Source organism: Alloyangia mangrovi (assembly GCF_002300555.2).
Taxonomy (GTDB): Bacteria; Pseudomonadota; Alphaproteobacteria; order Rhodobacterales; family Rhodobacteraceae; genus Salipiger; species Salipiger mangrovi.
Map to the genome: position 1 here is coordinate 112357 of NZ_NTHN02000001.1, position 111204 is coordinate 223560.

The 111204-nt window shown below is 67.0% G+C and carries 107 protein-coding genes and 9 pseudogenes (2 of these 116 cut by a window edge); 52 read left to right on the forward strand and 64 right to left on the reverse strand.

Going from position 1 to position 111204, the window contains the following annotated elements; translation table 11 throughout:
• The 4 genes from CLG85_RS00545 to CLG85_RS00560 all read right to left on the reverse strand — a co-directional run.
• On the reverse strand, nucleotides 1-497 hold the 5' portion of the coding sequence (locus CLG85_RS00545) for a carbohydrate ABC transporter permease (RefSeq protein ID WP_176476472.1). Its footprint begins 430 nt before the window's first position; 497 of the gene's 927 nt are visible here — the first part of the coding sequence; its start codon is at nucleotides 495-497; its stop codon lies beyond the left edge, outside the window.
• A gap of 82 nt (nucleotides 498-579) precedes the next feature.
• The gene (locus CLG85_RS00550) at nucleotides 580-1794 is read right to left on the reverse strand and encodes an ABC transporter substrate-binding protein (RefSeq protein ID WP_095880815.1); all 1215 of its coding nucleotides are present in this window, start codon (nucleotides 1792-1794) and stop codon (nucleotides 580-582) included.
• A gap of 31 nt (nucleotides 1795-1825) precedes the next feature.
• Nucleotides 1826-2740, reverse strand: a complete 915-nt coding sequence (locus tag CLG85_RS00555; protein WP_176476473.1) for an alpha/beta hydrolase — start codon at nucleotides 2738-2740, stop codon at nucleotides 1826-1828.
• On the reverse strand, nucleotides 2737-3438 hold the full coding sequence (locus CLG85_RS00560) for a GntR family transcriptional regulator (protein ID WP_095880816.1): 702 nt from the start codon (nucleotides 3436-3438) through the stop codon (nucleotides 2737-2739). The genes CLG85_RS00555 and CLG85_RS00560 overlap by 4 nt, the downstream gene beginning before the upstream one ends.
• A 120-nt stretch (nucleotides 3439-3558) precedes the next feature.
• On the opposite strand from CLG85_RS00560, the gene CLG85_RS00565 reads away from it, so the two are divergent.
• From CLG85_RS00565 to CLG85_RS00580, 4 genes are all read left to right on the forward strand, one after another.
• Nucleotides 3559-4635, forward strand: coding sequence for an ABC transporter ATP-binding protein (locus tag CLG85_RS00565; RefSeq protein WP_260348177.1), 1077 nt, complete (start codon nucleotides 3559-3561; stop codon nucleotides 4633-4635).
• 235 nt (nucleotides 4636-4870) lie between these two features.
• A complete protein-coding gene (locus tag CLG85_RS00570) occupies nucleotides 4871-5641 on the forward strand; it encodes an amino acid ABC transporter substrate-binding protein (protein WP_095880818.1) in 771 nt (256 codons plus the stop codon).
• Between the two features lie 4 nt (nucleotides 5642-5645).
• Nucleotides 5646-6320, forward strand: a complete 675-nt coding sequence (locus CLG85_RS00575) for an amino acid ABC transporter permease (RefSeq protein ID WP_095880819.1) — start codon at nucleotides 5646-5648, stop codon at nucleotides 6318-6320.
• Nucleotides 6317-7051 carry an amino acid ABC transporter ATP-binding protein gene (locus tag CLG85_RS00580; protein WP_095880820.1) on the forward strand — a complete coding sequence of 245 codons (735 nt, stop codon included), beginning with the start codon at nucleotides 6317-6319 and terminating at the stop codon, nucleotides 7049-7051. The genes CLG85_RS00575 and CLG85_RS00580 overlap by 4 nt, the downstream gene beginning before the upstream one ends.
• 60 nt (nucleotides 7052-7111) lie before the next feature.
• Here the strand turns inward: CLG85_RS00580 and CLG85_RS00585 are convergent, their stop codons facing one another.
• A complete protein-coding gene (locus CLG85_RS00585; RefSeq protein ID WP_095880821.1) occupies nucleotides 7112-7816 on the reverse strand; it encodes a FadR/GntR family transcriptional regulator in 705 nt (234 codons plus the stop codon).
• A gap of 167 nt (nucleotides 7817-7983) precedes the next feature.
• Between CLG85_RS00585 and CLG85_RS00590 the strand changes: the two genes are divergently transcribed.
• Genes CLG85_RS00590 through hydA form a run of 5 tightly spaced genes read left to right on the forward strand, consistent with a single transcriptional unit; the run spans nucleotide 7984 to nucleotide 12940 of the window.
• Nucleotides 7984-8769, forward strand: coding sequence for an ABC transporter substrate-binding protein (locus CLG85_RS00590; RefSeq protein WP_095880822.1), 786 nt, complete (start codon nucleotides 7984-7986; stop codon nucleotides 8767-8769).
• 50 nt (nucleotides 8770-8819) lie between these two features.
• Nucleotides 8820-9491, forward strand: coding sequence for an amino acid ABC transporter permease (locus CLG85_RS00595; RefSeq protein WP_095880823.1), 672 nt, complete (start codon nucleotides 8820-8822; stop codon nucleotides 9489-9491).
• Complete coding sequence (locus tag CLG85_RS00600; RefSeq protein ID WP_095880824.1) at nucleotides 9491-10228, forward strand: amino acid ABC transporter ATP-binding protein; 738 nt, start codon at nucleotides 9491-9493, stop codon at nucleotides 10226-10228. Before CLG85_RS00595 ends, CLG85_RS00600 begins: the two co-directional genes overlap by 1 nt.
• Before the next feature lie 34 nt (nucleotides 10229-10262).
• Nucleotides 10263-11519 carry a cysteine desulfurase-like protein gene (locus tag CLG85_RS00605; RefSeq protein ID WP_235865294.1) on the forward strand — a complete coding sequence of 419 codons (1257 nt, stop codon included), beginning with the start codon at nucleotides 10263-10265 and terminating at the stop codon, nucleotides 11517-11519.
• Entirely contained in the window at nucleotides 11516-12940 is a 1425-nt protein-coding gene (hydA, locus tag CLG85_RS00610) for a dihydropyrimidinase (protein ID WP_095880825.1), read from the forward strand. The genes CLG85_RS00605 and hydA overlap by 4 nt, the downstream gene beginning before the upstream one ends.
• A 93-nt stretch (nucleotides 12941-13033) precedes the next feature.
• Here hydA and CLG85_RS00615 read toward each other — a convergent pair whose 3' ends face one another.
• The 10 genes from CLG85_RS00615 to CLG85_RS00660 form a co-directional block, all read right to left on the reverse strand.
• Nucleotides 13034-13429, reverse strand: coding sequence for a DUF2147 domain-containing protein (locus CLG85_RS00615; protein WP_375796885.1), 396 nt, complete (start codon nucleotides 13427-13429; stop codon nucleotides 13034-13036).
• Nucleotides 13430-13462: 33 nt separating this feature from the next.
• Nucleotides 13463-14290 (reverse strand): SDR family oxidoreductase, encoded by an 828-nt coding sequence (locus CLG85_RS00620; protein ID WP_260348186.1) that lies wholly within the window; start codon nucleotides 14288-14290, stop codon nucleotides 13463-13465.
• 71 nt (nucleotides 14291-14361) lie between these two features.
• Complete coding sequence (locus CLG85_RS00625) at nucleotides 14362-16152, reverse strand: acyl-CoA dehydrogenase C-terminal domain-containing protein (RefSeq protein WP_095881303.1); 1791 nt, start codon at nucleotides 16150-16152, stop codon at nucleotides 14362-14364.
• Nucleotides 16153-16191: 39 nt separating this feature from the next.
• Nucleotides 16192-18519 (reverse strand): 3-hydroxyacyl-CoA dehydrogenase/enoyl-CoA hydratase family protein, encoded by a 2328-nt coding sequence (locus CLG85_RS00630; protein ID WP_217989713.1) that lies wholly within the window; start codon nucleotides 18517-18519, stop codon nucleotides 16192-16194.
• Entirely contained in the window at nucleotides 18516-19652 is a 1137-nt protein-coding gene (locus tag CLG85_RS00635) for a thiolase family protein (protein WP_095881304.1), read from the reverse strand. The genes CLG85_RS00630 and CLG85_RS00635 overlap by 4 nt, the downstream gene beginning before the upstream one ends.
• A gap of 64 nt (nucleotides 19653-19716) precedes the next feature.
• Nucleotides 19717-20127, reverse strand: a complete 411-nt coding sequence (locus CLG85_RS00640; RefSeq protein ID WP_095881305.1) for a MerR family transcriptional regulator — start codon at nucleotides 20125-20127, stop codon at nucleotides 19717-19719.
• Nucleotides 20128-20247: 120 nt separating this feature from the next.
• Entirely contained in the window at nucleotides 20248-21981 is a 1734-nt protein-coding gene (locus CLG85_RS00645; protein WP_217989714.1) for a long-chain-fatty-acid--CoA ligase, read from the reverse strand.
• Nucleotides 21982-22140: 159 nt separating this feature from the next.
• A complete protein-coding gene (locus CLG85_RS00650; protein WP_217989715.1) occupies nucleotides 22141-23361 on the reverse strand; it encodes an OmpP1/FadL family transporter in 1221 nt (406 codons plus the stop codon).
• 1155 nt (nucleotides 23362-24516) lie between these two features.
• Nucleotides 24517-25020, reverse strand: coding sequence for an RES family NAD+ phosphorylase (locus CLG85_RS00655; protein WP_095881307.1), 504 nt, complete (start codon nucleotides 25018-25020; stop codon nucleotides 24517-24519).
• The gene (locus tag CLG85_RS00660) at nucleotides 25017-25484 is read right to left on the reverse strand and encodes an Xre family toxin-antitoxin system antitoxin (protein ID WP_095881308.1); all 468 of its coding nucleotides are present in this window, start codon (nucleotides 25482-25484) and stop codon (nucleotides 25017-25019) included. Before CLG85_RS00660 ends, CLG85_RS00655 begins: the two co-directional genes overlap by 4 nt.
• 253 nt (nucleotides 25485-25737) lie before the next feature.
• Between CLG85_RS00660 and CLG85_RS00665 the strand changes: the two genes are divergently transcribed.
• Nucleotides 25738-25908 carry a hypothetical protein gene (locus tag CLG85_RS00665; RefSeq protein ID WP_176476506.1) on the forward strand — a complete coding sequence of 57 codons (171 nt, stop codon included), beginning with the start codon at nucleotides 25738-25740 and terminating at the stop codon, nucleotides 25906-25908.
• 159 nt (nucleotides 25909-26067) lie between these two features.
• On the opposite strand, the gene CLG85_RS00670 is transcribed toward CLG85_RS00665, so the two are convergent.
• Genes CLG85_RS00670 through CLG85_RS00680 form a run of 3 tightly spaced genes read right to left on the reverse strand, consistent with a single transcriptional unit; the run spans nucleotide 26068 to nucleotide 28392 of the window.
• Entirely contained in the window at nucleotides 26068-27192 is a 1125-nt protein-coding gene (locus CLG85_RS00670) for an iron-containing alcohol dehydrogenase (protein WP_260348195.1), read from the reverse strand.
• A gap of 29 nt (nucleotides 27193-27221) precedes the next feature.
• Nucleotides 27222-28160: a sialidase family protein gene (locus CLG85_RS00675; RefSeq protein WP_260348196.1), complete on the reverse strand. Its 939-nt coding sequence runs from the start codon at nucleotides 28158-28160 to the stop codon at nucleotides 27222-27224.
• The gene (locus tag CLG85_RS00680) at nucleotides 28144-28392 is read right to left on the reverse strand and encodes a hypothetical protein (RefSeq protein ID WP_260348197.1); all 249 of its coding nucleotides are present in this window, start codon (nucleotides 28390-28392) and stop codon (nucleotides 28144-28146) included. The genes CLG85_RS00675 and CLG85_RS00680 overlap by 17 nt, the downstream gene beginning before the upstream one ends.
• Before the next feature lie 387 nt (nucleotides 28393-28779).
• On the opposite strand from CLG85_RS00680, the gene CLG85_RS00685 reads away from it, so the two are divergent.
• The 5 genes and pseudogenes from CLG85_RS00685 to CLG85_RS00705 all read left to right on the forward strand — a co-directional run bounded on the left by CLG85_RS00685 (nucleotide 28780) and on the right by CLG85_RS00705 (nucleotide 34900).
• Nucleotides 28780-30282: an ABC transporter substrate-binding protein gene (locus CLG85_RS00685; RefSeq protein WP_095880393.1), complete on the forward strand. Its 1503-nt coding sequence runs from the start codon at nucleotides 28780-28782 to the stop codon at nucleotides 30280-30282.
• 77 nt (nucleotides 30283-30359) lie between these two features.
• Nucleotides 30360-31274, forward strand: coding sequence for an ABC transporter permease (locus CLG85_RS00690; protein ID WP_095880394.1), 915 nt, complete (start codon nucleotides 30360-30362; stop codon nucleotides 31272-31274).
• Nucleotides 31275-31371: 97 nt separating this feature from the next.
• Nucleotides 31372-32229 carry an ABC transporter permease gene (locus CLG85_RS00695; protein WP_260348200.1) on the forward strand — a complete coding sequence of 286 codons (858 nt, stop codon included), beginning with the start codon at nucleotides 31372-31374 and terminating at the stop codon, nucleotides 32227-32229.
• Nucleotides 32222-33841, forward strand: a complete 1620-nt coding sequence (locus CLG85_RS00700) for an ABC transporter ATP-binding protein (protein ID WP_095880395.1) — start codon at nucleotides 32222-32224, stop codon at nucleotides 33839-33841. Before CLG85_RS00695 ends, CLG85_RS00700 begins: the two co-directional genes overlap by 8 nt.
• A gap of 23 nt (nucleotides 33842-33864) precedes the next feature.
• Nucleotides 33865-34900: pseudogene (locus CLG85_RS00705) on the forward strand (DUF475 domain-containing protein).
• A gap of 85 nt (nucleotides 34901-34985) precedes the next feature.
• On the opposite strand, the pseudogene CLG85_RS00710 reads toward CLG85_RS00705, so the two are convergent.
• From CLG85_RS00710 to CLG85_RS00735, 6 genes and pseudogenes are all read right to left on the reverse strand, one after another.
• A pseudogene (locus CLG85_RS00710) lies at nucleotides 34986-35288 on the reverse strand (IS30 family transposase); the annotation flags it as partial.
• Nucleotides 35289-35878: 590 nt separating this feature from the next.
• Nucleotides 35879-36781, reverse strand: a pseudogene (locus CLG85_RS00715) (aldo/keto reductase); the annotation flags it as partial.
• On the reverse strand, nucleotides 36774-37760 hold the full coding sequence (locus CLG85_RS00720; RefSeq protein ID WP_095880398.1) for a branched-chain amino acid ABC transporter permease: 987 nt from the start codon (nucleotides 37758-37760) through the stop codon (nucleotides 36774-36776). The gene CLG85_RS00720 and the pseudogene CLG85_RS00715, both read right to left, overlap by 8 nt.
• A complete protein-coding gene (locus CLG85_RS00725; protein WP_095880399.1) occupies nucleotides 37757-38671 on the reverse strand; it encodes a branched-chain amino acid ABC transporter permease in 915 nt (304 codons plus the stop codon). The genes CLG85_RS00720 and CLG85_RS00725 overlap by 4 nt, the downstream gene beginning before the upstream one ends.
• Nucleotides 38668-39402: an ABC transporter ATP-binding protein gene (locus tag CLG85_RS00730; protein ID WP_095880400.1), complete on the reverse strand. Its 735-nt coding sequence runs from the start codon at nucleotides 39400-39402 to the stop codon at nucleotides 38668-38670. The genes CLG85_RS00725 and CLG85_RS00730 overlap by 4 nt, the downstream gene beginning before the upstream one ends.
• A complete protein-coding gene (locus CLG85_RS00735) occupies nucleotides 39399-40175 on the reverse strand; it encodes an ABC transporter ATP-binding protein (protein ID WP_095880401.1) in 777 nt (258 codons plus the stop codon). The genes CLG85_RS00730 and CLG85_RS00735 overlap by 4 nt, the downstream gene beginning before the upstream one ends.
• Before the next feature lie 123 nt (nucleotides 40176-40298).
• Here CLG85_RS00735 and CLG85_RS00740 point away from each other — a divergent pair, with 123 nt between their 5' ends.
• Genes CLG85_RS00740 through CLG85_RS00755 form a run of 4 tightly spaced genes read left to right on the forward strand, consistent with a single transcriptional unit; the run spans nucleotide 40299 to nucleotide 43731 of the window.
• Nucleotides 40299-41015: a GntR family transcriptional regulator gene (locus CLG85_RS00740; RefSeq protein ID WP_095880402.1), complete on the forward strand. Its 717-nt coding sequence runs from the start codon at nucleotides 40299-40301 to the stop codon at nucleotides 41013-41015.
• Nucleotides 41008-41367: a TIGR04076 family protein gene (locus CLG85_RS00745; protein WP_095880403.1), complete on the forward strand. Its 360-nt coding sequence runs from the start codon at nucleotides 41008-41010 to the stop codon at nucleotides 41365-41367. The genes CLG85_RS00740 and CLG85_RS00745 overlap by 8 nt, the downstream gene beginning before the upstream one ends.
• Nucleotide 41368: 1 nt before the next feature.
• A complete protein-coding gene (locus tag CLG85_RS00750; protein WP_217989670.1) occupies nucleotides 41369-42424 on the forward strand; it encodes an aldo/keto reductase in 1056 nt (351 codons plus the stop codon).
• A gap of 50 nt (nucleotides 42425-42474) precedes the next feature.
• Nucleotides 42475-43731 (forward strand): ABC transporter substrate-binding protein, encoded by a 1257-nt coding sequence (locus tag CLG85_RS00755; RefSeq protein ID WP_095880404.1) that lies wholly within the window; start codon nucleotides 42475-42477, stop codon nucleotides 43729-43731.
• 76 nt (nucleotides 43732-43807) lie between these two features.
• Here the strand turns inward: CLG85_RS00755 and CLG85_RS00760 are convergent, their stop codons facing one another.
• The 13 genes and pseudogenes from CLG85_RS00760 to CLG85_RS00820 all read right to left on the reverse strand — a co-directional run bounded on the left by CLG85_RS00760 (nucleotide 43808) and on the right by CLG85_RS00820 (nucleotide 57526).
• Entirely contained in the window at nucleotides 43808-45415 is a 1608-nt protein-coding gene (locus tag CLG85_RS00760; RefSeq protein ID WP_260348211.1) for an FGGY-family carbohydrate kinase, read from the reverse strand.
• 143 nt (nucleotides 45416-45558) lie between these two features.
• A complete protein-coding gene (locus CLG85_RS00765) occupies nucleotides 45559-46713 on the reverse strand; it encodes a M24 family metallopeptidase (RefSeq protein WP_095882914.1) in 1155 nt (384 codons plus the stop codon).
• Between the two features lie 86 nt (nucleotides 46714-46799).
• The gene (locus tag CLG85_RS00770; RefSeq protein ID WP_311734930.1) at nucleotides 46800-47387 is read right to left on the reverse strand and encodes a M24 family metallopeptidase; all 588 of its coding nucleotides are present in this window, start codon (nucleotides 47385-47387) and stop codon (nucleotides 46800-46802) included.
• A 154-nt stretch (nucleotides 47388-47541) separates the two neighbouring features.
• Nucleotides 47542-48036 (reverse strand): annotated as a pseudogene (locus CLG85_RS27275) (aminopeptidase P family N-terminal domain-containing protein); the annotation flags it as partial.
• 40 nt (nucleotides 48037-48076) lie between these two features.
• Nucleotides 48077-49048, reverse strand: a complete 972-nt coding sequence (locus tag CLG85_RS00780) for a CobW family GTP-binding protein (RefSeq protein ID WP_095882916.1) — start codon at nucleotides 49046-49048, stop codon at nucleotides 48077-48079.
• A gap of 9 nt (nucleotides 49049-49057) precedes the next feature.
• The gene (locus CLG85_RS00785) at nucleotides 49058-49936 is read right to left on the reverse strand and encodes an ABC transporter permease (protein ID WP_095882917.1); all 879 of its coding nucleotides are present in this window, start codon (nucleotides 49934-49936) and stop codon (nucleotides 49058-49060) included.
• Nucleotides 49937-50001: 65 nt separating this feature from the next.
• Nucleotides 50002-51054: an extracellular solute-binding protein gene (locus CLG85_RS00790; protein ID WP_217989780.1), complete on the reverse strand. Its 1053-nt coding sequence runs from the start codon at nucleotides 51052-51054 to the stop codon at nucleotides 50002-50004.
• 60 nt (nucleotides 51055-51114) lie between these two features.
• Nucleotides 51115-52173: an ABC transporter ATP-binding protein gene (locus CLG85_RS00795; protein ID WP_095882919.1), complete on the reverse strand. Its 1059-nt coding sequence runs from the start codon at nucleotides 52171-52173 to the stop codon at nucleotides 51115-51117.
• Nucleotides 52173-52991 (reverse strand): ABC transporter permease, encoded by an 819-nt coding sequence (locus tag CLG85_RS00800; protein WP_176476632.1) that lies wholly within the window; start codon nucleotides 52989-52991, stop codon nucleotides 52173-52175. The genes CLG85_RS00795 and CLG85_RS00800 overlap by 1 nt, the downstream gene beginning before the upstream one ends.
• Complete coding sequence (locus CLG85_RS00805; protein WP_095882920.1) at nucleotides 52991-54238, reverse strand: metal-dependent hydrolase family protein; 1248 nt, start codon at nucleotides 54236-54238, stop codon at nucleotides 52991-52993. The genes CLG85_RS00800 and CLG85_RS00805 overlap by 1 nt, the downstream gene beginning before the upstream one ends.
• Before the next feature lie 34 nt (nucleotides 54239-54272).
• Entirely contained in the window at nucleotides 54273-55517 is a 1245-nt protein-coding gene (locus tag CLG85_RS00810) for a metal-dependent hydrolase family protein (protein ID WP_095882921.1), read from the reverse strand.
• A 205-nt stretch (nucleotides 55518-55722) separates the two neighbouring features.
• Complete coding sequence (locus CLG85_RS00815) at nucleotides 55723-56946, reverse strand: metal-dependent hydrolase family protein (protein WP_095882922.1); 1224 nt, start codon at nucleotides 56944-56946, stop codon at nucleotides 55723-55725.
• 13 nt (nucleotides 56947-56959) lie between these two features.
• Complete coding sequence (locus tag CLG85_RS00820) at nucleotides 56960-57526, reverse strand: TetR/AcrR family transcriptional regulator (RefSeq protein WP_260348221.1); 567 nt, start codon at nucleotides 57524-57526, stop codon at nucleotides 56960-56962.
• Nucleotides 57527-58315: 789 nt separating this feature from the next.
• Between CLG85_RS00820 and CLG85_RS00825 the strand changes: the two genes are divergently transcribed.
• Nucleotides 58316-59743 carry an amino acid permease gene (locus tag CLG85_RS00825; protein ID WP_260348223.1) on the forward strand — a complete coding sequence of 476 codons (1428 nt, stop codon included), beginning with the start codon at nucleotides 58316-58318 and terminating at the stop codon, nucleotides 59741-59743.
• Between the two features lie 8 nt (nucleotides 59744-59751).
• Entirely contained in the window at nucleotides 59752-59937 is a 186-nt protein-coding gene (locus CLG85_RS00830; protein ID WP_260348225.1) for a hypothetical protein, read from the forward strand.
• 38 nt (nucleotides 59938-59975) lie between these two features.
• Here CLG85_RS00830 and CLG85_RS00835 read toward each other — a convergent pair whose 3' ends face one another.
• Nucleotides 59976-60104 (reverse strand): hypothetical protein, encoded by a 129-nt coding sequence (locus CLG85_RS00835; protein WP_260348227.1) that lies wholly within the window; start codon nucleotides 60102-60104, stop codon nucleotides 59976-59978.
• A gap of 181 nt (nucleotides 60105-60285) precedes the next feature.
• On the opposite strand from CLG85_RS00835, the gene CLG85_RS00840 reads away from it, so the two are divergent.
• The 11 genes and pseudogenes from CLG85_RS00840 to CLG85_RS00885 all read left to right on the forward strand — a co-directional run bounded on the left by CLG85_RS00840 (nucleotide 60286) and on the right by CLG85_RS00885 (nucleotide 69467).
• Entirely contained in the window at nucleotides 60286-61167 is an 882-nt protein-coding gene (locus CLG85_RS00840) for a LysR family transcriptional regulator (RefSeq protein WP_095882926.1), read from the forward strand.
• A gap of 88 nt (nucleotides 61168-61255) precedes the next feature.
• Nucleotides 61256-62071, forward strand: coding sequence for a putative hydro-lyase (locus CLG85_RS00845; RefSeq protein WP_095882927.1), 816 nt, complete (start codon nucleotides 61256-61258; stop codon nucleotides 62069-62071).
• 47 nt (nucleotides 62072-62118) lie between these two features.
• Nucleotides 62119-63162, forward strand: a complete 1044-nt coding sequence (locus tag CLG85_RS00850; protein WP_095882928.1) for a TRAP transporter substrate-binding protein — start codon at nucleotides 62119-62121, stop codon at nucleotides 63160-63162.
• A 1-nt stretch (nucleotide 63163) separates the two neighbouring features.
• Nucleotides 63164-63724: a TRAP transporter small permease subunit gene (locus CLG85_RS00855; RefSeq protein ID WP_235865434.1), complete on the forward strand. Its 561-nt coding sequence runs from the start codon at nucleotides 63164-63166 to the stop codon at nucleotides 63722-63724.
• A complete protein-coding gene (locus CLG85_RS00860; protein WP_095882929.1) occupies nucleotides 63721-65004 on the forward strand; it encodes a TRAP transporter large permease in 1284 nt (427 codons plus the stop codon). The genes CLG85_RS00855 and CLG85_RS00860 overlap by 4 nt, the downstream gene beginning before the upstream one ends.
• Before the next feature lie 11 nt (nucleotides 65005-65015).
• The gene (locus CLG85_RS00865) at nucleotides 65016-65690 is read left to right on the forward strand and encodes a DUF2848 domain-containing protein (RefSeq protein ID WP_095882930.1); all 675 of its coding nucleotides are present in this window, start codon (nucleotides 65016-65018) and stop codon (nucleotides 65688-65690) included.
• Nucleotides 65687-66022, forward strand: a pseudogene (locus CLG85_RS27605) (amidase family protein); the annotation flags it as partial. The gene CLG85_RS00865 and the pseudogene CLG85_RS27605, both read left to right, overlap by 4 nt.
• A 4-nt stretch (nucleotides 66023-66026) precedes the next feature.
• The gene (locus CLG85_RS00870) at nucleotides 66027-66950 is read left to right on the forward strand and encodes an amidase (RefSeq protein WP_260348292.1); all 924 of its coding nucleotides are present in this window, start codon (nucleotides 66027-66029) and stop codon (nucleotides 66948-66950) included.
• A gap of 5 nt (nucleotides 66951-66955) precedes the next feature.
• Entirely contained in the window at nucleotides 66956-67702 is a 747-nt protein-coding gene (locus tag CLG85_RS00875; protein WP_095884518.1) for a 5-oxoprolinase subunit B family protein, read from the forward strand.
• 95 nt (nucleotides 67703-67797) lie between these two features.
• Nucleotides 67798-68714, forward strand: a pseudogene (locus tag CLG85_RS27285) (5-oxoprolinase subunit C family protein).
• Nucleotides 68711-69467 (forward strand): annotated as a pseudogene (locus tag CLG85_RS00885) (LamB/YcsF family protein). The pseudogenes CLG85_RS27285 and CLG85_RS00885 overlap by 4 nt, the downstream one beginning before the upstream one ends.
• 80 nt (nucleotides 69468-69547) lie before the next feature.
• Here the strand turns inward: CLG85_RS00885 and CLG85_RS00890 are convergent.
• The 4 genes from CLG85_RS00890 to CLG85_RS00905 form a co-directional block, all read right to left on the reverse strand.
• On the reverse strand, nucleotides 69548-70804 hold the full coding sequence (locus tag CLG85_RS00890) for an NAD(P)/FAD-dependent oxidoreductase (RefSeq protein ID WP_260348233.1): 1257 nt from the start codon (nucleotides 70802-70804) through the stop codon (nucleotides 69548-69550).
• 12 nt (nucleotides 70805-70816) lie between these two features.
• Nucleotides 70817-71548 carry an amino acid ABC transporter ATP-binding protein gene (locus CLG85_RS00895; protein WP_260348234.1) on the reverse strand — a complete coding sequence of 244 codons (732 nt, stop codon included), beginning with the start codon at nucleotides 71546-71548 and terminating at the stop codon, nucleotides 70817-70819.
• Entirely contained in the window at nucleotides 71545-72201 is a 657-nt protein-coding gene (locus CLG85_RS00900) for an amino acid ABC transporter permease (RefSeq protein WP_095882048.1), read from the reverse strand. The genes CLG85_RS00895 and CLG85_RS00900 overlap by 4 nt, the downstream gene beginning before the upstream one ends.
• A 66-nt stretch (nucleotides 72202-72267) precedes the next feature.
• Nucleotides 72268-73005, reverse strand: coding sequence for an ABC transporter substrate-binding protein (locus CLG85_RS00905; protein ID WP_095882049.1), 738 nt, complete (start codon nucleotides 73003-73005; stop codon nucleotides 72268-72270).
• Between the two features lie 245 nt (nucleotides 73006-73250).
• On the opposite strand from CLG85_RS00905, the gene CLG85_RS00910 reads away from it, so the two are divergent.
• On the forward strand, nucleotides 73251-73862 hold the full coding sequence (locus CLG85_RS00910; RefSeq protein ID WP_095882050.1) for a cupin domain-containing protein: 612 nt from the start codon (nucleotides 73251-73253) through the stop codon (nucleotides 73860-73862).
• A gap of 23 nt (nucleotides 73863-73885) precedes the next feature.
• On the opposite strand, the gene CLG85_RS00915 is transcribed toward CLG85_RS00910, so the two are convergent.
• Both CLG85_RS00915 and CLG85_RS27610 read right to left on the reverse strand, forming a co-directional pair.
• Entirely contained in the window at nucleotides 73886-74083 is a 198-nt protein-coding gene (locus tag CLG85_RS00915; RefSeq protein ID WP_260348237.1) for a Rossmann-fold NAD(P)-binding domain-containing protein, read from the reverse strand.
• A 322-nt stretch (nucleotides 74084-74405) separates the two neighbouring features.
• Nucleotides 74406-74681: pseudogene (locus CLG85_RS27610) on the reverse strand (hypothetical protein); the annotation flags it as partial.
• Nucleotides 74682-74788: 107 nt separating this feature from the next.
• On the opposite strand from CLG85_RS27610, the gene CLG85_RS00920 reads away from it, so the two are divergent.
• From CLG85_RS00920 to CLG85_RS00950, 7 genes are all read left to right on the forward strand, one after another.
• Nucleotides 74789-75478, forward strand: coding sequence for a GntR family transcriptional regulator (locus tag CLG85_RS00920; protein ID WP_095882052.1), 690 nt, complete (start codon nucleotides 74789-74791; stop codon nucleotides 75476-75478).
• A gap of 50 nt (nucleotides 75479-75528) precedes the next feature.
• A complete protein-coding gene (locus tag CLG85_RS00925; protein ID WP_095882053.1) occupies nucleotides 75529-76545 on the forward strand; it encodes an ABC transporter substrate-binding protein in 1017 nt (338 codons plus the stop codon).
• 59 nt (nucleotides 76546-76604) lie between these two features.
• Nucleotides 76605-77372 (forward strand): ABC transporter ATP-binding protein, encoded by a 768-nt coding sequence (locus tag CLG85_RS00930; protein WP_095882054.1) that lies wholly within the window; start codon nucleotides 76605-76607, stop codon nucleotides 77370-77372.
• Nucleotides 77369-78178 (forward strand): ABC transporter permease, encoded by an 810-nt coding sequence (locus CLG85_RS00935; protein ID WP_260348293.1) that lies wholly within the window; start codon nucleotides 77369-77371, stop codon nucleotides 78176-78178. Before CLG85_RS00930 ends, CLG85_RS00935 begins: the two co-directional genes overlap by 4 nt.
• Nucleotides 78175-79431 carry an FAD-dependent oxidoreductase gene (locus CLG85_RS00940; protein ID WP_095882056.1) on the forward strand — a complete coding sequence of 419 codons (1257 nt, stop codon included), beginning with the start codon at nucleotides 78175-78177 and terminating at the stop codon, nucleotides 79429-79431. The genes CLG85_RS00935 and CLG85_RS00940 overlap by 4 nt, the downstream gene beginning before the upstream one ends.
• Nucleotides 79432-79982: 551 nt before the next feature.
• Nucleotides 79983-80285 (forward strand): ArsR/SmtB family transcription factor, encoded by a 303-nt coding sequence (locus CLG85_RS00945; RefSeq protein ID WP_095882057.1) that lies wholly within the window; start codon nucleotides 79983-79985, stop codon nucleotides 80283-80285.
• Between the two features lie 17 nt (nucleotides 80286-80302).
• Nucleotides 80303-81472: an MFS transporter gene (locus CLG85_RS00950; protein WP_235865379.1), complete on the forward strand. Its 1170-nt coding sequence runs from the start codon at nucleotides 80303-80305 to the stop codon at nucleotides 81470-81472.
• A 62-nt stretch (nucleotides 81473-81534) separates the two neighbouring features.
• Here the strand turns inward: CLG85_RS00950 and CLG85_RS00955 are convergent, their stop codons facing one another.
• Nucleotides 81535-82254, reverse strand: coding sequence for a winged helix-turn-helix transcriptional regulator (locus CLG85_RS00955; RefSeq protein WP_095882059.1), 720 nt, complete (start codon nucleotides 82252-82254; stop codon nucleotides 81535-81537).
• A 142-nt stretch (nucleotides 82255-82396) separates the two neighbouring features.
• Here CLG85_RS00955 and CLG85_RS00960 point away from each other — a divergent pair, with 142 nt between their 5' ends.
• From CLG85_RS00960 to CLG85_RS00970, 3 genes are all read left to right on the forward strand, one after another.
• Nucleotides 82397-82933 carry an OsmC family protein gene (locus CLG85_RS00960; RefSeq protein WP_176476573.1) on the forward strand — a complete coding sequence of 179 codons (537 nt, stop codon included), beginning with the start codon at nucleotides 82397-82399 and terminating at the stop codon, nucleotides 82931-82933.
• Nucleotides 82933-83847 carry a class I SAM-dependent methyltransferase gene (locus CLG85_RS00965; protein WP_095882061.1) on the forward strand — a complete coding sequence of 305 codons (915 nt, stop codon included), beginning with the start codon at nucleotides 82933-82935 and terminating at the stop codon, nucleotides 83845-83847. The genes CLG85_RS00960 and CLG85_RS00965 overlap by 1 nt, the downstream gene beginning before the upstream one ends.
• A gap of 325 nt (nucleotides 83848-84172) precedes the next feature.
• Nucleotides 84173-84625, forward strand: coding sequence for a hypothetical protein (locus tag CLG85_RS00970; protein ID WP_141244532.1), 453 nt, complete (start codon nucleotides 84173-84175; stop codon nucleotides 84623-84625).
• A 109-nt stretch (nucleotides 84626-84734) separates the two neighbouring features.
• Here the strand turns inward: CLG85_RS00970 and CLG85_RS00975 are convergent, their stop codons facing one another.
• From CLG85_RS00975 to CLG85_RS01025, 11 genes are all read right to left on the reverse strand, one after another.
• Nucleotides 84735-85289: a thioredoxin family protein gene (locus CLG85_RS00975; RefSeq protein ID WP_095882063.1), complete on the reverse strand. Its 555-nt coding sequence runs from the start codon at nucleotides 85287-85289 to the stop codon at nucleotides 84735-84737.
• A gap of 62 nt (nucleotides 85290-85351) precedes the next feature.
• A complete protein-coding gene (rpe, locus tag CLG85_RS00980; protein ID WP_095882064.1) occupies nucleotides 85352-86050 on the reverse strand; it encodes a ribulose-phosphate 3-epimerase in 699 nt (232 codons plus the stop codon).
• Nucleotides 86051-86137: 87 nt separating this feature from the next.
• Nucleotides 86138-87100: a CbbX protein gene (gene cbbX / locus CLG85_RS00985; protein WP_095882065.1), complete on the reverse strand. Its 963-nt coding sequence runs from the start codon at nucleotides 87098-87100 to the stop codon at nucleotides 86138-86140.
• 108 nt (nucleotides 87101-87208) lie between these two features.
• Nucleotides 87209-87628, reverse strand: coding sequence for a ribulose bisphosphate carboxylase small subunit (locus tag CLG85_RS00990; RefSeq protein WP_095882066.1), 420 nt, complete (start codon nucleotides 87626-87628; stop codon nucleotides 87209-87211).
• The gene (locus CLG85_RS00995) at nucleotides 87619-87750 is read right to left on the reverse strand and encodes a hypothetical protein (protein ID WP_260348246.1); all 132 of its coding nucleotides are present in this window, start codon (nucleotides 87748-87750) and stop codon (nucleotides 87619-87621) included. Before CLG85_RS00995 ends, CLG85_RS00990 begins: the two co-directional genes overlap by 10 nt.
• Nucleotides 87747-89207 carry a form I ribulose bisphosphate carboxylase large subunit gene (locus tag CLG85_RS01000; protein WP_095883636.1) on the reverse strand — a complete coding sequence of 487 codons (1461 nt, stop codon included), beginning with the start codon at nucleotides 89205-89207 and terminating at the stop codon, nucleotides 87747-87749. The genes CLG85_RS00995 and CLG85_RS01000 overlap by 4 nt, the downstream gene beginning before the upstream one ends.
• Nucleotides 89204-90310, reverse strand: coding sequence for a class II fructose-bisphosphate aldolase (gene fba, locus CLG85_RS01005; protein ID WP_260348247.1), 1107 nt, complete (start codon nucleotides 90308-90310; stop codon nucleotides 89204-89206). The genes CLG85_RS01000 and fba overlap by 4 nt, the downstream gene beginning before the upstream one ends.
• A gap of 20 nt (nucleotides 90311-90330) precedes the next feature.
• Nucleotides 90331-91365, reverse strand: coding sequence for a type I glyceraldehyde-3-phosphate dehydrogenase (gene gap / locus CLG85_RS01010; RefSeq protein WP_095883634.1), 1035 nt, complete (start codon nucleotides 91363-91365; stop codon nucleotides 90331-90333).
• Nucleotides 91366-91384: 19 nt separating this feature from the next.
• Nucleotides 91385-93367, reverse strand: a complete 1983-nt coding sequence (gene tkt / locus CLG85_RS01015; RefSeq protein ID WP_260348253.1) for a transketolase — start codon at nucleotides 93365-93367, stop codon at nucleotides 91385-91387.
• A 14-nt stretch (nucleotides 93368-93381) separates the two neighbouring features.
• Nucleotides 93382-94254: a phosphoribulokinase gene (locus CLG85_RS01020; protein ID WP_095881559.1), complete on the reverse strand. Its 873-nt coding sequence runs from the start codon at nucleotides 94252-94254 to the stop codon at nucleotides 93382-93384.
• A gap of 48 nt (nucleotides 94255-94302) precedes the next feature.
• Complete coding sequence (locus tag CLG85_RS01025; RefSeq protein ID WP_095881560.1) at nucleotides 94303-95310, reverse strand: class 1 fructose-bisphosphatase; 1008 nt, start codon at nucleotides 95308-95310, stop codon at nucleotides 94303-94305.
• 99 nt (nucleotides 95311-95409) lie between these two features.
• On the opposite strand from CLG85_RS01025, the gene cbbR reads away from it, so the two are divergent.
• Together cbbR and CLG85_RS01035 are read left to right on the forward strand one after the other, a co-directional pair.
• Nucleotides 95410-96366 (forward strand): LysR family regulator CbbR, encoded by a 957-nt coding sequence (gene cbbR / locus CLG85_RS01030; protein WP_095881561.1) that lies wholly within the window; start codon nucleotides 95410-95412, stop codon nucleotides 96364-96366.
• 601 nt (nucleotides 96367-96967) lie between these two features.
• Nucleotides 96968-97366, forward strand: a complete 399-nt coding sequence (locus CLG85_RS01035; protein ID WP_260348257.1) for a hypothetical protein — start codon at nucleotides 96968-96970, stop codon at nucleotides 97364-97366.
• 41 nt (nucleotides 97367-97407) lie between these two features.
• On the opposite strand, the gene CLG85_RS01040 is transcribed toward CLG85_RS01035, so the two are convergent.
• Entirely contained in the window at nucleotides 97408-97962 is a 555-nt protein-coding gene (locus CLG85_RS01040; RefSeq protein ID WP_095881563.1) for a cytochrome b, read from the reverse strand.
• A 103-nt stretch (nucleotides 97963-98065) separates the two neighbouring features.
• Here CLG85_RS01040 and CLG85_RS01045 point away from each other — a divergent pair, with 103 nt between their 5' ends.
• From CLG85_RS01045 to CLG85_RS01075, 7 genes are all read left to right on the forward strand, one after another.
• On the forward strand, nucleotides 98066-98806 hold the full coding sequence (locus CLG85_RS01045) for a CDP-alcohol phosphatidyltransferase family protein (RefSeq protein WP_095881564.1): 741 nt from the start codon (nucleotides 98066-98068) through the stop codon (nucleotides 98804-98806).
• Nucleotides 98807-99784: 978 nt separating this feature from the next.
• Nucleotides 99785-100435: a hypothetical protein gene (locus tag CLG85_RS01050; RefSeq protein ID WP_260348266.1), complete on the forward strand. Its 651-nt coding sequence runs from the start codon at nucleotides 99785-99787 to the stop codon at nucleotides 100433-100435.
• Nucleotides 100436-100552: 117 nt separating this feature from the next.
• Nucleotides 100553-101542, forward strand: a complete 990-nt coding sequence (locus CLG85_RS01055; RefSeq protein ID WP_224849265.1) for an ABC transporter substrate-binding protein — start codon at nucleotides 100553-100555, stop codon at nucleotides 101540-101542.
• A 36-nt stretch (nucleotides 101543-101578) separates the two neighbouring features.
• Nucleotides 101579-102370: an ABC transporter ATP-binding protein gene (locus CLG85_RS01060; RefSeq protein ID WP_260348267.1), complete on the forward strand. Its 792-nt coding sequence runs from the start codon at nucleotides 101579-101581 to the stop codon at nucleotides 102368-102370.
• The gene (locus CLG85_RS01065) at nucleotides 102367-103959 is read left to right on the forward strand and encodes an ABC transporter permease (protein WP_260348269.1); all 1593 of its coding nucleotides are present in this window, start codon (nucleotides 102367-102369) and stop codon (nucleotides 103957-103959) included. Before CLG85_RS01060 ends, CLG85_RS01065 begins: the two co-directional genes overlap by 4 nt.
• A complete protein-coding gene (locus tag CLG85_RS01070) occupies nucleotides 103956-105002 on the forward strand; it encodes a glycosyltransferase family 4 protein (protein ID WP_260348270.1) in 1047 nt (348 codons plus the stop codon). Before CLG85_RS01065 ends, CLG85_RS01070 begins: the two co-directional genes overlap by 4 nt.
• A gap of 187 nt (nucleotides 105003-105189) precedes the next feature.
• A complete protein-coding gene (locus CLG85_RS01075; protein ID WP_217989755.1) occupies nucleotides 105190-106122 on the forward strand; it encodes a 3-hydroxyacyl-CoA dehydrogenase NAD-binding domain-containing protein in 933 nt (310 codons plus the stop codon).
• 103 nt (nucleotides 106123-106225) lie between these two features.
• On the opposite strand, the gene CLG85_RS01080 is transcribed toward CLG85_RS01075, so the two are convergent.
• The 7 genes and pseudogenes from CLG85_RS01080 to CLG85_RS01105 form a co-directional block, all read right to left on the reverse strand.
• Entirely contained in the window at nucleotides 106226-107134 is a 909-nt protein-coding gene (locus CLG85_RS01080; RefSeq protein ID WP_095882392.1) for an SDR family NAD(P)-dependent oxidoreductase, read from the reverse strand.
• A 28-nt stretch (nucleotides 107135-107162) separates the two neighbouring features.
• Nucleotides 107163-108098: a 3,5-dioxohexanoate:acetyl-CoA acetone transferase gene (kce, locus tag CLG85_RS01085; protein ID WP_095882391.1), complete on the reverse strand. Its 936-nt coding sequence runs from the start codon at nucleotides 108096-108098 to the stop codon at nucleotides 107163-107165.
• Between the two features lie 24 nt (nucleotides 108099-108122).
• The gene (locus CLG85_RS01090; protein ID WP_217989754.1) at nucleotides 108123-108905 is read right to left on the reverse strand and encodes an SDR family oxidoreductase; all 783 of its coding nucleotides are present in this window, start codon (nucleotides 108903-108905) and stop codon (nucleotides 108123-108125) included.
• 48 nt (nucleotides 108906-108953) lie between these two features.
• On the reverse strand, nucleotides 108954-109664 hold the full coding sequence (locus CLG85_RS01095) for an ABC transporter ATP-binding protein (protein WP_095882389.1): 711 nt from the start codon (nucleotides 109662-109664) through the stop codon (nucleotides 108954-108956).
• A complete protein-coding gene (locus CLG85_RS27615; protein WP_375796889.1) occupies nucleotides 109661-109933 on the reverse strand; it encodes an ABC transporter ATP-binding protein C-terminal domain-containing protein in 273 nt (90 codons plus the stop codon). The genes CLG85_RS01095 and CLG85_RS27615 overlap by 4 nt, the downstream gene beginning before the upstream one ends.
• Nucleotides 109934-109942: 9 nt before the next feature.
• A pseudogene (locus CLG85_RS27620) lies at nucleotides 109943-110426 on the reverse strand (ATP-binding cassette domain-containing protein); the annotation flags it as partial.
• On the reverse strand, nucleotides 110423-111204 hold the 3' portion of the coding sequence (locus CLG85_RS01105; protein ID WP_095882387.1) for a branched-chain amino acid ABC transporter permease. 505 nt of this gene lie beyond the right edge of the window; only the last 782 of its 1287 coding nucleotides appear in the window; the start codon falls outside the window, past its right edge; the stop codon is at nucleotides 110423-110425. The gene CLG85_RS01105 and the pseudogene CLG85_RS27620, both read right to left, overlap by 4 nt.

Here is a 111204-nt window from a genome sequence, read left to right on the forward strand (position 1 = left end):
CAGGGGATGGCCTTCTGGATGAGGCCGAGACGCAGCAGGAACTCGTTGGCGACGCCGTAGTTGCTGTCATAGATCCACACCCACATCAGCGCGATCACAACCGAGGGCAGTGCCCAGGGAATGATGATCAGCGCGCGGGCGACGGGCCGCCAGGGAAAGTCCTGGTTGAGCAGCAGCGCGGTGACCAGCCCCAGCAGCAGCTGCGCCGGGATAGTCGTGCACATCCAGATCACCGTGTGCCAAAGCGAAATCCATAAGACCTCGTCCTGCAGCGCAGTGCGGAAGTTCTTCAGCCCGACCCAATCGAAGGTGTTGGGCCGGAAGAGCACGTAGTCGTGCAGGCTCATCCAGGCGGTCTGGACCATCGGGAAGAAGACGATCGCAAGCGTGACGAGAACCGCCGGTGAGAGCATCGCGTAGGGCAGCACCCGCCGTGCGAGCGCGCGGCGCGGGGGCGCCGCCTGGGTCTGGGCATGGGGCATGGTTGCGTCGGTCATTGTCCGGATCGCTCGGGGAAAATCGCAGGAAAGGGCCGGCCGGGAGGCGGGAGAATGCCGCCCGGCCGGGTGGTCCGCCGGGTCAGCCGCCGTAGAGCTTGGCGATCTCGGCGTTCATCTCCTCGGCGGTGATGTCGCCGGTGAGCACGCGCTGCATGGCGGTCGGCCAGATGGTGTTGACGAAATCGGCGGTCTCGGAGCTGTTCGGCAGCATCTGCGCGAAGGGCAGGCTGTCGACGGTGGCCTGCACGAAGCGCTGCGGGTGCAGGGTCCAGCTTTCGCTGTCGGCCTTCACCACCGGCAGCTGGCCGGTCGCCTCGTTGAACTTGGCGTTGTTGCCGGCCGAGGACAGGAAGCTGATCCACTTCCAGGCGGCCACGGGATCCTCGGCGCTTGACAACACCGCGGTGCTCTCGTCGCCGAAGGCGGTCCAGCGCCCGCCGCCGCATTCCGGCACCGGCGCGGCGGAGACGTTGTCGCCAAGTGCCTCGACCATGCCGTTGGCCGAACCGATGTGGTGGATGGTCATCGCGGTCTTGCCCGCCTTGAAGGCGCCGATGATTTCCTGGAAGCCGTCATTGGGCGCTGAGGGCGGGAAGACCTCGTCCTTCTGGAAAAGATCGGCGACGAACTGCGTGCCGGCCACGCCCGCCTCCGAGGTGAGCCCCTCGGTCAGGCTGACGCCTTCGGCCCCCAACACGAAGCTGGCCCAGTGGTCGTGCCCGCCCTTGCTGCCGCGGAAGCCGAATCCGTAGACGTCGGTCTGCCCGTCGCCGTCGGTGTCGCGGGTCAGCGCCTTGGCGGCCTCGCGGAACTCCTCGCAGGTGGTCGGTACCTCCAGTCCCAGTTCGGCAAACATGTCCGGCCGGTAGTAGAGGTAGAGCACCACGTATTGCACCGGCAGGTAGTACTGATTGCCGTCGGGGCCCTTCACCAGGTCGATCAGATTGTCCTGCAGGCCCGCCGTGGCGTCCCAGCTTGCCAGCCAATCGTCGATCGGTGCCAGCGCGCCCATCTCGACGAGGCGGGGCTGGGCAAAGGCCTTGACCATCGCCGCATCCGGGGCGTTGCCGCCGATGATCGCCGTATAGAGCTGGTCGTAGTAACTGTTCCACGGCACGTTCTCGGCCTCGACGGTAATGCCGGGATTGGCCTCTTCGAAGGCGGTGATCAGCGCGTCCATCGGGTTGTCGGCATTGTCGAAGTGATACCAGAAGCGCACCGTGCTGTCGGCATGGGCGAGCCCGGCGCTGAGAGCCAGCACGGATGCCAGTCCCAGGGTCCTTGCGAGTTTCATGTTTTCCTCCTCCCTTGGTTGTCCGCCCTCCTCAGGCGGTGATCTGCCGAAAGGCCTCCCCGGATTTGACGAAGGCCTCCCGCGCCTCCGGCAGGGCGTTGCCCATCTGCATGAAGCCGTGCACGACCCCTTTGAAGAGGTCATAGCGGTCGCCGCGCCCGAGCGCGCGCAGCCGGGCCACCAGCTGTTCGGTGTCCGACAGCAGCGGATCGAGCGCGGCGGCGTTGAGATAGAGCGGCGGCAGAGCGCTGAGCTGCGCATCGCTGGCGGCGAGTGGCGCGACGCAGGGCTGCGTGCGGTGATCCGCCGCGGCGTACCAGTCCCAGTAGCGCATCATCTTGGCGCGGGTGAGCCCGGGGCCGTCCGCATTGGAAAGATAGCTCGGGGTCGCGAAATCCGCGCCGTAGACGCCGTAGAACAGCAGCGCGGTCGCGGGCAACTCGGTGCCCTCGTCCAGCAGCCGGAGCATGGCGGCAAGCGCGAGATTTGCCCCGGCGCTGTCCCCGGCAAGGCTCCAGCGGCGACTGCGGTCGCGCGCGCTCCACGCCTCGACCACGTCGTCGAGCCCGGCGGGGTAGGGGTGCTCGGGGGCCAGCCGGTAATCGAAGGTCAGCACCGGGCAGGCGCAGGCCTCTGCAAGACGCCGGGCGGCGCTTTCATGTGTGATCGGCGAGCAGAAGGCCCAGCCACCACCGTGCACGTGCAGGATCGCCTCGCGGCCCGTATCGTTGCGCGGAACGACAAGGCGCGCAGGCATCCCTGCGTGTATCACGTTGCGCGCCTCGGCCATCTCGGGCAGGTCCTCGTTCCAGCGCAGGTTGCCGAGCGCGGCGAGGGTCCGCCCGTGCTGCGGCTCGAGCAGGCTGGGATCGCCGAGCCCCGCGTCCTCGCGGGCAAGCCGGTCGAGCACCGCCTGCATGGTCGTGCTGGGGGCCGTCATGCTCATCGGGGCGCCTCCGCGCTGGTCAGGTCGGGGCCGAAGTCGACGATGGTGGCGATATGGTGCGACAGCAGCCCTCGCAGCGCCTCGACGTCCCGCGCTTCGAGGGCCCGCAGGATCGGCACATGCCGCTCGGCGGTTTCCTCCAGCGCGCGGTTGGGCTGCGAGTTGAGGATCTTGTAGCGGTGGTTGTGGATCAGGCAGCGGGTCAGGATGGGCGTGACCAGCGGCAGGTCGGCGGTTTCGAAGAGACGCGTGTGAAACGCGCGGTCGTGCACCGAGAGCAGGTATTCGTCGCCGTCGCGCGCGGCGTTGCGCATGGCGTTCAGCATCGCCTGCAGATCGCCCTTCAGCGCCGCATCGGCGCGACGGACCACCCGATCGAGATGGCGGCATTCCACGTCGCGGCGCAGTTCCAGCAGGGCGCGGGCATCATCGGCATGGCAGGGCGCGACATGGGTGCCGCGGTTCGGCAGGCGCTTGACCAGACCCGCTTCGCTCAGCTGCATCAACGCCTCGCGCACCGTGCCCTGGCTGCACTGGAAGCGCTGCGCCAGATCGAGCTCGGTCAACGCCTGCTCGGGGGCGAGCTGGCCCAGCACGATCTCCTTTTGCAGCGCAACGAAGAGCGCATGGCTGCGGCGGCTGGACTGGCGCGGCACAAGTTCGGTCACGGTGGGTGTGGTGAAACTCTCGACGGCCATGGCGCGCCGCTCCTCCTCGTGCCCCGCATTCGGGGCTTGTTCGAAAATCTTATTATCGATAACCTACCAATTATCGATAATGCAACCTTGAAATTTCGAGCGGCATTGGAGGAGGACAGAATGGCTGAGATCCGTCTTGAAGGGATCGTCAAGGAATATGGCGCGCTGCGTGCCATCCACGGGGTCGATCTGCAGGTGGACGACGGCGAATTCGTGGCCTTCGTCGGCCCTTCGGGTTGCGGAAAGTCGACCATGCTGCGGATGATTGCCGGGCTCGAGGAGATCTCGGGTGGTAGGCTGAGCATCGGGGGTCGGGTGGTCAACGAGGTCGAGCCCAAGGGCCGCGACGTGGCGATGGTCTTTCAGGACTACGCGCTCTACCCGCATATGACGATCCGCGAGAACATCGGCTTCGGGCTCAAGATGCGCGGCGGCAAGCCCGCCGAGATCGCCCGTCGCGTCGAAGAGGCGGCGCGGATCCTGCAGATCGGCGATTTCCTCGACCGCAAGCCGGGGCAGCTTTCGGGTGGCCAGCGCCAGCGCGTCGCCATGGGGCGGGCGATCGTGCGCGAGCCTTCGGTGTTTCTCTTCGACGAGCCGCTCTCGAACCTCGACGCCAAGCTGCGGGTCGAGATGCGCACCGAGATCAAGCGCCTGCACGCGATGCTGGGCACGACGATGATCTACGTCACCCACGACCAGACCGAGGCGATGACCTTGGCCGACAAGGTTGTGGTGCTCAAATCCGGGCGCATCGTGCAGGAGGGCCCGCCGATGGAACTCTACAATCGCCCCAACAGCCGCTTTGTCGGCGAGTTCATCGGCTCGCCGCAGATGAACATCCTGTCGGGCATTCTGGACCGCAGCACCGGCACGCCGCGGCTGCAGGTCGGCAACGGGGCGCTCGATCTCGGCGAGGTGCCGGCGCAGGACGGCACGAGGCTCGACGTCGGCATCCGCCCGGAGCATCTGATCTGGGCCGAGGGCGCCGCGCCGCGCCTGTCGCCGGTGGTCGAGGTCTATGAGCCGCTTGGGTCGGATACGCTGGCGATTTGCCGTTTTGGTGGCCACGAGATGACCGCACGGCTGGCGCCCGACATTGCGCTGCGCCGCGACACGGCAATCCCTCTGAGCTACGACACACGCGATTTGCATTATTTCGACGGTGAATCCGGCGCGCGGCTGATGGCGGCCTGATCTCGGAGGCAGGCGTCGACGCGCAGCGCAGCCGGCGGGAATGCGTCTCGGGGCGAAGACAGGATCAAGCGCGGCCCCGCCGGGGCAAACGTGCATTCCGCAGGAGGCGTCAAATGCGGAACGGCGTTCCGGCTGACGCGCGTCGCGCGGCGACAGGGGCCTTTTCTTTTCCGAGCCATTGATCCCTGCGCGTGGGGGAGACACCTAGTGCTCTTAATTCAAAGGAGATGACAGGATGCTCAAGTCCATCGCCAAAGCCACAATCCTCTCCGCCGCGATCACCACCGCGCTTTCCGGGGCCGCCGCCGCCCAGGAGGCCCAGACCCTGCGGGTGGGCATGTCGGGCGGCTATTTCCCCTTCACCTTCGTCAAGCAGGATGTGCTGCAGGGCTTCGAGGTCGACGTGATGAACGCCATCGGTGAAGAAACCGGCCTTGATGTAGAATTCGCGACCATGTCCTTCTCGGGTCTCGTCGGCGCGCTGGACGCGGGCCGCATCGACACGATCGCCAACCAGATCACCATCACCCCCGAGCGCGAGGCCAAATTCGCCTTCACCCAACCTTACGTCTACGACGGCGCGCAGGTGGTGGTGCGCGAGGGCAATGACGCGATCACCGGCGTCGAAGACCTGCGCGGCCGCACGGTGGCGGTGAACCTCGGCTCGAACTTCGAGCAGCTGCTGCGCGAGTTGCCCTTCGCCGACGAGGTCGAGATCAAGACCTACGAGTCCAATATCGCCCAGGACACGGCGCTGGGACGGGTCGATGCCTTCGTGATGGATCGCGTCTCCTCCGCGCAGCTGATCCAGGAAAGCCCGCTGCCGCTGGCGCTGGCCGGCAAGCCCTTCTCCGAGATCCACAACGCGCTGCCCTTCCGCAACGACGAGGCCGGCACCGCGCTGCGCGATGAGGTAGACGCGGCGCTGAGCACGCTGCGCGACAACGGCACGCTGACCGAGATCTCGCAGAAATGGTTCGGCACCGACATCACCAGCCCGGAGTGATCCCATGCGGGGACTGGACCTCGACTACATGCTGGGGCTGGTCCCCGTAATTCTCGGCTATGTGCCGCTGACCCTGGGCATGGCGGCGGCGGGGATGGTGCTTGCGCTCATCCTCGCCTCGCTGCTGGCGGTCGAGCGGGTGTTTCGCCTTCCGTGGCTCGACTGGGCGGTGGTGCTCTTCATCAGTTTCTTCCGGGGAACTCCGCTCCTTGTGCAGCTCTTTCTCTTCTACTACGGCCTGCCGCAGGTGCTGAGCGTCTTGACCAGCATCGACGGGGTCACCGCCGCGATCATGGGCCTGACGCTGCACTTCTCGGCTTACATGGCCGAAACCATCCGCGCGGCGATCCTCGGCGTCGACCGCAGCCAGTGGGAGGCGGCGCAATCCATCGGCATGACCCAGCTGCAGATGATGCGGCGGATCATCCTGCCGCAAGCCGCGCGGGTCGCGGCGCCGACGCTGGTCAACTACTTCATCGACATGATCAAGGGCACCTCGCTGGCCTTCACGCTCGGCGTCACCGAGATGATGGGCGCGGCGCAGAAGGAGGCGGCGGGCAGCTTCCTCTACTTCGAGGCCTTCCTTGTCGTGGCGCTGATCTACTGGGCCATGGTCGAGCTGCTGAGTCAGGGTCAGAAGCGGCTCGAAACCTACCTGAACAAGGCATATGCACGATGATTTCCATCCGCGGCCTCACGAAGAGTTTCAACGGCACGGCGGTGCTCGACGGCATCGACCTCGACATCGCGCCGGGCGAGCGCGTGGTGATCATCGGCCCCTCGGGGACCGGCAAGTCGACGCTGCTGCGCTGCCTCAACTTCCTCGACCATCCCGATGCGGGGCGGATCACCATCGGCGAGGTGACGCTCGACGCCGCCCGTGCGACCAGGGCCGAAATCCTCGCCCTGCGCCGCCGCTCCGCCTTCGTGTTCCAGAACTACGCGCTCTTCGCCAACAAGACGGCCAAGGAGAACATCATGGAGGCGCTGGTCACCGTGCAGGGCCGCCCCAAGGCCGAGGCCGAAGCGCGCGCGCTCGAGGTGCTGGCCGAGACCGGGCTTGCCGACAAGGCGGACAGCTACCCGGCGAGCCTCTCGGGCGGGCAGCAGCAGCGCGTCGGGATCGGCCGGGCCATGGCCATCGGCGCCGAGCTGATGCTCTTCGACGAGCCGACCTCGGCGCTCGATCCCGAGTGGGTGGGCGAAGTGCTCGACCTCATGCGCCGGGTTGCGGCGCGGCATCAGACCATGCTCATCGTCACCCACGAGATGCAGTTCGCCCGCGAGATCGCCGACCGGGTGATCTTCATGCACGGCGGCAAGATCGTCGAGGAGGGCGCCCCCGAGCAGATCTTCGGCGCACCCAAGGACGAGCGGCTGCAGCGCTTCCTTAAGAGGTTGACGCACTAGGCCGATCCGGCGCCCGCGGGATGAGCTGCCCGGGCGCGGCTCTCGGGCGCGGGCAGCAGGTCATGGCACGCGTTTTGCCCCGGCGATCGACGCCGTATTGCTGATATGCGCGCGCATCTCCGAGGCGGCCGCGACACCGTCGCCCGATTTCAGGGCGGCGAGGATGGCGTGGTGCTCGGAGATCGAGGCCTCCATGCGCGAGACTTCCGTGTTGGGGATGGGGACGCGCTGGCTTTCGGTCAGCACGTCGTGGATCGACCGGTAGAACATCCGTAGCATGCTGTTCGGGCAGGCATCGGCGATCAGCGAGTGAAAGGCGAGGTCGGCCTCGACATGCGCCAGAAGATCGCCGTTGCGCCAGGCCATCTCGAAGGTGCGCGCGGCTTCGGCAAGCTCGTCCAGCCGCGCTTCGGTCATCGCGGGGGCCGCAAGGCGGCACATCTCGCATTCGATGACGAGCCGTGTCTCGAAGACCTCGGTGATCGAATAGCGGGCCTCGTGGCGCCAGTTCTGCCCTGCCTTCGGGGCCTGCGTCCGCTCGCCGCTGACGAAAGTGCCGCGGGCGGGCAGGGTGCGAATGAGCCCGAGCGTCTCGAGCGTCAGCAGCGCTTCGCGCAGCGAGGCGCGGGACACCCCAAGCCGCTCCGACAGGACCCGCTGCGAAGGAAGCTTGGCGTCGGGCGGGAATTCGCCGCTGCGGATCATCTCCTGGATCCGGCGCGTCACGACCTCGGTGACCGGCAGCTTTCCATAATCCTCGTCCATCGCTCCGTCCTCAATTTGAGCATCCCGTGGCGCCAGGCTTCCCGCGGCACCGAATTTACTGATTGCACACTTGCAAATATCTTGCCAGCGTGATCCTACCGGTATGACTGGTCAGACCAGTTTGTTCGAAGCGAGCTTCGGGCGGCATAACAACAGGGAGAATAATAATGCTCAGGACACTCATCGTTCCGACATGGATCGTCGCCGCAGGCCTTGCTGGCGTTGCGCAGGCGCAGGAAGCGCTCGAGGTCGGCGCGAACATCGGCAATGTACCGTGGGAATTCCAGGACGAGACCGGCGCCTTCGTTGGCTTCGAGGTTGACCTTGCGACCGCCGTGGCCGCGCAGCTCGGCCGCGAGCTGGAAATCGTCAACATCCCCTTCAACGGGCTGTTCTCGGCGGTGCAGTCCGGCCGCATCGACATGGCGATGTCGTCGATCACCATCACCGGCGAGCGTCTGAAGTCGGTGAGCTTCGCCCAGCCCTACTACGACAGCGACCAGTCTCTGACGGTGACCGCCGAAGGCCCCGCGTCGCTGGACGAGATGAAGGACAAGGTTGTCGGCGTCGACACCGGCTCGACCGGCGACATGTGGGCGACCGAGCATGCTGCGGAATACGGCTTTGCCGATATCCGCCGCTACGAGGGCCTGCAGCCAGCGATGCTCGATCTGACCGCGGGCCGGATCGATGGCTACATCTCGGATATCCCGGCGCTTCAGTACTACGTGAAGGACAAGCCGGCGCTGAAGGTCGTGCAGCGCATCGCCACGGGCGAGAAGTATTCCTTCATGTTCGCCAAGGACGCCGAGCTTGCCACCGAGGTCGACGGCATTCTCACCGGCCTGAAAGAGGACGGCACGCTGGCGGAGCTTCATGAGAAGTGGTTCGGCGCGGCGCCCGAGGCCGGGACCTCGACGGTGACCGTGCTCGACATGCCGGCCGCCGAGTAAACGCGCGCGACCCGGGCGCGCGAGCGTCCGGGTCCCTGCAGGGGACTGCAATGGACTTGTTCGAAACCTTCTTCAATCTCGAGGTGCTGGCGCGCAGCTTTCCGATGCTGCTCAAAGGGCTCTGGCTCACGCTCGAGCTCGGCGCCGCAAGCATTCTCGCCGGGCTCGTGCTCGGCCTCGGGCTTTGCATGATGCGGCTCTACTCGGTGCGCCCGGTACAGATCCTCACGCGCATCTACATCGACGTGTTCCGGTCGATCCCGCTGCTGGTGCTGCTCATCATCGTCTACTACGCGCTGCCCTTCGTGGGTGTGCGGCTCTCGCCCTTCGCCTCGGCGATGACCGCGCTGACCATGGTTTCAGGGGCCTATACCGCCGAGATCTTCCGCTCCGGCATCGAGGCGATCCCCAAGGGGCAGTTCGAAGCCGCCGCGGCGCTGGGTTTGGGACACCGGCAGACGATGGTCGACGTGATCCTGCCGCAGTCGATCCGCATGGTCATCCCACCGCTCACCAATAATTCGATCAACGTGGTCAAGGACACGGCGCTGGCTTCGGTCGTGGCGATGCCCGATCTTCTGAAGCAGGCGACGCAGGCGCAGGCGCTTGCGGCCAACCCGAGCCCGCTGATCGGCGCAGCAGCGATCTACCTCGCTTTCCTGCTGCCGCTGGTCTTGCTCGTCTCGCGGCTGGAACGGCGGCTCAACCGGGGGAAAGCATGATGCCGGGATATATCAGTATCCGGAACCTGCAGAAATACTACGGCCACTATCACGCACTGCGCGGCATCGACCTCGAGATCGCGCGCGGCGAGGTGGTCTGCGTGGTCGGCCCCTCGGGCTCCGGGAAATCGACCCTCATCCGCTGCATCAACCGGCTCGAGGATTTCTCGACCGAGAGCGCCATCCACGTCGACGGCGTGCCGGTGCTGCCCGGTGCCAACCTCGCCAAGGTGCGTGCCGAGGTCGGCATGGTCTTCCAGAGCTTCAACCTCTTCCCGCATCTCACCGTGCGCCAGAACATCATGCTCGCACCGCGCCGCGTGCGGGGCACGACGAAGGCCGCGGCGGCAGCGCAGGCCGACCAGTTGCTCGCCCGGGTGGGACTGGCGTCGCAGGCTGAGAAGTATCCCAGTGGCCTATCGGGCGGCCAGCAGCAGCGCGTGGCCATCGCCCGGGCACTGGCGATGGAGCCGCAGGTGCTGCTCTTCGACGAGCCCACCTCTGCGCTCGATCCCGAGATGGTCGGCGAGGTGCTCGACGTGATGCGCGACCTCGCCCAGACCGGCGTGACCATGGTGGTGGTGACCCACGAGATGGGCTTTGCCCGGCAGGTCGCCGACCGGGTGATCTTCATGGACGGCGGCGAAGTGATCGAGAGCGCGCCGCCCGACGCGTTCTTCTCCGCCCCGCGCGAGACGCGCACCCGCAACTTCCTGCACGCCGTGCTGGACCACTGAACAAGACACACCGAAAAAGACACAGGGACAGGCGATGTCAGATTACCAAGATCAGCTCGACATGGGCTTTGTGCGCGGCCAGTTTCCCGCGCTCGCCAAGGAGTGGGCGTTTTTCGACAACGCCGGCGGCTCGCAGACGCTGCAGGGGGCCATGGACCGAATCGTCGAGTTCCTTACCCACCGCGACGTGCAGATCGGCGGCAGCTACGAGATCTCGCAGCTCGCGGCAGAGGCGCTGATGGACGGGCGCCGCGCGGCGCAGACCTTCGTCAACGCGGCGCGGCCGGAAGAGATCGTCTTCGGCCCTTCGACCACGGCGCTGGTCCAGACCCTCGCGGCCGCCATGCGCAGCCAGTTCCAGCCCGGTGACGAGATCATCGTCAGCCATGCCGACCACGAGTCCAACATCGGCCCCTGGGAGCGGCTGCGCGAGTTCGGCGTGGTGATCAAGGTCTGGCCCTTCGACACGAAGTCAATGCGCCTGCGGCTCGAGGACCTCGCGCCGCTGATGGGACCGCGCACCAAGCTGGTCTGCGTGCACCATGTCTCGAACATCCTCGGCCAGATCAACCCGGTGGCCGAGATCGCCGAGTTCGTCCACGCGCGCGGCGCCAAGATCTGTGTCGACGGCGTCGCCTATGCGCCGCACCGGGCGATCGATGTGACCGGCTGGGATGTCGATTACTATATCTTCAGCCTCTACAAGTGCTACGGGCCGCATACCGCGATCATGTACGGAAAATACGAGCTTCTGGCCGAGCTCGACGGGCTCTATCACTACTTCTACGGCAAGGATAAGATCCCCGGGAAGCTCGAGCCGGGAAACCCCAATTACGAGTTGGCCTATTCCACGACCGCGGTGGTTGCCTACATTCAGGAGCTTGGCCGTCGCGCCGGGTCTCAGGCCGAGGGGCGGGCACTCTTCGAGGCCGGCTTCGAGGCCATCGCCCGCCAGGAAGAGGTGCTGACCAACCGCTTGCTCGACTGGCTGCGCGGACGCAACGACTGCCGGGTGATCGGTGATGCGACGAACGAGGGGAACCTGCGGGTGCCGACCGTCTCGTTCCGGGTCGAGGCCGTGAGGTCGGGGGCGGTTGCCCGTGCGATGGACGACCACAAGGTCGCCATCCGCTTCGGGGATTTCCACTCGCGCCGACTCGCGGAGTTGCTTGGCGAGGACCATGACGAGGGCGTCGTGCGGGTTTCCATGGTGCATTACAACACCCTGGCCGAGCTCGAGCGGATGCTCTCGGCGCTGCCGGAAATCCTCGTGAAGGACAGCGCGGCATGAGCGGTCCGCGGCCCGATCTGGTGATCCGCGGCGGCACGATCATAACCGCCGCGGACCGCTTCCGCGCCGACCTCGCCGTGACGGGCGGCAAGATCACCCAGATCGCCGCCCGCATCGAGGACGGCGCCGAGGAAATCGATGCCACCGGTCTGCTGCTGCTGCCGGGCGGCATCGATGCCCATGTCCATCTGGCCCAGGAGCAGGGCGATGGCACCGTCATGGCCGATGACTTCGACTCGGGCACGCGTTCTGCGGTAGCCGGCGGCAACACCACCGTTCTGCCCTTCGCGCTGCAGCGGCGCGGGCAGTCGCTGCGCCAGGCAGTCGCGGACTACCACGCACTGGCCGAGGGGAACTGCTGGTGCGACGTGTCCTTCCACATGATCATCACCGACCCCACACCCCAGGTGCTCGGGCAGGAGCTGCCCGCGCTGGTGCGTGAGGGCTACACCTCCTTCAAGGTCTTCATGACCTATGACGACATGGTCCTGAACGACGCCGAGCTGCTCGAGGTCTTCGACGTCGCCCGGCGCGAGGGAGCGCTGGTGATGGTCCACGCCGAGGGCCACGATGCGATCAAGTTCATGACCCGCAAGCTTGAGGAGAGCGGCCGCACCGCGCCTTATTTCCACGCCGAGGCCCATGCCCATATCGCCGAGCGCGAGGCCACGCACCGCGCCATCAGCCATGCCGAACTGGTCGACGTGCCGGTGGTGATCGTGCATGTCTCGGGCCGCGATCCGATGGAGCAGATCCAATGGGCCAAGCGTCGCGGGCTCAACGTCTTTGCCGAGACCTGCCCGCAGTACATCGCGCTGACCAAGGAGGACCTCAAGGGCCTGAACATGGACTTCGAGGGTGCGAAATACGTTTGCTCGCCGCCGCCGCGGGATCGCGACAGCCAGGAGGCGATCTGGCAGGGGCTGCGGGATGGCACCTTCGATCTCTTCTCCTCTGATCATTGCCCGTTCTACTTCGATGGCGAAGGCGGGACGGGAAAGGACAATCCGCGCGCCCGCACGTCCTTTAAATGGGTGCCAAACGGTATCCCGGGTGTCGAGACGCGGCTGCCGATCCTCTATTCCGAGGGCGTCTCGAAGGGCCGGATCAGTCTCGAGCGCTTCGTTGCCCTGACCTCCAGCAACCCGGCCAAACTCTACGGCATGTACCCGCGGAAAGGCGCCCTGGTGATCGGGGCGGATGCCGACATCACGCTCTGGGATCCCGAGCGCCGCGCCGTGGTCCGTCAGGAAGACATGCACCATGGCGCGGATTACACGCCCTACGAAGGCATGGAGATCACCGGATGGCCGGTGCGCACCATCCTGCGCGGGCGCACGGTCTACGCGGCGTCGGAGGGCGTCACGCAGGAGGCTCAAGGTCAGTACCTCGCGCGTGAGAAATCCCCGCAACGTCTTTGAACAGGCGTGGTCCAGCCTCCCGGATAGGGCAACATTGTCACGGGCGCCCTGCAAGTGGGGCGCCCGTGAGGCCTTTGGTCCCAGGCGAGCTTGCTATTGAACGCGGGTCCAGATCTGCCCGCGGCAGAACCCCAGGACGCAGCCATAGACCTCAAGCCGGTCTCCGGTGAGCTCCATCCTGGAGGAGTACGTCTTGTCGCGGTCGGGCGCCCAGATTCGACCTGCCTCGTATTTCCCCGCGCCCTTGGGCTGCATGTCCCAGACGATCTGCCGCCCGACCGACGCCGATGGGATCGCCCCGCCCCTCGCATCGAAGGCGCGGCTCAGTGTGCCGCAGACCTTGCCTCCGCAGGGCGCCATGGTCACGAAGCCGAAATGGCCGTCATCACCAGGCTGGGTCCGCCAGGTCCCTAGGACCGGATCGGCGGCGAGGGCGGGTGCGGCTGCCAGGATCAGCAGGCTGGCGAGCCGTGCGAGGCGGGTCATCATGGGCTTTCCCCTTAGAACACGGATCAAGAGCGGTCAGCTTTCGGAGACGAAGAGGTCTGTCAGCAGCGGCTCGGTGGGATCGACCGCATAGTGCGAGAAATCCTCGACTCCCGTTTCGCGCAGCACGTCCTCGTCGATGAAAAAATTGCCGGTGCAACTCTTGGCGGGGCGGGTCAGGATGGCGTGGGCTGCGTCGGCGACGATTTGCGGCGTCCGGCAGTTCTTCGGCTGGACCGCGCCGCCCAGCATGGCAAGCGCGGCGGTGTCGATCACCGTGCGGGGCCAGAGCGCGTTGGCGGCGATGCCAAGCGGGCGGAACTCCTCGGACCAGCCGAGCACGCAGAGGCTCATCCCCATCTTCGAGATCGTGTAGGCCACATGCGGCCCGTACCATCTGGGGTCGAGCGATGGCGGCGGCGAGAGCGTCAGCACATGCGGGTTCGCCGCCCGCTTCAGCGCCGGCAGGCAGGCGCGGGTGACAGCGAAGGTACCGCGCGTGTTGACCTGCATCATCAGGTCGAAGCGCTTCATCTCGGTGTCGGGGGTCGGCGTCAGCGAGATCGCGCTGGCGTTGTTGACCACGATGTCGATGCCGCCGAAATGCGCCTCGGCCTTGCGCACCGCCTCGGCCACCGCGGCGTCGTCGCGGATGTCGAGCATGAGGGGCAGGGCGCGCCCACCCTGCGCCTCGACCTCGGTCGCGGCGTCCTCGATGGTGCCGGGCAGGCGGGGATGCGGGGTGACGGTCTTGGCCGCCAGCACCACGTTGGCGCCGTCCCGCGCGGCGCGCAGCGCGATGGCCCGCCCGATGCCGCGGCTGCCGCCGCTGATGAAGAGTGTCTTGCCGGCAAGATCGCCCATTTCGTCCGTTCCTTTCCTGTCCTTTCCTGTCCTGTGCCGCCGCCAGGGCCCGCGCCCCGGCGGCGGCGGGTTCAGAACGCTGCCTCGTCGAGCGCCATGACGGTCTGGCCGCCCGCCATGATCTGCGACAGCAGCGTGCCGGTCTGTGGCAACATCTTCTCCATGAAGAACCGCGCCGTAACCTGCTTGGCGGCATAGTAGCCGTCCGCATCGCCGGTCTCGCGGCTCTTGGCCATGGCGGTCTCGGCCATGCGCGCCCAGAGATACCCCAAGGCAGTCAGCCCGAAGAGGCGCAGGTAATCCGTCGCCGCGGCGCCCGCCTCGTCGGGGTTGGCAAGCCCCCTCTGGGCGATGGTGGCCGAGGCCGTCTGCAGCCGGCCGAAGGCCTTGGCGAGCGGGCCGATGTAGGGCGACATCTGGGGAACCTCGGCCTGCGCCGCTATGTACTCCGAGACCGGGTGGAAGAACCGCCGCAGGTAGCGCCCGCCGTTGGCGCCCAGCTTGCGGCCCACGAGATCGAGCGCCTGGATGCCGTTCGTGCCCTCGTAGACCTGCGTGATGCGCGCGTCGCGGACGTATTGCTCCATGCCGTGCTCGCGGATGTAGCCGTGTCCGCCCAGCACCTGCATCCCGAGGTTGGCGTTCTCGAAGCCGAGGTCGGTGAAGAGCGCCTTCACGATCGGGGTCATCAGCGCGACGAAATCCTCGGACGCCTTGCGCACTTCGGGCTCGGGGTGGTGGGTCTGCTTATCGAGCTCCTTGGCCACCCAGACCGCCATCGCCCGGCAGCCCTCGGTTGCGGCCCGTTGCAGGAGCAACATCCGCCGTACGTCGGGGTGCACGATGATCGGGTCGGCGGGCTTGTCAGGCGCCTTGGTGCCGGTCAGCGACCGCCCTTGCAGGCGCTCGCGGGCATAGGCGACCGACCCCTGGTAGGCCGCCTCGGCCAGCCCCAGCCCCTGTCCGCCGACTGCAAGGCGCTCGTTGTTCATCATGGTGAACATCGCCTGCAGCCCCTTGTGCGGCGCTCCGACGAGCCAGCCCTGCGCCTCGTCGAAGTTCATCACGCAGGTCGAGGAGGCCTTGATCCCCATCTTGTGCTCGATGCTTGAGCACATCACGCCGTTGCGCTCGCCAGGGGCGCCCTCGGCGGTGGGCAGGAACTTCGGCACGACAAACAGGCTGATCCCGCGCGAGCCCTTGGGCGCATCCGGGAGCCGGGCCAGCACGAGGTGGATGATGTTCTCGGTCAGGTCGTGCTCGCCGGCCGAGATGAATATCTTGGTGCCGGTGATGCGGTAGCTGCCGTCTTCCTGTGGCAGCGCCTTGCTGCGCAGAAGCCCCAGGTCCGTACCGCAATGCGGCTCGGTGAGGCACATGGTGCCCGACCAAGTGCCGTCGACGAGCTTCGGCAGATAGGCCTGCTTCAGCTCGTCCGATCCGTGGCTGTGCAGCGCGAGGTAGGCGCCGTGCGAAAGACCGGGGTACATGCCGAAGGACAGGTTCGCCGAGCAGATCATCTCGGTCACCAGCACGTCGGCGGCGGCGGGCAGCCCCTGTCCGCCATATTCCGGGTCGCAGGTGATTGCCGTCCAGCCGCCCTCGCGGAACTGGCGGTAGGCCTCGGGGAAACCCGACGGGGTGCGGACCACGCCGTTCTCGAGACGGCAGCCCTCCTCGTCGCCGGAGCGGTTGATAGGCTGCAGGACCTCGGCACAGATCTTGCCGGCCTCTTCGAGGATCGGGTCGATCAGGTCGGGAGTGAACTCCTCGAAGCCGGGCAGCTCCGCCAGATCGTCGCAACCCAGCAGCTCGTGGTAGACAAAGCGCATGTCGCGCAGGGGAGGCGTGTAATTGGCCATCGTCGCGATGTCCCTTTCTCTGCGGCCCAGGGCCGGGGTTCAGTTCCGAAGCGGCTTGCCGGTCATCAGCATGGACTCGATCCGCTCGAGCGTGCCGGACCGGCGGACCAGCGTCGTGAAACGCTCCCGCTCGAGCTTCAGCAGCTGGCTGTCGGTGAGCGTCTCGATCGGATCGGTGTCCCCGCCCGACAGCACCTCGGCCAGCGCGGCGGAGACGACCTCGTCATATGGCGTCGCCTTGCCCAGCTTGCGGAACTGCTGCACTGCCATCTCCATGGCCACGAGGCCCGACGGTCCCGGCAGCGTGTAGTCCCGCGCCTCGGGCGGCGCATACCCCTCGACCATGGCGAGCGCCCGGGCCTTGGCATCGGCCAGCAGCCGGGCGCGGTTCATGGTGATGCCATCCTCGGGCCGAAGGAACAGCAGCTCCTTGGCCTCGGCAGCGGATTTCGCCACCGTCGCGGTGCTGAGGATCTCGAAGACCTTCGAGGGCGCCGGCATCGGGCCCTTGGGCAGTCGCCCGAACCGCTGCCAGCGGTGCAACATCTCGGTGCAGCCGCCCCAGCCGGGAATGAGCCCCACACCCACTTCGACAAGGCCGATGTAGCTTTCGGCATGGGCCTGCACTGCGCCGCAATGCAGCAGCACCTCGCAGCCGCCACCAAGGGCCATGCCCGAGGGCGCGCCGACCACCGGGAAGGGGGCACTGCGCATGTCCTGGAACACCTGCTGGCCGAGGGCCACGAGCCCGTCGATCTGGTCCCAGGCAGCGATATTGGCGGCGAAAAGCGCGAGGCCGAGGTTGGCGCCGACCGAGAAGTTCGTGCCTTCGTTGTGGATCACCAGCGCCTTGTACTCGGCCAGCACCAGCTTCAGCGTCTTCGCCAGCAGCGTCAGGATCTGGTCGTCCATCGCGTTCATCTTGGAGGTGAACTCGAAGCACAGAACGCCGTCGCCGATATCCCAGACCGCGGCGGATCCGTTCTTAAGCACCGGCTTCGCGCCGCGCTTGATGTCCGCAAGCAGCAGCACGCCGTCGGGGCGGGTCACCGGATGATAGGCACCGTCGAGGCCCAGCTGCTCGAGCCGCCCGTCCTCGACACGGTAGAAGCTGCGGCCACGGGCGCGCTCGAGGATCGGCGGCACGGTCTGACCCTCCGCCTCCAGCCGATCCGCCAGCCAGTCGGGGCCGATCTTGTCCATCAGCGCGAAGGGGCCATCCTTCCAGCCGTAGCCAAGGCACATCGCCTCGTCGATGTCGGCGATGCTGTCGGCGACTTCCCCGGCCAGCCCGGCGGCATAGCGCAGCGTCGCGCACATGACCTCGGCGGCATAGCGGCCTTCGGCACTGTCATGCGCCATCAGCGCCCGGGGGCTGCGCCCGGCCTCCTCCATCGCCTCGGACCGTGGTTTCCGGGCGACAGCGTAGTGGCCGCTCGAAAGGTCGACGGCCTCCTTCAGCTTCTGCCCGCCCTCGCGGTTCAGCCGGTAGAAGCCGCCCTTTCCCTTGCGACCGGTGTAGCCCTCGGCGATCATCCTCTGCACGACCGGCAGCGGGCGGTTGGCGGTATGGAAGGCATCACTCGGCGGCAGCGCGGCGGCAAGGCTCGCGTTCACATGCGGCATGAGGTCAAGTCCGACCAGGTCGAGCAGGCCAAAGACCCCGGTCTTGGGGATGCCGAAGGGCTTTCCGATCAGCGCGTCGGCCATTTCGACGCCGATGCCCTGTTCAGCCGCCTCGATCACCGCCGTTTGCAGCCAGTAGATGCCGAGCCGGTTGGCGATGAAGCTCGGCGTGTCCTTGGCCCGGACCACCGTCTTGCCGAGCCGCCGGTCCGCGAACTCGGTGATGAACTCGGCCGCATCCGCGCGCGTTGCTGCGCCGGTGACCAGCTCCATCAGCCGCATGTAGCGGGGCGGGTTGAAGAAATGGGTGACGAGGAAATCCTGCGCGAAGCTCTCGGGCAGGCCGTCCACCAACGTCGCAAGCGGGATCGTCGAGGTGTTGGACGACACGATGCTGCCGGGCTTCCGGGCGGCCTCGATCTTGCGGTAGAGATCCTGCTTGATGTCGAGCCGCTCGATCACCGCTTCGATGATCCAGTCGGCCTCGGCGAGGCGCGTAAGGTCATCCTCGAGGTTGCCAGCCTCCACCAGACGCGCCGCCTTGCGACCCATGAAGGGGGCGGGGTCGGCCTTCAACATTCGCGCCACGGCACCCTCGGCCAGCGCGTTGCGGCTCGCCGCGCCCTCGGGCACGATGTCGAGCAGCAGCACCTTGGTCCCGGAGTTGGCCACATGGGCCGCGATCGCGGCCCCCATGACGCCGGCACCGATGACGGCGACTTTCTCGATATTGGCCATCATGCGGCCTCCAGCACGGTGGCGATGCCCTGACCGCCGCCGATGCACTGCGTGGCCAGCGCGTAGCGGCCGCCCTCGCGCTTCAGCAGGCTGGCCGCCTTGCCGACGATGCGCGCGCCGGTGGCGCCGAGCGGATGGCCGAGCGCGATGGCGCCGCCGTCGAGGTTGACCCGCGAAGGATCGAGATCGAGATCGCGGATGCAGGCGATGGACTGGCTGGCAAAGGCCTCGTTGAGCTCGATCACATCGAGATCGGCCGCCGAGATCGCGGCGCGCTCCAGCGCGGCGCGGGTGGCGGCCACCGGGCCGATCCCCATGATGTCGGGCGCGCAGCCCTTCACCGCCACGGATTTCACGTAGGCCAGCACCGGCAGCCCGGCCTTCTCGGCATAGCCCTCAGAGCAGATGAGCACCGCCGCGCAGCCATCTGTCAGCGGAGAGGAGGTTCCCGCGGTCACAACGCCCTGCGCATCGAAGGCGGGCTTCAGTTCGGCTAGGCGCTCGAGCGTCGTCTCGGGGCGCAGGCAGCCGTCGGTGTCCACGACGCCACCCCGCCCGGTGATCGGCACGATCTCGTCGGCGAAGCGGCCCTGCTGCAGCGCCGCCGCGGCCTTTTCCTGCGAGTGCAGCGCGAATTCTTCCTGCTCGGCGCGGGTGATCTGCCAGCGCCGGGCGACGTTCTCCGCCGTCTCGCCCATGCCCATGTAGGCCTCGGGGTGGGCGCGGGCGAACTCGGGATGCGGCATCGGGTTGAAGCCCATCATCGGCACCCGGCTCATGTTCTCGACCCCAGCGCAGACAAAGGCGTCTCCCGCCCCCATCGCGATCGATCCGGCGGCGACATGGACCGAGGTCATCGACGAGCCGCAGAAGCGGTTGATCGTGGCGGCACCCACCGTCTTGGGCAGCCCGCTCATCAGCCCGACCAGCCGGGCGAGGTTCAGACCCTGCTCACCCTCGGGGAAGGCGCAGCCGAGCAGCAGGTCCTCGATCGCGTCGGGATCGACCCCCGAGCGCTCGACCAGCGCCCGGATCACCTGGGCGGCCAGATCATCGGGCCGAACCTTGGCCAGCGCGCCCTTGTGGGCCAGGGTGAAAGGCGAGCGCGTGTAGCCCGCGACAACGACACGTGTCATCGGTAACTCTCCGGAGTTGCATGGGGGATGTGTTGAGACGGAACCCTGCGGGGTCCGGCCGGGATCAGGTCTTCCGCGCCGTGGTGGCGGCGGCGGTCTTTTCGTGGCGCTCCAGCGCGTCCAGCGACATCTGCTCGATCTCGCGCAGCTCGCCGAGCGTCACGCGCAGCGTCTCGAGCTGTTCGTCCAGTTCCTGGATGCGGTGACGGACCTTGCCCAGCAAGGCATCGATCTGCTCGCGCTGCGTCGGATCGGCATCGTAGAGATCGAGGTATTCCCGGATGTCCTTGAGGGTGAAACCCAGACGCTTCCCGCGCAGGATCAGGATCAGCCGACCGCGATCCCGGGCGGTGTAGATCCGGTTGGTGCCGACCCTTTGCGGCAGCAGCAACCCCTGCTCCTCGTAGAAGCGGATGGTGCGCGGCGTCACGCCAAGCTCCTTCGATAGGTCCGAGATCGAGAAAAGCTTGTCCATAAGAGGCCTGTCGCAACAAAGGGTTGTCCGGTCGCGCCGGTCGCAACCCGCGTTGGTTTGTACCACCACGCTCCGGGCGATGAACAGACCCTTCCGGTCGCGTGATGACGCTGACGTGGATCATGATGCCGCCGCGCCCCCTGATTGGGCAGACGCGGCGCGCGCGGCTTCGCTGTCGAGAAGAGCCTTCTTCGACAGCTTGCCGACCGGGGTCTTCGGCAGGCTCTCGCAGATCTGGATGTGCTTGGGCATCTCGATGGGCGAGAGATATTCCTTGAGGAAGTCCTGCAGCGCGTCCTCGGGAGTCTCGAGGGGGGTCTTCAGCACCACGAACGCCTTGGGCGCGCTGCCGCGATAGGCGTCCGGCACGCCGATCACCGCGGCCTCGGCCACCGCCGGGTGCTGGTAGAGGGCTTCTTCGATGACCCGCGGGTAGACGTTGTAGCCGCTGCAGAGGATCACGTCCTTGATCCGGTCGACGATGAAATAGAAGCCGTCCTCGTCGACATAGCCGACATCCCCGGTCCGCAGCGCGCCGTCGACGAAGGTCGCACGAGTCTCGTCAGGGCGGTTCCAATAGCCCTGCATGACCTGCGGGCCGCGCACGCAGAGCTCGCCCTTTTCATGTGGTCCGCACAGGCGGGTCGGGTCGGCGAGATCGCGGATCTCCACCTGCGTGCCGGCCAGCGGCTTGCCGATTGATCCGTCGCGCGCGCTGCCGTCGAAGGGGTTGCAGCAGACCACCGGCGAGCTTTCGGACAGGCCGTAGCCTTCGCTGAGGCGGCAGCCGCTCAGGGCCTCGAAGCCGCGGCGGACCTCGCCCGGCAGGGGCGCGCCTCCCGAGATGCAGCAGCGCAGCGAGGACAGATCCGCCGGGCGCTTCTCGAGCGCGTGGTTGATCGCGGTGTAGAGCGTCGGCACGCCGGGAAAGAGCGTCGGCTTCTGGCGCTCGATCACCTTGATCGTTCCCTCGATGTCGAAGCGCGGCACCAGGATGATCTCGGCGGCGATCCGCACGGCGAGGTTCATCGCCACGGTCATGCCGAAGACATGGAACAGCGGCAGCACCGCCAGAACCCGCTCCTCGCCCATTTTGGGAGCGGGCAGCCGCTGGAGGATCTGCTCGGCATTGGCGACGATATTGGCGTGGGTCAGCATCGCGCCCTTGGAAAGCCCGGTTGTTCCGCCGGTGTATTGCAGGGTGGCAAGGTCGGTCTCGGGGGTGATCGCGGGCGGGGTCACGGCGCCGGGCGTCCGGGTCAGCTGCCGGAAAGAGATGTGCCGGGCATCGGTGGGAATGCGGGCAAGCTCGTGGCGTTTCAGAAGCGGGAAGAGCAGTCCCTTGAGCGGGGGCAACATCTCGGCCATCGGACAGATGACCAGCCGCTCCAGCGCGCCGCGCCCGAGCTGCGCCGCCACCTTGGGATAGATCGCGGCCAAATCCGTGGTGACCATGAGCGAAATGCCCGAGTCCTCGATCTGGTGCTGCAGCTCGCGGGGGGCATAGAGCGGGTTGAAGTTCACCACCGTGCCGCCGGCCTTGAGCACCGCGAAGTAGCAGATGACGAAGGCAGGCATGTTGGGCAGGCAGAGCCCGACGCGGACACCCTTGGTGACGCCTTGCTGCGCAAAACCCGCAGCCGCCCGGTCAACAAGCGCGCCGAGCTCCCGATAGCTGTAGCGGCGCCCGAGGAAATGCATGGCGGGGCGATCGCCGTGCAGGCGCACCGCGCTGTCGAGGAGCGCGGAGACGGTTCCGGCGAGGGTGGGCATCTCGCCCGCGGCGGGCTCGGACGCACCCGTGGCATCCCGGGGCGGGATCAGAGTGTCGGGTGCGATGTCATTCGGGCTCATGAGCAAGGGCTCCGGGTACAGGACGGCTGGTCCGGCGCTCGGGGAGCGCAGGCTGTTGGTCATGGCCAGGGATCCCGGACATGGCTCTTTCGTTGGGGTGGCAGGTGCCCTCCGGTGCCCCGCGCATCGCATGTGCCATGCGCGGGGTCCGGTGGCGGATCAGAACCTGTAGGTCAGGCTGGCACTCAGGATATCGGCGTGGCCTTCATAGGTGCCCTTGAGGGTGCCGAAGGCGGTCGTTTCCTCAATGTCGGCGTCGTCGAAGAAGATATGCGTGTAACCGAAGTTGATCGTCCGATCCGGCGCGAACTCGTAGCTGTAGCCCAGCGATGCCCAGTAGCGGTCGGAATCGGGGATCCGGGCTGTCCGATTGTCGTTCGGCACCGGGCTCTGGTCGTAGGCGACACCGAAATGGATCGTGTGGTTCTCGCGCGGCTTGTAGTCAGCCCCGAGGGCGACGAACCAGGAGTCGTGCCAGTTTTCTTCGGTGACGCTGTCGGCCCGGCCATCGTCGAATTTCACCCGCAGCTCGTCGAAAGTCGACCAGTTCGTCCACGAGACGTCGCCCATCACCGCCCATTGCGGGTTTATCTCATGATAGGCCCCGATGGACACGACATCGGGCATGGTCACTTCGGCCTCGGCATCGGAGCTTCGAAGCGCCGGCACCGCGGAGACATAGGCATCCGGCACGCCGGTGATCTTGGCGGTGCCCTCGAGCGTGTATTTCGCCTTGGAGCGATAGCTCAATCCGACCCGCGTCGTCGGCGCGATGTCGTAGAGCAGGCCCAGCGTGAAGCCGTATCCGTAGCCGTCGCCGGTCAGTTCCGATTTCCCGTCGCCGAGACCGAGCGTCGTGAGATTAAGCGCGTTCGATAGCGTAGCGTCGGCATGGCCGATCTGGATGCCGGCCCCCAGCGACAGCTGGTCGGTTGCCTGCCAGGCGATGCTCGGTGTCAGGACGAGGTTCTGGATCTCGCTCTCGATGGCGAAATAGCGGCCTTTCCAGTCCTCGTCGTACTCGGTGGCAAGGCCGAAGGGCACGGTCAGCGAAAGACCCGCCTTGATCGTGGGCGTGAGGTCGATGAGGCCGTAGAACGCCGGGACGAGCGTGCTCTCGCCCGCGTCTCCGCCGCTGTTGCCGGAATAGCTGAAACCGGCCACTCCCGCGTCGCCCGAGAAGCGGATCGACGGGGCGATATAGTTCAGGTCAATCTGGGCCTGCGTGCCCGGGATATGCGTCATCCCGGCGGGGTTGGTGTAGATCGTGGACAGGTCCGTCGCCTTGGCGGTCGCGCCGGAAAAGGCCGTACCCACGCCTTCGGCGCTCATCTCACGTAACTGGAACCCGGCGGCATTCGCCTTGTCCGTCAATGGCAAGAGCGCAATCACTGCTCCTGCCGCCACAATAGCGGAATGCTTCACGCATCCAGACATTGATCGCTCCTCCCTAAAAACGATCGGATTTCTGAAATCCGTAAGCTTTGGTAGCGATGCATAACCAATACGTCAACAGGTTTACGTAATGGTTATGTCGAGTGGCTCGCCAGGATCGAGACCGCGCAAGCGCTATTTAAAGGCGATGCGCGATCTGGTTCACGTTTGGCCGGAATTTACGCTGCGTCGCGGCGGGTTGCAGGCCTTTGCGCCGGCCTGAGGAAAGTGCGACGGATTGTCCGGCCAGATTCTGGCCGGCATGCTGGGAGGTGGGTCGGTCAGAAGGTGGCGCTTTGGGAGGAGCGGCCATCTCCAGCGATCCGGTCGCCTCTCGAGGAGAAGGGGCGGCCGGACGAGCGCTCCGGCGCCTTTGGAGCGGCTTGGCAGGTCAGTGAAGAGCCGGGCCATGTCTAGCTGCGGTATGCATGCAACACAAAACAGGTCTGCAAAGCTGACCGTTGTGCTGCAAAGCAGCATTGTGTAGATATGTTCTCAAGACGCAGAGATGCGTCTGCGAGTTTCCCGGGGTTCTCTCCTCCTCCCTGAACCCCGGAAATTGGCGGCGACCCTTCTCCTCCTCCCTTGGGTCGCCGCCGCACTCACCTCCTGATCGCAAGACATTTGAATGGCTCTGCCAACCTGCGAAGCCCGCGGTAACGTCGTGGCCGCGCGGGCCAATTGGCAGGTTTTTGCCGTTTCCGGTCATGATATTGGCGGATGCTTGCAATGCCCGCGGGCTGGCGCAGTCTGATCCCGATTGGCTTCGGGAGATTTTGGCCATTATGCAAAGACCGCGTTTTCAAGCCGGTACGAGAGTTCTCGTGCAGCCAAAGAAGAGACGGCCGCGGGAGATTGGACTTGTCACGGACGGACCGATGATCGTGTCGGGCGATCCCTTCTTCAAGGTCGAGACCAGCGAGATTGCGGCTTGGTACTCTGTCGAGCACATTCGTCCCTACCTCAGGGTTGTCGAATAGCTCCGGGCGCGCGTCGGCGCTCCCTCTGCTCATGCCACCTGCGCCCGGGCTGGCCGAGCTTGGGCGGAGTGGTGGCATTGTTCCCCCGACCTCTCAGGGAAGAACCTCTGCTAAGCGGGGTTCACGAGGGAGGCTGCAGCCTGGTGTCGAGCGTGAAACGGGTCTGCTGGACATCGTCGTAAAGTCCCTCAGCCTGGTCCGCGTCCATGAGCAGGTTCCAACTGAAACGGGACACAGCCGAGGGAATCAGGAAGCACCCATGCCTTGCCAGCAGGTCGTTTCCGAACTTCTGCTGGTTGCGGCTGAGCGGCGCCGGGCTGATCCAATGCGGGTTGGGGATGTCGTCGGGGTAGACGACATGGAGCTTTGCCGGCGCGACGATCCGCGCCGAGGTGAGGAAGTGGGGAGCGATGTCCAGCGCCTCGAATCCCTTGTGAACCGCGACCTCAAGGCAGGCGGTGGCAGGGTCGAGGGACGCATAGATCGCCCGCACTCCCGAGGTATTCCACCGGCCACCGACGCGGAAGGCGCCCTCGCCGGTGAACCATGTCTGGTAGTGCTTTTTCTGGTCGATGCGCCAGAATCTGAAGTCTCCGGTCCCGAGGGGCGGCGGCAGGGGCGTCATGTATAGACCCCGTACTCCATGCGGGTCAGGTATTCTTCAACCACTTCCGCTCCGGCAGAGGTTGCGACAAGGTCGATCGGGCAGCGGCGCTCCAAGCCGATCGCCGGCTTGTTCATCCAGTCCACCGCGGCGGCTTCGGAGCCAAGGACCTCGATCGCCTTGCCGAAGATCTCGGCGAAGCGCCAGGCACGACTGCTCTGTTCGCGGCTGAGCAACTCATCCGCGCCCTTGGCCTTCATCCGCTGCAGGGTCCGCACGGAAATCCCGACCGCATTGTATAGGGCCGGGCCCTGATCAAGGAACCCGACCGAGGAGACGAGATGCAGGAGCGCGCCCGCCGGCAGCCCCTTCATCAGGACCTCATGCGCGTCGAGCGCGCTGTTGACCTTGGCCTCCATGGTCTTCTCGCCCCCGAGGAGGTGGACGGCGCGGCCGATGTCGCTGTCGAAATGAGTGGCTTCCATGTCATGACCCTCCATCGCGTCACATGTCGCAATATATACGACACGCGGCGCAAAGTTCAAGATGGCGGCCCGGCATGACGCGCGCTTCGGAAATGCCGGACAAAGCCCTTTGCGGGGTTCTCGTTTTGTGCTAGGAGGGGTCTCCGCCGGAAAATCCGGTGGACACCCGAACATCCAGCGCTTGCCAGTGGACGACATGTCTCGCCCTGCTGGGCTTGCCATGTCCGGGCAACGAAAAAGGGAGAACATTCACATGGGTATTTTCAGCCGCGAACAGACCACCGCCATCGAGCGACTGCTGCAGCAGGGCGTGTCCGATTTCGACATTGCCCAGAAAATTTGTCCCGCCGGAGAGGATCCGGAGCTGCTGCTCGAGGCGGTTTCCATGCACCGCGACCGGCATGAAAAGGCCACCTTGGCCTGACGCCGATAGACAGCCTGATTTTCTGAGCCCGCTGGAGAGTTGCTCCGGTGGGCTCTTTGATTCAGAGGCGGTGCGCCCTGTCGACCTGGGGGCCTGTTCCGGCGTTTGGCGATCGCCGATCATCGCGGCCAAGGCCGATGCCGCCGCTCTCGCGCGGCCTCAGAGGGCCGCGCGGTAGATGTCGTGAATATCCTCCACGCTCATGTCGCGCGGGTTGTTGTCCATGAGCCGCCGGATGGCATGCGCCTCGCCAGCCCAGCCTTCCAGCGCGGGCGCTTCAGCGCCATGCGCCGAGAGGCGCATCTCCACGCCCAGATCGGCGCAGAACCCATGCGCCGCCATCAGCAGACCCTCGGGGCTGCCCGCCCCGGCCAGTCCGAGTGCGGCCGAGACCTCGGCGGTCTTTTCTGGGCGCACCGGCTGGTTGAAGGCCAGAACATGCGGGAAGATGATCGCATTCGCCAGCCCGTGCGGCAGCGACAGGCGGGTGCCGAGCGGATAGGCCAGCGCATGGCCTGCGGCGGTGTTCACCGGCCCGAGGCAGAGGCCGCCGTAGTAGCTGGCCAGCATCATCCCCGCCCGCGCCTCGGAATCGGCGCCGTTCTCGACCGCGCGTCGAAGGAACCTGCCGACCAGAGAGATGCCGAGCCGTGCGTAGGCGTCGATCAGGTCGTGGGCGCGGATGTTGGTGAAGGCCTCGACGCAATGCGCCATGGCGTCGATCCCGGTCGCTGCGGTGACCGCGGGCGGTACGGAGTAGGTTAGCTCGGGGTCAAGAATGGCGATATCGGCCAGCAGGTAGGGGCTCTCAACCGCCACCTTGGACTTCGTCTCGGGATCGGTCAGCAGCGCGCGGATGCCGGCCTCCGAGCCTGTACCGGCGGTGGTGGCCACCTGGGCGAGTCTGGTGCGGCGTCCGGAGACCCTGTTCGGCCCGGCCACCTCCGCCAGAGCCTGCGGGCTGTCCCAGAGCGCGGCGGTCAGCTTGGCCACGTCGAGCACCGAGCCGCCGCCCAGGCCGACCACGAGGTCGGGACCATGCGCGCGGGCCACCTCGAGCACCGCTTCGAACGCGGGAATGTCGGGCTCGGGCGGGACGTTGTCGATCACACGGACGTCGCCGCTCAGGCCGAGGCGCTCGACATATTGCTGCGTCGGGCCGCTGGCGATGACCAAGGGGCGCGCGGCCCCCTCGGCCCAGGTGCCGAGCGTACGCGCTGCGCCGGTGCCGATTTCGAGCCGTGGCGGCTGGTGCAGGGTGATGGGGCGGTCCATGCCGAACATTGCGGGTCTCCTTCGTGCGGGAACAGGGCCTAAGCGCCGAGCGCGGCCAGGGCGGCGGCGTCGAGGCGGACGTGACGGATGGCGCGCCGGTAAAGCGTGTAGGCAATGTCGAGCCCGCCGTCGGGTCGGGGCAGTAGGACGGGATAGGACAGCTCCTTGTTGTGCCCATCTAACGAGTTATTCGACAGGCAGGTGCCGGGGCTGTCCTCGATCACGTGGCGGACCGGGAAGCTGCGTCCGCCGTCGCGCGACAGGCAGAGCGTCAGCGGTGCGCGCTCGACGCCCCAGATCGGGTTGCAGCCTTCCTCGGTCTCGGGGCGGTCGTCGCCCTCGTCGAGCTCGTCGTAGAGCGAGGCGCGGCGGGCATCCGATTGCGCGGCGGAGATTGGGTTGCAGACCAGCGCCAGCCGCCCCTCGCCGAGCATCGCAGCGCCGATCGAGCTGTTGTTATTGGGCACGTCGACGGCGGCGGGTGCGCTCCAGCTGCGCCCGCCGTCATGGCTTTCCGAGCGGTGCACCCAGTCGGCCTGTCGGCGGCGGTAGAAGGCGGCGAGTGACCCGTCGTCCAGCGGCACCGGGCTCATGTGGACGGCGCCGGGCGAGTCCGGTACCTCGGTGATCTCCCAGCTTGCGCCGCCGTCGGTGCTTACCGCCATGGCGGCGGTGTCGAAGGCACCGGTCCAGCGGATGCCGGGGCGGGGGTTGCAGCGGAACAGCGGCAGCATCCAGGCGCCATCGTCGCGCAGCAGCGGCGCGGCGCGGATGAAGGTGCCGGGCGGAAGGCCGGTGTCGCGGGCCGGGCCAGAGACGAGATGATCGCCGTCGCGGTGCAGGGGGCGCATGAACACCCGGGACTCGTCCTGGTTGCCGGCGGGCTGGGCGGTGTTGAAGAGCCAGATTGCACCATCCGCTGCGACGAAGATCACCGGGTTCTGTTCGGAGCGGTCGGGGTCATCGGTCAGCCGCACCGCAGCCCCCCCAGCGCGTGGCGCCCTCGTCCAGCAGGCAGCCGTGGATCGAGATGTCGGACTTGCCCTCGAGCGTGCCGCCGAACCAGACGCAGGCAAGCGCACCATCCGGCATGCGGGCAAGGAAGGCCGCGTGGTTCTGCACCGTCGGCGCGGGCAGGATCGCCTCTTTGCCACCGTCCCTTGGCAGCAGCTCACCAGTCATTCCTGCAGCGATGTCTTCGGGTGTCATCCGCGCTCCTCCTTAAGCGTGATTCCGGCCCGAGAGAACAAGTTTGCAGACAAGTTGTCAAGTTTGTCGCGAGCCGTTGGCTTGAATCGACATCGCTAATCTAACATTAAAACAAGCAATATCAATTATTTGACGCTTGATTTCTAAGTCCGTTGAATTTTCGAAAACAAAGTCATTTGACACATCTTATCAAGTTTACCAATATGCCCGCACCGCAACTGGCCGAGGGAGGAGACCTATGCCAGGCTTCGGAATGACACAGCGACGTTTCCACCGCCGCCCTGCGTTCCGGGCGGAGCCACGGCGGCCGTGGCAGCGCGTCGGAATGGCAGTGGCCGGGCGGTCGGTGAACGGCTGACACGGCGGATTTTCAGGGAGGACACCACAATGAAATACATCACGGCCCTTGCCGGGCTACTGCTGGCCAGCACGGCGATGTCGCCGGCCTTCGCTCAGGACAATCACGATGTGACCGTCGTGCTGGCCGAGGAGGCCGACGTCATCGAGCCCTGCATGGCGACCCGCTCGAACATCGGGCGCATCGTGCTGCAGAACATTTCCGAGACGCTCACCGAGCTCGACGTGCGCGGCGACAAGGGTCTGATGCCCCGCCTTGCCGAAAGCTGGGAGATGGCCGGTGACAATACCTGGCGCTTCCACCTGCGTGAGGGGGTCAAGTTCTCGGACGGCAGCGATTTCGACGCCGAGGACGTGAAGCACAGCTTCGAGCGCGCCGGCAGCGACCAGATCACCTGCGAGATCTCGCGCTATTACGAGGGCATCGATATCACCCCCAAGGTGGTCGATGCGCACACGATCGATTTCACCACCGAGCCGGCGCAGCCGATCCTGCCGCTGCTGCTGTCGCTGCTGACCATCGTGCCCTCCGAGACGCCGCTTGAATTCACCCGCAATCCCATCGGCACCGGCCCCTACATGCTGGCGGAATGGAACCCGGGGCAGGACATCAAGCTGGCCCGCCGCGATGATTACTGGGGCGAGGCACCCGCGGTGACCGGAGCGACCTACCTCTTCCGCACCGATGCTGCCGTGCGCGCCGCCATGGTGCAGACCGGCGAGGCCGATATCGCGCCGTCGATCTCGGCCACCGATGCCACTGACCCGGAGATGGATTTCTCCTACCCGAACTCGGAAACGACCTACCTGCGGATCGATCAGAACGTTGCGCCGCTGGGCGACAAGCGGGTGCGCGAGGCGCTAAACCTCGCTCTCGACCGCGAGGCCTTCATCGGCACCATCCTCGCCGAGGGCACGCAGATCGCCACCGCCATCAACGTGCCGACCACGCTGGGCTGGAACCCGGACGTGACGGCCTGGCCCTATGATCCCGACAAGGCTCGCGCGCTTCTGGCAGAGGCCAAGGCTGACGGCGTTCCCGTCGAGACCACGATCTCGCTGATCGGACGTACCGGCAACTTCCCCGGCGCCACCGAGGTCTTCGAGGCGATCCAGGGCATGCTGACCGACGTCGGCTTCAACATCGACCTGCAGATGGTCGAGGTCGCTGAGCACGAGCAGTACTACTCGAAGCCCTACGTCGAGGATCGTCCGATCCTTGTGGGCGCGCAGCATGACAACTCGCGCGGCGATCCGGTCTTCTCGATGTACTTCAAGTATCATTCCGAGGGGCGGCAGTCGGGGATCAACGATCCCAAGGTCGACGAGCTGATCGAGACCGCGACGGCGGCAACGGGTGAAGAGCGCAGCGCGCTTTGGTCCGAGCTTTTTGCCTACCTGCATGACGACGTGGTGGCAGACGTGCTGCTCTTCCATATGGTCGGCCATGCCCGTGTCGGCGGCCGCGTGGACTTCACGCCGACCATCGCCACCAACAGCTCGCTGCAGCTGTCGGAAATCGGCTTCAAGTAAGCGACCCCCAAGTGACCCACAGGCGCGCGGCCCCGTGCCGCGCGTCTCCAAGGCTCCGCAGACCCCGGGAGGCCCTCATGTCGTCCATGCTGGGAAAACGCGCCGTGTCGAGTTTCATCTCGCTGATGGTGCTGATCGTGCTCGTCTTCTTCCTGTCCCGCCTGACCGGCGATCCGGCGGCTCTCTACCTGCCGGTCGATGCCTCCGAGGAGATGCGGCAGAACTTCCGCGAGATTCACGGGCTCAACGATCCGGTGCTCGTGCAGTTCGGCCATTACCTCGCCGACCTCGTGCGCTTCGATTTCGGCGACAGCTTGCGCAAGGCGCGCCCCGCGCTCGAGGTGGTTCTCGAGGCCTTTACCTGGACGCTCGAGCTGGCGCTGATCACCATGGCGCTGGTCACCGCGGCGGCCATCGCCCTCGGCTCGCTCGCCGCCTTCAACATCGGCTCGCCGCTCGACCGCATTGCTTCGCTGCTGTCGCTGATCGGCGCCTCGGCGCCGGATTTCTGGATCGCCATTGTCGGAATCGTACTCTTCTCGGTCTCGCTCGGCTGGCTGCCGACCTCGGGAACCGGCTCGGTCTGGCACTGGATCCTGCCGATCTCGGTGCTCTTCATCCGTCCCTTCGGCCTGATCCTGCAGGTGGTGCGCGGCTCGATGATCACCGCGCTCGGCTCGGCCTACGTGAAGACCGCCCGGGCCAAGGGCGTGAAGAACCGGCCGATCATCTTCGTGCACACGCTGCGCAACGCCATGCTGCCGGTGATCACCGTGATCGGCGACCAGGCCGCGGCGCTGCTCAACGGTGCGGTGGTGGTCGAGACGATCTTCGGCTTCCCCGGCGTCGGCAAGCTGATGATCGACAGCATCCTGCAGCGAGACTTCAACGTCATCCTTGCGGCGATCATGGTCACCGCGCTGGCCATCTTCGTGATGAACCTGCTGATCGACATCGCCTATGCACTGCTCGATCCGCGCATCCGCACCTGAGAGGATGCCGCAATGACCCTTACAAGCACCGAGACCACCATGGCCCCTTCCCAGTCCCCCCCACCGCGAGCCCGGCAGGATCCGCCGTGTCTTCGCGATGCTCTGGGCCGACAAGTTCGCCTTTGCCGCGGCCCTGTTCCTGATGCTGATGCTGCTCTTTGCGATCTTCGGCCCGGCGCTGCTCGACGGCGTGGCGTCGAAACAGAATTTGCGTGCCCGCAATGCCGCGCCCTTTACGGTCGAGCGTGGCTTTCTATATCTGCTCGGCGGGGATGCGCTGGGGCGTCCGCTGCTGGCGCGGATCATCGTGGCGGCGCAGAACACCCTGACCATTGCTGCCGGTGCCGTGGCCGCGTCCATGGTGATTGGGTCGACGCTCGGGCTGATTGCCGGCTATGCCGGCAAGACCACGGGTGAGGTGATCATGCGGCTTGCGGATGTCATCATGTCCTTCCCGTCGCTGCTCCTGGCGGTAATCGTGCTTTACATGCTCGAGCCCTCGATCGGGAACCTTGTGCTGGTGCTGGCGATCACCCGGATCCCGATCTACCTGCGGACCACTCGCGCCGAGGTGCTCGAGGTGCGCGAGCGGATGTTCGTGCAGGCGGCGCAGGTGATGGGCGCCTCGACGTCCAGGATCATCTTCCGGCACATCCTGCCGGTGATCCTGCCGACGCTGCTGACCATCGCCACGCTCGACTTCGCCTTCGTCATGCTGGCGGAATCCGCGCTGTCCTTCCTCGGCATCGGCATCCAGCCGCCCGAGGTCACCTGGGGCCTCATGGTCAGCCAGGGAAGGCAGTATCTCACCAACGCCTGGTGGCTGGCCTTCTGGCCGGGCCTGATGATCATCCTGACGACCATGTCCCTCAACCTGCTCTCGGGCTGGATGCGTGTCGCGCTCAACCCGACACAGCGCTGGCGGCTCGAGCTTGGAGGCAAGCGCAATGGCTGAGCATCTTCTCGAAGTGCGCGACCTTTCGGTGCGCTTCCACACCGCGCGCGGGGTGGTGAACGCGGTCAACGGCATCTCCTGGCACCTCGACCGGGGCGAGACGCTCGCCATCCTCGGCGAGTCTGGCTCGGGCAAGTCGGTCTCGGCCTCGGCGATCATGAACCTCATCGACTGCCCGCCGGGCGAGATCACCTCGGGGCAGATCCTCTTCGAGGGGCGCGACCTGCTGACGCTGGGCGGCGAGGCCCGGCGAGAGATCAACGGCCGGCGCATTGCGATGATTTTCCAGGACCCGCTGAGCCATCTCAACCCGGTCTACCCGGTGGGCTGGCAGATCGCCGAGGCAGGCATGGCCCATGGCGAGAGCCGGCACGACGCCTATGCGCGCACGCTCGAGCTGATGCGCCGCGTCGGTATTCCCGAGCCCGACGCGGCGATGAAGAAATACCCGCACCAATTCTCGGGCGGGCAGCGGCAGCGCCTGATGATCGCCATGGCGCTGGTGCTGAAGCCAGACATCCTGATCGCCGACGAGCCGACCACCGCGCTCGACGTGACGGTGCAGGCCGAGGTGCTCTCGCTGCTCGAGGAGTTGCAGGAAGAGACCGGCATGGGGCTTTTGCTGATCACCCACGATCTGGGGGTGGTGGCCGAGGCAGCGGACCGGGCGGTGGTGATGCAGGGCGGGCGGATCGTCGAGACGGGCACCCCGCGCGAGCTCTACCACAACGCCCAGCATCCCTACACGCGCAAGCTGCTGGCCGCCGCGCCCGGGAAGGGTGCCATGCGCCAGGCCGACGAGAGACCCGCGCCGATCCTGCAGGTGCGCGGGCTAACCAAGAGCTACGGCGCCTTCACCGCGCTCAAATGCGCCGACTTCGACCTGCGCGCCGGCGAGACGCTGGCGGTGGTGGGGGAGAGCGGATCGGGTAAGTCCACCGTCGCGCGGCTCATCCTGCGCCTCGAGGAAGCCAGCGGCGGCGAGGCGCTCTGGAAGGGCGAGGACCTTCTGAAGAAATCGCACCGGCAGATGGCGCCGCTGCGCCGACAGTTGCAGATGGTGTTCCAGGACCCGACGCAATCGCTCGCGCCGCATATGTCGGTGTTCGAGATCATCTCCGAGGCCTGGGCGATCCACCGCGACATCCTACCAAAGGCGCGCTGGCGGGCGCGGGTGACCGAGCTGCTTGAGCAGGTCGGTCTGCAGCCCGAGCACGCCGACCGCTACCCGCACCAGTTCTCGGGCGGGCAGCGCCAGCGCATCGCCATTGCCCGCGCGCTGGCGCTCGAGCCCGAGCTGATCATCTGCGACGAGGCGGTCTCGGCGCTCGACGTGTCGATCCAGGCGCAGGTGATCGACCTTTTGGGCCGGCTGCGCGACGAGCTTGGCATCGCTTTCATCTTCATCGCCCATGACCTGCCGGTGGTCCGCGATTTCGCCGACAGGGTGCTGGTCATGCAGAAGGGTGAGATCGTCGAGCAGGGGCCGGTGACGGAAATCTTCGAACGCCCGCGCGAGCTTTACACGCAGCGCTTGCTGGCGGCGGGTCTCGACGCCGACCCGGACGTGCAGGCCGGGCGCCGCGCCGCGCGGCTGGCGCTGGCGGGTTGAAACCCAAGGGTTGGAGAGCAGGCATGTCCACCACATTGCACTATTTCAAATGGGCGTTTCTCGTCACCGGGATGGGTCTCGCGGGCAGCTTCTGGCTCGGCTGGCTCTATGGCGGTACGCTCGGCTCGGCGCTCTCGTTCCTGCTGATCGGCGCTGTGCTTGCGGTGCTCGAAATCTCGCTGAGCTTCGATAATGCCATCGTCAATGCCAACAAGCTCAAGACCATGCACCCGCTCTGGCGCAGGCGCTTCCTGACCTGGGGCATTCTCATCGCGGTCTTTGGCATGCGCATTGTCTTCCCGCTGGCGGTGGTCGCAATTGCCGCGCATGTGGGGCCGATCGATGCGCTGATCCTGGCCGCCCGAGAGCCGCAGGAATACGCCCGGCTGATGTCCGAGAGCCACCTGTCGATTGCCGCCTTCGGGGGCGCCTTCCTGATGATGGTGGCATTGTCCTTCTTCATCGACGAGGGCAAGGACATCGACTGGATCGCCCGGGTCGAGTGCCGCATGCGCTCGATCGGCACGGTCAAGGGCGTCGCCTATGGGCTGGTGTTGCTTTTCGTGATGCTCTTCGGGCTCGGGCTCGGGGTGCACGACCAGGCGACTTTCTACCGGGCCGCGATCATGGGGCTCGTGGTCTACATGGGGGTCGACACGCTGAGCCATCTGCTCGACGCCGAGACCGAGGTGCTGAGTGCCGCGCGGGCCGGGGGGGCTGGGGGCCTTCCTTTATCTCGAGGTGCTTGACGCATCCTTCAGCTTCGACGGGGTGATCGGGGCCTTCGCGCTGACCCAGAACCTCTTCCTGATCGCGATCGGCCTCGGCATCGGAGCCATGTATGTGCGCTCGATGACGCTGATGCTGGTCGACCGCCGCACCCTCAGCGAGTTCCGCTTTCTCGAGCATGGCGCCTTCTACTCGATCCTTGCGCTTTCCATGATCATGTTCGCGCAGAGCGTGGTTCATGTGCCCGAGGTGGTGACCGGGCTGCTCGGCGCGACAATCATCGGCTTGTCCCTGTTTTCCTCGATCCAGTTCAACCGGCGCAGCGCCTGAGCCATCGCGCTGCTGCGTCGCGCCGGAAGCCGCCGGGGCTCCCTGTTTGAACATTGTGTGTGCGCTACTTGAAGCGCGACTCCCATTACCTGCGACGGTAGGGGCACCCGCCCATTTCCTCCATCATCTTTTCTCGGAAGACCTCGGCCGGGGTCCGCCATCCGAGGCATTTGCGGGGCGTGTTGTTGAGCTGGTCGCAGAGTTGCTTCAGCTCAAGCTCCGTCATGGCCGCGACGTCACGCTGCCTTGGAAGCCAGCGGCGGAGGCGGCGGTTGGTGTTCTCGACTGCACCTTTCTGCCAGGGCGAGGATGGGTCGCAAAACCAGGTTTGGGTTCCGAGCTGGGCCTGCAGGTGCGGCCATGACACGAACTCCGTGCCGCGGTCGAAGGGATCAGCCGGGCAACATCGCCTCGGCCTCGATCTCCACCCGATAGGGGCCGATAAGCTGCGCCACCTGCAGCAGGGTGTTGGCCGGCGGGTGATCTCCGAAGAAGCGCCCATGCGCGATGGAGACAGGCTCGCAATCCTCGGCGTCGATCAGGTAGACCCGGGTGCGCACCACGTGTTCGGGACCGGCGCCATGGGCGCGGAGGGCGGCGACGATCTTGTCGAGCACATAAGTTGCCTGCGCCCCGGCATTTCCGGGGGCGACGTTGTGAGTGTCTCCATGGGTCGCGGTGGTGCCCGAGACAAGGATCCGGTTGCCCACCTTCACCGCACGGCAATAGCCGGCGATCGGCTCCCACTTTGAGCCGGTGAAGACCCGGGCGCGGTCTGGAAGGGTGGCATCGGCCACCGCGGGGTGCACCGGGGGGGATCTCGCTCAGGTGATGCGACAGATCCCCCGAGGCGGTCAGGAAGGGCGGCTTGCGGTATTCGTCGCCGCAGTCTCCCGGCACCATGGTCATGCGCGCGAAGACCGCGTCGAGCTTCGCGTGATCCTCGGTATCGAGCGCGAAGCCGAAGATCTGCAGGTTGTCGGCGCGGTGCTCGGCCTCGGTGATGCGGGCGCCGATGATCGTCGCCGCAACCGAGGGGATGTCGAGCACCCAGCGCGAGGCGACGTTGGACAGTGACACGCCGTGCTTCTGGCCGATCTCATGCGCCGCCGCGAGCAGATCCTGGAAGCGCTGCCATCCCCCGGCCACGTCGATGAAGCGCTTGTACTTCATCCGCGACCAGTCGGGGATGTCGCGCGGCTCGGGCTTGCCGAGCCACTTCTCGGAGATGAAGCCGCCGCAGAGCGTGCCATAGGCCAGCAACTTGACCCCCGAGCGCTTGCAGAGCGCGGTCAGTGCGCCGGCTGCACGGCGGTCGACGAGAGAAAAGCTCACCTGGTTCGAGACGATCTCGATGCCCTCGGCCAGCGCGACCTCGAGGTGTGCAGCATCGAAGTTGGTGACCCCGATGGCGCCGATCAGCCCCTCGGAACGCAGCGCCTCGATTTCGCGCAGGGCGTCGAGCCAGCGCGGGTCCTCGAAGCTCCACCAGTGAAATTGCAGCAGGTCGATGCGGTCGGTGCGCAGCCGGTCAAGCCGGTCCTGGATGCCGGCGCGGACGATCTCGGGGGTCATCGGGCCGGGCTCGGGGCACCACTTGGTGAATGCGGTGACCCGCGCCATGCCGGGGCGCGAGGTCAGCTCGCCGGTGATGACCTCGGCCGAGCCGTAGTGGTCGGCCATGTCGAAACTGTCGAAGCCCGCGGCGGCATAGGCCTGCAGCCGGTCGGCGGCCGCGACCGGGTCGAGCGTGCTGCCGTCCTTTTCGAGATCGGCGACCTGCCACAGCCCGCAGACGAGCCGCGCGATGTTGAGCCCCGGCGCGAGGTCGACGCGCGGCAGGGCAGGGGCAGTGCCAGCGGAAAGGGAGGTGTCAGGCATTGGTCTCGGTTCCTTCGGAGATCTTGGGGGCGGTGCGCGTCTTGGCTCGCCGCAGGGTTCCGGCCTCGCCGAGGAGGCCGCGCGGGCGCAGCAGCAGCACGGCGCAGAGCGCAACGCCGATCATGACGATCTGCAGCGAGGCGGCGCGGGCCTGCTGCTCGGTGGGAAAGAGCGCGCTGACGGCGGAGCCCGAGACGGCCCAGATCGCCCAGACCAGAACTGCGCCGAGGATCGCGCCGCGCATGTTGCCCGAGCCGCCGACGATCAGCATGGTCCAGACCTGGAAGGTCAGGATCGGCAGGTAGTTGTCGGGGGCGATGAAGCCGATGAAATGGCCCTGCGCGGCGCCGCCGATGCCCATCACGAAGCCGCCGATGGCAAAGGCCTGCAGCCGGTAGGTCACCGGGTTCTTGCCGAGCGCGCGGGCGGCGGTCTCATCCTCGCGCAGCGCTCGCAGCACGCGGCCCCAGGGGGAGCGGACGAGGTGTTCGAGCGCGAGATAGCAGATTAGCACGGTGACAATCATCACCGAGAGGTTGGACAGCGCGAAAAGGTCGGCATCGCCCTGCAGCGCGCCGAAGGGGCGGGGGATGAACCCGACGCCGAAGGGGCCGCCGGTCAGCCCCTCGAGGTTCAAGAGCGCCAGCTGGATGACCACCGCGGCCCCGAAGGTGGCGATGGCGAGGTAGTCCGAGCGCAGCCGCAGCGTCAGCGCGCCGATGGCAAGGCAGAGCAGCCCCGCGGCCAGCCCGCCACCCAGCCATCCAAAGATCATCGGCAGCTCGAAGCCGCCGAGACGGCCCTCGATCGGCGGGGTGGTCAGGATCGCCGAGACATAGGCGCCCACGGCGACAAACCCCGCGACCCCGACGTTGAAGAGGCCGGTCTGGCCCCATTGCAGGTTCAGTCCGAGGCAGATGACCGCATAGGTCAGCGCCATGGTCAGGAAGAAGGCCGCGTAGGAGAGCAGGTCGATCATGCGCTGACCTTTCCGAAGATGCCCTGCGGACGCAGCAGCAGGACCGCGACAAGGATGACGAAGGACACGGCAGCACGCCATTCCGCGCCGATGACCTGCACGGTCAATGCCTCGGCCAGCCCAACGATCAGACCGGCCAGCATCGCCCCCGGAACCGAGCCGATCCCTCCGAGGATCGCCGCGGCGAAGAGCGGCAGCAGCAAATCATGCCCCATGGTGGGCCGGATCTGCACCACCACGCCGGACATGATCCCCGCCACCGCGGCCAGCGCCGCGCCAAGGACCCAGACCATGCGGATCACCGCGCGCGTGTCGATGCCGACCAGCGCCGAGAGCTGCGGGTCCTCCGACACCGCGCGCATCGACCGGCCCGCGGCGGTGCGGGTCAGCAGCAGGTGCACCAGCACCACCAGCACCACGCCAAGCGCCACGACCAGCAGCTGGTCGGGGGTGGCGCGCAGGCCGGGCAGGATCTCGCGGCTGATCTGCAGCGCGTTCGAGAAGTACTTAGGGCTCGAGGTATAGGCGAACTCCAGCAGGTTGCGCAGCGCCAGCGCCGCGCCGAAGGAGGCCATGACAAGGATGATGGTCACCGCACCCGAGCGGCGCAGCCGGCCGAAGAGCAGCCAGTCCACGGCAAGCGTCAGCGCTGCGGTCAGCAGGATAGACCCCACCATGGCGATGGGGACCGACCAGCCGAAACTGAACGGCCCAAGCGACGTCCCCAGCCCGGGCAGCAACGCTCCGAGCGCGCCGCTGAGCGTCAGCGCGAGATAGGCACCCCAGCTCAACAGCTCGCCGTGGGCGAAGTTCGCGAAGCGCAGGATCGCGTAGGTCAGGGTCACGCCGATGGCGCCGAGACCGATGATCGCCCCGTTGACCAGCCCGTCCATGATCGGCTGCAGCGTCATGCCTGTGCCTCCTTCTGGTGGCCGCCGAGATAGAGGTCTGCCACGATCGGGTCATTGGTAAGCGCATCTGAGGGGGCATCATGCGCCACGCGGCCCTCGACCAGCACCACGCCGCGGCTGGCGATCTCGAGGCCGGCGCGCACGTTCTGTTCCACCAACAAGATTGTCGTTCCTCTTGCGTTGATGTCGCGCAGCCGGTCGAAGACTTCCGAGACCATCAGTGGCGAGAGGCCCGCGGAGGGTTCGTCGAGGATCAGCACCTCGGGGTCGATGATCAGCGCGCGCGCCACCGCCAGCATTTGCCGCTGCCCGCCCGAAAGGCTGCCAGCGCGGGTGCCGGGACGGCGGGCGAGGTCGGGGAAGGTCTCCATCATCGCGGCGATCCGTTCGGCGCGCGCCGGTTTCGGCAGGATCTGCGCGGCGAGCTGAAGGTTCTCGCGGATCGTCATGCGGGCAAAGATATTCTCGGTCTGCGGCACGAAGGCCAGCCCGTGCCGCAGGCGCAGGTGTGCGGGCAGGTCCGAGATCTCCTCGCCGCGCAGCTGGATCGATCCGCCATGCACGGGCACCAGTCCCGCCACGGTCTTCACCAGTGTCGACTTGCCCGCGCCGTTTGGGCCGAGCAGCACGACGAATTCGCCCTCGCTCACCGCCAGATCGACCCCCTTCAGGATCGCCAGCTCGGGCTGGTACCCGGCCGAGAGATCGCGGACGCGCAGCACATCGCTCATGCGGCATCCCCCAGGTACGCGCGCACCACCTCGGGCTCGCGGATCACCGCGTCCGGGGCGCCCTGCGCCAACTCCCGGCCAAGCGCCATGACCACGACGCGCGAGCAAAGCCGCGCCACCATGTCCATATTGTGCTCGATCAGCAGGATCGACACGCCCTGCGTGTTGAGGTCCACGATCCGCGCCATGATCTGCTCGAGCAGCGAGGGGTTCACCCCGGCGGCGGGCTCGTCGAGCAGGATCACCTTGGGGTCTGCCATGAGGATCCGCGCCAGTTCCAGCAGCTTCCGCTGGCCGCCGGAGAGCACGCTCGCGGGCTGGTCGGTGAGGTACGAGAGCAGCAGGAAATCGAGGATGTGCCGCGCCTTTTCCAGGGCGCGGGCCTCGTCCCGGCGCGAGGCGCCGATGCGGAAGGCGGCGCCAAAGACGCTTTCGCCGCTCTGCTTCTGCGCGCCGCAGAGGACATTTTCCAGCACGCTCATCCGCGGGAAGGGGCGGGGGATCTGGAAGGTGCGTCCGAGCCCGCGGCCCAGGCGCTTCTCGGCGCCCTCGGCGGTCACGTCACTGCCCATGAGTTCGATCCGCCCGGCAGAGGGCTGAAGAGAGCCCGCGAGCATGTTGAACATGGTGGTCTTGCCCGCACCATTCGGTCCGATCAGGCCCAGCAGCTCGCCCGGGGCCAGCGAGAGGGACATGTCGTCCACCGCGCGGTTCCCCTGGAAGCTGCGGCAAAGGCCATGCGCCGAAAGGACCGCGCCTCGGATCGTTTCCATTCCACTTTCCCTATGGACGCCGGGACCGGCATTGCACTCGGCATAATTGTATCTTTGATCAAAGATTATTGACACGGATCTCGGATGCAAGCCAAAAACAACTGAACGGCACGGCGAGGACAGATGAACGACTCCCAAACGGACAACGTGGCGGTGCCCGGGCTGGGGCGCGTGGGACGCGCTTCTCTGCAGCAGCGAGTCTACGAGGAACTGACCAAATCGCTGATCCACGGGGCCTTTGCCGCGGGGCAGGTGCTGCGCATGCAGGCCGTGGCCGACACGCTGGGCGTGTCGATCATGCCGGTGCGCGAGGCGCTTGGCCGGCTGGTAACGGAAGGCGCGCTGGAGGTCATGCCGAACCGCTCGACCCGGGTGCCGCTGATCACCGAGGCGCGTCTCGACGACCTCTCGCGCGCCCGCTGCCTGATCGAGGGCGAGCTGGTGCGCCTCGCCGCGGTGCAGATTAATGCCGAAACGGTCGATCTGCTGCGGCAGCAGACGCAGGCCTGCGAAGAGGCCTTCGTGCGGCTCGATGCCGAACATGCCACCGAGACCTCGGTGCTGAACAATGATTTCCACTTCACGATCTACCGCGCTGCCGGCTCCGAGGTGCTTCTGCCCATCGTGCGCAGCCTCTGGATGCAGTCAGGGCCCTTCGTACGGGCTTCTGCAATTATTTACGGGCGCAACCCGTCCCTGACCGCGGTGCACCACCACTGGGCGCTGATCGCCGCGCTCGAGGCGCGTGATGCCGAGGCGGCCGTGGCCGCGCTGCACGCCGACATCACCCAGTCCTTCGACCTGATCCGCGCCGACATGAAGAGGGCCCAAGATGACTGACGACAGCTTCGAACTCTGGGATCTGAGGATCGAGGTGGTCGCGCCCGAGGGCGGCGCGATCTATTGCAACGCCAAGCCCGGAGACTGGTTCGAGCTGCGCGGAGAGATGCTCTACCTGCCGCCCGGGCAGGGGTTCTCGATCTACTCGCTGGCCTCCGTGCTGCCACTGCTCGCGGCGAAGCAGCGCCAGACCCACCCCAACGACTGGATGAGCACCGACGCGGAGGTGGCCTGCCCGGATCCCAACTGCTCAACCCGGCTGCGCATCACGCGGACCGGCAAGCGGCGGTTCAGCCATGCCGAGACCACCGCCGTCCCGTTGCCCGCCGCATCTCTGCCCAAGGAGACCTGACATGACCATGCCGCGCACCACCCTCGCCCCCGGCTACGAGATTTCTCGCGTGATCCGCGGCGGCTGGCAGTTGGCCGGGGGCCATGGCGAGATCGACCATGCCGAGGCGGTCGAGGACCTGATCGCCGCCGCCGAGGCCGGGATCACCACCTTTGACTGCGCCGACATCTACACCGGCGTCGAGGAGATCATCGGCGCCTTCCGCGCCGAATACGGCAACCGCCACGGCGCCGAGGCGCTGGCGCGGATCCGCGTGCATACCAAATGCGTGCCCGACCTCGACAAGCTCGGCCGGCTGACCCGGCCCATGCTGCGCGAGACCGTGGCCCGCTCGGCGGTGCGGCTCGGGGTCCAGCGGCTCGACCTCGTGCAGTTCCACTGGTGGGATTACGCGCAGGGCGACTGGCTGCAGGCGGCGCAGTGGCTCAAGGAATTCCAGGACGAGGGGCTGATCCACCTGCTCTCGGGCACCAACTTCGACACCGACCACGTGGCGACCATGTTCGGCGCGGGCATCCGGCTGGCGACGCTGCAGACGCAGTACTCGCTGCTCGACCGCCGCCCCGAGAAGCGCATGGCGGCGCTGGCGGCGCAGGAGGGGATGCGCTTCCTTTGCTATGGCACCGTCGCGGGCGGCTTCCTGTCGGACCGCTGGCTCGGCCAGGCCGATCCCGAGGGCGAGATGGAGAACCGCTCGCTGACCAAGTACCACCTGATCATCGAAGATTTCGGCGGCTGGGACCTGTTCCAGAGCCTTCTGGAAACCCTGCGCGCCATCGCCGACACCCATGGCTGCGACGTGGCGACCGTGGCCTCTGCCGCGGTACTGACCCGGCCGCAGGTGGCCGGGGTCATCGTCGGGGCGCGCAACCGCAGCCACCTCGCCGCGAACCTGAAGGTCGGAGAGATCGTGCTGACCGGGGCCGACATGGCCGCGATCGACGCTGTGCTGGCGCAGGCCCGGCAACTCGAAGGTGATGTCTACACGCTGGAGCGCGACCGCCACGGGCGCCACGGCTCGATCATGAAGTACAACCTCAACAAAGAAGAGGCCTGAGCCTCCGATCCCAGCCCAGAGCGGGCACCTTCCAACAGGAGCATCCTGAAATGAAACATCTTCTTCTTGCCTCTGCGGCTACTGCCGCTCTGGCGACCGGGGCCATGGCCCAGGACTGCGAGGTCGAGGTCGGCATGGTCATGGAGCTGACCGGTCCCGCCGGCGTTTACGGCCAGGCCGGGGCAAAGGCCGTGGACATGGCCTTCCGCGACATCAACGAGGCCGGCGGCGTGCTGGGCTGCAAGATCACCTCGGACACCCGCGACAGCCAGAGCCAGGGCAATGTCGCCGTCGATCAGGCGACGCAGCTGGTCAACATCGGCAAGGTGCCGGTGCTGATCGGCGGCATCATTTCCTCGGTCTCGATCCCGATCCTGACCTCGGTCACCGGTCCCGCGGGCGTGGTGCAGGTCTCGCCGGCGTCGTCGTCGCCGACGCTGACCCAGCTCGGCCAGGACGGCAAGACCGGCGGCTACTTCTTCCGCACCATCACCTCGGATGCGCTGCAGGGCACGGCGGCGGCGCAATATGCCATCGACCAGGGGCTCAAGAAGCTCGCGATCATCCACGTGAACAATGATTTCGGCGTCAACATGATGCGGGAATTCAAGAAGACCTACGAGGCGCTCGGCGGCGAAATCACCTCGGTCACGCCGTACAACGAGAAGCAGGCGAACTATTCCTCGGAGGCGACCGCCGCGCTCAAGGGCAACCCCGAGAGCCTCTATCTGATCTCCTACCCGGTCGATGGAGCGACCATCGCGCGGGCGTGGATCTCCTCCGGCCGACCGCAGAGCTTCCTGCTGAACGACGGCATGAACTCGTCGGACTTCATCAGCGCTGTGGGCGCGCAATATCTCAACGGCGCCTACGGTACGTCCTCGGGCACGTCGGAAACCGCATCGACCACCTATTTCTACGACAATTTCGCCGCGTTCTCCGGCGGCATCGCACCCGACGCGCCGGCGGCGGACCGCTCCTATGATGCCGGTGCTATCGTCGCGCTGGCCATCGCGCAGGCGGGCGAGGCCTCGGCCGAGGCGATCCGCGACGCGATCCCGCAGGTTACTGGCACCGAGGGAGAGCCGATCTACGCCGGTCCCGAGGAGTTCGAGAAGGCGCTCGAGTTGATCAAGGCTGGCGAGAAAATCCGCTACGAAGGCGTGATCGGCCCGGTGGTCTTCGACCAGTACGGCGACATCACCGGACCGTTCCGCCTTTGGAAGATCACCGATGGCGAGGTGGTGACCTCGGGCACCATGTCGCCCGAAGAGGTCGCGAAGGTGAAGGCCGCGATCACCGAGTGAGCTGCCGCGGTTGACGAGAAACGCCCCGGCGCTGTCAGGGGCGTTTCTGTAGGCGGCACATTCAGGGTGCGGGACTTCAGCTCGCCGCCATGATCTCGCGATAGGCCGCGTGGTCCGCCTGCATCCGGCGGAACACGCGGTACTTGGCATCGTGGTAGGCAGCGATCTCGCCGCCGCGCGGGGCGATCTCCTGCACCGCGGGGGCCATGGCGCGCATCGCCCCGCCAAGCGACGGCTGCGCTCCCGCCGCCACCGCGCCCAGCATGGCCGAGCCGAGCAGCACCGGCTCGGGGGTCTTTGGGACAATCACCGGTACGCCGCAGGCATCCGCCGTCTCGCGCAGGTAGAGCGCGTTCTTCGCCAGCCCGCCCGAGACGACGATGCTGCCGATCCCGGCCCCGGCGGCGCGCATCTCGTCCAATATGTGCCGCGTGCCATAGGCGAGCGCCTGCAGCGTCGCGAGGTAGTCGAGCGCCAGATCGTCCCGCCCGGTGTCGAGCGTGATCCCGTCGATGCCGCCTCTGCGCCAGGGCGCGGCCAGCGGCGAGCGGTTGCCATGCGCGTCTGGCTGGACGTGGCGGGCACGGGTGAGCGTGGCGCTCTCCTTTCCCATCTCGGCGAGCCGTGTGTCGAGAAGGGCGGCGGGGTGCTGGCCCGCGGCCATGGCCTCTGCCCTCAGCGCAGGGAAAGCCCCGTGGCGGGCGAGCATCGCGTCGATCAGCGCCCCCGCCGCCGACTGACCGCCCTCGTTGATCCAGAGCCCGGGCAACAGCGCGCCGAAATATGGGCCCCAGACGCCCGGAACATAAGCCGGTTCGCCGGTCACCGCGATGTGGCAGGTCGAGGTCCCGGCGATCATCGCGAGGCTCTGCGTGCTGCCCGCGCCAAGCGTGCCGAGCGCGCCGGCATATGCGTCGATCAAGCTCGCGCCGACCGCGATGCCCTCGGGCAGGCCAAGCTCGGCGGCAGCCTGCGCCGTCAACCCGCCGAGCCGGGTGCCGGGTGCGGCAATCTCGGCGCCGATGCGGGCGTGGCCCCCGGGGCCGGTCAGCGCCTCGAGGCCGATGGCCGAAAGGAAGCCATCGTCCCAGCCCTCACCGCCGAGGCCGAGATGGCCGAGATAGGTCCATTTGCAGACCAGCGAACAGAGCGAGCGTGCCCGACTTCCGCAGGCGCGCCAGACCAGCCAGTCGGGCAAATCCCACAGATGTGCGGCGCGGGCGAAACGCTCGGGCATCTCGCGCTGCAGCCAGCGCAACTTGGGCATCTGCATCTCGGGGCTGATCGCTTCGCCTACGTGGCGCAGCGGAGCACCGCCGATGGCATTGATCTCCTCGGCGTCCGACAGCGCCCGGTGGTCCATCCAGACGAGGATATCCTGTTCGGGCGCCTCCCCGGGGTCCACTGAAACCGGTCGGTCATCGGCATCAGCCAGTACCAGAGAGCAGGTGGCGTCGAAGCCGAGGCCCGCCACCTCCGCAGGGCGGATGCCCGAGGTGGATACGGCCTCGCGCACCGCGGTGCAGATCGCCTCCCAGATGTCGGTGCTGCTCTGCTGCGCCCAGTCCGGTCGGGGCCGCCACATGGCGATCTCGCGGCCGCCAGAGGCGAGCAGGTTTCCCTCCGCGTCGAACACCCCGGCGCGCGCACTTCCGGTGCCCACGTCGATGCCGATGAAATTCATCTTTCCACCTCGTCCTCTCGGCGTCCTGCACAGCCCGGATGTGTGCCTTGCCCCCCCGCATCGAAGGGGATTTCCGGGCGAAGTGCAAATGACAGATGCATCTCCGAAGCCCGCAAAGAGCAGGTCGCGCGCGCCCGCCACTGTCAGAGGGTCATGTCCTCGAGGCTGTCCGGTCCGTCGGTCAGGCGGAGGTTGCCGGTCTCGGTGACGAGGATCGTGTCGGAGTGGCGGAAACCGCCGATGCCGGGAAAGTAGATGCCCGGTTCGACGGTGAAGCACATGCCCGCCGCCAGCACCCTGCCGTCGCCCTCGGCGAGGAAAGGGGCCTCATGCGCGGTGACGCCCATCCCGTGACCGGCGCGGTGCAAGAGGTTCTGCCCGTAGCCCGCTGCACGGAAAAGCGCGTTCACCCGCGCGTCGACCTCGGACATCACAACGCCGGGTTTGACCAGTTCGAAGACCAAATGGCGCGCCTGCATCATCACCTCATATGGCTTGCGGGCAGCGTCCGGCACCTCTCCGAGAAAGAAGGTCCGTTCGATTTCCGCGCCGTAGCCATCCATCACCGCGTTGATGATGCCGACATGCGGACCGCCGTGCTGCATGCGCATGTCCAGATCGCCGAAGTTGTGCGGATCGTGCGAATATTGCGCCGGATGGAAGACCGAGGTGAGCTTGGTGGCCTGCGGGTTGATCGAGGGGTTGTCGGCGACCATGGCCGCGTAGATCAGCCGGTTTGCCGCGGCAGTGACCTCGCCCAGCGACCGGCCCGGAGTTGCCGTAGCGAGCATGTCGGCCATCGCGGCCGAGGCGATCTGGCCCGCCCGCAGCATGCGGCCGATTTCATAGGGCGTCTTCACCATGCGCAAATCGTCGATGATGTCGGTCCGGACGCGCTCGCCCCTGATGGCCTCGAGAATTTGCATCTGGCAGACCGACTCCACGCCGACGCGCCCGCCGTCCCCGAGGGCCTCGGCCAGCTTGTCGAACCAGTTGCCGCCCTCGGGCGCGGGGAACTCGACGTAGTCCAGCAATGTCAGCGCGCCAATGGCGCGGCTTTCCACATGCGGGATCTCCAGCTTCGGGACCACGAAGACCGGCATGCCACTGGCGGGGACCAAGAGGACGAAGGGCCGCTCGTGCACGAAGTTGGCGAAATTCGTGAGGTAATAGACGTTGTCCGGCTGGAAGGAGACGTACCAGTCGAGCCCCTGTGCCGCCATTTCGGCCTGCAGCCGCGACAGGCGCCCCGAGATTTCCTCGGGGTGTGGCGGATGGTGGATCGGCGTCATCTCCATGGGAATTCCTCGCGGTCGGGACAAAGGGACAGCACGCCCCCCCGGCCGGGCCGGGGGAGCGCCGCTTCAGCGGTGATCAACTTGGGTCAGGCCTCGGCCATGACCTCGTAGCCGAATGGGTCATCGATGCTGTGACAGGGCTTGGTGAACCAGCGCGGACCGTCTTCGGCGATATAGGCGCAATCCTCGAGGCGGATGCCGAAGGCGCCATAGATGCAGATCATCGGCTCGATCGAGAAGCACATGCCGGTTTCCAATGGCCGGTTGTTGCCCCGGACGATGAAGCTTTCCTCGTGGACCTCAAGCCCGATGCCGTGACCGGTGCGGTGCGGCAATCCGGGGGTCTTGTAATCGCTCTCGAAGCCGGGTGCGGCTTCGATCAGGCTGCGTGCGCTCTTGTCCACGGCCTCGCAGGGGTTCCCAGGAAGCGCCGCGGCGAAACCGGCGGCCTGCGCGGCGAGTTCAAGCTCCCAGACCTCGCGTTGCCGGTCGCTCGGGGTGCCGAAGACGTAGCTTCGGGTCATGTCGGAGCGATAGTCCCCGACGAAGCAGCCGATATCGATCAGCACCATGTCGCCCTCGACGAGGGTCTGGGGATAGTCGACCCCATGCGGATAGGCGGTGGCCTCGCCGAAGAGCACGATGGGCCGGCCGCTCGGGGGGGACCTTACCACCGAGACGGCGGAAGGCTTCGAGGATGAATTCCTCGACCTCGGGCGTGGTGATGCCAGCGTGCAGGATGCGGGCCGCGGCCTTGTGGACCTCGAGCGCGATATCGTTCGAGCGCTGCATCAGCGCGATCTCGCGCGGGGTTTTGACCGACCGCAGGGCGCCGGTGATCTGCGCGCCGTTGACCAGATCGTAGCGGTTTGCGTGCTTGCGCAGGCCATCGACGTTGAAGAAGGGCGCGTGGGGGTCGATGGCAACGGTGCCCTTGGCATACCCCATGGCCTCAAGGCTGTCGGCGACCAGATGCGCGGGGTCCTCATGTTCTTCCCAGCAGCGGATCTCGCCCGGGATCTTCAGCATCGAGTGGGTCTTGGGTTCCTCAAAGGCTGGACTGAGATAGACGATCGGCCCCTCCGCGGGGATCAGCGCACCATGCAGCCGCTCGGTCAGCTTCAGGCTGATGCCGGTGAAATAGGTCAGGTTGACCGAGGTATCGAGATAGAGCGCGTCGATCCCCGTCTCGCGCATCAGCGCCTGCGCCGCGGCGATGCGGGCCGCGCGGTCGTCATTGTCGATGAGGGTGACTCCGCCCGTGCGGTCCGCCATCTTCGCGAATTCCTGTGCGGGGGTCGATCCCCCTACGCCGATCGTCATGATCCGTATCCTCTGTGGGGTGAATGGGCTGCAGGGCGCCTCAGGCGGCGACCCCGTCCCGGCAGGTCTCGAGCAAGGCGGAGAAGCGCTCCGGGTCGACGCCGTCGCCGAGCCCGATGGTGACGAGAAGGCTTTCTGTGGCCTCGGTCCCCGGTGGCAGCTCGGTCCAGCGCGCGCGGCGACCGACCTGCTGGTATTCGAGCGCGGCGATGCGGCCATCGACGCGCGCCACGCGCAGCACCCCCTTGGCGCGGAGCAAGCCGCGGCCGATGTCGCGCAGGGTGCGGCGGAGCCGGGCCTCATCGAGCGGTTCTGTGCTGCGCCAGGACCAGGAGGTGAAGGCGGAGAGGTGCTCTTCGGGAGCGTGATGATGACCGCAGCCACAGCCGGGACCGTGGTCGTGGGGATGCGGCGCGGCCCGCGCGACCGATCCGAAGAGCAACTCGTGCGGCAGCTCGGCGGCGACGCAGGGCAGCATGCGCGCCGATCCCTGCACACCCGAAAGACGGCTCTTCAAGGCGGCCATCTCCGCCTCGGTGACAAGATCGGCCTTGTTGAGCAAGATCACGTCGGCGCCGGTGATCTGGTCGAGCGCAAGCTCGGTGGCGGCGAAATCAAGCTCGGGAAATCCCGCCGCATCGACCAGGCAGAACATCCCGTCGAGCCGGATGCGCCCGGCCAGCGCCTCGCTTTCCACCAGATCGGTGAGCGGCAGTGAGCGCGAGACGCCGCTGGCCTCGATGACGATACGGTCGAGATCTGGGCGGTCTCGCAGGAGTTTCTCGATCGCCTCGACCAGCTCGGTCTGGATGGTGCAGCAGACGCAGCCGTTGGACAGGGTGAGACTGTCGGCCTGACCCTCGACGACCAGCGCCGCGTCGATGTTGATCTCGCCGAAATCGTTGACGAGCACGGCGATCTTCAGTCCGCCCGGATCGCGAAGCAGGGCACGCAGGAGCGTCGTCTTGCCGGCGCCGAGAAAGCCGGTGAGCACAGTGACGGGAACGGGCATTCTGCTCTCCTAGTCGCGAAACTTCTGGCGGGTCATGATCCCGGCGAGGACCGTCAGCACCAGGGTGCTGGCCATCAACACGAAGGCGACGGCGGCCGAGAAGGGCCAGTTGTTGAGCTGGAACTGGTTGTAGATCATCGGTGACATCATGCGGAATTCCGGCCCGCCCAGCAGCACCGGCGTGGCATAGGCGTTCATCGCCAGGATGAAGGTAAGGATCACGCCGGCGGTGGTGCCGGGCAGGGCCAGCGGCCAGAGCACCCGGCGGAACATGACCATCGGCGCGGCGCCGAGCGAGAAGGCGGCCTCTTCGATGTGCCGCCCGATGCTCTCGATGACGCTCTGCAGCGTGAGCACCATGTAGGGCAGGTTCACCGCGACGATGCCGAGGATGACCGCGGTCTCGGAGTACATGATCTCGACCGGTTCGTCGGTGATCCCGAGGCGCATCAGCCAGACCGACAGGAAGCCGCGGCTGCCGAGCAATGTCATCCATCCGGCGGCGCGCACGGCGTTGCCGACGAAAAGCGGAATGACCACGCCGATGATCATCAGGTTCTTGTAGCGCGACTGGGTGCGCGCCAGCACGTAGGCCAGTGGAAATCCGAGAACGATGCAGATCACCGTGCAGAACAGCGAGATGCGGATCGTGGTCCAGAAGGTGGACAGATAGTAGGTGTCCGAGAAGAACTCGATGTAGTTCTGCGCGGAGAAGGCCGAGATCATCAGCTCCCGCGGATCGTAGAGATTCAGGCTGTAGCGCGCCAGCAGCAGGAGCGGCCCCAGCACTCCGAGGGCGACGATCAGGGTGGCGGGGCCGATCAGCCCGGAGGCGGTCAGGCCCTGGGCCCGCAGCTTGCGGCGTTCGGTCAGCGTGATGCTGGACATCGGTCTTCCTCGATAGGAGCGTGAAGCCGCCGGGCCCTGGCGGACCCGGCGGGCAGTCTCATGGGTCAGGCCTTGAAATCCTTGTCCCACCAACCCTTCATCTCGGCGTCATTCTCGAGGATGTAGCCGTAGTCGGGCGACTTGAGGTTCGCGACCTCTTCCTCGCTGAAGCCGATCTTCTTTTGCAGATCGCCCGGAACGCTGGCGTTGGTGATCGTCGGGTTGTAGCCCATGTCCTCTGCAAAGGCTTCCTGCGCCGCGGGCTCGAGCATGGCGTCGAGATAGGCGTAGGAGCCCTCCATGTTCGGCGCGTTCTTGGGGATCACGAAGCCGGATTCATAGGCGATGGCGCCTTCGGTGGGGGCAATCGATTGAACCGGGATCCCGGCGTTCTGCCACTGGACCACGCGGGCCTTCCACATGACGCCGATGCCGATTTCGCCGTTCGACAGGCCCTGTGCGAAGGCCTCGTTGGTCGGGTAGATGCGGGCACCGGCGGCGCGGGCCGCCGTCAGCAGGGGCTTGCCGGGCTCGACATCCGACATGCCGCCACCGGCAGCAAGCGCCGCGGCCAGCATGGTGTACTGGTACTGGATGTCGATGATGCCCATCTTGTCGCCCCACTTGGGGTCGAAGACATCGGCAAAGGACTTGGGCGCCTCGACCATGTCCGGATTATATACGGCGACCATGCCCGAGTAGATGTGTCCCACGCCGAAGTCGTGCTTCATCGCCGGCAGGAGATTGCCGCCGTTCTTCAGCTTCGAGTAGTCGACGGTCTCGGTCAGCCCCTGTTCGTACACGAGGTACATGTTGACGCCGGTCAGACCCTGGATGTCGGTGGAACCGCGGGGCAGGCGGCGTTCGGCGGCCATCTTGGCGCGGCGCTCGGGGTCACCGGACTGGTCCTGGATCACCTCCCAGCCGTTCGAGATCAGGAAGGGCTGTTCGATGTTCTCGTTCAGCAGGCGGCCGTAATCGCCGCCCCAGGTGCCGACGACCACGCGACCGCCCGCGGCGCGGGAAATCGAGGGCGCTGCAAGGCTCGCGGCCCCGGCAGCCATGCCCATCATCAGGTGGCGGCGATTCAAGCAAAGGGAAGGGGTCTTCTTCGTCATCATAGTCTCCAACTGTTGGGGCCGTTCGGGCCAGGGCCGCCCTTCTCCGGGGCGGTGGGGTCAATGCCCGCGCGCGTGTGGATCGCTTGCGGGGAATGCGGTGGCATCGGGCCAGCTGACGTGCACGGTGTCACCAAGTTCGGGGATCAGGCTGCCTTCGCGGTTGCTGACCTGCGCTACGACCAGGTCGGTCGGGCTGAGGCGCAGGTGCAGGTCGATGAGGCCGCCCATGTAGGAGACGAATTCGACCTCGCCCGGCACGCTGCCGGGATGAGGTTGCGCGGCGACGGTCATGCGTTCGGGGCGCAGGGCGATGACGGCGGGGCCACGTATCGGCTTGTCGCAGGGCAGCGTGAGCCCGCCAGGGGTGGTGAAGCGGCCATCGCGGATCTCTCCCTCGAGGAAGCTCGAGCGGCCGACAAATCCGGCCACGAAGCGGCTGGCCGGGCGCTCATAGAGATCGCGCTGGCTGCCGACCTGGCGCACCTGGCCATCGCTCATCACCACCAGCCGGTCGGCCATGGTCAGCGCCTCTTCCTGGTCGTGGGTGACCATGACCGCTGTGATGCCGAGGCGTTGCTGCAGCGCGCGGATCTCGATGCGCACCTCGTGGCGTAGCTTGGCATCGAGGTTGGAGAGCGGCTCGTCGAGGAGCAGCACGTCGGGGCGGAACACCAGCGCCCGCGCAAGCGCGACGCGCTGCTGCTGGCCACCCGACATCTGCCGAGGGTAACGGTCGGCCAGATGGCCGAGCTGCACCAACTCCAGCGCGTCCTGCACCCTGGGGGCGATCTCGCGCTTGGCAATGCCGCGCATTTCCAGCCCGAAGGCGACGTTCTGCGCCACGGTCATATGCGGGAAGAGCGCGTAGTTCTGGAACACCAGCCCGGTGTTCCGCTTCCACGGCGGCAGCGTGGTGACATCCTTGCCGCCGATGCGGATGCTTCCTTCGGTTGGATCGACGAAACCCGCGATCATCCGCAGGGTGGTCGTCTTGCCGCAGCCAGACGGCCCGAGAAGCACCAGGAATTCGCCTTCCTTCACCTCCAGTTCGACATTCTGCGTTGCGTGAAAGTCGCCGTACCGCTTGGTCAGCCCATGAAGTTGTAGTCCAGCCATTATACCACCCGGCTCAGTTTCACGAAACGATCGGTCACCAGAAGTGCCACCGCGATGATCAGGATCTGCAGCACCGAGATCGCTGCGATGGTCGGGTCGATCCGCCATTGCAGGTACTGCAGGATGGCGATGGGCAAGGTCGTCTCGCCCGGCGCGACCAGGAAGAGGCTCATCTCGAGGTTCCCGAAGGAGGAGACGAAGCCGAAGAGGGCGCCCGCGACGATCCCCGGCAGGATCGAGGGCATGGTCACCCGGCGGAAGGTCGTCATCCGCCCGGCCCCCAGATTCATCGCCGCCTCTTCCAACGTGCGGTCGAAGCCTGCGAGGCTGGCAAGGATCAGGCGCACGGTCCAGGGGATCACCAGAAGCACGTGGCCGAAGACCAGCCCCCAGAAACTGCCCATGATCGGCAGGCCCGTGGCGATCTCGGTCTCGACCTGGAAGACGTAGAGCGCAAAGCCCAGCACGATCCCTGGAACGATCAGCGGCATCAGCAGCAGGTTGCCAAGCGCGGCATGGCCGAAGAACCGGTAGCGGTTCAATGCGAGGGCCGCCGGAAGCGCCACGGCCAGGCCGATGATCGTGGCAAGGATGCCGACCTTGGCGGAGGTGGCAAAGGCATCGATGAACCTCTCGTTGGCTATCGCCGCGGAATACCAGCGCAACGAGTATCCCTCGGGCGGATACGACGGAATTTCCTGCCGGTAGAAGGACAGCCAGGTCACGAAGATCAGTGGAATCGACAGGTAGAGGAAGGACAGCATGGCTGCCGCGTTCAGCGTCCAGCGGCCGAGATGGCGTCGGGAGAGTGCGGTCATCAGGCGGCCCTTCCCAGATGCATTTTGTGGAAGGCTCCGCCCTTCATGATCGCCGGCATGTGGCGACCCTGACCCTCGAGCAGGGTGATGTCCCGGGTCGGATCGCCGTCGACCAGCAGCAGGTCGGCCCAGGCCCCCGGCGCGACGGTACCAAGCTGGCCGGGGCGGCGGATCACCTCGGCCCCGATAGTCGTGGCGGCGCGGATCACTTCGATGGGCGGCATGACCTCGGCCCGGATCGAGAACTCGCGGCTCTGGTCCTCGATCAACTCGCCGAGCAGATCCGTGCCGTAGGCGACCTTGACCCCGGCCTCGCGGCAGAGCTCCAGCGAGCGGTAGCCGCCTTCGAGGACGACCTCGTTCTTGGCGAGCATGTCGGCGGGCATGCCGTAGCCCGCGGCGCGTTCCTTCATCGCCACATAGGCCACGAGGTTCGGCACCATGTAGGCACCGCGCTCAGCCATCAGCTTCGCAGCCGGGGCGTCGATCAGGTTGCCGTGCTCGATGGTGCGGACCCCGGCGGTGACGGCGCGGGTGATGGCTTCGGCGGAATAGGCATGGGCGAGCACGTAGCGCCCGAAGTTCTCGGCCTCCTCGACCGCAGTCTCGATCTCGCCCAGCGAGAATTGCAGGCTGTCGAGCGGGTCATGCGGCGAGGCGACGCCGCCCGACACCATGATCTTCACGTGGTCGGAGCCTTGACGCATCTGCTCGCGCACCGCCTTGCGCAGCGCGTCTTCGCCATCGACGACGACGCGCAGGAAGGCAAAGCCGTTGCAGCAGGGGCAGTTCCAACCGTCGGAGGTGCGTGGGCGACCGTCGCTGTGCCCGCCTGTCGGTCCGATCGAGCGGCCAGCGATGAACAGGCGCGGACCGGGGATCAGCCCCTGTTCCACTGCGGTCTTCATCCCCCAGTCGGTGCCGCCGGCGTCGCGCACCGTCGTGAAACCGCGATCGATCATCCCCCTGAGACGTCCGGCGGCGCGGGCCGCGGCCAGGGTCAGGGGGATGTCTTCGAGCTTGCGGGTATAGACCTCGGAGTGCATCGAGTGGACGTGGCAGTCGATCAGGCCCGGCATCAGGACGCGGCCACCGCAGTCGATGATCTCGGCGTCTTTCAGGGTGACCGGGGTGTCGGAGACCTCGCGGATGCGGTCGCCTTCGACGACGACCTCATAGCCCTCTCGCGGCTCGTCGAACGCGGGATCGAGCAGCTTGAGATTGCGAAAAAGGATGGGGGCGGTCATCTGCGGTCTCCGCTCTTGGAATTCGTCGCTCCGGTCATTGCAGGGCCATCCGGTGGAAGCGTCCGGCCTTCATCACCATCGGCATATGCCGGCCCTGACCCTCGAAGAGACCGAGATCGCCGAGCGGGTTGCCGTCGAGCAGAATGAGATCGGCCATGGCGCCCGGCCGCAGGCAGCCAAGTTCGCCCTCGCGGCGCAGGAGCCGCGCGCCGACCAGCGTGGCCGAGCGGATGATCTCGATGGGCGAGAGAACCTGCGCACGGATGCGGAACTCCCGGCTCTGCTCGCTGCGCAGTTGGCCCAAGAGGTCGCTGCCGAAGGCCACGGGCACCCCGGCGCGCTTGCAGATCTCGAGCGAGCGCAACCCGCCCTCGATCACCACGTCGTTCTTCTCGAGCATGTCGCTGCTCATGCCAAATTCGGCGGCGCGCTCTTTCATCGCGGTGTAGGCGATGAGGTTGGCGACGAGGAACATGCCCTTTTCCGCCATCTTCGCCGCGGCCTCGTCGTTGATGAGATTGCCATGCTCGATGGTGCGGACGCCGCCTTCCGCAGCGCGCAGGATCGCCTCTGCCGAATAGGCATGGGCGCAGACATACCGGCCAAAGGCCTCGGCCTCCTCGACGGCAGCGCGCACCTCGGGCATCGAGAACTGCAGGCTGTCGAGCGGATCGTAGGGCGAGGCCACACCACCCGACATCATGATCTTGATGTGATCGCACCCCTGACGCATCTCTTCGCGCACGGCCCGGCGCACTTCCGGCACGCCATCCGCCAGCGAGAGGGTAAATGCCATGGCATCGCAGCAGCCGCAGCTGAAGCCGGTGTCGGTGCGGCGGCGGCTGTCGCTGTGACCGCCGGTCGGGCCGATGGCGCGGCCTGCCACGAAGAGACGGGGCCCCTCGATATGTCCGTCTTCGACGGCCTTGCGCAGACCCCAGTCCGCGCCGCCGGTGTCGCGCACCGAGGTGAAGCCCCGTCCAAGCATGGCCTTCATCTCGACCATCGCATGGGCGGTCATCAAGGTCAGCGGCTGGCTCTCGAGTTTCGGAAGAAAGACCTCGTTCAGGACCACATGGACGTGGCTGTCGATCAGGCCGGGCATCAGAACCCGGCCGCCGCAATCGATGACTTCCGCCTGCCTAGAGGTGACGGTTTCGCCGATTTCGCGGATCCGCTCGCCCTCGACCAGCAGACACAGCCCCTCGCGGAGCTCGTCCTGCTCGGGGTCGAGCAGACGGACGTTCTTGAAGAGGATCTGGCGCGCGCCAGTGGTCATGGAAGTCTCCCTCGGTCCTACGCGGGACAGCCCGGGACCGAGGTCCCGGATTGTCGTTTCGTCAGATGCTAGAGGGCTTCCCTGTAGCCCGTCCAATCCTTGGTCCGGTATCCTTTCCGTCTTGCGGATTACTGTATATATACTCCGCAACTATCTGATATTGCACAATTAATATGCAATTTGTTGTTTGGGGCTAGGCCGTGCTTCAGCCCTTGATCACCTCGCCGCCCTTGAGGATCGTCGAGATCCGGTCGCCCTGGCCCGAGAGCACCGAAAGATCCTCGAGCGGGTTGCCATCGACGATGACGACGTCGCCAAAGGCCCCCGGGGCGAGCGTGCCGATTTTGCCTTCCATGCGCAGAAGGCGCGCGGCGATTACGGTGGCCGAGGCGATGACCTGCTGCGCCGGAAGCACCCGGCCGCGCAGCTCGAATTCGCCCGACTGGTGCTTCTGCATGCCGCCGAGCAGGTCGCTGCCATAGGCCATCGGCAGACCCGCCTCGGCCATGATCGCGAGCGACTGCATTCCGGCAAGGCGCACGTCGTCGACCTTGGCCACAGAGGCGGCGGGCAGCCCCATCGCGGCGCCCTCGTTGGAGAGCTTGTCATAGGTGATGAGCGTGGGGCAGGCGATGCAGCCCGCCTCGGCAGCGCGGCGCGCGGTCTCGGGGGTGATCAGGTTGCAATGCTCAAGCGAATGCACACCGCACTCGACCGCGCGGGCGATTGCCGCGTCGGTATAGAGATGGCCCGCGACATAGGTCCCGGCGTTCTCGGCCTCCTCGACGATTGCGCGGATCTCGGCGCGCGAGTACTGCAGGAAATGGATCGGATCGGTGGGCGAGGACACGCCGCCGTTCGCCATGATCTTGATGAAGTCGGCGCCGCCCTTGATCTGCGCCCGGGCCGCGCGCTGGACCGCGGGGATCCCGTCGCAGATGATGCCCATGGCGCCCAGCGGGACATTGTCCCGAGGCATCGCGCTTTCATCGAAGACCCCGCGCTGGTCGCAATGGCCGCCAGTCTGCGACAGCGCCTTGCCCGAGATGTTCAGCCGCGGCACCGGGATCGGCGAGTAGCCGGCCGCCGCCCGCAGCACCCCGGTGGCGCCGCCCAGGTCCCGCACCGTCGTGAAGCCGCGCAGGAGCATGGCGTTCATCAGGTTGATCGAGCGCACCATGACGACGGCATCGGGCAGCGCCGCGTTGGCCTTGAGATCCGCATCGGCCGCATTCACGTGGACATGGGCATCGGTCAGGCCGGGCATCACGAACCGCCCGCTGGCATCGATCACCCGCGCGTCGCCGGCAGAGAGATCCGGGCCGACCTCCTGAACCACGCCGTCTGCGATCCGCAGGCAGACGGCGTCTGCGGCCCGATCAGAGGTTCCATCGACAATCCGCGCATTCCGGATCAGCACATCGGTCATTCAAGTCTCGCTTTCAACTGGATGGAGAGGGGGGAACCGCTGCCGTGTCGCGCTGAAGCAGCATCGGAAGGATCTGCTTCCATTGGGCCAGCATGTCCCGATAGTAGGCCGGGTCGTCGCGCAGGATGGTCTGGGCGATCATTCCCCGATAAAGACACATCGTCATGTTCAGGATGACCGAGGCCTGTTTCGCGTCGCAGGAGGTCTTTCTGGCCAGATGACTCCAGATGGCCTCGAGCCCGTTGTGGAACTCCTTGGTCACCGGGACGAGACGGGCCTTGAGGGACTCGTTGTGGCGCACCTCCGGCAGGTATTCGAGGGTCACGTAGAAGACGCCGCCCGACATCATCTTCCACAGGTAATCCGCGATCGCGCCGACCTCGGTCTCGTTTTCCTGCATCGTCTCGGCGAAGGCGAGCAGCTTCTGGTTCAGCGCTGTCAGGTGGTGGTGGATCGCCTCCGCGATCAATTCCTCGCGCGATTGGAAATGGTGGGTCAGTGCTCCGCGCGAGACGCCGGCTTTCTTCGCGATGGCCTGGGTCGTCATCCGCGACAGCCCGTCCGAAAGCATCAGCTCCATCGTGGCCTCGAACAGGGCGGTGGTGGTCTCTTCCGTCCGCTGGGCCTGCGTCCGTTTCTGCCCCGCGGCTTTGCGGGGGGGGCGAAATCGTGGCGCTGTCCTTCGGCTTCTCGGTCATCAGAATCCTCAAGTCCTTCTCGCAGTATGCATGCGTTACTTTCAAAACAAACATGAATGTTTTGAAAGTCAGAAAATTTCTGGCCGTCTGCCTCGATCCTGTGCATGCGGGTCGTCTTGCCCTTGATGGCTGAGCTACCGGCCCTGTCGTGACTGCTGGGTGGCGGCGAAGGCAACGCGATTGACCTGGGGCGTGTCGCCCCGGGTTAAAGGATCGCCAAATGGTTGAGTTAAAGCGGAACCCGGCACAATGCGGCTTCCGCCGGTGGAGATCGGAAAAGCAATCCCCGTATTCAGAGCGGGCCCGAGGGCGCGGCATCGGTTGTGTCTTTGCGCCTCGCATGAGGGGGCCCGTCGGCAAGAATTGGCGCGCGGGTCGCCTTTCCGGCGAGATCGGGCTGAGGCATCGGGAAACCCGTTGCGAATCCTGATTTCTTGTCGCTAGGCTTGCACTGACGGCATTGTAGAAAAATACATTGAAATAGGGGTCTTAGCCTTGCAGGCGATCCGTTTCTCCCCGGCTTTCGACATCCGGCGTCTATCCGTCGCCGGTGACCTTCGCGATCCTGAGGTGTCTACCTGCCTGTCTGCGAACATACCGGACAGGGAAGGGTCGCTGGCGATCCCTGCCGCGACGGTATCGACGGCCGACGGATAGGGTGGGGCCCGATCATGCCGCAAAGCACCCGGACGACAAAACCCGCTCTTGGCCTGACTGCCTGCACCGCCCTGGTGGTGGGCAATATGGTGGGGTCCGGCATCTTCCTGTTGCCGGCCTCGCTGGGTACCTTCGGACCGATTTCGCTCCTGGGTTGGGGAGTCACCTCGGTCGGGGCGCTGCTTCTGGCGATCCTGTTCGGCCGGCTCGCGATGCTGGTGCCGAGGACCGGTGGTCCCTACGCCTATACCGCCGAGGCCTATGGCGAATTCACCGGCTTTCTCATCGCCTGGGGTTATTGGATCGCGCTCTGGACCGGGAATGCGGCGGTGGCCGTCGCGCTGGTCGGCTACCTGGGATTTCTTTTCCCTGTGGTTGCGGAGTCGCATGTCTATACCGTCGCCGTGGCGCTGCTCGCGATCTGGACGCTGACCCTTGTCAATGTGCGCGGTGTGGCGGGGGCGGGGCTCATCCAGACGGTGACCACCGTCGCCAAGTTGGTTCCTCTGGCCGCCATCGCGCTCTTCGGGATCTTCCAGGTCGACCCGACGCTTCTGACCCCCTTCAACCAGAGCGGCCAGGGGAGTTTCTCGGCCATCACCGCGACGGCCTCGCTGACGCTCTGGGCCTATCTCGGGCTCGAGTCCGCGACGGTTCCCGCGGGCGACGTGGTCGATCCGACCCGCACGATCCCCAAGGCGACCCTTCTTGGCGTGCTCATCGCCGCGGTGATCTATATCGCCGTCACGGGGGTTGCGATCGGTATCGTGCCCTCGGCGGAGCTTGCGACCTCGGCATCGCCGCTGGCGGATGTCGCCATGGTGATTTGGGGGGCGGGGGGAGCGACCGCGGTTGCCGTGGGCGCGGTGATCGCAACGTTCGGCACTCTGAACGGCTTCACGCTCCTCTCCGGACAGGTGCCCTACGGCGCGGCAATGGATCGCGTCTTTCCTCCGGCGCTGGGGGTCATCAGCAGCTACGGGACGCCCGCCAACGCCCTGGTCCTCTCAAACCTTCTGGCCTCGGTTCTGGTGGTGATCAACCTCGCCAACGGGCTGGTGGAGACCTTCAACACAATCATCCTGCTGGCGGTGATGTCGAGCCTTCTGCCCTACGCCCTCTGCGCTCTGGCCGAGCTCCTCATCCGGCTCAAGGGTGTGGGTGCGCCACTGGAGCGGGGGGGGGCTCATGAAGCCGGCCTGCCTTGGACTGCTGGGCTTCTTCTATTCGGTCTGGGCCTTGTGGGGCTCCGGGCAGGACACGGTCTTCTACGGCGTTCTGCTCTTGATGGCAGGCATTCCGATCCACGTCTGGATCAAGTGGCGCAACCTGAGGTTCCCCGATGCCGGGACTGCCGAGATCACCGATCGGGACGGGGCGTAGAATGTGGGGCAGTGGATTTTCCAAGTCCGCACGACCGCGCAAGCCGCCCGGGGATGTGACCCAGCCGGTGCCCGACGCCACCCGCGAGATCACCCAAGGCCAAGCCTATCTGCATGACGGGGCCATCGATCCCTTCGGCTTCCTGTTGCGCCTGAAGCAGCATGTCATCGGCAAGTTCTTCCCACCGCCCGGGACACGCCAGCCGATGCCGCGACTGACCGTCAGCAAGGACAGGTGGCGAAGCAGGAGCTGACGCTTCTGGATACGGCGTTCACAAAGGTCACGCAGCGCTCAAATCTCTGTGGCGGCGCCCTGATCCCCCTCGCCGAGACCAATAACCAGCGCATCGGCATCACCCTTGGCGGCACGGACCGCTCCGGCGGTGGTCAACTCGAAGACCGGCACGCGAATGCTCGGCATAGAAACAGGGGCGCATCGAGGCCACTAAGCGCGCGACCCTCTGCGGTCCTGAAGGTAGGAGGGCCGATCTGCTGGTCGCGCTACAGCGAACAGTTCGCCCCGTTGCGGGGAAAGCTGTCGGATCATCGGTGAGGGAGCAATCGCTTGACAGCCTGTTCCCGCCGGGCATTACGATCCCGCCATGTTCGGCTTCAAAGACATCGAGATCATCCGCTCCGTGGTGCGTTATGGCGGCTTTCGCGCCGCCTCGGATGCCACCGGACTCGCCCAGTCGGCGATCTCGCGGCGGATCCGCCACCTCGAGGACCGCATGGGCATCACCATCTTCGAGCGCGACGGCCGCGGTGTGCGGCTGAGCGCGGCCGGACGGCGGCTCTGCGACGAGGCCGAGGTGCTCATCGCGCAGCGCGACCGCATCCTCGAAGAGCTCACGCAGGGGGTGATGGCGGGCGTCGTGCGGCTCGGCGTGGCCGAGACGATGACCCACACCATCCTGCCGCGGATGCTGACCACCCTGCGCAGCCGCCACCCGATGCTGCGCTTCGAGATCTCGGTCGACACCTCGGACCAGATGGGGCAGGCGCTGAAGGAGGACTCGCTCGACGTGGCCATCCTGCTGCGCGACCAGGCGCCCCGCGGCATCGCGCTGACGCCGTTGCCGCCCGAGAGCATGGGCTGGTTCGTCTCGCCAGAGCATTTCACCTTGCCCAGCCCGGCGGCGATCGACGACCTGGTGGCGCTGCCGATCGTCTCGTTTCCCAAGACTACGATCCCGCACCGGCAGGTGCTCGACCTGCTCACCTCGGGACGGCGGCGGCCCGCGACCGTGCATGGCTCGGCCTCGCTCGCGACCGTTTTGCACCTCGTCCAGCAGGGATTCGGCATCGGCACGATTCCCCACTCCATCGTTGCCGCCTGGCCGCAGACCAGCCTGCGCGAAATCGAGACCCTGGCCGAGGCCACCTTGCGGCCTCTGGAGTTCGCGATCTGCTATGATCCTGAAAGAAACGAGGAAATCGGCAGAGCCGTGACCCGGGCTGCGGTGGAGGCCGGCGGGAATTGATCTCATTTATAGATCAATAATGGCAACAACTGAACTGTTGATCTAATCGGTCGTTCTGCGGAATCCTTGCGTCAACCGGAGGATTTCGATGATCGACACCCGCAGTACACTTTCCGACCCCAAGGCGCTTCGCGCGGAAATCCGCGCCGGCCGGTTCGACGGCCCGACCGCGGGGCAGGGCGGTGACGCGCTCCAGGCCAATCTGGTGATCCTGCCGCAGGCCGACGCGCAGGATTTCCTGCGCTTCTGCCAGGCCAACCCGAGGCCCTGTCCGCTGCTGGCCGTGGGCGAGCCGGGCAACCCTGCCCTGCCGACGCTGGGCGACATTGATCTGCGCCACGACGTGCCGCGCTACCGGCTGTGGCGGGACGGCACGCTGGTCGCCGAGCCAACCGATATCGCCGATCTCTGGCGCGACGACATGGTTTCCTTTGCCCTCGGCTGCTCGTTCAGCTTCGAGGATGCGCTGACCCGCGCCGGCATCCCGGTGCGCCACCAGCTGGCCGGGCGCAACGTGCCGATGTACCGCACCAACCTGCCGACCCGCGCCGCCGGGATGTTCTCGGGCCCGGTGGTCGTCAGCATGCGCCCGATGCCGGCAGCCGATGCCATCGAGGCGGTTGCCATCTGCCAGCGGTTCCCGCTGGCGCATGGCGCGCCGGTGCACTTGGGCGATCCTTCGCAGATCGGCATCGCCGACATCGACCGCCCGGACTATGGGGATGCCCCCGATATCCGGCCCGGCGACATCCCGGTGTTCTGGGCCTGCGGGGTGACGCCGCAGGCCGCCATCGACGCCGCCCGGCCCGCGCTGGCGATCACCCATGCGCCGGGGCACATGCTGGTGACGGATATCCCCTCCGGCCAGGCGGAACGGTGTCTCACGGGAGTCCACCCCGGCTGAGGCGCCAACAAAAAAACTTAACAAACTTATCCAACAGGAGAAACCAAATGAAAAAGACGATGATGACCGCCCTCACGGTCGCGCTGCTCGGCAGCACCGCTTCGGCGCAGGAGCAGCTGGCCGTGGTCGGCAGCTGGTCCAACCTGCCGCTCTACAAGCAGTTCACCACGCCGTTCTGGACCGAAGAGCTGCCGGCGATGACGGATGACACCTTCACCGCGCAGCTGACCAGCTTCGACCAGATGGGCATCGCCGGGGCCGACGTGCTGCGGATGCTGGGAGACGGCGTCTTCGACATCGGCCAGACCGTGGCGGACTACACCGTCGGTGACGCGCCGGAACTCGAGGGGCTCGACGTGCCGCTGGTCGCCGCCACCGCCGACGAGGCCAAGGCGATGGTCGATGCCGCGCGCCCGATGGTCGAGGACATCATGCACGACCGCTTCGACGCCGAGCTGCTGGGCATCGCGCCCTATCCGCCGCAGGTGGTGTTCTGCAAGGGCGCCGTCACCTCGCTGGCCGACCTCAAGGGCAAGAAGGTCCGCGGCTCGGGCCGGATGACCACAAAACTGCTCGAGGCGCTCGGCGCCGAGGGCATCAACATCGCCTTCTCGGAAGTGCCGGGCTCGCTGCAGCGCGGGGTGATCGACTGCGCCGTGACCGGCGCGGGGTCGGGCTATTCGGCCGGCTGGTGGGAAGTCTCCGACCACCTGCTGACGCTGCCGCTCGGCGGCTGGGATCCGGTGGTCATCGCGATGAACAAGGACCGTTTCGACGGCCTCGCGCCCGAGGCGCAGGAGCAGCTCAAGGCGGCGGTGAAGGAAGGTCTCGAGGACAAGGCCTGGGCGGCGGCGCAGGGTGGTCTCGAGAGTGACATCGCCTGCCTGACTGGGCAGGGCGAGTGCGCCGCGGGCACCTCGGCGACGATGACGCTGGTCGAGCCGAGCGAGGCCGACATGACCGCAGCGCGCGATGTACTCGAGAGCGAAGTGCTTCCCGAGTGGGCCGAGCGGGCCGGCGGCGACTGGGCGACGCGCTGGAACGACAGCGTCGGCAAGGTCGTGGGCGTGACCGTTCCGGTCGCCAACTGAGATGACGCGCGTGAGCCGCATCGACACATTGGAAGGCGCGCTGCGGCGCGCCAACCGCCTCGTCGCGCTGGTTCTTGGCGCGGTTCTGGTGGCCACGGTGGTCTTCGTGCTGATCGACGTGATCGGGCGCAAGACCGGCTGGGGCTCGCTCGGCGGCTCCGACGAGATCTCGGGCTACGTCATGGCGGCGGTTGCGAGCTGGGGGCTGGCCTGCGCCCTGCTTGACCGCGCGCATGTGCGGATCGACCTGATCCGCCTGCGTCTTGGGGCGGGCGGTCAGGCGCTGATGGACGTCTTCGCGATGATCGTGACCAACGCCGTCGTGCTGCTGATCGCCTACCATTGCTGGCCGGTCCTGCAGAAGACGCTCGAGCGCGGCTCGCGCGCCAACACCCCGCTCGAGACGCCGCTGTGGATCCCGCAGGGCATCTGGTTCAGCGGCTGGGCCTGGTTCGCGCTGAGCACCACGCTGCTGAGCCTCATCGCCCTCGCCTACCTCGTGCAGGGACGCCGCGCGGATCTGTCCAACGCCATCGGCATCGGCTCGGAGCTGGAACAATGATCTGGACTGTCGCAGTTTCCCTTCTCGGGCTCATGGCCCTGTCGATCCCGGTGGGGATCGTGCTCTTCATCCTCGGCATCGGCGTGGGCGAGGTCTTCTCGGCCTTCCCGCTGCTGCGCGGGCTGGGGCAGGTGGTGTGGTCCTCCTCCTCCTCCTCGACGCTCATAGCCATCCCGCTCTTTGTCCTCTTGGGCGAGATCCTCGTGCGGGGCGGCGTCGCGGCGCGCACCTACGGCGCACTGGACAAGTGGCTGAGCTGGCTCCCGGGCGGGCTGATCCATGCCAATATCGCGACCGCGACGATGTTCTCGGCGACCTCGGGCTCCTCGGTGGCCACCGCCGCGACCGTGGCGACCGTGGCAATGCCGCAGGCCGACCGGCTGAACTACGACCCCAAGCTGTTCTCGGGCGCCATCGCTGCCGGCGGCACGCTTGGCATCCTGATCCCGCCGTCGATCAACCTCATCGTCTATGGCTTCCTCACCGAGACCTCGATCCCGCAGCTCTTTTCCGCGGGTCTGCTTCCGGGTCTGTTGATGGCGCTGGCCTTCGTGGTCATCACCGCGTTGATCTGCAAGGCGCGCCCCGCGCTCGGCGGCCCGTCACGCAGCTTCAGCTGGTCCGAACGGCTGGGTAGCCTCGTGCAACTGGTGCCGATCATCATCCTCTTCACCGTGGTCATCGGCTCGATCTACGCCGGCTGGGCAACGCCCACGGAATCCGCCGCGATCGGCGTGGTGATTGCAGCGCTCATCGCGGTGACGCTGGGCACCGGGCTGGGCCTCGGCACCGTCGGAGAGGCGTTGCAGGGCACCATCCGCATCTCGGCGATGATCATGCTGGTGATCACCGGGGCGTATTTCCTCAACTTCGCCATGACCTCGGCAGGGCTGGGCCGGCAGCTGACCGCGATGCTCGAGAACACTGGCCTTCCACCGCTCGGCACGCTGCTGCTGGTGGTGCTGCTCTACCTCGTGCTCGGCTTCTTCATCGAGACGCTGTCGCTCATGGTCGCGACGATCCCGATCATCGTGCCGATCATCGCCGGGCTCGGCTATGACAAGGTCTGGTTTGGGGTGCTGATGATCGTGCTGATCGAGATGGCGCTGATCACGCCACCGGTCGGGCTCAATCTCTTCGTCGTGCAGAGCGCGCGCACCAAAGGATCGATGAACGACGTGATCCTCGGCGTCATCCCCTATGTGCTCGTCATGCTCTGCATGATCGCCCTGCTCATCGCCGCGCCGGGTCTGGCGCTCTGGTTGCCCTCCGTTCTCTGACAGGAAATCCCATGAACCTTGAATTCCGTGCCGCCGGCGCGCAGCTTCCGCTCGCCCTGAAACATCTCATCGTCGCCGGCTGGACCGGCCGTGATGCGGCCGCCATCGCTCATCACATCGAGGAACTGGCCGCGCTCGGTGTGCCGGCACCGTCGCAGACGCCGCTCTACTATCGGGTCTCGGCGCCGCTGCTGACCATGGCGGACACGATCGAGGCCGTGGGCGGCGCCTCTTCCGGCGAGGTCGAGCCGCTGATCGTCGTCGCGGACGGCAAGCGCTACCTCGGCCTTGCCTCGGACCACACCGACCGCGCGCTCGAGGCCCATTCCGTGGCAATGTCGAAGCAGGTCTGCGCCAAGCCCTGCGCGGCGGAGCTCTGGGACTGGGACGAAATCGCGGGCCGTGTCGAGGAGATCGAGCTGGAAAGCTGGATCGAGGAAGACGGGGCCTGGGTGCCCTACCAGTCGGGCACCATCGCCTCGATCCGTCCTCTGGCGGAGCTGATCGAGGGAAGCCGCATCGACGAGCTGGCGTCGGACGGGCCGGTCGCGATGCTCTGCGGCACCTTCGGCGCCAAGGGCGGTGTACGCCCTGCCGGGCGGTTCCGCATGGAAATGCGCGACCCGGCGACCGGCCGCAAGATCACCCACGAATACGAGACGGTCACCCTGCCGGAGGTCGCATGAGCGTTGATCTGACCGCCAAGGTAGAGGCCGCCATAGCCCGCGTCGGGGCGCTGCCCGACGCCGAGCGGCGCGCGATCTTCACCGAGTTCTCGCCCGAGCGCATCCGCGCCGAGGCTGCGGACCTTCTGGCCCGCCACGCGTCGGGCGAGGCGATGCCGCTCTACGGCACGCTGGTGTCGGTCAAGGATCTCTTCGACGAGGCCGGGCAGGTCACCGGCGCGGGCTCGCGGCTGTTGGCGGATCGGCCCGCGGCCAGGGCCGATGCCCCCGCCGTGGCCCGGCTGAAGCGCGCCGGGGCGCTGATGTTCGGGCGCAGCTCGATGTCAGAGTTCGCTTATTCCGGCGTCGGGCTCAACCCGCACCACGGCACCCCCTCGGGCGCGCTGGTGCAAGGCGGTATGCCGGGGGGGCTCCAGCTCGGGCGGGGCGGTCTGCGTCGGGCTCGGCATCACCGATGCGGCGATCGGCACCGACACCGGCGGCTCGCTGCGCATTCCCGCCGCAGCAAACGGCATCTGGGGCTTCAAGCCGAGCCAGGGGCTGATCGACGCGCAGGGCGTGCATCCGCTGGCGCCGACCTACGACGTGCCCGGCCCGATGGCGCGGGACCTGCCGTTGCTCGGCCGTCTCGCCGAGGTGATGGCAGGCGAGGCGCTGGACGTCGCCGCGCCGGGGTCGCTGCGCCTCGCGGTGCCTTCGGGAGCCTTCACCGACGGGCTCTCGGCGGAGGTCGCCGCGCTCTTCGAGGCGGAAAAGGCCCGGCTCGCCGCCATGGGACACAGCCTCGCGCCGGTCGACCTGAGCGACATCGGCGCCGCCATCTCGCTCAACAAGATCATCGTCGCGGTCGAGGCCCATCGCCTCTATGGCACCGATCTGGACCGGCTGGCCGAAATCGGCGATCCCCGGGTGCTCTCGCGCATCCGCTTCGCCGAGACCCTGAGCACCGCCGAGATCGACGCCGCCTATGACCGCCGTGCCGAGGTGGTCGCCCGCTTCGCCGCCGCGATGGCCGATGTCGACGCGCTGATCGCGCCGGTGCTGATGCGCCTGCCGCCGAGCATCGCTGAGGTCGAGGCCGAGTTCGACCGGCTCAACATGGAAATGCTGCGCAACACTTCGCTGGTCAACCTGGTGGACGGCTGCGCCCTGGCCATGCCGACGCCCGGGGCCGTGCCGGCCTATGCGATGACCATGCTGGTCGGGGTGAAGGGCGCGGATGCCCGCCTGCTGGCCATCGCCGATGCCGTGAGCGGGTGATCCCGATGACCATCGCCTCCGCTCTCCGTCCAGAGGTGCTGGCCACCGGCCTCGACGCATTCCTCGTCCGCTTCGCGCTGACGCCGGAGCCCGCGGCGATGACTGCGGCACGGCGCCTCGCCGACCAGCTCGAAAGCCGGGCGCCCGAGGGGGTCTGCGAGATCGCCGCAGCGCTGGTTTCGGTGTTCGTGCGGTTCGACGCCGCGCTCACGGACCGGGCTGGACTGAAGGCCTGGCTGGAGACGCTCGCGCAGCAGACCGCGCAGGGCCCGCTAGAGATGCCCGAGCCATCGCGCCGTTGGACCATCCCGGTGGCCTTCGGCGCAGGCGAGGGGCCGCAGCTGGCCGAGGTCGCTGGCGCTCTCGGGCTCGGCGAAGAGGCTGCGGTTGCCCAGATCTGCGCGGCGGACCTGCGGGTGCTGACCATCGGCTTCGCGCCGGGACAGCCCTACATCGGTCTCATGCCCGAGCCTTGGAACCTGCCGCGCATGGCGCAGCTCAACCCGTCGGTGCCGGCGGGAGCGCTGGTCGTGGCGGTGCGGCAATTCGTGCTCTTCGGCGCCGAGTCCGCGACCGGCTGGCAGCAGGTCGGCCGCGCCGCCTTCCGCACCTTCCGGCCAGAGCGCCAGCCGCCGATGCCGCTACAGGGCGGCGACGCGATCCGCTTCGCCCGCGCGACGTCCGATGAGATCGCCGCTCTCGCCGACAGTCCCGATCCGATGGGCGGCGCAAAGCTCGAGGTGCTGCGGTGACCGTGCTGAAGATCATCCGCGCCGACGGCATCCTGACGGTGCAGGACATGGGCCGCCCCGGCCATCTCGCTGCGGGCCTGTCGCGCGGCGGGGCAATGGACCGCCTTGCCGTGCTCGAGGCCGCGGCGCTGCTGGGTGGAAAGGCCCCGCTGGCGGGCCTCGAAATGGCTGGCGCCGGGGGTGAGTTCACGGTGACCGGGGCGACGCGGATCGCCCTCACCGGAGCGCCGATGACCGCAACACTCGATGGCGAGCCGCTGCGCTGGAACGCCAGCCACCCTGTCTTGCCCGGTCAGATCCTGCGCATCGGCGGTGCCCGTGCCGGGGTCTACGGCTATCTCACCCGGCGGGGGGCATCGCCAGCGAGCCCTGGCTCGGCAGCCGTTCGGCGCATCTCAGCATTGCCATCGGCGGCGCGCTGCTGCGCGGCGATGCGGTGCCGATCACCGAAGATCCCGACCCCGCGCGCCCGGCGCAGGGGCTCGCACCCGAGCCGCGCTTCGATGGTGGCACGGTCCGGGTGATCGACGGGCCGCATACCGCTCTCTTCAGCGACGCGGTGCTCGAGGACTTCTACGCCACCGCCTTCCGGCGCGGGGCGCGCGGCAACCGCCAGGGCATCCAGCTTGAGGCCGAGGTGCGCTTTACCAGTGCCCATGCCAAGGGTCTGGCCTCGGACCTCATCGGTCCCGGCGACGTGCAGATGACCGGCGACGGGGTGCCCTATATCCTGATGGCCGAGTGCCAGACAGTCGGCGGCTACCCGCGGATCGGCACCGTGCTGCCGGCGGACCTGCCGCGCGTGGCGCAGGCGGCGCCGGGCGTGGTGCTGCAGCCGCGCCGGGTGACGCTCGAAGAGGCGCTCGCGGCGACCCCGACCGAGACCGAGATCCTGCGCCGGCTGACCGGTCTCTGTACGCCGCTGGTCCGCGACCCTGCGACCATCCGCGATCTCCTGTCCTATCAGCTGGTCAGCGGCGTGACATGCGGCGACGACCTGGAGCGGGCATGAAGATCGATCTGAATTGCGACATGGGCGAGGGCTTCGGTCCCTGGCGGATGGGCGACGACGCGGCGCTGCTCGAGATCGTGACCTCTGCCAACATCGCCTGCGGCTTTCACGCGGGCGACCCGCAGGTGATGGCGGCAACCATGCAGGCGGCGGTCGCGCGCGGGGTCGGGATCGGGGCGCATCCCGAGTTCGCCGATCTTCAGGGCTTCGGCCGGCGTCGCATGGCGCTCACGACCGAAGAACTCGCGGCGATGGTTGCCTACCAACTGGGGGCGGCGCAGGCGCTGGCGCGGCGCGCCGGGGGGGCGGGTGCGCCATCTCAAGCTGCACGGGGCACTGTCGAACATGGCGGCCGAGGATGCCGAGATAGCGCGCGCCTGTTTCGAGGCCGCGCTGGCGGTCGATCCGGACCTGTGCCTCGTGGTGTTGCCGCAGACCGCGATGGAGCAGGTGGCCCGGGAACTGCGGGCGGATTGGGCGGGAGAAATCTTTGCCGACCGCGCCTATGCGGATGACGCGTCCCTGCTGTCCCGCGCCGAGCCTGGGGCCGTTTTGCACGATCCTGCCGACGTCGGCCCGCGGATCGCCGAGATGTTGCGCGAAGGGGCAATCATCGCGGCCAGCGGCAAGCGCGTTCCCTGCCGGATCGATACGGTCTGCGTGCATGGCGATGGCCGCGATGCGGTGGCGATGGCGCGAAGCCTTCGGGATCATCTTCGCGGTGCCGGGCTGACGATCGAAGCCTTCGGCTGAGAGGACGCCGTTTGTCCTCTGCCGGTACGAGTGCAGAAGTCCTGCAGTCAAACCGGAACTGGCCCCAACACCGGGGCCGCTCAGCGGTCCAGCGCGTCACGTAAGCGGTAGTAGTGGATGCCGAGGCCGCCGTAGATCGGGTGCAGCGCGTGGAAGGGCAAGGAGGGAATGCTCGGGCTCGGCGGGATCGGCAGGGGCGTTCCCTGCGCGAAATGCGCCGCCATGGCCTTGCCGAGGGAGATCGAGAGCGCGACGCCCCGCCCGTTGAAACCGGTGGCGGCCAGCAGACCGGGCCCCGGGGCGCAGAGACGGAGGCGGTGATCGGGCGTCATGCCGACCCGGCCGAACCAGCGATGGGTGATCTCGAAACCCGACCCGAAGAGCCCCGCCAGTTCCGCCTCTATCCGTGCAAACCCCGCGGCGCTCTGCGGATCGGCAAAACTGCCGCGCCCGCCGAGCATCAACCGGTTCTCGGGGCCAAGGCGGAAATAGGTGCCGACGCGGCGCGCTTCGGAGACCACCTCGCCGCCGGGCAGGATGCGCGCGAGTTGATCGGCGGTCAGCGGGGTGGTGGCGATCTGGAAACTGTTCGCGGGCACGGTCGCCCGGGCCAGCTGCGGCTCGAGCGAGGTCGGGGTGTAGACATTGCTGGCGAGGATCACCCTCTCTGCCTCGACAGTGGCACCAGCGTCGAGCCGGGCCTGCCAGCCCGTGCCGCCTCGGGCAAGCCCGGCCACCTTGGAGTGCGCGAAGAGCTTGACGCCCGCCGCCGCCGCCGCCTGAGCCAGTCCGCGCGCCAGCTTCAGCGGGTGCACCCGACCGGCCCGCGGATCGCGCCAGCCGCCGACGAAGCCGCGGGCGCCAGTCACCCGCTCCATGGCTGCCGCGTCGAGCCAGTCGGCGGCGACGCCGCGCGCCTGCCATTGCGCCATGCGCGCCTGCAACCCGGGCAGATGCACCTGACGGTTGCCGGCCTGAATCCAGCCGCCCTGCACCGCGTCACAGTCGATGCCGAGCCGCGCCACCAGTTCAAACAGCGTGTCGGCTGTGCGTCCGGCGAACTCGCTCGCGGCAGGGCCCCAGAGCCGGTCGAGCGTGTCCGGATCGTCCTTCAGGCCGGGTATCACCTGCCCGCCGTTGCGCCCGGAAGCGCCGAAGCCGGGCTCCTGTGCCTCGAGCAGCACCACCTCGGTGCCGGCCTCGGCGAGATGCAGCGCGGCGGAAAGCCCCTGGAATCCGCCACCGATCACCAGCACGTCGCAGCCGAGGCTGTGATCGAGCTGCGGCCAGCTTGGTGCGGCGGGGGCCGAAGTGGCCCAGAGCGACGGGAAGTCCATGGCGGGCTCCGATCAGATGGGATGGGTGACGCGGCGCAGGAACTCCTGCGTGCGCGGGTTTTGCGGGCGGCTCAGAACCTCTTCGGCGCCGCCATGCTCCGCGATCCGCCCCTGGTCAAGGAAGATCACGCCATCGGCAACTTCGCGGGCGAACTGGATCTCATGGGTGACGATGAGCATGGTCATATGCTCCTGCGCCAGATCGCGCAGAACCGAGAGCACCTCTCCGACCATTTCGGGATCGAGCGCCGAGGTGGGTTCATCAAGCAGGATCGCGTCGGGCCGCATGGCAAGGGCACGGGCGATGGCGACGCGCTGCTGCTGCCCGCCGGAGAGGGCCGAGGGGTAGAAATCCATCTTCTCGGCGAGCCCGACGCGGCGCAGGTGTTCTTCGGCGCGGGCACGGACCTCGTCACGGTCTTCTCCCAGCACATGCACCGGCCCTTCCATGACGTTCTGCAGCGCGGTCATATGGGGGAAGAGGTTGAATCGCTGGAATACCATTGCCACGCGCGTGCGGATCGCGTGGATCGAGGCGGCATGGGCGTCGATCGTCTCGCCCTCGATGCTGATCCGGCCGGACTGGTAATCCTCGAGCCCGTTGACGCAGCGCAGCAGCGTCGATTTTCCCGAGCCCGAGGCGCCGATCAGGCACACGACCTGACCCTTGTCGACTTCGGCATCGATCCCCTTGAGCACCTCGTGCTTGCCAAAGGACTTGTGCACATTCTCGAAACGGATCACGTCGCGGCTCCCATCTTCAGTTCGACCCGGCGCATCAGGAAGTTCAGCGGGATCGTCAGGCACAGGTAAAGCGCCGCGACCATGGTGAAGACCGTCATGTTGTCGAAGGTCGAGGAGGCCAGCATCTTGCCCTGCATGGTCAGCTCGGCAACCGAGATCACCGAGACCTGACTGCTGTCCTTTAGAAGCATGACCATGTTGTTGCCATAGGGCGGCAGGGCGATGCGGAAGGCCTGCGGCAGCACGATGCGGCGCATCATCTTGCCGTGTTTCATGCCGATGGATTTCGCGGCCTCGATCTGGCCGCGATCCACAGCTTCGATGCCGCCCCGGAAGGTCTCGCCGATGTAGCACGAATAGGTGAGCGCAAGCCCCATGACGCCGGCCTGGAAGGCGGTCAGGTCGAGCCCCACCTCGGGCATCACGAAGTAGATGTAGAAAAGCACGACGAGGATCGGGATGCCGCGCAGGAACTCGACGATGTAGCGCGCGGGCAGGCTCAGCCAGCGGCTCCCGGAGCTGCGCATCAACGCCCACATCAGTCCCAGCGCCGAGGCGAGGACAAGCGAAAGCAGGGTCACGGCAATGGTCTGCCAGAGCCCGGTGACAAGCAGCGGCAGATACTCCTGTATCCGCTCGGAAAGGGGGGACATGGAGGTCTCCTGTCAGGACGTCATGGGCCCGGCGCTAGTCCGGGCCCGGCAGGTCTCGCGAGAGGCTCAGAGGCCGTACTTGCCGAAGATCTCGGCCAGCTCACCGCTCTGCTGCATCTCGGCGATGGCGGCGTTGACCTGATCCAGCAGCTCGGGCTTGTCCTTCGAGACCGCGAGCGCCACGTCACCGACGCCCATCGGCGTGTAACCGTCGACCAGCTTCACCCCCAGGCCCGGGTTCTGCGCGATCTGGTAGGCGACGATCGGCTTGTCGCCGAAGCCCGCCTTGATCCGGCCTAGCTTCACGTCGCGCATGATGTCGACGAGGCTGTCGTAAAGTTTCACCTCGCTGAAGATGCCCTTGGCCTGCAGCTGGTCCGCGAAGGTGGTGCCGATCTGCGCGCCGACCACTTCGCCCGCGAGATCCTCAAGCTGATAGGCGCCCGCGTCGTCCGCCGCCACGAAGGCCGCGTCGCCGTAGCTGTAGACCGGCGTCGAGAAGTCGACCACTTCCTTGCGCTTGTCGGTGGCAAACATGCCGGCCGAGATGACGTCGATCTTGTCGGTCTGCAGCGCCGGGATCAGCGCCGAGAACTGGGTGATCGCGAATTCTGGCGTCATCTGAAGGTCTTCGGCAATGGCCGCGGCGAGGTCAACCATGGCTCCCGTCGGCTTCTGCGTGCCGGTGTCGACAAAGGTGAAGGGAATGCCGGTCGTGGTGATCCCGACCGTGAAATCCTCGGCGTGGGATTGGGCGGCGCAGAGCGCGAGCGCCCCGGCCATGGCGAGCGAGCGGAATTTCATCGGCGGTCTTCCCTGTGTCTGGCGCTACGCTTGCCGCCGGGGCGGGGTGGCGCGGTTTCAATCTGGGCTTCACGATATTGAAGAACGTCCGCATTGCAACAAGTTTTGCCAAGAAATTTCACTCAGATGAAAAATGAATCTCTATACGCTGGTTTCTCTTCATTTTTCGTCAGGGAGAAGCTAGACAAGTCACGTCGGCCGGGCGATGCCGCCGACGCCGCGTTCACTGGGATGAAGATTCGCCGATGCCCTCAGTCGAAAATGAAGCAAAGCTGCTGTCAGACCCGATGGGCGAGATGGACGACATCTCGCTTGGAGAGGCGGTGCGGCAGGCGCGCAAAGGGCGCGGGCTTTCGCTGCAGACCGTCGCCGAGGGGGTGGGTATTTCCACCGGGCTGCTGAGCCAGATCGAGCGGGGCATCTCTTCGCCTTCGATCCGCAACCTGAGGGCGATCTGCGAGGCCATCGGTATTCCCTTCCTGTCGCTCTTCGCCGAGACCGACGGCGCCAGCCGCGAGGCCGGGATCATCGTCCGCGAAGGGCGGCGGCGCACCGTCGATTTCGGTGACAAGGGCATGGTGAAATCCTTCCTCACCGCGCACGACAAGGGCGCGCTGCAGGTCATGGAGATCGTCCTCGATCCGGGCGGCAGCTCGGGAGAGGAATCCTATTCCCATGAAGGCGAGGAATGCGGTGTCGTGCTCAGCGGCAAGCTCGAGCTCTGGGTCGAGGATGACCGTTTCGTGCTGGGTGCGGGCGACGCCTTCCATTTCGAAAGCCGTCGCCCGCACAGGTTCCGCAATCTCGGCAACGAGCAAAGCCGGGTGATGTGGGTGACGACGCCGCCAGTCTGGTAGGGCGCCGGGGTCTTCGGCGGCGTCTAGTTCCGCTGCTCGAGGCCGAGGAATGCGCGCATGCGCTCGGCCTGGCAGGCGGCCATCTCCTTTCCGGCCACTGCCGGAATCCCGTGCAGCCGGGCGGCTTTTAGCAGCGCGGTCTCTTCCGGGTCGGTCAGGGCATCCGCCACGCATCGCGCGCCTGCGATCAGCGCTTCGACGAAGGGGGGGCGGAGCCGCACCGGGACTTCCGGCCGGTGACGCGTTCACGAGAATGTCCGCGCCGTCCGGCATCTCCGTGGTCACGCGCAGTCTTGCCGCCGATCGGACCTTTTCCGCCAGCGCCGACGCCCGCTCGGGGTCTGCATCGATGAGGGCAATCTCTTCGGCGTGCCGGTTCGCGGCCTCTAGGGCGATGGCGCCGCCGGCGGCACCGGCGCCGCAGATCACCAGCCGCGCTCCCGCCAGGGTCGCGCCGCTTTGCTCGATCGCATCCAGCATGCCGTGGCCGTCGAACATCTCTCCGATCAATGCGCCGCCTTCGCCCAGCCGGACGGTGTTCACGACGCCCAGCAGACGCGCAGTGGCAGAGAGCTCGTCGCAGGCCAGCGCAAGCGAAGCCTTGTGCGGAACGGTGGTCAGGAAGCCCGGCACGTTCCGGGCCTCGCGCACCCAGCTCAGGAAGGGGTCCAGCCCGGCGGAAGGCAGATCGATGGGCACGCAGACCGCGTCCTGCCCCCTTGCGTGAAAAACCTCGTTCCAAAGCCTGGGGGTCGCCACCTGCGCCACCGGATCGCCGAGGATCGGGATCACCTGCGTGGCGGTCTGGGTCGTTTTCATGCGCGGCCTCCTCGGCAAAAAAACACTGCGCCTCTTGACGCCCTATCTCGAACACTTCTAATAAAGTTACACATTTTGGAGATCAAGTAACGAAAGGACCCGACGCAATGTTCGGTCGCAAGCCTCAGAAAACGACTGCGGAAACCGTGGTGTCGGTCGTGGCTGCATCGCTGCGGAGGGACATTGCCTTTGGTGAACTGCCGCCCGACTCCAAGCTGAAGATCGAGGAACTGCGCGCCCGCTATGGCGGGTCCAACCACTCGGTGCGCGAGGCACTGACGCTGCTTGCCTCCGAGGGGCTGGTGGAGGCCACGGCCCAGCGAGGCTTCCGTGTCGCCTCGGCCACCGAGGCGGATCTTCGGGACATCATCAAGTTTCGCGCGGAGCTGGAGCCCCTCGCGCTGAAGTGGTCGATGCAGACGCCCGACATCGCCTGGGAGGGCAGGCTTGTCGCCGCGCTGCACGCGGCCGACCGGGCGACGGAGCGGCTGCTTCAGGATCCGGACGGCGCGGTCATGATGTGGGACGAAGCAGGGCGTGCGCTGCACCGCGAGCTCATCGCGGGCTGCGGCTCGCCGCGGATGATCCGAGTTTTGGGCCAACTCTACGACCAGTCGCGGCGCTTCCGGTTGGCGGCGCTGCGCGAAGGGCGCTGCGACCCGCGCGTGCTGCGGACGCTGCATGCCGAGATGGTCGAGGCCATTCTCGCCAACGATATCGATGCCGCGGTTCGGGCGCTCGTCGCCGACATCCGGCATGACCTGGACACATCGCACTCGCGGAGGAGCGATCCCTAGACCATCTAGGCCTCGGTTCGAGGCACTTATCTGAAGGAGGAGGACCCCAAATGAAAACTCTGACAAGGCGCGCTACGCTGGCTGTCATCGGCGGCGCACTCGCCACGCCCTACCTGGTGCGCTCCGCGCGCGCCGGCACCACGGTGAACGTCGGGGCCATGCGCTTCGTGAGCCATGCGCCGAGCTTCATCGCGCTCGAGCGCGGCTATTTCCAGGAGGCCGGGCTCGACGTCAGCTTCGACTTCTTCGAAGCCGCGCAGCCCATGGCCGTGGCGATTGCCTCGGGCGATACCGACTACGCGATGACGGCGATCTCGGGCGGGCTCATCTCGCTGGCCGAGAAGGGCGTCGCGAAGGTCATCGGCGGTGCGCTGACCGAGGAGAAGGGCATTCCGGGGCAGAAGATCCTTGCTTCGAACGCGGCCTATGAGGCCGGTCTGACAAGCCCCGCCGATCTCGACGGCAAGACCTTCGGCATGACCCAGGCTGGCTCATCCTTCCACTACATGGGTGCGCGCATCGCCGCCGCCGAGAACGCCGAGCTCAAGTTCAAGCCGCTGCAGAAGACCGGCGCGGTGATCGGTGCGATCAAGTCCGGGCAGATCGACGCCTGGTCCATCGTGCCGCATATCGCCAAACCGCTGGCGGATGCCGGCGCGGTCAAGATCATCGGTGAGGTCGCGGACTATATCCCCGACTATCAGGTGACGACGGTCTTCACCTCGGCCAAGATTGCCGCGGAAGAAAGTGAGCAAACCCGGGCCTTCCTCGCGGCCTTGGCGCGCGGGGCCGATGACTTCAATGCCGCGCTGGTCGATAAGAGCGCCAGCCAGGAGGAGCAGGAAGCCATCGTCGCGCTGCTTGCGTCGCATGTCTATCCCGACCGCACGCTGGACGAGGCTCGTGCGCCCATCGTGGACGGGGCGATGCGGATCAACGCGGGGATGTCGCTCAACCGCGCATCGATCATCGACCAGCTCGAGTGGTTCAAGTCCGAGAACCTCGTGAAGGCCGATATCGCCTACGAGACGCTCGTGGACGAAAGCTACGTCGAAGCGCGCAGCTGACCTGACCGCGCCGGCTGTCCGACCCCGGACAGCCGGCCACCCCATCATCGGAAGATTTCATGGAACTCAGACTCGAAGGGGTCTCGCATCGCTATGGCGATGTCGAGGTCATCCGCAATATCGACCTCTCCATACCCAAGGGGCGCATCGTCTGTATCGTGGGCCCCTCGGGCTGCGGCAAGTCCACCTTGCTGCGGTTCCTCGGCGGCCTCGAGCGCCCCACTTCCGGGTCGGTGAGCCAGGTCGGCGAGCCGCCGAGCGACAGCATCAACCCCCTGACATATGTGTTCCAGGATTTCGCCCTGCTGCCATGGCGCACGGTGGAGGGGAATATCTCGCTGATCTTGTCGGATCACGGCGTGCCGAAGAAAGAGGCCGAGGACATCATCACCGACGTGCTGGCCCGCACCAAGCTGAGCGACTTCCGCAAGGCGCTGCCCAAGCAGCTTTCCGGCGGGATGAAGCAAAGGGTCGCCATTGCTCGCGCCCTCGCGGTGAACCCTGCGGTGCTGCTGATGGACGAGCCGCTCTCGGCGCTCGACAGCCAGACCCGCGAGCTGTTGATGGACGACCTCGTGGACCTCTGGACGCGCGCGCCGTTCACTGCGGTCTACGTCACGCACAACCTTGCCGAAGCGGTGCGCCTCGGTCACCAGATCGTCGTGCTCTCGCGCCGACCCGGGGCGATCAACGAAATCGTCGAGATCGACACCCCTCTTGCGGAGCGGAGCTCCGCCGACCCTGACCTCGAACGCACGCAGCAGCATCTGTGGGCTCTCATGCGCGCAGAAGCCGAGGCCGCCGATATGGAACTGATCGATGACTGACATCGCCCCCCCAGACCCCAGACGTCCGCCCGGTAGAGTTCCGCGGCGGCGGCTTCCGCCCGTCCTCGCCCCGCTGGGTCGGCGCCCTGGTCTTCACGCTGCTGATCGCGTTCCTCGAGTGGGGCACGCGCGCCGGCTTCATCTCGTCGCTGACCGTGCCGCGCCCCTCGGACGTCTTCCTGACGCTCTGGGATCTTGCGGTCTCGGGCGCGCTCTGGACCAACCTCGCGCCCTCGCTAATGCGACTGCTCGTCGGCAGCACCATCGGGGCGACCGTGGGCATCGCCGTCGGCGTGATGATCGGCCTCTTCTCCTTTGCGAGGGCGGGTCTGGTGCCGCTGGTGGCCGCGATCTTCCCAATCCCCAAGATCGCGCTGCTGCCGCTCTTCGTGATCTGGTTCGGCATCGACGAGGCATCGAAATACGCGCTGATCGCCTTCGGGACCTTCACACCCACTGTCGTGTCGACCTATGGCGCCGTCGACAACGTCGACCGCTCGCTCATCCGGATGGGGCAGAGCTTCGGCCTGCGCTGGTCCACCGTCGTGTTCCGCATCGTGCTGCCCGGGGCCATGCCCGGCATCCTCTCTGGGCTCCGCGTCAGCCTCGCGATCGCGATCATCCTGCTCGTCGCCGCTGAGATGCTGGGCGCAGAGTACGGTATCGGCGCCTATATCCTGCAGGCCGGCTCGCTCTATGACCTCGAGCGCCTGTTTGCGGGGGTGACCATCCTGTCCATGCTGGGCGTGCTCCTGTCGACTGCCGTCGGCGCCGTTGAGAAACATGTTCTGGGGTGGCGCACATGAGCCGGAAGATCGAAAGCGAATATGACGTCATCGTCGCCGGTGGCGGCGCGGCCGGTGTCGGTGCGGCGCTTGGTGCCGCGCGCGCCGGGGCCAAGGTCTGCCTCGTCGAGAAATATGGGTTCCTCGGCGGTGCCGCGACGACCTCGCAGGTGCTCGCCTATTGCGGGTTTTTCCAGCAGGGCAAGACCCCGGTCAAGGCGGTCGGCGGTGCCGGGGACCTCGTGCTGGAGGCCATGCGCAGCTGCGGCATGACCGGCGAGGCCCATAGCTCCGAGACCACCGGCAACTGGATCATCCTGCTCAACCCGGAAGGCGCGAAACTGGCGTTCGACCGGGTGCTGGCCGATCACGGTGTCGACGTGCTGCTGCATTCGCGCGTCGCCGCCGCGACGCGGACCGCCAACCGGATCGAATCCGTCACCGTCGCCGGGATGGAGGGCCGCCGCCGCATCGCCGCCGAGGGCTTCGTCGACGCCACGGGCGATGCCAACCTCTCGCTTGTCTCCGGCATCGCCATGCGCGAGGGCGATGACGAGGGGAAGCTGCAGGCGGTCTCGGCCCCGATCCGGATCTCCGGTCTCGACCCGGAAGTGCCCTTCGACCGCGAGGCGATCAAGGCCGCGGTCCGGCGCTACAACGAGGCCGGCGCGCATCCGATCACCCGCAGCGACGGTGGCATCTACACCCGCATCCCCGGCACCGGCGACATGTGGTGGATGATCATCGACCTGGCCCTGCGCGACCTCAGCTCCGGCAGCTTCACTTGGGCGGAGCAGCGCGCGCGGGAAATGGCGCATGACTACGTGGCGATGTTACGCGCCCATGTGCCGGGCTTCGAGCGGTGCTTCCTCGCCCAATCCGGGCCGCAGATCGGCATCCGCGAGAGCCGGCATCCCGCTACCCGCTACGAGATGACCGCTCATGATCTTGCCTGCGGACGGCAGCGGCCCGACAGCGTGGCGCGGGCCGCCTGGCCGGCAGAGCTGCACGGCGAGGCCGGCAAGCCGGTCTACCATTCGGTAGGCGGTCCCGGGTACGCGTCGATCCCGCTGGACAGCCTCAGGGTGCGCGGCCTCGAGAACCTCTTCGTCGCCGGTCGGGTCATCGGGGCCGATCCCGTCGCTTACGGATCCGTACGGGTGATGGGAACGGCCTTTGCCACCGGCGAAGCGGCGGGCATCGCCGCGGCACTGGGCGCGGAGGACGGGGAAACCGTTGGCGCGGAGGTCCGCCGGCTCAGGGGGCTGACCTGAGCAAGCGCGCGGAGGACGTTGGGGCCGCCGCGCGAGAAAAGTTCTGCCGCCCGCATGTTGTAGGCGGCAGGTGAGGTCAGGGCCGGCGTCGAAGGTGACATTCGCGGTCGTGCCCCGTCGGATCGGCGACGCGGAGACGTCAATCTCTTGGGCAGCTTCCGGACAGAGGACAGCAGCGAGACGCGGCGCATCCCGCCGATCAGCTTGTTGCGCCTGATCACGAAGCACCTGCTCCGCACCGGGGACTCGGCGGATCAGGTGTCGGCCTGGCGAAACCAACGGCATGGTGGCTGGCACCGCGCCTATCGGCTGGCAGCCAGAGCCTGTCGTGGTGCCGCTCGGACCGCATGGATCGATACGGCTGCGTTTGGGGGAAGAGGCCTCCTTCGAGCGCGGCGCTGAGCTGGCAGCACGCCTGTCGGCTGGATGGTCCGCCCGAGCGAAGGACTTTTGCGCCGGGCTGCGGGTGCAGGTTAACCTGCAGGTGCGGTAATTCGATAAGATTGGAAATAGTCCTTGACGCCTTCGCAGATCGGCGCGCATCTATTTCCATGAATATCGAAACAGCCTCTCGCCAGGTGGACGCGCTCGGCAATCCGACGCGCCTTCGAATCTACCGCGCCCTGGTACGCGCCGGTGAGACCGGCGCGCCTGTCGGACAGGTCCAGGAGGCGCTTGGTCTTCCGGCATCGACCCTGTCGCATCACCTCAAGAAACTTCTGGAGGTCGGCCTCATCCGGCAGGAGCGCAGCGGCACCACGTTGCATTGCCATGCGGAATATCCGGTGATGAGGGCACTGGTCGGTTTCCTGGTCGACGAGTGCTGCGTGGACGAAGGTACGAACGTCGGATGACTGCCTCTCGGACACGCGTGGTTTCGGCGCTCGGTGTCGTCCAGATTTTTGCCTGGGGCAGCAGCTACTATTTGATGGCCCCTCTGGCGGGAGCCATCGCGGAAGAGACCGGCTGGGGGCAGGCCCTGATCTCGGCGGGCGTGTCGGTCGGCCTGCTGATGTCCGGCCTGGCGGCGCCGGGAGTGGGGCGCTGGATCGGCCGCAGCGGGGGCCGGACGACGCTCTGCATCGGGATGGCTCTGATCGCGGCGGGGCTGATCCTGCTCGGCCTCTCGCATGCGGTCTGGCTCTACCTCATCTCTTGGGGCATCCTCGGCCTCGGAATGGCCGCAGGGCTCTACGATGCCGCCTTCTCGGTGCTCGGGGCGGCCTACGGACGAACCGCACGGTCCGCGATCACCCAACTGACGCTTTGGGGCGGCTTTGCCAGCACGGTCTGCTGGCCGCTTTCGGCGTGGCTCGTCGAGAGCGTCGGTTGGCGATCGACCTGCCTTGTCTACGCGGCCGTCCATCTCTTCGGCACGCTCCCGCTCTGTTGGTGGGCGCTGCCGCGGGCCTCGGGACTCCGGGAGCCGTCGCAGAGCGCGCCCGGCCGGACATCACCCATGCCCGTACGGACAGTCGATTTCAGGTTCCTCTGTATCGTCGCCGCCGGCGTCACGCTGACACTTCTGGCAACCATCTGGTCTATTCATATGGTGACCATCCTGACGTCCGAAGGCTACACGCTTGCTGCGGCAATCGCGGTGGGAACGCTCATCGGACCGTCGCAAGTCGGCGCCCGTGTTCTGGAGATGATTGGCGGCGGTCGACATCACCCGATCTGGACCATGCTCGCGGCGACCTTGCTGGTTCTCGTCGGGTTCATTGGGCTGAATCTCGGCGTGCCGGCGGCTGCCGCCCTTGTCGCCTACGGGTCCGGGAACGGGCTCTGGTCCATCGCGCGCGGCGCGCTTCCGCTCGTCCTCTATGGGCAAGAAAAATATGCCACTTTGATGGGTCGGCTGGCACGGCCGATGCTGCTCGCCGGCGCCGCCGCCCCGACACTGGGAGCACTTCTGATCGACAGGTTCGGAGCGGAAACGACGATGGCGCTTCTGTCCACGGCGGCCGTTCTGCCGCTGGCGATGGCCGTGCTGCTCTATGTCGATGTGATGCGGACGAGAGGGATCTGCGGATCCGGCTGACCCCGCTCAGGTCGCGGCGGCGCAGGTTCGTTGCTGTGGTTCAAGGCGCAGAGCTTGCGCCCTCAGATCACGCCGCGACACGCGGCGTCGGGGGAGTGCTGCGCCACCTCGGCAAAGCTGCTGCGGATCAGCCAGCGCGTCAGGGTGCGCGCCATCAGCTCGTGGCCGGTCAGGGTGATACGGCCCGCCTCGATCTCGGCTTCGAAGGAGGAATGCCCCATCCAGGCGGAGGTGAGGGCGCGCAGTCCAGCGACGACGTAGAGATCGACGTCATGTTTCGGATCGGCGTAGCAGAGGTCAGTCTCCTCGCCCGGCTTGGCCACGAGCCAGTACTTCGCCGCCTCGTTTGGCGGGTCGTTGAGGATGAACTGGATGACGCTCTTGCGCTTAGGCAGTTCGAGCAGGTCGATCTTGCGCCGGATGTTCCACATCAGCATGCGGGCATCGAGGTCCTGGAGCGAGGCCTCGCAGTCGATGTTGCGGTGGGCCCATTCGCCGAGGCCACGGATCAGCGGCTCGAGCTCGTCGGCGAGCGGGGTGGTGAGATACTCTGCATGGGCACCCGGGCCGCTGCCGCGCCGGGAGAGGAGCCCGTTCGCCTCCATTTCCTTGAGCCGCTTTGACAGAAGCCCCGGGGACATGCCGGGCACGCCGCGCTGGATCTCGTTGAACCGGGTCGAGCCGGACCACATCTCGCAGAGCACCAGCATGGTCCAGCGCGGCTCGAGCAGGCTGGCGGCCATCGCGACCGGGCAGAATCTCGGGTAGCTGGTCTCGGCCATGGAAGCGTCTCCCGCCTGTCTGCCGCCGACACTCTGCCGCGCGCTACACAAAGTGTAGCAGGTTTACTGCATTTGCTGAACTAGTTTGCCTGGGTCCGGGATGAGAGCCTTTCTGCATCCTTTCACGGCTCAGGAGGCCGCTATGACCCGCCAGACGAATTCGCCCGCAGATCGCCACGCGAGGGACGCGCAACTGCGCGTGCTTTCGGTCTTCTCGAAACGCCCCGAGGTCGCGCAGAGCGTGAACCGCGGCACCGCCGAAGTCACCGACGGGCTCGGCTGCGTCTACGCGCAAGACGGGCACCGCCTTGCGATCGACATGCCCGCCGCGGTCGGCGGCAGTGAGACCGGTCCCACGCCCGGCTTCTTCGGGCGCGCCGCGATCTGCGGTTGCGTTGCCATCGGCATCAAGATGACTGCCCTGCGCGAGGGGCTGCAACTTGACGCGGTGCGGGTCGACATCACGCAGCGCTGGGATGACCGGGGGCTCTTCGGCATGGCCGGGGCGAACGCCGGTCCGCTCGATACCGGTCTTGCCATCGAGATCGTCAGCGCCGAGCCCGCCGAGTTGATCGAGGCCATGGTGGCCCGCGCGCTGGCCTGCGATCCGTGGTTCCTGGCGTTTCGGGAGGCACAGGTGGTGCGCTCCAAGGTCACCGTCGCCGAGGCGGCGCTGTGATGGAGGCCCGGCTTCAGACCCGCATCCAGCGCTACGGCTGGGATGCCGCGGCCGGCCACTACCATGCCGGCTGGGAGGCGCAGCTGCGCCCGGCTCACGACCGTCTGCTAGAGATGGCGGCGATCGGTGCCGGCGCGCGGGTGCTCGAGACCGCCAGCGGCAGCGGGCTGGTGACGCTGCGCCTTGCAGAGGCGGTCGGACAAGAGGGCCATGTCCTGGCCACAGACCTTTCGCAGGGCATGATCGACGCATTGCAGGCGCGGCTCGACGAGGTGCGGCTTTCGACCGTCGGAACAGCCCGCATGGCAGCAGAAAATCTCGATGTCCCGGACCGGAGTTTCGACGCCGCAGTCTGCGCGCTCGGCCTCATGTACACGCCCGATCCCGCTGCAGCCGTGGCCGAGATGGCCCGTGTAGTGGCACCGGGCGGCACCATTGCGGCAACGGTCTGGGGGGAAAGGAGAAACTGCGGCTGGGCCGAGGTCTTTCCCATCGTCGATTCCCGCGTCGCCTCGGAGGTCTGCCCGCTCTTCTTCGGCACTGGCGCGCCGGGCGCGCTGACGCGCCTCTTCGAGCAGGCCGGGTTAGAGCAGACTGCCGAGGCACGGCAGAACGAGGAACTCGCCTTCCGTTCCGAACGGGAGCTGCTGGATGCCGTTCTGCTCGGCGGGCCGGTGGCGCTCGCGGTGAAGCGGTTCAGCCCGAGCGACTGGTCCGACGTCCAGCACGAGTTCCTCGCCTCGGTGGCGCCACATCGTCAAGGCGACGGAAGCTACAGGATCCCCGGAGAGTTCGTCACTGTCACAGGCAGGCGGAAGGGCGGGCCTCTTTGCTCGAAGTCGCCTGAACAGAAAACCGCAACTCGGAGGTTACATCGGGTGGGGCGGTGCCCCTGCACCAGCTCGACTTTGTAATTGTGTCTTGGGGCGGGGTTTGGCTGGCGGCGACACGGCGATTTGAATGACCGAAGCATGTCCGCAATAGCGTCCGGGCCTCGATGCGTGCCGTGCTTTCGGTAGCGCGGTATGAGCTCAAAGGAGTTCGGTGTGGACAAAAAATGAGCAACCGATCTGCGGAATTTACCGATGTTGATTGCCAATTCAACTACGATGATTTTCGACGTTGCTTCGAGTGAACCCTTCCACTACCGTCGCGATATATTTCACGCCATCTCTTTCATAGATCCATCAAGAATTTGAATTGTTCCTCGCGTGCGCGCAGTAGAGGTAGGGGTAATTAATGAATCTTTCCATAGGTATGGTTGTTTCCGTTGTTGAGTCCAAAGGGGATGCCACACTGGAGCTTGTCGCGTTGGGGGGCGCCGAAAGAACCTTCATCAAGACCCGCGCAGTGACAGATATTGGAAAAGAGGGTGATATCCTCGCATACCATATCCCTGACGAAACCGACTTTATCTACAATCTGACCGACGGGACTTACTCCAAGCCAGCGACCAGATATCTTGACAGAGCCATGGCGCTGGCTCTCTTGGCGGCCTTCCTCACACTCGGATTGATGCTCAAGCTTTCTGCGGCCTTGGCGATCTGCTCATTGGCATGTATCCTCGTTCATTTCTTGTACGAGCGATTGAGCCATCGGAAAAAGGTCCGCCAGGCGCAATACCTCGCAGGTGAGTACCAGAGCGACATTGAGAGGTCCCAGGGAGACCGCAAGTACCTCCCTGCTGCCTGACGCCGACTGGCCCGATATGACGCTGGCCCTGGCCGGGGAAGAAAATGGCCTGCTCGCCGGAGAACGTCAGCAGGCGGGGCGGCTTTTCCGGCGATTCAGGCGGAACGGATCACGCCACCTTCCACTTGATTGAACAGCCCATGGACGGGGTCTGCTCTTGCGGGCCGGTGCCGGTCTCGGCGACCTGCTTCATCGCTTCGAAAAGGTCGCGACGGGTGCCCTCGGGTGCGGCCTCCTTGCGCGAGGCGTCGAGCCGCCCTCGATACTGCAGGCCGAGTCCGGCATCGAAGCCGAAGAAATCCGGCGTGCAGGCGGCGCCATAGGCGCGGGCAACTTCCTGGCTCTCGTCGTGCAGATAGGGGAAGGGGAAATCCCGTTCTTGCGCCATCTTCTGCATGTTCTCGAAACTGTCGGCAGGGTAGGCGGCAGCGTCATTGGCGCTGATCGCCACCACGCCGATGCCAAGCGTCTGAAGGTCGCGGGCGTCGCGCAGGATCCGGTCGAGCACCGCCAGCACGTAGGGGCAATGGTTACAGATGAACATGACCAGCGTGCCCTTCGAGCCGCGCAATTCCTCGAGGCTGTGGGTGCGGCCATCGGTGCCGGGTAGGGTGAAACCGGGCGCGGGCCATCCGAAATCGCAGACGGGCGGAGAGACGGCCATGGCAGTGGCTCCTTGGATCCAGGGCGGGTCTAGGGCGGGATCTGGTCGGGGACCCGGACGGGTCAGGCGGCATCGCGCGCCCCGCGCGCTGCGGCGCGGATCGCCCGGATATTCTGCCCGTAAGGTGCCGGATCGTCCACCGTGCCGCCCCGGAACACCGCCGAGCCCGCCACCAGCACATCGGCGCCGGCTTCGACCACCAGCGGGGCGGTCGAGGGATCGACGCCGCCGTCGATCTCGATGTGGATCTCGCGGTCGCCGATCATCTCGCGCAGCCTGCGCACCTGCGCGATCTGGCTATGGATGAATTTCTGCCCGCCGAAGCCGGGGTTGACGGTCATCAGGCAGACCAGGTCGCACATGTCGAGCAGCGGCGCAGCGGCCTCCACCGGCGTGCCGGGATTGAGCGCGAGGCCCGCCTTCGCACCGCTGGCGCGGATCGCCTGCAGTGTGCGGTGGGTGTGCGGCCCGGCCTCGAGATGGGCGGTGAGGATATCGGCGCCGGCCTCGGCAAAGGCCTCGATGTAGGGATCTACCGGCGCGATCATCAGGTGCACGTCCATCACGGTCGAGATATGCGGGCGGATCGCCTTCACCAGCGGCGGGCCGAAGGTGAGGTTGGGCACGAAGTGGCCGTCCATCATGTCGACGTGGATCCAGTCCGCACCCTGCGCCTCGACGGCGCGGATTTCCTGCCCGAAGTTGGCGAAATCGGCGGAGAGGATGGACGGGGCGATCTTTAGGCTGCGGTCGAAACTCATGGTGCGGCTCCTCGTGGTGAGGGAGAGGGGGCGCTGCCCCCGTCCGCTGGCGCGGACTCCCCCGGGATATTTTTTCCTAGAAGAAGGTCATTCGGCGGCCGGTTGCAGGCGCCGGTCAGTGCCAAGTCCGCCGTGGAAGACGCGCGAGGCGCGGAGGTCGGCCTCGGTGATGGTCGAGAGTTCCTCGGCGCCAAGCGGGCCCGTGGCTTCGTTGAAGAGGCGGTTGGCTTGGCGCAGGCGTGCGCGGTCGAGCGCATTGCGGATAGAGCGCGCATTGGCGAAATGAGGCTGGCTGCGGCGGGCTGCGATGTAGGCGGCCATCGTGGAACGGGCGCCCTCGTCGAAGGCGTAGTTCTGCGCGCCAAGCATGATTTCCGCGATGCGCAGCAGCTCGTCGTCGCTGTAGTCGGGGAACTCGATGTGATGGGCGATGCGCGAGCGGAAGCCGGGGTTGCTTTCGAAGAAGCGGTCCATGCGATCGGCGTAGCCGGCGAGGATCACCACGAGATCGTCGCGGTTGTTCTCCATCACCTGCAGCAGGATCTCAATCGCCTCCTGCCCATAGTCGCGCTCGTTCTCGGGCCGGTAGAGGTAGTAGGCCTCGTCGATGAAGAGCACGCCGCCCATCGCCTTCTTCAGCACTTCCTTGGTCTTGGGGGCGGTGTGGCCGATGTACTGCCCGACGAGATCGTCGCGGGTGACGGTGACAAGGTGGCCCTTGCGCACGTAGCCGAGGCGGTGCAGCAGGTCGGCCATCTTCAGCGCCACGGTGGTCTTGCCGGTGCCGGGGTTGCCGGTGAAGGACATGTGCAGGGTCGGCGTCTCGGTGGCGAGCCCCATCTGGCGGCGCGCCTTGTCGACCAGCAGCAGCGCGGCGGTCTCGCGGATGCGGGCCTTGACCGGGGCGAGGCCGATCATCGTGGCGTCGAGCTCGGCCAGAACCTCGCGCACGCCGCTCTCTTCGAAGGCGGCGGCAAGGTCGACGGTCGCGGGACATTCGGAGCGCTCGGGGCGCGGAAGTTCTGTCTCTGTCTGCGGGGTCTCGGTCATCTCGGCCTCCGAACTCGGGTGGACTGCGGAAGGGTGGGGCACCCTGACTGGTCTGGGCCGGGGCGCCCCCATGGCCCGCACCCGTGGAGGAACGGGCGCGGAACGGGCTCAGGCGTAGCGTCGGCCTTCGGGCTCGCGCATGGCGTAGCTCTCGATCGTGTAGCGCACGATCCGGCCCTCGCCCTCCTGCCGCACGACGCGGAAACCGGGCTCATCCGCCGGGCGCCCCGCGATGAAGCTCATGCGGATGGACTCCCAACCGGCGGTGCTGTCGAAGGCGATGACGCGGATGTATTTCCCGCCGTGCGCCTTGCGGCACTCGTTGACCTCGAAGACCACCGCCGCGGCGTCGGGATTGTCGAACATCGGGTGGCCCCACATCTCCCAGTAGGTGTTTCGGGGGTGCGGGTCGTCGGTGTATTCGACCGACACGGCCCAGCCCTTGTCGATGGCATATTGGGCCTGCGCGCGGATGTCGTCATCCGTGAGGTCAGGCAGGAAGCTGAACTGTCCTTGTCTCAGGCGCATCGGGGATCTCCTTTGGCGGTCTGGCTCTGCCGGGTCGGCAGCGTGGCGGGATGAGGGGCCGAGGGCGCATGCGCCAGCGGCAGGGGCGGCGTGGCGCCCGGGGTGAGGGGCAGGCGGCTCATGCCGAGACTTCGGGGGTCGGCGCGAAGTCGGGCGCATCGGTGGAGGCGTAGTTGAAGCTGACATCCTTCCACGTATCCAGCGCCTGCTGGAGCGGGGTGCAGGTCCGGGCAGCGTCGCGCAGGATGTCCGGCCCCTCGTTCCAGATGTCGCGCCCGGCGTTGCGGGCAAAGACCATCGCCTCGAGCGCGACGCGGTTGGCGGTGGCCCCGGCCTCGATCCCATGCGGGTGGCCGATGGTGCCGCCGCCGAACTGCAGCACCACGTCCTCGCCGAGGTAGGTCAGAAGCTGGTGCATCTGCCCGGCGTGGATGCCGCCCGAGGCGACGGGCATCATCTTGTTGAGCGAGGCCCAGTCCTGGTCGAAGAAGATGCCGTTCTCCAGCGCCATCGGGTTCCGCTCTTCGCGGAAGATGTCGTAGAAACCCTTGGTGGTGGCCGGATCGCCCTCGAGCTTGCCGACGACGGTGCCGGCGTGCAGGTGGTCGACCCCGGCAAGGCGCATCCACTTGGCAATGACGCGGAACGACACCCCGTGGCTGCGCTGGCGGGTGTAGGTCGAATGCCCGGCGCGGTGCAGGTGCAGGATCATGTCGTTGTCGCGCGCCCATTTCGCCATGGACTGGATCGCGGTGTAGCCGATCACCAGATCGATCATGATGATCACCGAGCCCAGCGACTTGGCGAACTCGGCGCGGGCGTACATCTCTTCCATCGTGCCGGCGGTGACGTTGAGATAGGTGCCCTTCACCTCGCCGGTGGCGGCCGAGGCGCGCATCACCGCCTCCATGCAGTAGAGGAAGCGGTCGCGCCAATGCATGAAGGGCTGGCTGTTGATGTTCTCGTCGTCCTTGGTGAAATCGAGCCCGCCCTTCAACGCCTCGTAGACCACGCGGCCGTAATTGCGGCCCGAAAGGCCGAGCTTGGGTTTGACGGTGGCGCCGAGCAGGGGGCGGCCATAGGCGTTGAGCCGCTCGCGCTCGACGACGATGCCGGTGGCCGGGCCCTGAAAGCTCTTCACGTAGGCGACCGGCAGGCGCATGTCCTCGAGGCGCAGGGCCTTCAGCGGCTTGAAGCCGAAGACGTTGCCGATGATCGACGCGGTGAGATTGGCGATGCTGCCCGGCTCGAAGAGGTCGAGGTCATAGGCGATATAGGCGAAGAACTCGCCCTCGGAATTGGGCACCGGATCGACGCGGTAGGCCTTGGCGCGGTACTTCTCGCAGGCGGTCAGCCTGTCGGTCCAGACCACGGTCCAGGTGGCGGTGGAGCTTTCGCCGGCGACGGCGGCGGCGGCCTCGACCGGGTCCACACCCTCCTGCGGGGTGATCCGGAAGAGCGCGATGATGTCGGTATCGGCGGGGGTATAGTCTGGCTCCCAGTAGCCCATCTGGGCGTATTTCATCACGCCGGCGGCGTAGCGCTTCTTGGCGTCGGTGACTGTGGACATGTCGTTCATCGGGGGGTCCTCCTCAGGAATGTCAGGCCGCGCGGTCGGCGGCGATGCGGGGGGGCGAGTGCGCCGCTGGCGTAGCGGCGGGCCATGTCGTCGAGGCTGATCGGGGTGATCCTGCCGGCCTGCCCGGCGGTGCCGAAGCGCTCGAAACGGTCGGTGCAGAGCGCCTCGAGTTCCTTCATCGCCGGGATCATGAACTTGCGCGGGTCGAACTCCTCGGGCTTGTCCATTGCCACCTTGCGGAACTGCCCGGTCATCGCCATGCGGCAGTCGGTGTCGATGTTCACCTTGCGCACGCCCATGCGGATGCCGCGCTCGATCTCCTCGACCGGCACGCCGTAGGTCTGCGGCATGTGCCCGCCGCTCTGGTTGATGAGATCCTGCAGGTGCTGCGGTACCGAGCTGGAGCCGTGCATCACCAGATGCGTGTCGGGCAGCTTCTCGTGGATCGCGGCGATGGTCTTCATCGACAGGATGTCGCCGTCGGGCGCGCGGGTGAACTTGTAGGCACCGTGGCTGGTGCCGCAGGCGATGGCAAGCGCGTCGCATTGCGTGGCAAGCACGAAGTCCACCGCCTGATCGGGATCGGTCAGCAGCTGGGATTGGTCGAGCTTGCCCTCGGCGCCCGACCCGTCCTCGGCCGCCGCCTCGCCGGTCTCCAGCGAGCCCAGCACGCCCAGTTCCCCCTCCACGCTGGCGCCGACGGCATGGGCGGCGCGGGTGACCCGCGCGGTGATCTCGACGTTGTAGTCATAGGAGGCCGGGGACTTCATGTCCTCCTCCAGAGAGCCGTCCATCATCACCGAAGTGAAGCCGTGACGGATCGCCGACAGGCACGTGGCGTCGTTGTTGCCGTGGTCCTGGTGCAGCACGATCGGATTGCGCGGGAACATCTCGGCCAGCGCCTCGACCATGTGGCGCAGCATGATGTCGCCGGCGTAGCTGCGCGCGCCGCGGCTGGCCTGCAGGATCACCGGCGCATCGCAGGCCTCGGCTGCGCGCAGGATCGCCAACCCCTGCTCCATGTTGTTGATGTTGAAGGCGGGCACGCCGTAGCCCTGTTCGGCGGCGTGATCCAGAAGCTGTCTGAGCGTGATAAGTGCCATGGGTTTCCTCCCTTTGGCGGTCAGGCGTCTTGCAGCGAGGCGGGGGCCTCGGCACCGATGAGCCTGCCCATCGCCACGGCGGTGTCCGCCATGCGGTTGGAGAAGCCCCATTCGTTGTCGTACCAGGACAGGATCCGCACCATCCGCCCGGTCATGACGCGGGTCTGGTCCATGTGGAACACCGAGCTGTGCGGGTCGTGGTTGAAGTCGGTCGAGACGTTGGGCTGGTCGGTGTAGCCGAGCACGCCCCGGAGCGGGCCGTCGGCGGCGGCGCGGATCGCGGCGTTGACCTCCTCGGCGGTGGTGTCGCGGGCCGCCTCGAAGACCAGATCGACGACCGACACATTGGGGGTTGGCACGCGGATCGCCACCCCGTCGAGTTTTCCGTTCAGCTCGGGCAGCACGAGGCCTACGGCCTTGGCGGCGCCGGTGCTGGTGGGGATCATCGACAGCGCTGCGGCGCGGGCGCGATAGAGGTCCTTGTGCATCGTATCCAGCGTCGGCTGGTCGCCGGTGTAGCTGTGGATCGTGGTCATGAAACCCTTCTCGATGCCGATGGCGTCATTGAGCGCCTTGGCCACGGGCGAGAGGCAATTGGTGGTGCAGGAGGCGTTCGAGACGACCACATGCTCGGAACGCAACTCGCGGTGGTTCACGCCGAAGACGACGGTCTTGTCGGCGCCCGAGGCGGGGGCGGAGACCAGCACGCGCTTCGAGCCGTTCTGCAAATGCAGTGCCGCCTTGCCTCGGTCGGTGAAGAGCCCGGTGCATTCGAGCGCCACGTCGACGCCCTCCCAGGGCAGCTCGGCGGGATTGCGCAGCGCGGTCACCTCGATCGGCCCGCGCCCGAGATCGATGGTGCTGCCGCGCACCGTCACCTCGCCGGGAAAGCGCCCGTGCACGCTGTCGAAGCGCAGCAGATGGGCGTTGGTCTCCACCGGGCCGAGATCGTTGATCGCGACCACCTCGATGTCGGTGCGGCCCGATTCCGCGATGGCGCGGAGCACATTTCTCCCGATACGGCCGAAGCCGTTTATGGCAACCCTGACTGTCATCCCTGATCCTCTTCCTGAGCTATTGCAGGTTCTTGGCGAGGCGGGCGACCGCCTCCGCGGTGATGCCGAAATGGCGGTAGAGCTCCGGTGCGGGCGCCGAGGCCCCGAACCCGGTCATGCCGATAAAGCCGTCCCCGGGGCGCAGCATCTGGCACCAGCCCTGCCGGATGGCGGCCTCGATGCCGATGCGCGGCGCCTCGCCGAGGATCTCGGCGCGGTACTCGGGCGGCTGTTGGACGAAAAGCTCGAAGCAGGGGGCCGAGACCACCGCGACGTTTAGGCCCTCCTCGACCAACAGATCGGCGGCGGTGAGTGCGAGGTCCACCTCCGAGCCGGTGGCGATGAGCGTCACGTCGCGCTTCGGTGCCTCCTTTAGAACATAGGCGCCGCGGGCGGTGAGGTTGGCCTCGACGTGGCGGGTGCGCACCGTCGGCAGGTTCTGGCGCGAGAGGCACAGGACTGAGGGCGTGCTTTCCTGCTCCATGGCAAGCGCCCAGGCCTCGGCGGTCTCCACCGCGTCGGCGGGGCGGAAGACCAGCATGTTCGGCATGGCGCGCAGGCTGGCAATGGTCTCGACCGGCTGGTGGGTGGGTCCGTCCTCGCCGAGGCCGATGCTGTCATGGGTCATCACGTAGGCGACGGGCACGCCCATGAGGGCCGAGAGGCGCATCGCAGGGCGGCAGTAGTCGGCGAAGGCAAGGAAAGTGCCGCCGTAGGGTTTCAGCCCGCCATGCAGCGCGATCCCGTTCATCGCCGCGGCCATGCCGTGTTCGCGGATGCCGTAGTGGATGTAGTTGCCCGAGTAGTCGGCGGCGGTGACCGCGCGCATCCCCTTGGTGCGGGTGTTGTTCGAGCCGGTCAGGTCCGCCGAGCCGCCGACGGTGTTGGGTAGCGTGCCGTTGACCACCTCGAGCGCCATCTCGCTGGCCTTGCGGGTCGCCACCTTGGGCGCGTCCTGCGACAGCCGGTGCTTGTAGGCGCAGAGGGCGGCGTCGAGCGTCTTGGCATCCACCGGGGCAAACGCGGCGCGGAAGGCTTCGGCCCGCGGGTCTTCCCCGAGCCTGCGGGTCCAGCCCTGCCGCGCCTCGCCACCGCGCGCGGCCACGGCGGCCCATGCGTCACGGACCTCGGGCGGGATCTCGAAGGCCGGGAGGGACCAGTCGAGCGCCTCGCGCGCGGCGGCGATTTCCTCGGCGCCCAGCGGGGCGCCATGTACGTCATGCGAGCCCCGCTTGTTGGGCGCGCCATAGCCGATGATGGTGCGGCAGGCGATCATCGAGGGGCGGTCGTCGGCGCGGGCCATCTCGATGGCGGCGGCGATGGCCTCCTTGTCGTGGCCGTCCACCGCCTGCACGTGCCAGCCCGCGGCGCGGAAGCGCGCCTTCTGGTCGGTCGAGGTGGAAATCTCGGTGCTGCCGTCGATGGTGATGCGGTTGTCGTCCCAGAAGAGGATCAGCCGCGACAGGCCGAGGTGGCCGGCGAGGTCGATGGCCTCGTGGCTGATCCCCTCCATCAGGCAGCCGTCCCCGGCGATCACATAGGTGTAATGGTCCATGAGCTGATCGCCGAAGCGGGCGTTCAGCATCCGCTCGGCCAGCGCCATGCCGACGGCGGTCGAGATGCCCTGACCAAGCGGGCCGGTGGTGGTCTCGATGCCCTTGGCGTGGCCGTATTCCGGATGGCCGGCGGTGCGCGATCCAAGCTGGCGGAAGCGCTTGATCTCTTCCATCGGCATGTCCTCGTAACCGAGCAGGTGATGGATCGCGTAGACCAGCATAGAGCCGTGCCCGGCGCTCATCACGAAGCGGTCTCGGTCGGGCCAGTGGGGATCGCGCGGGTCGAGCATGATGAAGCGGTTGAAGAGCACTGTCGCCACGTCCGCCATGCCCATCGGCGCGCCGGGATGGCCCGAGTTCGCTTGCTGCACCGCGTCCATGGTCAGCACCCGGATGGCATTTGCCATAAGGTCTTCGGTGGCGGTGACCTTGGTCTGAACGTTCATGTCGTCTCCTCCAATCAGGCGCGCTTGCTCTCGGTGACGAGCCGCTGGACCATGGGCGTGAAGATGAGTTGCATCGCCAGATCCATCTTGCCGCCGGGGATCACGATGGAATTGGCACGGCTCATCCAGCTGTTCTGGATCATCGAGGTGAGATACGGGAAATCGATCCCCCGCGGGTTGCGGAAGCGGATCACCACGAGGCTCTCGTCGGCGGTGGGGATCCAGCGCGCGATGAACGGGTCTGAGGTGTCGACCACCGGCACGCGCTGGAAGTTCACGTCGGTCTGGATGAACTGCGGGCAGATGCAGTGCACATAGGCGTGCATCCGGCGCAGGATCGTGTCGGTCACCGCCTCGGTGGTGTAGCCGCGGCTGGCCTTGTCGCGGTGGATCTTCTGGATCCATTCGAGGTTGATCACCGGCACCACGCCGATCTTGAGATCCGCCAGCGCCGCGAGGTTCACCTCGTCATTGGCCACCGCGCCGTGCAGCCCCTCGTAGAACAGCAGGTCGCTGCCCTCGTCGAAGCTCTCCCAGTCGGTGAAATTTCCCGGGGCGGTGTTCCAGCGTGCGGCTTCGCCCTCGTCGTGCACGTAGTGACGGGTGCGCCCGGTGCCGGTCTCGCCGTAGGTGCGGAATATCTCTTCGAGTTCGCCCAACTCATTGGCGTCATATGAGAAATGCGAGAAGGTCTCATCCCCGGAAGACTTCCGTGCCTCCAGTTCGGCTTTCATGTCGGCGCGGTTGTAGCGGTGGAAGGCGTCGCCCTCGATGCTCACCGACTTGATCCCCTCGCGGCGGAAAATCTGGTCGAAGGTCGTCTTGACCGTGGTCGTGCCGGCGCCCGAAGAGCCGGTGACGGAGATGATGGGGTGCTTCTTGCTCATGGGTTCGGTCGTTCCGTGAAACTCGGGGCAGGGCGTCGGACAAATGGCTCAGGCGCGGAACAGGCCGCGGTTGCCGAAAAGGGCAGAGACCTCCTGGTCGGGCAGGTCGTGGTAGGCGGCAACGTGATCCACTTTTCCCGCGGAGCCGAAGACGAAGGGCGTGCGGGCGTGCAGGCTCTCGGGGATCAGGTCGAGGATGCGCGTGGTGCCATCGGTGGCGCGGCCCTGCGCGGCCTCGATCAGCAGGGCAATCGGGGCGCATTCGTAGACCATGCGCAGCCGTCCTGCCTCGTAGCCGGGGCGGGCGTCGGACGGGTAGAGGAACAGCCCGCCGCGCATCAGGATGCGGTGCGTCTCGGCCACCAGAGAGGCGATCCAGCGCATGTTGAAATTGCAGGCGCGCGGCCCCTCGGCCCCGGCGAGGCAATCGTCGATATAGGCGCGGATCGGCTTCGACCAATGGCGGTAGTTCGAGGCGTTGATGGCGAATTCGGTGCTGGCGCCTTCGACGGTGACGGCATCGCTCAGCAGGATGAAGAGCCCGGTTTGCGGGTCGAGGATGTGGTGCTGCAGGCTGGCTCCGAAGCTCAGCATCAGCATCACCTGCGGGCCGTAGATCACGTAGCCCGCGGCCAGTTGTTCGTGCCCGGGGCGGAGGAAGCTCTCCGCCCCGGTCTCGCGGGCGGCACGGAGGGAGAAGATCGTGCCGATGGAGACGTTGGTCTCGATGTTCGAGGAGCCGTCGAGCGGATCGATGGCCAGCGCCAGCGTGCCCTCCGGATCGAGGAGAACCGGCGCGTCGCGCTCCTCGGAGGCGTACCAGCGCACGCCGGTGCCGCGGATCGCCTCGGCAAAGGCCTCGTCCGCGAGCACGTCGAGCGCCTTCTGCGCATCGCCCCCGGCATTGTCGCCGACATGGGTGGCCATCTGACCGTCGAGCGGGCCACGGGCGATCCGATGGGCCAGATCGCGGGCGACCTGGCCGATGGCCTCAAGAGCCGGACGCAGGGTCGCCGGGATCGGGGCCTCCGCGGGGAAAGCGTGGGTGTCGGTCATCAAGGCCTCCTCTTCCTCGACGGGTGACGTCCCTTGATCTTGCGGAAGGTTGCTTGTTAGAAAATTTAAAAATTCTGAGTTCGAATTAGAGAAAATCGAATGCGCCGACTTGCCTCGCTTACGCTGAAACAGCTCCGCGCCTTGGAAGCTGTTGAAAGGACAGGGTCAATTTCACGGGCTGCCGAAGAGCTCGGGCTGACAGCCCCGGCGGTGCACAGCCAGTTGAGAGCTCTGGATAAGACCTTTGGCTGCGTCCTGTTGACGCGGGAAGGCGCCGGAAAATTCGGCGCGACGCCGGAAGGGGCTGCCTTGCTGCAGGCTTGGGAGACGGCAGAGGCAGGGTTTCGACGTGCGCTGCAGCGAATCGACGCGCTGCAGAAGGGCATGGCGGGCAGCGTGGTCCTCGGCGTGGTCTCGACCGGCAAGTACTTTGCCCCGGGCATCGTCGCTCGGCTGCGCAAGGCCTGTCCCGAAATCGAGATCGTGCTCGAGGTCGGCAACCGTGACACGATCATCGCGGCGCTGCAGGACGGGGCGCTGGATCTTGCCATCATGGGCCGCCCGCCGCGCGAGCCGGCGGTCGAGGCGTTGTCGATCGGGGATCACCCGCATGTGCTGATCGCGCCGCCGGATCACCCGCTCGCCGGCGCCACCGAGATCTCCGCCGAGGATGTGCTGCAGGAGATGATCCTGATGCGCGAGCCGGGCTCGGGAACGCGCATCCTCGCGACCCGCTTTCTCGACCGGATCGGCGAGGGCAAACCCTATGCGCGGGCCGAGATGAATTCCAACGAGACGATCAAGCAGGCGGTGATCGCGGGCCTCGGGATCGCCATCATCTCCTATCACACGGTGGCAGAAGAGTTGCGCAGCGGGCGGCTGGTCACGCTTGACCTGCCCGGCCTGCCGATCATGCGCCACTGGTTCCTGCTGCACCGCGCCGACCGGCCGGTGACCGGCGCGGCGCGCACCGTATGGGACTTCATCGCCGCCGAGCGCGCGGGTTTCCTGCCGAGCTGGCCACCCCTGCGCCCCCCGGGCATGGAGGGGCGTTGAGGCCCTTCTTTTCCCGAGCGCCGACCGGGGAGGGCCCTCAGCTCCTGCCGGCCTACCGACGTGGGAGCGACATACCGGCGAGCGAGGCGCGGGGCGCCCTCTACACCTTCCACGAGCCCTTTGTCGCCGGGCCGGTTGCGGTGCCACGGGGCTACGGTGCCTCCAGACCCTTCGGCCCTACCACGCTCCGCGCGGCCTTTCGTTTTTGCGCCTTGTCGGACGTCGGCTACCCGCCCTACGGAGCTATCGTGACGACACGCCGCTATGTGCATTAGAGCGAGCGGACGTGCAGGAACGCGCCCTCGAGGCCAGTTTGGGGCGGTGGAAGATCAACCTTGCCGACCCCGCGCCGGGCAATGCGCTGATCAAGCGGCGAACCCCAAGATGACCGACGAGCAACTTGAAGGCGCCCATCGCCACCGCGTCGCGACCGGGGCGGTGACTGGCGGCTCGTCCTCGGTGACAGGCACAGGAGAGAGACCGCCCCGCCGGGCTGACCCGCACTCCGTGACACTCCCTTCAGTCCAAGCACCGACCGGTCACCCGCCGCGCCGGTGTGATCGCTGTCGCCGGGGCCGCCGCGTGACTCAAGGGGCAGCTGATGCGGCGCGGCGCGGGCACCTGCAACAGGGGGCAGGGCATTCCGCTGGCAGGCGGCGCGGTGGTCGATATGAGCGCGCAGACCGGCGGACTCGTCGAAGCCGAGCGCAGCATGCGCGTCGCCCCGGGCAGCCTCATGGCCGACATCGACCCGCGCCTTCAGGCCGGCGGGCACGAGGTGCGCATCCCCCCCTCGAGTCGCGCCGCTAAAACCATCGGTGGCGGGCACGTTGGCATCGGCTTGTGCACTTGGGGCATCCTGCACGACATCGGCAACACCTCCCGCGTCGCGGTGATCTCGGTCGAGCTGACCCCGCGTGGTCGACCTGAAACGCTCGGATGTAAACCGCGTGCATCCCGCCTGCGGCTCGAACACTGGGCTTCAGCCCATCGCCCATAATGGGGATTGTCGGGTACCCCGAATGATCTTCTGCTCAGAGCTCAGACGGGCGGCCACATGCGGCGGAACACGCCGTCGCGTTTTACCAGACCATGCAGCGCGGCGGCGCCCACGTGCACCGCAATCAACAGGATCAGCACCGTCTTGGCGCGGTCGTGCACGCCGCTTGCGGATTTGGCCAGCGCTTCGTCCTTGCCGATCATGCCGCCGAGGAGCGGGTCCCAGAGTTCCATCGGAAAGCCCCCGGCCTGCACCCGCACGGTGCCGGATATCGCCAGGGTCACCAGCAGGGCGTAGAGCAGCCAGTGGACCGCCCGCGCGATCCGCGCCTGCGGCGCAGGTACGCTCTCTGGCAGCGGCGGTGGCGGGGTGATCAGGCGCACCGCCAGCCGTAGGACCACAAGGATGAGGATGATTGGCCCGATGTTCTTGTGATAGAGAAACAGGGTGTCTTGCAGCGGGCGCGACAGACCTTCCTGCACCATGACAAGGCCCGCGGGAATCGTGGTGAGCACGAGGACCACTGTGAGCCAATGCAGCAGGCGCGCGCTCCGCGAATAGCGCAGCGGATGACCTGTTGCGACCGGGTTGACCATGCGCCGACCTCCCTGACCTGCGGTGCTCACAGCCTAGTAACATCTTTCCCTTGCGTAAAGCGTAGCGCTTGACACGGGCCTGCGGGGCGGCCCTTCATTTCTGATGAGCCTGCCAACCGATCACCCACCGCGCGCCGTGGACCTGACCGGCGCAAGATCGCCCGTCGCGTCCCTCTCGCTCCTTTCGGCAGGGTTGGCACTGGCGCTCCTCGGCCTGTCGTGGCGGCTGGCTGGCGACGTGATGCTTCTGCCGATGCTCGGCTTCGGGTTCGGGGCTGGTGTCGCGGGGCACCTCCTGCTTCGGCACTGGACGGCACCGAGTTTGGGCTGGGCCAATGCGCTGACCCTCGGGCGGCTTGCGCTCGCTGCGCTCTTCCTCCTGCCGCTCGCACGGCCCGGGCTGACCGAGGGTGCCATGGGCTGGGGCTTCTTCTGCCTCGCGCTGTTCACCCTGGCGCTCGACGGCGTGGACGGCTGGCTCGCGCGGCGGAGCGGTCTGGCGGGCCCCTGGGGCGCGCGTTTCGACATGGAGGTGGACAGCATCTTCGCGCTCTTGCTTGCGGCCGTGGCCTTGCGCAGCGGCGCGGCGGGTGCTTGGGTGCTGCTGTTGGGCAGCCTGCGCTACCTCTTCGTGGCGGCCGCCCGGGCGTGGCCCTGGCTCGCCGCGCCATTGTCGCAACGCTTCCGGCGCAAGCTGGTCTGTGTTCTGCAGATCGCGGTCTTGGCGGGCCTGCTGGCACCGGTTGCGGTGCCGCCCTGCTCCGATCTCGCCGGGCTGCTCGCGCTGGCCCTGCTGGTATGGTCCTTCGCGGTGGATGTGCTCTGGCTCGCGAGGCGGCGTTGAGCCGGGCGCTGCGCCGCGGGCTGGCGCTCTTTGCAGCGGCGCTGCTTGTCGATCTGTTGCTCATCGTGCCAAATCACCCCGGGGCACTGCACTGGTCTGCGCTGACAACGCTGCCACTGGAACTGCCGGTTCTCCTGCTGGGAGCGCTGGCGCTCGGCAATAGGGCCGGCCCACCGGCGCTGTTGGCCACCGCGGCGCTGACCCTGGTTACCCTGCTGAAGCTGGCCGACTTCGCGACGTTCACCGTTTTTGCGCGCAGCTTCGATCCGCTGGCTGACCTGCACCTGCTGCCAGCGGGCGTCCATCTGCTGCGTGGGAGCATCGGGATCGCCGGGGTGCTGCTGCTCGGCGCGCTGGCGGTGCTGGTGTTGCTCGGGGCGATGGCGCTGCTTTGCCGCGCATTTCTGGTCTGGGCGCGCTGCGGAAGCGGCCTGCAGCGCAGCACGAGGCGCGCCGCGGGCGGCGTTGCCCTGGCCTTCGCGGCGCTTTGCGCTGCCGAGATTCGCAGTCCCCTGACCGGAGGGCAGGGTTGGACGCCGGTCGGCAGCGCCTTCGCGACGCGGCTTGCCGCCGAACACATCCGCGACTTCGCGCACGCGCGCGCCGCGCTGGCCGACTTCGAAAGCGCCGCCGCCGAAGATCCATGGACCGGCCGCGACGGTCTGCTGTCCAGGCTCGAAGGTCGCTCGGTGGTGATCGTCTTTGTCGAGAGCTACGGCCGCGCCGCCTTTGACAGCCCGCTCTACGCGCCGCGCCATCTTGCGACGCTGGCCGAGGGGGAGGCGGCGCTTGCCGAGGCGGGGCTCGGCGTACGCTCGGGCTGGCTGACCTCGCCGGTGCAGGGCGGGCAAAGCTGGCTTGCCCATGCCACGCTGGCCGCGGGCGTTCGGGTCAGTGACCAGCGCCGTTACCGGGCGCTGCTGGCAAGTCGGCGGCAGACATTGTTCACGCTCGGGGGGGCGGGCGGGATACCGGACAATGGTGGTCGCCCCGGCAATCGTCATGCCCTGGCCCGAGGCGCCGGCGATGGGCTTTCAGGAGGTCCGCGCTGCCATCGACCTCGGATATGCCGGGTTGCCCTTCAACTGGGTGACCATGCCGGATCAATTCACGCTCGCTGCCTTCGACCGCGAGGCGCAGGGCACCGCGCCCTTCTTGGCGGAAATCGCGTTGATTTCCAGCCATGCGCCCTGGACACCGGTGCCGCAACTGGTGCCTTGGGAGGCGGTGGGAGATGGCAGCGTCTTCGATGCCCAAGCCACCTCGGGTCCAAGCCCCAAGGACGTCTGGTCCGACCCCGACAGGATCCGCGACCACTACGGCCGGGCGCTGGATTACGCACTGCGCACGGTGCTGTCCTGGGCGACACTGCCGCGCGCGGAGCCGCCGCTGGTCATCGTGCTCGGCGATCACCAGCCCGCCGAATTCGTCGCGCAAGCCGGCGGCAAGGACGTGCCAGTTCACCTCATCGGGCCACCCGAAACGCTGGCGCTCTTCGAGGGCTGGGGCTGGGCCGCGCGGCTGAGCCCGGATCCGGCCCAGGCCTCCTGGCCGATGCGGGACTTCCGCGACCGCTTCTTAACCGCGACAAGCGAGGCGGTGGGCGCGCCGCGGGCGGACGGGTCTTGAGAGCCCTGCGCCTTTCTGTCCCGCTGGCGCCCATTGGCTTCGTCTTGGGGCATGGCTGCTGCCGGCATTGCCTCGCTCCGCGTTCAGCCTAGTCTCATTTTAAACCGGGAGGGTCCCATGACATTTCTGACACCCACACGCCGCCTGTTTCTTGGCGGAGCCCTGTCGACCGCCGGAGCCGCTCTCTTCGCGCCGCCTCGGGCAAGGGCGCAGGACGCGGTTGCACTGCAGCTCTCATGGCTGCATTCGGTGCAGTTCGGCGGCAGCTACATCGCGCAGGACAAGGGCTACTGGCGCGACGCGGGGCTCGAGGTTTCCCTTTTGCCGGGCGGCCCCAACGCGCCGGTCGAGCCGCCGGTCGTGGCCGGGACCGCGCTGGTCGGCATCTCGGCGGCGGATTACACCGCCGCTGCGGTGAACCAGGGCGCGCCGTTCAGGATCATCGGGGTCGCCATGCAGAAGAACCCCTTCGCCATCGCCTCTCTGCCGGCCAATCCGGTGAACAGCCCCGCCGACCTCGTCGGCAAGAAGCTCGGCATGGCCCTTGCCAACACGCCGGTGCTCGAGGCGCTCTGCACGGTCAACGGCGTGGACATCGATCAGATCGAGGTGGTGCCGACGCAATACGACGCGGCGCCGCTGGTGCAGGGGCAGGTGGATTGCCTGCTGTGCTGGGCCACGGACTTGCCGGTCGCGATGGAAATCCAGGGCGTGGAGAGCGTGACAATGCTGCTCGCCGACCATGGCTACGCGGTGCATTCGCAGACCTACATCGCCACCGAGGATAGCCTCGCGAACCGCCGCGATCAGCTGGTCGCGCTGATGCGGGGCGAGGTGATGGGCTGGCAGGATTACCACGCCGACCCCGAGGAAGCTGCCGCGCTGACCGTCGACATGTTCCCCGATGCCGGTCTCGATCTTGCCACGCAGAAGCTGCAGGCGGAGCGGCAGGTGCCGCTGATGTTCTCCGAGCTAACCGAAACCGAGGGGTTCGGCTGGTTCACCGACGAGACGGTCGCCGCCAATGTCGAAACGCTGAGACTTCTGGGCAAGCCGGTGTCTTCCGATCTCTGGGACCGTTCCATCCTGGAAGAGGTGCATGGCTAGGCGGCAGGCTGCGAACCCGCGGGTCCTGCGGCGCCGATGAGTGCCCGGCCCGATATCTGCCTTGTTGGGGTGGCCAAGAGCTTCGGCGTCGATGGCCGCCGTGTGGAGGCAGTCGCGCCCATCAATGTCCGTCTTGCTGGCGGGCAGATGACGGCGCTGGTCGGGCCTTCGGGTTGCGGCAAGTCGACCCTGCTGCGGCTTATTGCGGGGCTCGAGGCGACCACCGAGGGCACGATCACCATTGGCGCGGAAACGCCGGATGCGCTGCGCCGTCGGGCCGGGCTGGCGATGGCCTTTCAGGATCCGGCCCTGCTGCCGTGGCGCACGGTCGAGGGCAACGTGGCGCTGGGGCGGGCGCTGGCACGCAAGCCCCGGGATCCGAAGGTCGTTCGGGACCTGATCGCGCTGGTCGGCCTTTCAGGCTTCGAAGGACGGCGCCCGGCAGAGCTGTCGGGCGGCATGCAGCAGCGCGTGGCCATCGCGCGGGCGCTCGCGGGCGAGCCCGAGCTGCTGCTGCTCGATGAGCCTTTCGCCGCGGTGGATGCGCTCACCCGCGACCGGCTCAACACCGAGCTGCCGCCGCTCTGGGAGGCGCGCGGCGCGAGTTCGGTCCTGGTGACCCACTCGGTCGCCGAGGCGGTGCGCCTGTCGGACCGTATCCTCGTGCTGACCCCGCGCCCCGCGCGCATTGCCGCCGACATCGCGGTGCCTCTGCCGCGCCCGCGCGGGGCCGAGGTGCTGGCCTCTAGGGCATTCCGCGCCCTTTGCGCCGAGGTTACGGAGGCCCTGCGCGTGCACCAGTATCCCGACACCGTCGCGGCGCAATGAAGCCGGGCAGGGGAGCGTTGTCCGGAAGCCCGGAGGCCGAGATTTTCGGCGCCTTGCGGCGCGGGGTCGGGGTCGCGCTGGTGCTCCTGCTCTGGGAGCTGCTCGCCCGCGCCACCGTTGGCAGCTACATCATTGCCGCTCCGAGCGAGATCACCCGGCACATGCTTGGCCATGCCGATCTGCTCGGCCGCGCGCTCGCGACCACGCTGGGATCGGCGGCGCGCGGTTTTCTATGGGGCAATCTCGCCGGCGCCCTCCTGGCGCTTGCCGCGGTGTTGATGCCGCGCGGCGAGCGGCTCCTGTCGACCCTTGCACTGCTGGTCTTCTGCCTGCCACTTGTTGCCACCGGGCCGATCCTGCGGGTGCTCTACGGTCCGGGCAGCGGCCCGCAGGTCACCCTGGCGGCGATGGCGGTCTATTACACGACTTTCCTGCCGGTGCTGGTGGGTCTGCGCGCGGCGCCGCAGGGCTGGTTCGACCTCGTGCGCAGCTACGGGCGCGGCCCGGTGACCGTGCTGCGCGAGGTGCGGCTGCCAGCGGCACTGCCCTACCTGGTCGCCGGGCTGCAGATCGCCGCGCCGGCGGCCTTCCTCGGTGCCATGGTCGGCGAATTTACCGGTGCCGAACGCGGGCTCGGCGTGCTGACGGTGCGCGCGCTCCGGGCGCTCGACTTGCCCGCCACCTGGAGCATTGCAGTGATTGCCGCCGGGGTCTCGATGCTGGCCTTCGCCGCGGTCGGCGCCTTGGGGAGGCGGCTCGATCTTGCGCCCCCCGAGGTGCTGCTGGCCCCGCCGGTCGCGCGCGGCCGCAGGCCCTGGGCCAATCTTGCCGAGGCGGGGCTGGCGACGGCCGTGACGCTGCTCCTCTGGAAGGGCAGCATGGAGCTTTTCGGCCTGCCGCGCTTCTTTGCCAAGCGGCCCGAGGATGTTTGGGGTTACCTCGTCGCGGCGCCCGGTGCCGACGCGCACCGCGCCCGGCTCCTCGGGGCGCTCGGCGAGACGCTGGCGATGGCGGTGCCGGGCTATCTGGCAGGGCTGCTGCTGGGGGCCGGGCTGGCGATGGCGCTGACGCTGCGTCCGCGACTCTCGGGGGCGGTGATACCGCTGTCCATCGCGCTGCGCTCGATCCCGATCGTCGCCACCGCGCCATTGGTTGTCTGGGCGCTTGGCCGGGAAGCGACGGGCACGATTGCCGTTGTGGCCCTGATGATCTTCTTCCCGACGCTGATCGCCTGTCAGCACGGGCTGGCGCGGACCCCGCGCGCGGTGCTCGATCTCTTTGCGGTCTATGCCGCCAGCCCGCTGCGGCGCCTTCTGGATGCGCAGCTTCCCGCCATGCTGCCGGCGCTCTTCGCCTCGGCCCGCATGGCCATACCCGCCGCGATCCTGGCCGTGACGACGGCGGAATGGCTCGCCACCGGTCGTGGCATCGGCGCGTTGATGGCGACGGTGGCCTCGACCTCGGACTATGGCATGCTATGGAGCGCCATCGCCCTGATCGGGCTGGCCGCGGTGCTCGCCCACGCGCTGGTGGCAGCGCTGGAACGCCGGGTGCTGGCGCGCACCAGCCCAGAACAGCTTGCGCGATGAGAGCTTGCGCCTTTGCCATCCCCGGCGATCTTTGCCAGAAGACCGGCGGCTTCATCTACGAGCGCCGCCTGCTCGAAGAGCTGCGGGCGGCGGGCCGCGAGGTGCACCACGTCGCGCTGCCCGCCGCGGCCGGGGCGGCTATGCAGGGCCCGGCTGTGCGGGCGCAGGTCGCCAGGGCGCTGGAGGCGCTGCCGCCCTGCATGCCGCTGATCCTCGACGGGCTGGTCTTCGGAGCCATGCGTCCTGCGGCGCTGCAGCGGCTGAGCTGCCCGGTGGTGGCGATGCTGCATCATCCGATGGGGCTCGAGCAGGGGCTGGCGCCGCAACTGGCCCGGCGCCTGCTGGCGCAGGAGACCGCCAATCTGTCCCAGGCCACACGGATCGTGGTCACCAGCCCCCACACGCGCGAGACTTACATCGGGCTCGGGGCAGACCCGGAACGGATCACTGTGGCACTGCCGGGATACGACGGGCCGCGCGACCGGCCGCGCGTCGAGGCGGGCCCGGGTATCCTGTCGGTCGGCTTGCTGGCCCGGCGCAAGGGGCATGACGTGCTGATCCGGGCACTTGCGCAGATCGCGGACCTCGAGTGGACCGCGCGCATCGTCGGCAAGAGGCAAGATCCCGCCGTCGCCGCCGAGCTCTCTGCGCTGATCACCGAACTGGACCTGGACGCGCGGGTTGAGCTGGCTGGTGAGATTTCCGACGCGGCGCTGGCCGAAGCCTACAGCAGCGCCCGGGTCTTCGCGCTCGCAACCCGCTACGAGGGCTACGGCATGGCACTCGCTGAGGCTCTCTGCCACGGGTTGCCGATCGTGAGCTGTGCTGCCGGTGCGGTGCCCGGCACCGTCGGCGCGGCGGCGCTTCTAGCCCCGCCGGATGACCCCGGGGCGTTTGCCGCGCACCTCCGCACGCTGCTCGAGAGCCCCGTCGTGCGCGCGGACTTGGCCGCTTGCTCCCGCGCCCTCGGCCAAGGGTTGCCGCGCTGGCGCGACACGGCGGCAGTGATGGGGCGGGTGCTGGACGCGATCTCGTTGGCATGACGCACCGCGCTGCCCAGCAGCGGTTCATCAAATGCCGCCGCCCGTCATACCAAGGTCGACATCCAATAAGTTACGGAATACCCGAAGATTATGAAGGGGCAACGCTCCGAGCCTCCAAATGAAGCGATGCTGATCGCGCTCATTCCGGTTGCCTCGATGGCGTTCAATGGGAGGTAAGAAGGTACAAATGGAGAATTTCGGACCCGTCACGATCGTCGGAACCGGGATCATCGGGGCGAGCTGGACCTGCCTTTTTCTCGCACATGGGCTGGATGTGGTGGCGACCGACATCCGCAGCGATGCCGAAGTTGCGCTTCGGGACGCGGTGGAGCGTTTCTGGCCGACGCTGCCGGAGGAGGTGCGCAAGGCCGGGGGTCGCGGGACGCTGCGCTTCGAGCCCGATCTCGAGGCCGCCTGCGCCGGTGCGGGCTTCGTGCAGGAGAACGCGATCGAGCGGCTTGAGGCGAAGATCGAGCTCATCCGCCGCATCGATGCCGCGACCCCGGCCGGCGCGGTGATTTCCTCGAGCTCGTCGGCGATCTCGGTTACCGATATGCAGAGCGCCTGCGCAAGCCCGGAACGGGTGGTGCTGGGCCACCCGTTCAACCCGCCACACCTGGTGCCGTTGGTCGAATTGGCCGGGGGTGCGCAGACCGCGGCCTGGGCGCTCGACGCCGCCGAGAGGTTTTACACCCACCTCGGCAAGGTGCCGATCCGGTTGCAGAAGGAAATCTACGGGCACGTCGCCAACCGCCTGCAGGCCGCGATTTTCCGAGAGGCGATCCACCTGCTGGAAAGCGGTGTCGCCTCTGCCGAGGACATCGACCGCGCGGTGAGCGAAGGGCCCGGCCTTCGGTGGGCGCTGATGGGGCCCTTGCTGACCTACCGGCTCGCCGGGGGTGAGCGCGGGATGGAGGGGTTCTGGACCATGTTCGCCCCGATGCAGGAGAAGCTCTGGAGGGACCTCGGATCGCCCAGCCCCGACGCCGATCTGCAGGCGCGTGTCACCGAAGCGGTCGAGGCGTGCTACGCGGATCGCTCCATTCCCGCGATTGTCGAAGAACGGGATGCGCGCCTGCGCGGAATCCTCGCGCTGAAATCCGGCGATCCAATCAGCTAGTCGGCGCGTCGAGGCCGGAAAGCGGACGGCGCGGCATCCGGTGGTGCCGCGCCTTCTGGAGGTGTGCGAAACGACGTTGGGCGCTCGCCGCCCCGTTACCGGATCAGGCGAATTCGTGGCGCATCTTGTTCGCCGTGGCGGTGAACTTGCTCGCCTGGTCGAAACCGGTGTCGAGGTGCCGGACGGTTCGCATGTCGGACATGCGCTCGAAGGCGGCGTGGAAATCCTCGGGGCTGCGCGCCTCGGGCGGCAGGTAGACGCCCTCGGTCTCGACCACGTGGACAACCGAAAAGACCCCGGCACCCGCGCCGAGGATGGTCTTTTTCGGCGCAAGTTCAGAGGCCATGAAGACCACCGCCGGGGCCACGGCCTCGGGAGTGAGCTGCGCCGCGTCCTCGGGCGCGAGCAGCCCATCGGTCATCCCGGTCATGGCCAGCGGCGACAGCGCATTGACGTGGATGCCGTAGCGCTCGCCCTCCTGCTGCAGCGTCGTCATCAGGCCGATCATACCCGCCTTGGCAGCGGCGTAATTGGCCTGTCCGAAGTTGCCGTAGAGCCCCGAGCACGAGGTGGTCAGAATGATCCGGCCGTAGCCCTGCTCGCGCATGATCTCCCAGACGGCGCGGCAGCAATTAGCCGAGCCGGTGAGGTGGACGGCGAGCACGGTGGCGAAATCCCCCATCTCCATCTTGGCGAAGGAGCGGTCGCGCAGGATGCCGGCGTTGTTGACGAGGATGTCGATGCGCCCCCAGCGCGCCATCACCCGGGCAACCATCGCGGTCACCTCGGCGAAGTTCGACACGTCTGCAGGTTCGGCCACGGCCTCGCCGCCCATCGCCTCGATCTCGGCGACCACCGAAAGCGCCGCCGCGCCCGGCGTGCCGTCCGGCCCGGCGATGTCGTTGATGACCACGCGCGCCCCGGCCTGCGCGAGGGCGAGGGCGTGGCAGCGTCCCAGTCCTGCGCCCGCCCCGGTGACGATGGCCACGCGTCCGTTGAAGTCTTTTGTCATGTGTCCTGCGTCCCCGCGCTGGCTGGTCTCAGAAGTTCACCTGGTCGCCGCCCTTGAGCGACAGCATGGCGCGCGCCTCGTCGGGTCTCGCAACGTCCAGTCCCAGCCCCTCGAGCACCTTGCGGATCCGGCGGACCTGCGCGGCGTTCGACTGTGCCAGCTGACCCGGCCCGTCCCAGAGCGAGTCCTCGAGCCCGACCCGCACGTTGCCGCCCATCGCGGCGGCCATCGTGGTGATCGGAAGCTGGTGGCGCCCCGCGCCAAGAACCGACCAGACGTAGTCGTCGCCAAACAGCCGGTCCGCGGTGCGCTTCATGTGCGAGACGTCGTCGGGATGCGTGCCGATACCGCCCAGAATGCCGAAGACGGTCTGGATGAAAAGCGGGCCCTGCACAAGGTTCCTGTCGCGGAAGTGGGCGAGCGTGTAGAGGTGGCTGGTGTCGTAGCACTCGAACTCGAAGCGCGTGCCGTTGCCCGAACAGGTCTCAAGAATGTACTCGATGTCCTTGAAGGTGTTTCGGAATACCACGTCGCGGGTCTTCTCGAGATAGGCCGGTTCCCAGTCGTGCTTGAACTTGTCGTAGCGGCCGAGCATCGGGAAGAGCGCGAAGTTCATCGAGCCCATGTTGAGCGAGGCAACCTCGGGCGCGAGTCGCGCGGCGGGCTGCAGGCGCTCCTCGACGGTCATCGTCGGGCTGCCGCCGGTGGTCAGGTTCAGCACCGCGTCGGTCGACTGCTTGATGCGCGGCAGGAACCTCAGGAAGGCTTCGGGGTCCTGCGTCGGTCGTCCGTCCTCGGGGTTGCGGGCGTGCAGGTGAAGGATCGAGGCGCCGGCCTCGGCCGCCTCGATCGCCTGCTGGGCGATCTGCTCGGGGGTGACCGGCAGGTGCGGTGACATGCTCGGGGTGTGGATGCCGCCGGTTACGGCACATGTGACGATGACTTTGCGGGGGGCCTTTGACATGGTCCTTCTCCCTTTCTGGCTGGATCAGATGGTTTCGACGTTGCCGCAGACGCTGATCGCCTGCCCCGAGACGTTCGCCCCGGCCGGCGAGCAAAGGAACAGCGCCATGCCGGCGATGTCCTCGGGCTCGACCATGCGGCGAAGCGAGACATTGGCGAGGTACTGCTCTTCCATCTGCGCGTAGGGGATGCCTTCGGCGGTGGCACGGTCGGAGATCACCTGCTCGATGCGCGCGCCGCGTACCACGCCGGGCAGGATCGCGTTCACCCGGATGCCCTCGGGGCCCATCTCCTTGGCAAGGCTCTGGGTCAGGCCGACGATGCCCCATTTCGCCGCGGCGTAGGGCGTGCGCAGCGCGTATCCGAGACGGCCGGCGACAGAGGCGATGTTGAGGACCGCGCCGTCGCCGCTCGCGCGCAGCAGCGGCACCGCGCGGCGCAGAACGAGGAACTGCCCGAGCAGGTCGACGTCGAGCGTACGGCGGATGTCCTCGGTCGAGATCTCGTCGATCTTGCCCGTGGGTCCCGCGATTCCGGCGTTGTTGACCAGCACGTCGAGCCCGCCGAGCGACGCCCTGACCGCCTCAAGCAGCGCGGTGACCTCGCCCTCGTTCGACACGTCGGCGCGGCGGGTGACCGCCGCGGGGTGTTCCGCGGCGAAGTGCGCCAGGGCGGCCTCGTCGATGTCGCAGATCATCACCTTCGCCCCGGCGTCGAGAAAGCCCCGCGCGATGGCGGCGCCGATGCCCGACGCGCCGGCGGTGACAAGGACCCGGAGGCCGGGTTTCGGATACATCCGTTCGATCATGCTCACTGTCTGTCCAGTCGAATTTGTCTTGGGGAGGGGAGGCGGCCGTCAGGCCACCTCGAGCCAGTTGCGGCGCATGTCGGGCGCGGCGTCGAGCTCTTCGGGGGTGCCGAGGAAAACCAGCTCTCCATGGCCCATGACCATGACCTGCTGCGCGACCTTGAGCGCGATGGTCAGCTTCTGCTCGACCAGCACCACGGCGACGCCGCGGCGGCCGATGTCGAGGATCACCTCCATCACCACGTCGACGATGCGCGGCGCGAGCCCCTCGGTCGGCTCGTCGATCAAGAGTACCCGCGGGTTGCCGAGAAGCGAGCGGCAGATGGTCAGCATCTGCTGCTCGCCGCCCGAGAGGTACCCGGCGCGGATGCCGCGGCGCTCGCGCAGGCGCGGGAAGTAGTCGTACATCTCCTCGATATTCCAGCGGTGCGCGCCGGGGGCGCCCTTTTGCACGCCGATGGCCAGGTTCTCCTCGACCGTCAGGTTGGGGAAGACCAGCCTTTCCTCGGGCACGTAGCCAAGCCCCTGCCGGCAGATGTCGAAGGGCCGCTGTCCGGACAGCGTGCGCCCGTCCAGCGTGACGCTGCCCGCGGTCGGCGGAACCAGCCCCATCATCGCCTTGAGCAGCGTCGAGCGCCCCGAGCCGTTGCGCCCGAGCAGCGAGACGATGGCCGCCTCGGGCACTTCCATGTCGATGCCGTGCAGGATGTGGCTCTTACCGTAATGGGCGTGCAGCCCTTTCACCTGAAGCAAGCTCATGCGGCCTCCTCACCCAGATAGGCTTCCTGCACCTCGCGGTTGGCGCTGATGCGCGCGGGCGTGTCGGTCGCGAGGATGCTGCCATAGACCAGAACCGAGACCCGGTCGCAGAGGCTGAAGACGACGCTCATGTCGTGCTCGACCATCAGCAGGGTCTTGCCTTCGGTCACGGCGCGGATCAGCTCGACCGCCTGCGCCGTCTCTTCGCGCGACATGCCCGCGGTGGGCTCGTCGAGCAGGATGATGTCGGCGCCGGTGGTCAGGGTCATGCCGATTTCCAGCGCGCGCTGCTCGGAATAGGTCAGGTCCCCGGCCAGATCGCGAGACCGCGCCTCGAGCCCGACGCGCGAGAGGATCTCGGCGGTCTCCTCGTTCACCCGCCGCATGCGGGAAATCGGGCGAAAGACGTCGAAGCGTATCCTGTGGCGCGCCAGCACGCCGATCCGCAGGTTCTCGAACACGCTGAGGCGGTGGAAGATGTTGGTGATCTGGAAGGACCGCGCGAGGCCCGCCCGGTTGATCAGGTGCGGCGAGAGCCCCCCCGATGCTGCGCCCGCCGAGCGCGATCTCTCCCGTGGAGGGCGGGAACATGCCCGAGATCAGGTTGAACAGCGTCGACTTGCCCGCCCCGTTCGGGCCGATCACCGCGTGGCGTTCGCCCTTGCGGATGTCGAGGTTCAGGCCCTTGAGCACCTCGATGGGCCCGAAGGACTTGGTCACGCCGGTGAGCGTCAGCGCGCTCTGCGTCGTGGTCGCGGTCATGCTTCACCTCCCAGCGGCGCGGTCTCGGCCAAGGTGTCGTCGGATGGGTCCTTGCGGGCCCAGAGCGTGTCGATCTCGCGGCGGGCGCGGATCAGCACCGCGATGCCCCCCAGCAGCAATGCTGCCGGAATGATCCAGGTCAGCACCGAAACGGGGCTCCACTCGGCGCCGAAGAGATCGAAGGCAGGCAGGCCGCCCTCGGCCGCGTGGCGCAGCCGTGCGTATTCCTCGCCGAAGAGCACCGAGGCGCTCTCGACCAGGAAGACCACGCCCCCGGTGATCAGCAAACCGCCAGCAAGCGCCATGAGGTAAGGGCCTGCCAGCCGCGCCCAGTCGAGCTGGCGGCGGTTGCGGATGTGGTGATGCACCACGCCGCCGATGCCGCTCGGGGCGTAGAGCATGATCAGCACGAAGATCAGGCCCTGGTAGAGCAGCCAGGACCGGGTGAGGTCGGAGACGAGGAAGGAGAAGAGCGCAAAGGCCGTCGCCCCGATCACCGGGCCGAAGAACACCGTGGCGCCGCCGACGAAGGTCTGGAGCACCACCTGCGAGGACACGATGCTGCCGAAGAGCGAGTAGTTCGCGGTCTCGTTGGAAATCGCTTGCAGCGCCCCCGCGACGCCGGTGAACATGGCAGAGACGGCGAAGATGATCACCTTCGAGGCATGGGCGTTGTAGCCGAGGAAACGCACGCGCTGTTCGTTGTCACGCAGCGCCAGCGTCAGCCGGCCAAAGGGGGTGCGGGTGTAGGCCCAGAGCCCGAGACCGCAGATCACCA

Bases quoted from the DNA above. Each gene is read 5' to 3' on its own strand.
- CLG85_RS01065 (WP_260348269.1), top strand. From the start codon at position 102,367: ATGAAGCCGGGCAGGGGAGCGTTGTCCGGAAGCCCGGAGGCCGAGATT.
- rpe (WP_095882064.1), bottom strand. From the start codon at position 86,050: ATGAGTTTCGACCGCAGCCTAAAGATCGCCCCGTCCATCCTCTCCGCC.
- CLG85_RS00595 (WP_095880823.1), top strand. From the start codon at position 8,820: ATGGACTTGTTCGAAACCTTCTTCAATCTCGAGGTGCTGGCGCGCAGC.
- CLG85_RS00945 (WP_095882057.1), top strand. From the start codon at position 79,983: ATGAATATCGAAACAGCCTCTCGCCAGGTGGACGCGCTCGGCAATCCG.
- CLG85_RS00920 (WP_095882052.1), top strand. From the start codon at position 74,789: ATGTTCGGTCGCAAGCCTCAGAAAACGACTGCGGAAACCGTGGTGTCG.
- CLG85_RS00570 (WP_095880818.1), top strand. From the start codon at position 4,871: ATGCTCAAGTCCATCGCCAAAGCCACAATCCTCTCCGCCGCGATCACC.
- CLG85_RS00790 (WP_217989780.1), bottom strand. From the start codon at position 51,054: ATGACGAAGAAGACCCCTTCCCTTTGCTTGAATCGCCGCCACCTGATG.
- CLG85_RS00750 (WP_217989670.1), top strand. From the start codon at position 41,369: ATGACCATGCCGCGCACCACCCTCGCCCCCGGCTACGAGATTTCTCGC.
- CLG85_RS00855 (WP_235865434.1), top strand. From the start codon at position 63,164: ATGACGCGCGTGAGCCGCATCGACACATTGGAAGGCGCGCTGCGGCGC.
- CLG85_RS01035 (WP_260348257.1), top strand. From the start codon at position 96,968: ATGCGGCGCGGCGCGGGCACCTGCAACAGGGGGCAGGGCATTCCGCTG.
- CLG85_RS01060 (WP_260348267.1), top strand. From the start codon at position 101,579: ATGAGTGCCCGGCCCGATATCTGCCTTGTTGGGGTGGCCAAGAGCTTC.
- CLG85_RS00640 (WP_095881305.1), bottom strand. From the start codon at position 20,127: ATGGACAAGCTTTTCTCGATCTCGGACCTATCGAAGGAGCTTGGCGTG.
- CLG85_RS01040 (WP_095881563.1), bottom strand. From the start codon at position 97,962: ATGGTCAACCCGGTCGCAACAGGTCATCCGCTGCGCTATTCGCGGAGC.
- CLG85_RS01070 (WP_260348270.1), top strand. From the start codon at position 103,956: ATGAGAGCTTGCGCCTTTGCCATCCCCGGCGATCTTTGCCAGAAGACC.
- CLG85_RS00890 (WP_260348233.1), bottom strand. From the start codon at position 70,804: ATGGACTTCCCGTCGCTCTGGGCCACTTCGGCCCCCGCCGCACCAAGC.
- CLG85_RS00845 (WP_095882927.1), top strand. From the start codon at position 61,256: ATGATCGACACCCGCAGTACACTTTCCGACCCCAAGGCGCTTCGCGCG.
- CLG85_RS00765 (WP_095882914.1), bottom strand. From the start codon at position 46,713: ATGGAGATGACGCCGATCCACCATCCGCCACACCCCGAGGAAATCTCG.
- CLG85_RS01050 (WP_260348266.1), top strand. From the start codon at position 99,785: ATGGTGGTCGCCCCGGCAATCGTCATGCCCTGGCCCGAGGCGCCGGCG.
- CLG85_RS00580 (WP_095880820.1), top strand. From the start codon at position 6,317: ATGATTTCCATCCGCGGCCTCACGAAGAGTTTCAACGGCACGGCGGTG.
- CLG85_RS00970 (WP_141244532.1), top strand. From the start codon at position 84,173: ATGAATCTTTCCATAGGTATGGTTGTTTCCGTTGTTGAGTCCAAAGGG.
- CLG85_RS00660 (WP_095881308.1), bottom strand. From the start codon at position 25,484: ATGGAAGCCACTCATTTCGACAGCGACATCGGCCGCGCCGTCCACCTC.
- CLG85_RS00800 (WP_176476632.1), bottom strand. From the start codon at position 52,991: ATGACCGCACTCTCCCGACGCCATCTCGGCCGCTGGACGCTGAACGCG.
- tkt (WP_260348253.1), bottom strand. From the start codon at position 93,367: ATGAACGTTCAGACCAAGGTCACCGCCACCGAAGACCTTATGGCAAAT.
- CLG85_RS01055 (WP_224849265.1), top strand. From the start codon at position 100,553: ATGACATTTCTGACACCCACACGCCGCCTGTTTCTTGGCGGAGCCCTG.
- CLG85_RS00835 (WP_260348227.1), bottom strand. From the start codon at position 60,104: ATGCCGAGCATTCGCGTGCCGGTCTTCGAGTTGACCACCGCCGGAGCG.
- CLG85_RS00960 (WP_176476573.1), top strand. From the start codon at position 82,397: ATGACCCGCCAGACGAATTCGCCCGCAGATCGCCACGCGAGGGACGCG.
- CLG85_RS00725 (WP_095880399.1), bottom strand. From the start codon at position 38,671: ATGACGCTGCAGCCGATCATGGACGGGCTGGTCAACGGGGCGATCATC.
- CLG85_RS00670 (WP_260348195.1), bottom strand. From the start codon at position 27,192: ATGTTCGGCATGGACCGCCCCATCACCCTGCACCAGCCGCCACGGCTC.
- CLG85_RS00755 (WP_095880404.1), top strand. From the start codon at position 42,475: ATGAAACATCTTCTTCTTGCCTCTGCGGCTACTGCCGCTCTGGCGACC.
- CLG85_RS00730 (WP_095880400.1), bottom strand. From the start codon at position 39,402: ATGAGCGATGTGCTGCGCGTCCGCGATCTCTCGGCCGGGTACCAGCCC.
- CLG85_RS00905 (WP_095882049.1), bottom strand. From the start codon at position 73,005: ATGAAATTCCGCTCGCTCGCCATGGCCGGGGCGCTCGCGCTCTGCGCC.
- CLG85_RS00680 (WP_260348197.1), bottom strand. From the start codon at position 28,392: ATGACACCCGAAGACATCGCTGCAGGAATGACTGGTGAGCTGCTGCCA.
- CLG85_RS00785 (WP_095882917.1), bottom strand. From the start codon at position 49,936: ATGTCCAGCATCACGCTGACCGAACGCCGCAAGCTGCGGGCCCAGGGC.
- CLG85_RS00990 (WP_095882066.1), bottom strand. From the start codon at position 87,628: ATGCGCCTGAGACAAGGACAGTTCAGCTTCCTGCCTGACCTCACGGAT.
- CLG85_RS00600 (WP_095880824.1), top strand. From the start codon at position 9,491: ATGCCGGGATATATCAGTATCCGGAACCTGCAGAAATACTACGGCCAC.
- CLG85_RS00840 (WP_095882926.1), top strand. From the start codon at position 60,286: ATGTTCGGCTTCAAAGACATCGAGATCATCCGCTCCGTGGTGCGTTAT.
- CLG85_RS00875 (WP_095884518.1), top strand. From the start codon at position 66,956: ATGACCATCGCCTCCGCTCTCCGTCCAGAGGTGCTGGCCACCGGCCTC.
- CLG85_RS00615 (WP_375796885.1), bottom strand. From the start codon at position 13,429: ATGATGACCCGCCTCGCACGGCTCGCCAGCCTGCTGATCCTGGCAGCC.
- CLG85_RS00780 (WP_095882916.1), bottom strand. From the start codon at position 49,048: ATGCCCGTTCCCGTCACTGTGCTCACCGGCTTTCTCGGCGCCGGCAAG.
- CLG85_RS00560 (WP_095880816.1), bottom strand. From the start codon at position 3,438: ATGGCCGTCGAGAGTTTCACCACACCCACCGTGACCGAACTTGTGCCG.
- CLG85_RS00690 (WP_095880394.1), top strand. From the start codon at position 30,360: ATGTCGTCCATGCTGGGAAAACGCGCCGTGTCGAGTTTCATCTCGCTG.
- CLG85_RS00810 (WP_095882921.1), bottom strand. From the start codon at position 55,517: ATGACCACTGGCGCGCGCCAGATCCTCTTCAAGAACGTCCGTCTGCTC.
- CLG85_RS00735 (WP_095880401.1), bottom strand. From the start codon at position 40,175: ATGGAAACGATCCGAGGCGCGGTCCTTTCGGCGCATGGCCTTTGCCGC.
- CLG85_RS00720 (WP_095880398.1), bottom strand. From the start codon at position 37,760: ATGATCGACCTGCTCTCCTACGCGGCCTTCTTCCTGACCATGGCGCTG.
- CLG85_RS00760 (WP_260348211.1), bottom strand. From the start codon at position 45,415: ATGAATTTCATCGGCATCGACGTGGGCACCGGAAGTGCGCGCGCCGGG.
- CLG85_RS00685 (WP_095880393.1), top strand. From the start codon at position 28,780: ATGAAATACATCACGGCCCTTGCCGGGCTACTGCTGGCCAGCACGGCG.
- fba (WP_260348247.1), bottom strand. From the start codon at position 90,310: ATGGCACTTATCACGCTCAGACAGCTTCTGGATCACGCCGCCGAACAG.
- CLG85_RS00805 (WP_095882920.1), bottom strand. From the start codon at position 54,238: ATGACCGCCCCCATCCTTTTTCGCAATCTCAAGCTGCTCGATCCCGCG.
- CLG85_RS01020 (WP_095881559.1), bottom strand. From the start codon at position 94,254: ATGAGCAAGAAGCACCCCATCATCTCCGTCACCGGCTCTTCGGGCGCC.
- CLG85_RS00575 (WP_095880819.1), top strand. From the start codon at position 5,646: ATGCGGGGACTGGACCTCGACTACATGCTGGGGCTGGTCCCCGTAATT.
- CLG85_RS00625 (WP_095881303.1), bottom strand. From the start codon at position 16,152: ATGGCCAATTACACGCCTCCCCTGCGCGACATGCGCTTTGTCTACCAC.
- CLG85_RS00655 (WP_095881307.1), bottom strand. From the start codon at position 25,020: ATGACGCCCCTGCCGCCGCCCCTCGGGACCGGAGACTTCAGATTCTGG.
- CLG85_RS00700 (WP_095880395.1), top strand. From the start codon at position 32,222: ATGGCTGAGCATCTTCTCGAAGTGCGCGACCTTTCGGTGCGCTTCCAC.
- CLG85_RS00585 (WP_095880821.1), bottom strand. From the start codon at position 7,816: ATGGACGAGGATTATGGAAAGCTGCCGGTCACCGAGGTCGTGACGCGC.
- CLG85_RS00665 (WP_176476506.1), top strand. From the start codon at position 25,738: ATGGGTATTTTCAGCCGCGAACAGACCACCGCCATCGAGCGACTGCTG.
- cbbR (WP_095881561.1), top strand. From the start codon at position 95,410: ATGCGCCGACTTGCCTCGCTTACGCTGAAACAGCTCCGCGCCTTGGAA.
- CLG85_RS00860 (WP_095882929.1), top strand. From the start codon at position 63,721: ATGATCTGGACTGTCGCAGTTTCCCTTCTCGGGCTCATGGCCCTGTCG.
- hydA (WP_095880825.1), top strand. From the start codon at position 11,516: ATGAGCGGTCCGCGGCCCGATCTGGTGATCCGCGGCGGCACGATCATA.
- CLG85_RS00940 (WP_095882056.1), top strand. From the start codon at position 78,175: ATGAGCCGGAAGATCGAAAGCGAATATGACGTCATCGTCGCCGGTGGC.
- CLG85_RS00590 (WP_095880822.1), top strand. From the start codon at position 7,984: ATGCTCAGGACACTCATCGTTCCGACATGGATCGTCGCCGCAGGCCTT.
- CLG85_RS00955 (WP_095882059.1), bottom strand. From the start codon at position 82,254: ATGGCCGAGACCAGCTACCCGAGATTCTGCCCGGTCGCGATGGCCGCC.
- CLG85_RS00645 (WP_217989714.1), bottom strand. From the start codon at position 21,981: ATGAGCCCGAATGACATCGCACCCGACACTCTGATCCCGCCCCGGGAT.
- gap (WP_095883634.1), bottom strand. From the start codon at position 91,365: ATGACAGTCAGGGTTGCCATAAACGGCTTCGGCCGTATCGGGAGAAAT.
- CLG85_RS00745 (WP_095880403.1), top strand. From the start codon at position 41,008: ATGACTGACGACAGCTTCGAACTCTGGGATCTGAGGATCGAGGTGGTC.
- CLG85_RS00740 (WP_095880402.1), top strand. From the start codon at position 40,299: ATGAACGACTCCCAAACGGACAACGTGGCGGTGCCCGGGCTGGGGCGC.
- CLG85_RS00550 (WP_095880815.1), bottom strand. From the start codon at position 1,794: ATGAAACTCGCAAGGACCCTGGGACTGGCATCCGTGCTGGCTCTCAGC.
- CLG85_RS01045 (WP_095881564.1), top strand. From the start codon at position 98,066: ATGAGCCTGCCAACCGATCACCCACCGCGCGCCGTGGACCTGACCGGC.
- CLG85_RS00965 (WP_095882061.1), top strand. From the start codon at position 82,933: ATGGAGGCCCGGCTTCAGACCCGCATCCAGCGCTACGGCTGGGATGCC.
- CLG85_RS00795 (WP_095882919.1), bottom strand. From the start codon at position 52,173: ATGGCTGGACTACAACTTCATGGGCTGACCAAGCGGTACGGCGACTTT.
- CLG85_RS00565 (WP_260348177.1), top strand. From the start codon at position 3,559: ATGGCTGAGATCCGTCTTGAAGGGATCGTCAAGGAATATGGCGCGCTG.
- CLG85_RS00630 (WP_217989713.1), bottom strand. From the start codon at position 18,519: ATGATGGCCAATATCGAGAAAGTCGCCGTCATCGGTGCCGGCGTCATG.
- CLG85_RS01075 (WP_217989755.1), top strand. From the start codon at position 105,190: ATGGAGAATTTCGGACCCGTCACGATCGTCGGAACCGGGATCATCGGG.
- CLG85_RS00910 (WP_095882050.1), top strand. From the start codon at position 73,251: ATGCCCTCAGTCGAAAATGAAGCAAAGCTGCTGTCAGACCCGATGGGC.
- CLG85_RS00820 (WP_260348221.1), bottom strand. From the start codon at position 57,526: ATGGAGCTGATGCTTTCGGACGGGCTGTCGCGGATGACGACCCAGGCC.
- cbbX (WP_095882065.1), bottom strand. From the start codon at position 87,100: ATGACCGAGACCCCGCAGACAGAGACAGAACTTCCGCGCCCCGAGCGC.
- CLG85_RS01025 (WP_095881560.1), bottom strand. From the start codon at position 95,310: ATGACCGACACCCACGCTTTCCCCGCGGAGGCCCCGATCCCGGCGACC.
- CLG85_RS00555 (WP_176476473.1), bottom strand. From the start codon at position 2,740: ATGAGCATGACGGCCCCCAGCACGACCATGCAGGCGGTGCTCGACCGG.
- CLG85_RS00995 (WP_260348246.1), bottom strand. From the start codon at position 87,750: ATGAGCCGCCTGCCCCTCACCCCGGGCGCCACGCCGCCCCTGCCGCTG.
- CLG85_RS00930 (WP_095882054.1), top strand. From the start codon at position 76,605: ATGGAACTCAGACTCGAAGGGGTCTCGCATCGCTATGGCGATGTCGAG.
- CLG85_RS00825 (WP_260348223.1), top strand. From the start codon at position 58,316: ATGCCGCAAAGCACCCGGACGACAAAACCCGCTCTTGGCCTGACTGCC.
- CLG85_RS01080 (WP_095882392.1), bottom strand. From the start codon at position 107,134: ATGACAAAAGACTTCAACGGACGCGTGGCCATCGTCACCGGGGCGGGC.
- CLG85_RS00925 (WP_095882053.1), top strand. From the start codon at position 75,529: ATGAAAACTCTGACAAGGCGCGCTACGCTGGCTGTCATCGGCGGCGCA.
- CLG85_RS00900 (WP_095882048.1), bottom strand. From the start codon at position 72,201: ATGTCCCCCCTTTCCGAGCGGATACAGGAGTATCTGCCGCTGCTTGTC.
- CLG85_RS00815 (WP_095882922.1), bottom strand. From the start codon at position 56,946: ATGACCGATGTGCTGATCCGGAATGCGCGGATTGTCGATGGAACCTCT.
- CLG85_RS00620 (WP_260348186.1), bottom strand. From the start codon at position 14,290: ATGGGCGATCTTGCCGGCAAGACACTCTTCATCAGCGGCGGCAGCCGC.
- CLG85_RS00695 (WP_260348200.1), top strand. From the start codon at position 31,372: ATGCTCTGGGCCGACAAGTTCGCCTTTGCCGCGGCCCTGTTCCTGATG.
- CLG85_RS00850 (WP_095882928.1), top strand. From the start codon at position 62,119: ATGAAAAAGACGATGATGACCGCCCTCACGGTCGCGCTGCTCGGCAGC.
- CLG85_RS00605 (WP_235865294.1), top strand. From the start codon at position 10,263: ATGTCAGATTACCAAGATCAGCTCGACATGGGCTTTGTGCGCGGCCAG.
- CLG85_RS00865 (WP_095882930.1), top strand. From the start codon at position 65,016: ATGAACCTTGAATTCCGTGCCGCCGGCGCGCAGCTTCCGCTCGCCCTG.
- CLG85_RS01000 (WP_095883636.1), bottom strand. From the start codon at position 89,207: ATGAACGACATGTCCACAGTCACCGACGCCAAGAAGCGCTACGCCGCC.
- CLG85_RS00635 (WP_095881304.1), bottom strand. From the start codon at position 19,652: ATGACACGTGTCGTTGTCGCGGGCTACACGCGCTCGCCTTTCACCCTG.
- kce (WP_095882391.1), bottom strand. From the start codon at position 108,098: ATGTCAAAGGCCCCCCGCAAAGTCATCGTCACATGTGCCGTAACCGGC.
- CLG85_RS00975 (WP_095882063.1), bottom strand. From the start codon at position 85,289: ATGGCCGTCTCTCCGCCCGTCTGCGATTTCGGATGGCCCGCGCCCGGT.
- CLG85_RS27615 (WP_375796889.1), bottom strand. From the start codon at position 109,933: ATGACCCTGACCACCGGCGCCGACATCATCCTGCTCGACGAGCCCACC.
- CLG85_RS01095 (WP_095882389.1), bottom strand. From the start codon at position 109,664: ATGAGCTTGCTTCAGGTGAAAGGGCTGCACGCCCATTACGGTAAGAGC.
- CLG85_RS01090 (WP_217989754.1), bottom strand. From the start codon at position 108,905: ATGATCGAACGGATGTATCCGAAACCCGGCCTCCGGGTCCTTGTCACC.